105 protein-coding genes, 2 tRNA genes and 3 pseudogenes (1 of these 110 cut by a window edge) are annotated in these 112,576 nt (G+C 71.3%); 52 read left to right on the top strand and 58 right to left on the bottom strand.

The genetic code is table 11. The annotated features are described in order from the left end of the window. The 3 genes from B072_RS0120900 to B072_RS0120910 all read right to left on the bottom strand — a co-directional run. Positions 1 to 342: the 5' portion of an ABC transporter substrate-binding protein gene (locus tag B072_RS0120900; protein WP_026246095.1), read on the bottom strand. Its footprint begins 639 nt before the window's first position; 342 of the gene's 981 nt are visible here — the first part of the coding sequence; the start codon lies at positions 340 to 342; its stop codon lies off the left edge, out of view. Between the two features lie 83 nt (positions 343 to 425). After that, positions 426 to 1,094 (bottom strand): ABC transporter permease, encoded by a 669-nt coding sequence (locus tag B072_RS0120905; protein WP_018531925.1) that lies wholly within the window; start codon positions 1,092 to 1,094, stop codon positions 426 to 428. Then, positions 1,091 to 1,852, bottom strand: coding sequence for an ABC transporter permease (locus B072_RS0120910; RefSeq protein WP_018531926.1), 762 nt, complete (start codon positions 1,850 to 1,852; stop codon positions 1,091 to 1,093). Before B072_RS0120910 ends, B072_RS0120905 begins: the two co-directional genes overlap by 4 nt. A gap of 196 nt (positions 1,853 to 2,048) precedes the next feature. Here B072_RS0120910 and B072_RS0120915 point away from each other — a divergent pair, with 196 nt between their 5' ends. Beyond that, complete coding sequence (locus tag B072_RS0120915) at positions 2,049 to 3,203, top strand: ABC transporter ATP-binding protein (protein WP_018531927.1); 1,155 nt, start codon at positions 2,049 to 2,051, stop codon at positions 3,201 to 3,203. Positions 3,204 to 3,206: 3 nt separating this feature from the next. Here B072_RS0120915 and B072_RS0120920 read toward each other — a convergent pair whose 3' ends face one another. After that, positions 3,207 to 4,346, bottom strand: coding sequence for an alpha/beta hydrolase (locus B072_RS0120920; protein ID WP_018531928.1), 1,140 nt, complete (start codon positions 4,344 to 4,346; stop codon positions 3,207 to 3,209). Positions 4,347 to 4,610: 264 nt separating this feature from the next. Here B072_RS0120920 and B072_RS0120925 point away from each other — a divergent pair, with 264 nt between their 5' ends. From B072_RS0120925 to B072_RS0120950, 6 genes are all read left to right on the top strand, one after another. After that, the gene (locus B072_RS0120925) at positions 4,611 to 6,446 is read left to right on the top strand and encodes a phosphatidylglycerol lysyltransferase domain-containing protein (RefSeq protein ID WP_026246096.1); all 1,836 of its coding nucleotides are present in this window, start codon (positions 4,611 to 4,613) and stop codon (positions 6,444 to 6,446) included. 67 nt (positions 6,447 to 6,513) lie between these two features. Further along, complete coding sequence (gene folP, locus B072_RS0120930; RefSeq protein ID WP_043244363.1) at positions 6,514 to 7,377, top strand: dihydropteroate synthase; 864 nt, start codon at positions 6,514 to 6,516, stop codon at positions 7,375 to 7,377. After that, positions 7,374 to 7,967, top strand: a complete 594-nt coding sequence (locus tag B072_RS0120935) for a nuclear transport factor 2 family protein (RefSeq protein ID WP_018531931.1) — start codon at positions 7,374 to 7,376, stop codon at positions 7,965 to 7,967. The genes folP and B072_RS0120935 overlap by 4 nt, the downstream gene beginning before the upstream one ends. A gap of 211 nt (positions 7,968 to 8,178) precedes the next feature. Then, complete coding sequence (folB, locus tag B072_RS0120940; protein ID WP_018531932.1) at positions 8,179 to 8,538, top strand: dihydroneopterin aldolase; 360 nt, start codon at positions 8,179 to 8,181, stop codon at positions 8,536 to 8,538. Then, positions 8,535 to 9,134 (top strand): 2-amino-4-hydroxy-6-hydroxymethyldihydropteridine diphosphokinase, encoded by a 600-nt coding sequence (folK, locus tag B072_RS0120945; RefSeq protein WP_018531933.1) that lies wholly within the window; start codon positions 8,535 to 8,537, stop codon positions 9,132 to 9,134. Before folB ends, folK begins: the two co-directional genes overlap by 4 nt. An 84-nt stretch (positions 9,135 to 9,218) precedes the next feature. Continuing rightward, the gene (locus B072_RS0120950) at positions 9,219 to 9,701 is read left to right on the top strand and encodes a DUF3180 domain-containing protein (protein ID WP_018531934.1); all 483 of its coding nucleotides are present in this window, start codon (positions 9,219 to 9,221) and stop codon (positions 9,699 to 9,701) included. Positions 9,702 to 9,731: 30 nt separating this feature from the next. On the opposite strand, the gene folE is transcribed toward B072_RS0120950, so the two are convergent. The 6 genes from folE to dacB all read right to left on the bottom strand — a co-directional run bounded on the left by folE (position 9,732) and on the right by dacB (position 17,221). Further along, the gene (gene folE, locus B072_RS0120955) at positions 9,732 to 10,337 is read right to left on the bottom strand and encodes a GTP cyclohydrolase I FolE (protein WP_018531935.1); all 606 of its coding nucleotides are present in this window, start codon (positions 10,335 to 10,337) and stop codon (positions 9,732 to 9,734) included. A gap of 118 nt (positions 10,338 to 10,455) precedes the next feature. Continuing rightward, positions 10,456 to 12,471 (bottom strand): ATP-dependent zinc metalloprotease FtsH, encoded by a 2,016-nt coding sequence (gene ftsH, locus B072_RS0120960; RefSeq protein ID WP_018531936.1) that lies wholly within the window; start codon positions 12,469 to 12,471, stop codon positions 10,456 to 10,458. A 195-nt stretch (positions 12,472 to 12,666) separates the two neighbouring features. Beyond that, positions 12,667 to 13,227, bottom strand: a complete 561-nt coding sequence (gene hpt, locus B072_RS0120965) for a hypoxanthine phosphoribosyltransferase (RefSeq protein WP_043244364.1) — start codon at positions 13,225 to 13,227, stop codon at positions 12,667 to 12,669. Positions 13,228 to 13,271: 44 nt separating this feature from the next. Next, entirely contained in the window at positions 13,272 to 14,279 is a 1,008-nt protein-coding gene (tilS, locus tag B072_RS0120970) for a tRNA lysidine(34) synthetase TilS (RefSeq protein ID WP_026246099.1), read from the bottom strand. 229 nt (positions 14,280 to 14,508) lie between these two features. Continuing rightward, on the bottom strand, positions 14,509 to 15,675 hold the full coding sequence (locus B072_RS0120975) for a zinc-dependent metalloprotease (protein WP_026246100.1): 1,167 nt from the start codon (positions 15,673 to 15,675) through the stop codon (positions 14,509 to 14,511). A 64-nt stretch (positions 15,676 to 15,739) separates the two neighbouring features. Further along, positions 15,740 to 17,221, bottom strand: coding sequence for a D-alanyl-D-alanine carboxypeptidase/D-alanyl-D-alanine-endopeptidase (gene dacB / locus B072_RS0120980; RefSeq protein WP_018531940.1), 1,482 nt, complete (start codon positions 17,219 to 17,221; stop codon positions 15,740 to 15,742). A gap of 86 nt (positions 17,222 to 17,307) precedes the next feature. On the opposite strand from dacB, the gene B072_RS0120985 reads away from it, so the two are divergent. Together B072_RS0120985 and B072_RS0120990 are read left to right on the top strand one after the other, a co-directional pair. After that, the gene (locus B072_RS0120985) at positions 17,308 to 17,799 is read left to right on the top strand and encodes an inorganic diphosphatase (RefSeq protein ID WP_018531941.1); all 492 of its coding nucleotides are present in this window, start codon (positions 17,308 to 17,310) and stop codon (positions 17,797 to 17,799) included. Between the two features lie 131 nt (positions 17,800 to 17,930). Continuing rightward, positions 17,931 to 19,604 carry a threonine/serine ThrE exporter family protein gene (locus B072_RS0120990; RefSeq protein ID WP_018531942.1) on the top strand — a complete coding sequence of 558 codons (1,674 nt, stop codon included), beginning with the start codon at positions 17,931 to 17,933 and terminating at the stop codon, positions 19,602 to 19,604. A 99-nt stretch (positions 19,605 to 19,703) separates the two neighbouring features. Here the strand turns inward: B072_RS0120990 and B072_RS0120995 are convergent. Both B072_RS0120995 and B072_RS0121000 read right to left on the bottom strand, forming a co-directional pair. Beyond that, a pseudogene (locus B072_RS0120995) lies at positions 19,704 to 20,375 on the bottom strand (DedA family protein); the annotation flags it as partial. 162 nt (positions 20,376 to 20,537) lie between these two features. Continuing rightward, positions 20,538 to 21,305 carry a MerR family transcriptional regulator gene (locus B072_RS0121000; protein ID WP_018531944.1) on the bottom strand — a complete coding sequence of 256 codons (768 nt, stop codon included), beginning with the start codon at positions 21,303 to 21,305 and terminating at the stop codon, positions 20,538 to 20,540. A 97-nt stretch (positions 21,306 to 21,402) separates the two neighbouring features. On the opposite strand from B072_RS0121000, the gene B072_RS0121005 reads away from it, so the two are divergent. Next, entirely contained in the window at positions 21,403 to 22,704 is a 1,302-nt protein-coding gene (locus tag B072_RS0121005) for an ion channel protein (protein WP_018531945.1), read from the top strand. Positions 22,705 to 22,746: 42 nt separating this feature from the next. Next, on the top strand, positions 22,747 to 24,174 hold the full coding sequence (locus B072_RS0121010; RefSeq protein WP_018531946.1) for a glutamate decarboxylase: 1,428 nt from the start codon (positions 22,747 to 22,749) through the stop codon (positions 24,172 to 24,174). Between the two features lie 70 nt (positions 24,175 to 24,244). Here B072_RS0121010 and B072_RS0121015 read toward each other — a convergent pair whose 3' ends face one another. The 4 genes from B072_RS0121015 to B072_RS0121030 form a co-directional block, all read right to left on the bottom strand. Continuing rightward, complete coding sequence (locus B072_RS0121015; RefSeq protein WP_018531947.1) at positions 24,245 to 25,018, bottom strand: ABC transporter permease; 774 nt, start codon at positions 25,016 to 25,018, stop codon at positions 24,245 to 24,247. Next, entirely contained in the window at positions 25,015 to 25,965 is a 951-nt protein-coding gene (locus B072_RS0121020) for a daunorubicin resistance protein DrrA family ABC transporter ATP-binding protein (RefSeq protein ID WP_018531948.1), read from the bottom strand. The genes B072_RS0121015 and B072_RS0121020 overlap by 4 nt, the downstream gene beginning before the upstream one ends. Positions 25,966 to 26,096: 131 nt before the next feature. Then, complete coding sequence (locus B072_RS0121025; RefSeq protein ID WP_018531949.1) at positions 26,097 to 26,738, bottom strand: PadR family transcriptional regulator; 642 nt, start codon at positions 26,736 to 26,738, stop codon at positions 26,097 to 26,099. 17 nt (positions 26,739 to 26,755) lie between these two features. Beyond that, positions 26,756 to 27,286, bottom strand: coding sequence for a DinB family protein (locus tag B072_RS0121030; protein WP_026246101.1), 531 nt, complete (start codon positions 27,284 to 27,286; stop codon positions 26,756 to 26,758). 359 nt (positions 27,287 to 27,645) lie between these two features. Between B072_RS0121030 and B072_RS0121035 the strand changes: the two genes are divergently transcribed. Next, positions 27,646 to 27,885 carry a DUF397 domain-containing protein gene (locus B072_RS0121035; protein ID WP_018531951.1) on the top strand — a complete coding sequence of 80 codons (240 nt, stop codon included), beginning with the start codon at positions 27,646 to 27,648 and terminating at the stop codon, positions 27,883 to 27,885. A gap of 103 nt (positions 27,886 to 27,988) precedes the next feature. On the opposite strand, the gene B072_RS0121040 is transcribed toward B072_RS0121035, so the two are convergent. Beyond that, positions 27,989 to 28,489: an ATP-binding protein gene (locus B072_RS0121040; RefSeq protein WP_026246102.1), complete on the bottom strand. Its 501-nt coding sequence runs from the start codon at positions 28,487 to 28,489 to the stop codon at positions 27,989 to 27,991. A gap of 255 nt (positions 28,490 to 28,744) precedes the next feature. On the opposite strand from B072_RS0121040, the gene B072_RS0121045 reads away from it, so the two are divergent. Both B072_RS0121045 and B072_RS0121050 read left to right on the top strand, forming a co-directional pair. Next, positions 28,745 to 29,611: a helix-turn-helix domain-containing protein gene (locus B072_RS0121045; protein ID WP_018531953.1), complete on the top strand. Its 867-nt coding sequence runs from the start codon at positions 28,745 to 28,747 to the stop codon at positions 29,609 to 29,611. Positions 29,612 to 29,710: 99 nt separating this feature from the next. Next, complete coding sequence (locus B072_RS0121050) at positions 29,711 to 31,171, top strand: aldehyde dehydrogenase family protein (protein WP_018531954.1); 1,461 nt, start codon at positions 29,711 to 29,713, stop codon at positions 31,169 to 31,171. 46 nt (positions 31,172 to 31,217) lie between these two features. Here the strand turns inward: B072_RS0121050 and B072_RS0121055 are convergent, their stop codons facing one another. From B072_RS0121055 to rpmG, 3 genes are read right to left on the bottom strand one after another with little or no spacing between them, the layout of a single operon-like run. Beyond that, entirely contained in the window at positions 31,218 to 32,366 is a 1,149-nt protein-coding gene (locus tag B072_RS0121055; protein ID WP_018531955.1) for a GTP-binding protein, read from the bottom strand. Then, complete coding sequence (locus B072_RS0121060; RefSeq protein ID WP_018531956.1) at positions 32,363 to 32,647, bottom strand: type B 50S ribosomal protein L31; 285 nt, start codon at positions 32,645 to 32,647, stop codon at positions 32,363 to 32,365. The genes B072_RS0121055 and B072_RS0121060 overlap by 4 nt, the downstream gene beginning before the upstream one ends. A 5-nt stretch (positions 32,648 to 32,652) precedes the next feature. Then, a complete protein-coding gene (gene rpmG, locus B072_RS0121065; protein WP_018531957.1) occupies positions 32,653 to 32,817 on the bottom strand; it encodes a 50S ribosomal protein L33 in 165 nt (54 codons plus the stop codon). Between the two features lie 235 nt (positions 32,818 to 33,052). Between rpmG and B072_RS0121070 the strand changes: the two genes are divergently transcribed. Next, on the top strand, positions 33,053 to 33,601 hold the full coding sequence (locus tag B072_RS0121070; RefSeq protein ID WP_018531958.1) for a hypothetical protein: 549 nt from the start codon (positions 33,053 to 33,055) through the stop codon (positions 33,599 to 33,601). A 39-nt stretch (positions 33,602 to 33,640) separates the two neighbouring features. On the opposite strand, the gene B072_RS0121075 is transcribed toward B072_RS0121070, so the two are convergent. Both B072_RS0121075 and B072_RS0121080 read right to left on the bottom strand, forming a co-directional pair. Next, positions 33,641 to 35,869 carry an FUSC family protein gene (locus tag B072_RS0121075; RefSeq protein WP_018531959.1) on the bottom strand — a complete coding sequence of 743 codons (2,229 nt, stop codon included), beginning with the start codon at positions 35,867 to 35,869 and terminating at the stop codon, positions 33,641 to 33,643. Between the two features lie 62 nt (positions 35,870 to 35,931). Further along, positions 35,932 to 36,294, bottom strand: a complete 363-nt coding sequence (locus tag B072_RS0121080; protein WP_018531960.1) for an ArsR/SmtB family transcription factor — start codon at positions 36,292 to 36,294, stop codon at positions 35,932 to 35,934. A 129-nt stretch (positions 36,295 to 36,423) separates the two neighbouring features. On the opposite strand from B072_RS0121080, the gene B072_RS0121085 reads away from it, so the two are divergent. Next, on the top strand, positions 36,424 to 37,524 hold the full coding sequence (locus B072_RS0121085) for a Gfo/Idh/MocA family protein (protein ID WP_018531961.1): 1,101 nt from the start codon (positions 36,424 to 36,426) through the stop codon (positions 37,522 to 37,524). 236 nt (positions 37,525 to 37,760) lie between these two features. On the opposite strand, the gene B072_RS0121090 is transcribed toward B072_RS0121085, so the two are convergent. After that, a complete protein-coding gene (locus B072_RS0121090; protein WP_018531962.1) occupies positions 37,761 to 38,927 on the bottom strand; it encodes a DUF2786 domain-containing protein in 1,167 nt (388 codons plus the stop codon). After that, positions 38,924 to 39,337, bottom strand: a complete 414-nt coding sequence (locus B072_RS0121095; protein ID WP_018531963.1) for a winged helix-turn-helix transcriptional regulator — start codon at positions 39,335 to 39,337, stop codon at positions 38,924 to 38,926. The genes B072_RS0121090 and B072_RS0121095 overlap by 4 nt, the downstream gene beginning before the upstream one ends. A gap of 97 nt (positions 39,338 to 39,434) precedes the next feature. Here B072_RS0121095 and B072_RS0121100 point away from each other — a divergent pair, with 97 nt between their 5' ends. From B072_RS0121100 to B072_RS0121125, 6 genes are all read left to right on the top strand, one after another. Then, positions 39,435 to 40,259, top strand: coding sequence for an NAD(P)H-binding protein (locus B072_RS0121100; RefSeq protein WP_018531964.1), 825 nt, complete (start codon positions 39,435 to 39,437; stop codon positions 40,257 to 40,259). Between the two features lie 84 nt (positions 40,260 to 40,343). Next, complete coding sequence (locus tag B072_RS0121105; protein WP_018531965.1) at positions 40,344 to 40,727, top strand: DoxX family protein; 384 nt, start codon at positions 40,344 to 40,346, stop codon at positions 40,725 to 40,727. A gap of 12 nt (positions 40,728 to 40,739) precedes the next feature. After that, entirely contained in the window at positions 40,740 to 41,297 is a 558-nt protein-coding gene (locus B072_RS43625; RefSeq protein WP_018531966.1) for an NAD(P)H-binding protein, read from the top strand. Continuing rightward, positions 41,294 to 42,232, top strand: coding sequence for an RNA polymerase sigma-70 factor (locus B072_RS0121115; RefSeq protein ID WP_018531967.1), 939 nt, complete (start codon positions 41,294 to 41,296; stop codon positions 42,230 to 42,232). The genes B072_RS43625 and B072_RS0121115 overlap by 4 nt, the downstream gene beginning before the upstream one ends. A 63-nt stretch (positions 42,233 to 42,295) precedes the next feature. After that, positions 42,296 to 43,153 (top strand): nitrilase-related carbon-nitrogen hydrolase, encoded by an 858-nt coding sequence (locus B072_RS0121120; RefSeq protein ID WP_026246104.1) that lies wholly within the window; start codon positions 42,296 to 42,298, stop codon positions 43,151 to 43,153. 144 nt (positions 43,154 to 43,297) lie between these two features. Continuing rightward, a complete protein-coding gene (locus tag B072_RS0121125) occupies positions 43,298 to 44,992 on the top strand; it encodes a bifunctional 3'-5' exonuclease/DNA polymerase (protein ID WP_018531969.1) in 1,695 nt (564 codons plus the stop codon). 24 nt (positions 44,993 to 45,016) lie between these two features. Here B072_RS0121125 and B072_RS0121130 read toward each other — a convergent pair whose 3' ends face one another. The 4 genes and pseudogenes from B072_RS0121130 to B072_RS49240 form a co-directional block, all read right to left on the bottom strand. Beyond that, positions 45,017 to 46,315 (bottom strand): hypothetical protein, encoded by a 1,299-nt coding sequence (locus tag B072_RS0121130; protein ID WP_018531970.1) that lies wholly within the window; start codon positions 46,313 to 46,315, stop codon positions 45,017 to 45,019. A gap of 137 nt (positions 46,316 to 46,452) precedes the next feature. After that, the gene (locus B072_RS0121135; protein ID WP_026246105.1) at positions 46,453 to 46,971 is read right to left on the bottom strand and encodes a SigE family RNA polymerase sigma factor; all 519 of its coding nucleotides are present in this window, start codon (positions 46,969 to 46,971) and stop codon (positions 46,453 to 46,455) included. 73 nt (positions 46,972 to 47,044) lie between these two features. Continuing rightward, on the bottom strand, positions 47,045 to 48,676 hold the full coding sequence (locus tag B072_RS43630) for a BTAD domain-containing putative transcriptional regulator (RefSeq protein ID WP_234018893.1): 1,632 nt from the start codon (positions 48,674 to 48,676) through the stop codon (positions 47,045 to 47,047). Between the two features lie 149 nt (positions 48,677 to 48,825). Continuing rightward, positions 48,826 to 49,182, bottom strand: a pseudogene (locus B072_RS49240) (AfsR/SARP family transcriptional regulator); the annotation flags it as partial. 29 nt (positions 49,183 to 49,211) lie between these two features. On the opposite strand from B072_RS49240, the gene B072_RS0121145 reads away from it, so the two are divergent. From B072_RS0121145 to B072_RS43635, 4 genes and pseudogenes are all read left to right on the top strand, one after another. Further along, a complete protein-coding gene (locus B072_RS0121145) occupies positions 49,212 to 50,126 on the top strand; it encodes an alpha/beta fold hydrolase (RefSeq protein WP_018531973.1) in 915 nt (304 codons plus the stop codon). A gap of 497 nt (positions 50,127 to 50,623) precedes the next feature. Beyond that, entirely contained in the window at positions 50,624 to 50,944 is a 321-nt protein-coding gene (locus B072_RS0121150) for a hypothetical protein (RefSeq protein ID WP_018531974.1), read from the top strand. Positions 50,945 to 50,951: 7 nt separating this feature from the next. Further along, positions 50,952 to 51,182 (top strand): hypothetical protein, encoded by a 231-nt coding sequence (locus B072_RS0121155; RefSeq protein ID WP_018531975.1) that lies wholly within the window; start codon positions 50,952 to 50,954, stop codon positions 51,180 to 51,182. A 462-nt stretch (positions 51,183 to 51,644) separates the two neighbouring features. Continuing rightward, positions 51,645 to 52,445, top strand: a pseudogene (locus B072_RS43635) (site-specific integrase); the annotation flags it as partial. 128 nt (positions 52,446 to 52,573) lie between these two features. Here the strand turns inward: B072_RS43635 and B072_RS0121165 are convergent. The 5 genes from B072_RS0121165 to topA form a co-directional block, all read right to left on the bottom strand. Then, positions 52,574 to 52,647 (bottom strand) — tRNA-Thr (locus B072_RS0121165). Between the two features lie 107 nt (positions 52,648 to 52,754). Continuing rightward, on the bottom strand, positions 52,755 to 54,317 hold the full coding sequence (locus tag B072_RS0121170) for an alpha/beta hydrolase (RefSeq protein WP_018531977.1): 1,563 nt from the start codon (positions 54,315 to 54,317) through the stop codon (positions 52,755 to 52,757). Positions 54,318 to 54,481: 164 nt separating this feature from the next. Continuing rightward, entirely contained in the window at positions 54,482 to 55,687 is a 1,206-nt protein-coding gene (locus B072_RS0121175; RefSeq protein WP_018531978.1) for a DNA polymerase III subunit delta', read from the bottom strand. A 103-nt stretch (positions 55,688 to 55,790) separates the two neighbouring features. Further along, positions 55,791 to 58,946, bottom strand: coding sequence for a dTMP kinase (tmk, locus tag B072_RS0121180; RefSeq protein WP_026246107.1), 3,156 nt, complete (start codon positions 58,944 to 58,946; stop codon positions 55,791 to 55,793). Between the two features lie 148 nt (positions 58,947 to 59,094). After that, positions 59,095 to 61,935, bottom strand: coding sequence for a type I DNA topoisomerase (topA, locus tag B072_RS0121185; RefSeq protein WP_018531980.1), 2,841 nt, complete (start codon positions 61,933 to 61,935; stop codon positions 59,095 to 59,097). Positions 61,936 to 62,344: 409 nt separating this feature from the next. Here topA and B072_RS0121190 point away from each other — a divergent pair, with 409 nt between their 5' ends. From B072_RS0121190 to B072_RS0121200, 3 genes are all read left to right on the top strand, one after another. Continuing rightward, complete coding sequence (locus tag B072_RS0121190; RefSeq protein ID WP_018531981.1) at positions 62,345 to 62,836, top strand: TM2 domain-containing protein; 492 nt, start codon at positions 62,345 to 62,347, stop codon at positions 62,834 to 62,836. After that, on the top strand, positions 62,820 to 63,236 hold the full coding sequence (locus B072_RS0121195) for a DUF2752 domain-containing protein (protein WP_018531982.1): 417 nt from the start codon (positions 62,820 to 62,822) through the stop codon (positions 63,234 to 63,236). Before B072_RS0121190 ends, B072_RS0121195 begins: the two co-directional genes overlap by 17 nt. Before the next feature lie 227 nt (positions 63,237 to 63,463). Then, a complete protein-coding gene (locus B072_RS0121200) occupies positions 63,464 to 63,754 on the top strand; it encodes a TM2 domain-containing protein (RefSeq protein WP_018531983.1) in 291 nt (96 codons plus the stop codon). Between the two features lie 85 nt (positions 63,755 to 63,839). Here the strand turns inward: B072_RS0121200 and B072_RS0121205 are convergent, their stop codons facing one another. From B072_RS0121205 to bldG, 6 genes are all read right to left on the bottom strand, one after another. Further along, positions 63,840 to 64,037 (bottom strand): hypothetical protein, encoded by a 198-nt coding sequence (locus B072_RS0121205; protein ID WP_018531984.1) that lies wholly within the window; start codon positions 64,035 to 64,037, stop codon positions 63,840 to 63,842. Positions 64,038 to 64,195: 158 nt separating this feature from the next. Beyond that, positions 64,196 to 65,752, bottom strand: coding sequence for a DUF7059 domain-containing protein (locus B072_RS0121210; RefSeq protein WP_018531985.1), 1,557 nt, complete (start codon positions 65,750 to 65,752; stop codon positions 64,196 to 64,198). Between the two features lie 109 nt (positions 65,753 to 65,861). Then, positions 65,862 to 66,452: a hypothetical protein gene (locus tag B072_RS0121215; RefSeq protein ID WP_026246109.1), complete on the bottom strand. Its 591-nt coding sequence runs from the start codon at positions 66,450 to 66,452 to the stop codon at positions 65,862 to 65,864. Positions 66,453 to 66,684: 232 nt separating this feature from the next. Further along, positions 66,685 to 69,093 (bottom strand): sodium-translocating pyrophosphatase, encoded by a 2,409-nt coding sequence (locus tag B072_RS0121220; RefSeq protein ID WP_018531987.1) that lies wholly within the window; start codon positions 69,091 to 69,093, stop codon positions 66,685 to 66,687. 319 nt (positions 69,094 to 69,412) lie between these two features. Further along, complete coding sequence (locus B072_RS0121225) at positions 69,413 to 69,847, bottom strand: ATP-binding protein (protein ID WP_018531988.1); 435 nt, start codon at positions 69,845 to 69,847, stop codon at positions 69,413 to 69,415. A 128-nt stretch (positions 69,848 to 69,975) separates the two neighbouring features. After that, positions 69,976 to 70,317, bottom strand: a complete 342-nt coding sequence (gene bldG, locus B072_RS0121230; protein ID WP_018531989.1) for an anti-sigma factor antagonist BldG — start codon at positions 70,315 to 70,317, stop codon at positions 69,976 to 69,978. An 82-nt stretch (positions 70,318 to 70,399) separates the two neighbouring features. Here bldG and B072_RS0121235 point away from each other — a divergent pair, with 82 nt between their 5' ends. Beyond that, the gene (locus B072_RS0121235) at positions 70,400 to 72,853 is read left to right on the top strand and encodes a DEAD/DEAH box helicase (protein WP_026246110.1); all 2,454 of its coding nucleotides are present in this window, start codon (positions 70,400 to 70,402) and stop codon (positions 72,851 to 72,853) included. 436 nt (positions 72,854 to 73,289) lie between these two features. On the opposite strand, the gene B072_RS0121240 is transcribed toward B072_RS0121235, so the two are convergent. The 7 genes from B072_RS0121240 to ssd form a co-directional block, all read right to left on the bottom strand. Continuing rightward, positions 73,290 to 73,718, bottom strand: a complete 429-nt coding sequence (locus tag B072_RS0121240; protein ID WP_078506509.1) for an Rv3654c family TadE-like protein — start codon at positions 73,716 to 73,718, stop codon at positions 73,290 to 73,292. A gap of 26 nt (positions 73,719 to 73,744) precedes the next feature. Next, complete coding sequence (locus B072_RS0121245; RefSeq protein ID WP_018531992.1) at positions 73,745 to 74,203, bottom strand: TadE family protein; 459 nt, start codon at positions 74,201 to 74,203, stop codon at positions 73,745 to 73,747. A 64-nt stretch (positions 74,204 to 74,267) separates the two neighbouring features. Further along, entirely contained in the window at positions 74,268 to 74,501 is a 234-nt protein-coding gene (locus B072_RS45990) for a DUF4244 domain-containing protein (protein ID WP_078506518.1), read from the bottom strand. 209 nt (positions 74,502 to 74,710) lie between these two features. After that, positions 74,711 to 75,526, bottom strand: coding sequence for a type II secretion system F family protein (locus B072_RS0121255; protein ID WP_051127249.1), 816 nt, complete (start codon positions 75,524 to 75,526; stop codon positions 74,711 to 74,713). 97 nt (positions 75,527 to 75,623) lie between these two features. Next, positions 75,624 to 76,475 carry a type II secretion system F family protein gene (locus tag B072_RS0121260; RefSeq protein WP_018531995.1) on the bottom strand — a complete coding sequence of 284 codons (852 nt, stop codon included), beginning with the start codon at positions 76,473 to 76,475 and terminating at the stop codon, positions 75,624 to 75,626. A gap of 53 nt (positions 76,476 to 76,528) precedes the next feature. Continuing rightward, on the bottom strand, positions 76,529 to 77,668 hold the full coding sequence (locus tag B072_RS0121265; RefSeq protein ID WP_086020383.1) for a TadA family conjugal transfer-associated ATPase: 1,140 nt from the start codon (positions 77,666 to 77,668) through the stop codon (positions 76,529 to 76,531). A 20-nt stretch (positions 77,669 to 77,688) separates the two neighbouring features. Further along, the gene (ssd, locus tag B072_RS0121270) at positions 77,689 to 78,789 is read right to left on the bottom strand and encodes a septum site-determining protein Ssd (protein ID WP_018531997.1); all 1,101 of its coding nucleotides are present in this window, start codon (positions 78,787 to 78,789) and stop codon (positions 77,689 to 77,691) included. A 591-nt stretch (positions 78,790 to 79,380) separates the two neighbouring features. On the opposite strand from ssd, the gene B072_RS0121275 reads away from it, so the two are divergent. Further along, positions 79,381 to 80,232: an HAD family hydrolase gene (locus tag B072_RS0121275; protein ID WP_018531998.1), complete on the top strand. Its 852-nt coding sequence runs from the start codon at positions 79,381 to 79,383 to the stop codon at positions 80,230 to 80,232. Between the two features lie 352 nt (positions 80,233 to 80,584). Here the strand turns inward: B072_RS0121275 and B072_RS0121280 are convergent, their stop codons facing one another. Further along, entirely contained in the window at positions 80,585 to 81,448 is an 864-nt protein-coding gene (locus tag B072_RS0121280; RefSeq protein ID WP_051127250.1) for an oxidoreductase, read from the bottom strand. A 101-nt stretch (positions 81,449 to 81,549) separates the two neighbouring features. Between B072_RS0121280 and B072_RS0121285 the strand changes: the two genes are divergently transcribed. Continuing rightward, positions 81,550 to 82,530, top strand: a complete 981-nt coding sequence (locus B072_RS0121285; protein ID WP_026246112.1) for an ATP-binding protein — start codon at positions 81,550 to 81,552, stop codon at positions 82,528 to 82,530. Between the two features lie 6 nt (positions 82,531 to 82,536). On the opposite strand, the gene B072_RS0121290 is transcribed toward B072_RS0121285, so the two are convergent. Further along, a complete protein-coding gene (locus tag B072_RS0121290; protein ID WP_051127251.1) occupies positions 82,537 to 83,850 on the bottom strand; it encodes a hypothetical protein in 1,314 nt (437 codons plus the stop codon). Positions 83,851 to 84,186: 336 nt separating this feature from the next. Here B072_RS0121290 and B072_RS0121295 point away from each other — a divergent pair, with 336 nt between their 5' ends. The 6 genes from B072_RS0121295 (at position 84,187) to B072_RS49245 (ending at position 92,337) form a co-directional block, all read left to right on the top strand. Then, on the top strand, positions 84,187 to 86,577 hold the full coding sequence (locus B072_RS0121295; RefSeq protein WP_018532002.1) for a bifunctional SulP family inorganic anion transporter/carbonic anhydrase: 2,391 nt from the start codon (positions 84,187 to 84,189) through the stop codon (positions 86,575 to 86,577). 159 nt (positions 86,578 to 86,736) lie between these two features. Continuing rightward, positions 86,737 to 88,752 (top strand): acetate--CoA ligase, encoded by a 2,016-nt coding sequence (acs, locus tag B072_RS0121300; protein WP_078506511.1) that lies wholly within the window; start codon positions 86,737 to 86,739, stop codon positions 88,750 to 88,752. A 200-nt stretch (positions 88,753 to 88,952) separates the two neighbouring features. After that, complete coding sequence (gene nhaA / locus B072_RS0121305; RefSeq protein ID WP_026246113.1) at positions 88,953 to 90,362, top strand: Na+/H+ antiporter NhaA; 1,410 nt, start codon at positions 88,953 to 88,955, stop codon at positions 90,360 to 90,362. Positions 90,363 to 90,416: 54 nt separating this feature from the next. Further along, a complete protein-coding gene (locus tag B072_RS0121310) occupies positions 90,417 to 90,926 on the top strand; it encodes a phage holin family protein (RefSeq protein ID WP_018532005.1) in 510 nt (169 codons plus the stop codon). After that, the gene (locus B072_RS0121315; RefSeq protein WP_026246114.1) at positions 90,923 to 91,876 is read left to right on the top strand and encodes an alpha/beta fold hydrolase; all 954 of its coding nucleotides are present in this window, start codon (positions 90,923 to 90,925) and stop codon (positions 91,874 to 91,876) included. The genes B072_RS0121310 and B072_RS0121315 overlap by 4 nt, the downstream gene beginning before the upstream one ends. Positions 91,877 to 92,151: 275 nt before the next feature. Beyond that, positions 92,152 to 92,337 (top strand): hypothetical protein, encoded by a 186-nt coding sequence (locus B072_RS49245; RefSeq protein WP_078506512.1) that lies wholly within the window; start codon positions 92,152 to 92,154, stop codon positions 92,335 to 92,337. Between the two features lie 46 nt (positions 92,338 to 92,383). Here the strand turns inward: B072_RS49245 and B072_RS0121320 are convergent, their stop codons facing one another. The 3 genes from B072_RS0121320 to nth form a co-directional block, all read right to left on the bottom strand. Beyond that, the gene (locus B072_RS0121320) at positions 92,384 to 93,583 is read right to left on the bottom strand and encodes a MarP family serine protease (protein ID WP_018532007.1); all 1,200 of its coding nucleotides are present in this window, start codon (positions 93,581 to 93,583) and stop codon (positions 92,384 to 92,386) included. 148 nt (positions 93,584 to 93,731) lie between these two features. After that, a complete protein-coding gene (locus B072_RS0121325; protein ID WP_026246115.1) occupies positions 93,732 to 94,433 on the bottom strand; it encodes an NUDIX hydrolase in 702 nt (233 codons plus the stop codon). Positions 94,434 to 94,531: 98 nt separating this feature from the next. Further along, positions 94,532 to 95,551, bottom strand: coding sequence for an endonuclease III (gene nth, locus B072_RS0121330; protein ID WP_018532009.1), 1,020 nt, complete (start codon positions 95,549 to 95,551; stop codon positions 94,532 to 94,534). Between the two features lie 366 nt (positions 95,552 to 95,917). Between nth and B072_RS0121335 the strand changes: the two genes are divergently transcribed. The 3 genes from B072_RS0121335 (at position 95,918) to B072_RS0121345 (ending at position 98,480) form a co-directional block, all read left to right on the top strand. After that, positions 95,918 to 96,592, top strand: a complete 675-nt coding sequence (locus tag B072_RS0121335) for a Crp/Fnr family transcriptional regulator (protein ID WP_016642758.1) — start codon at positions 95,918 to 95,920, stop codon at positions 96,590 to 96,592. A 116-nt stretch (positions 96,593 to 96,708) separates the two neighbouring features. Continuing rightward, positions 96,709 to 97,602, top strand: coding sequence for a nucleotidyltransferase domain-containing protein (locus tag B072_RS43640; RefSeq protein WP_018532010.1), 894 nt, complete (start codon positions 96,709 to 96,711; stop codon positions 97,600 to 97,602). Next, positions 97,599 to 98,480 carry a sigma-70 family RNA polymerase sigma factor gene (locus B072_RS0121345; protein WP_018532011.1) on the top strand — a complete coding sequence of 294 codons (882 nt, stop codon included), beginning with the start codon at positions 97,599 to 97,601 and terminating at the stop codon, positions 98,478 to 98,480. Before B072_RS43640 ends, B072_RS0121345 begins: the two co-directional genes overlap by 4 nt. Here the strand turns inward: B072_RS0121345 and B072_RS0121350 are convergent. From B072_RS0121350 to B072_RS47385, 4 genes are all read right to left on the bottom strand, one after another. Then, positions 98,477 to 99,307, bottom strand: coding sequence for an MBL fold metallo-hydrolase (locus tag B072_RS0121350; protein WP_018532012.1), 831 nt, complete (start codon positions 99,305 to 99,307; stop codon positions 98,477 to 98,479). The two genes, B072_RS0121345 and B072_RS0121350, sit on opposite strands and share 4 nt — an antisense overlap. Then, positions 99,304 to 100,194 (bottom strand): NUDIX hydrolase, encoded by an 891-nt coding sequence (locus B072_RS0121355; RefSeq protein ID WP_018532013.1) that lies wholly within the window; start codon positions 100,192 to 100,194, stop codon positions 99,304 to 99,306. Before B072_RS0121355 ends, B072_RS0121350 begins: the two co-directional genes overlap by 4 nt. Before the next feature lie 87 nt (positions 100,195 to 100,281). After that, complete coding sequence (locus B072_RS0121360) at positions 100,282 to 100,755, bottom strand: RidA family protein (RefSeq protein ID WP_018532014.1); 474 nt, start codon at positions 100,753 to 100,755, stop codon at positions 100,282 to 100,284. Next, a complete protein-coding gene (locus tag B072_RS47385) occupies positions 100,752 to 100,916 on the bottom strand; it encodes a DUF4177 domain-containing protein (RefSeq protein WP_086020382.1) in 165 nt (54 codons plus the stop codon). Before B072_RS47385 ends, B072_RS0121360 begins: the two co-directional genes overlap by 4 nt. Positions 100,917 to 101,102: 186 nt before the next feature. Between B072_RS47385 and B072_RS0121370 the strand changes: the two genes are divergently transcribed. Both B072_RS0121370 and B072_RS0121375 read left to right on the top strand, forming a co-directional pair. Beyond that, on the top strand, positions 101,103 to 102,062 hold the full coding sequence (locus tag B072_RS0121370; protein WP_018532016.1) for an ArsA-related P-loop ATPase: 960 nt from the start codon (positions 101,103 to 101,105) through the stop codon (positions 102,060 to 102,062). A gap of 12 nt (positions 102,063 to 102,074) precedes the next feature. Next, on the top strand, positions 102,075 to 103,358 hold the full coding sequence (locus tag B072_RS0121375) for an ArsA family ATPase (protein ID WP_018532017.1): 1,284 nt from the start codon (positions 102,075 to 102,077) through the stop codon (positions 103,356 to 103,358). 96 nt (positions 103,359 to 103,454) lie between these two features. Here the strand turns inward: B072_RS0121375 and B072_RS0121380 are convergent, their stop codons facing one another. Further along, positions 103,455 to 103,799, bottom strand: coding sequence for a WhiB family transcriptional regulator (locus B072_RS0121380; protein WP_018532018.1), 345 nt, complete (start codon positions 103,797 to 103,799; stop codon positions 103,455 to 103,457). A 429-nt stretch (positions 103,800 to 104,228) separates the two neighbouring features. Here B072_RS0121380 and B072_RS0121385 point away from each other — a divergent pair, with 429 nt between their 5' ends. Continuing rightward, entirely contained in the window at positions 104,229 to 106,481 is a 2,253-nt protein-coding gene (locus tag B072_RS0121385; protein ID WP_026246116.1) for a transglycosylase domain-containing protein, read from the top strand. Positions 106,482 to 106,584: 103 nt separating this feature from the next. On the opposite strand, the gene B072_RS0121390 is transcribed toward B072_RS0121385, so the two are convergent. Then, entirely contained in the window at positions 106,585 to 107,049 is a 465-nt protein-coding gene (locus tag B072_RS0121390; protein WP_018532020.1) for a GatB/YqeY domain-containing protein, read from the bottom strand. Positions 107,050 to 107,124: 75 nt separating this feature from the next. On the opposite strand from B072_RS0121390, the gene B072_RS0121395 reads away from it, so the two are divergent. The 8 genes from B072_RS0121395 (at position 107,125) to B072_RS43650 (ending at position 112,118) form a co-directional block, all read left to right on the top strand. Next, a complete protein-coding gene (locus tag B072_RS0121395; RefSeq protein ID WP_026246117.1) occupies positions 107,125 to 108,072 on the top strand; it encodes a metallophosphoesterase in 948 nt (315 codons plus the stop codon). A gap of 58 nt (positions 108,073 to 108,130) precedes the next feature. Next, positions 108,131 to 108,874 carry a Pr6Pr family membrane protein gene (locus tag B072_RS43645; protein WP_043244373.1) on the top strand — a complete coding sequence of 248 codons (744 nt, stop codon included), beginning with the start codon at positions 108,131 to 108,133 and terminating at the stop codon, positions 108,872 to 108,874. Positions 108,875 to 108,922: 48 nt separating this feature from the next. After that, a tRNA-Pro gene (locus B072_RS0121405) sits at positions 108,923 to 108,996 on the top strand. A 307-nt stretch (positions 108,997 to 109,303) separates the two neighbouring features. Beyond that, on the top strand, positions 109,304 to 110,107 hold the full coding sequence (locus B072_RS0121410; RefSeq protein WP_018532022.1) for a restriction endonuclease: 804 nt from the start codon (positions 109,304 to 109,306) through the stop codon (positions 110,105 to 110,107). After that, a complete protein-coding gene (locus B072_RS49965; protein ID WP_420707560.1) occupies positions 110,008 to 110,337 on the top strand; it encodes an Lsr2 family DNA-binding protein in 330 nt (109 codons plus the stop codon). The genes B072_RS0121410 and B072_RS49965 overlap by 100 nt, the downstream gene beginning before the upstream one ends. A gap of 187 nt (positions 110,338 to 110,524) precedes the next feature. Beyond that, positions 110,525 to 110,770 (top strand): type II toxin-antitoxin system Phd/YefM family antitoxin, encoded by a 246-nt coding sequence (locus B072_RS0121415; protein ID WP_018532023.1) that lies wholly within the window; start codon positions 110,525 to 110,527, stop codon positions 110,768 to 110,770. Then, positions 110,767 to 111,213, top strand: a complete 447-nt coding sequence (locus B072_RS0121420) for a PIN domain-containing protein (RefSeq protein WP_018532024.1) — start codon at positions 110,767 to 110,769, stop codon at positions 111,211 to 111,213. The genes B072_RS0121415 and B072_RS0121420 overlap by 4 nt, the downstream gene beginning before the upstream one ends. Before the next feature lie 527 nt (positions 111,214 to 111,740). Continuing rightward, positions 111,741 to 112,118 (top strand): NUDIX hydrolase, encoded by a 378-nt coding sequence (locus tag B072_RS43650; RefSeq protein WP_018532025.1) that lies wholly within the window; start codon positions 111,741 to 111,743, stop codon positions 112,116 to 112,118. Between the two features lie 94 nt (positions 112,119 to 112,212). Here the strand turns inward: B072_RS43650 and B072_RS43655 are convergent. Beyond that, the coding region (locus B072_RS43655; RefSeq protein WP_018532026.1) for a response regulator transcription factor at positions 112,213 to 112,576 on the bottom strand (364 nt) is incomplete at its 5' end.

Below are 112,576 nucleotides of genomic sequence, written 5' to 3' on the forward strand. Positions count from 1 at the left end.
GAGGAATTCGGCGAGCGTCGCCGCGTATTCGGGCACCACGTCGATGGCGCCCTTCGCGAGCTGCGGCTCGTAGATCTCGCGGTTCTCGACCGTCTTGACCGACGCGTCGTACCCGGCGTCGGACAGTATCTGCCGGTACAGCTCACCCATCACCTTGGCCTCGGTGAAGGCCGCGGCGCCGATGACGACCTTGCCCTTCTTGCCGCCGCCCGAGCCGGACGAGTCGCCCTTGTCGCCCTCGAGGCTGTCGCCACCGCACGCGGTGAGACCCGCGGTCAGTGCTGCCACCGCCACAGCCGCCAGGGCCATGTGCCGGGTCCTGCCGTGCGTCCTGCTGTTCATCGCTCTCCTAGTTGCACTGATAGCACTGGTAGCACCGTCTTGAGCATGGGTACGACTGCCTTCGCACCGCACCGCGGGTCGCGTCACGCCCGCCCTCGCATGGGGTCGAGCACCCGGCCCACCGCCACGAACAAGCCCTCCACGACCAGCGCCAGCGCGGCCACCAGGACGGCTCCCGCGACCACCTGGGGCGTGTCCTGGAGGTTGAAGCCGGCGGTGATGATCCGCCCGAGCCCGCCCTCTCCGGCCATCGCGGCCAGCGTCGCCGTCGCGATCACCTGCACCGCCGACGACCGGAGCCCGGTCATCACCAGCGGGTACGCCAGCGGAAGTTCGACCCGGGCGAAGACCTGGCGCCCGCTCATCCCCATGCCGCGCGCGGCCTCCACGACCGCGCGGTCGACCTCGCGCATGCCCACGTACGCGTTCGTCAGCAGCGGCGGCACCGCGAACAGCACGAGGGCGATCAGCGTCGGCAGGTCTCCCTGGCGGCCGAGCGGGGTCAGCGTGAGCAGCACGAGCACGGCCAGGGTGGGCACGGCCCGCCCCACGTTCGAGATGTTGATCGCGAGCGCGCCGCCCTTGCCGATGTGCCCGAGCCACAGGGCCAGCGGCAGCGCGATCAGACAGGCCACCCCGAGGGCGACACCGCTGAAGTACAGGTGCTCGGACAGGCGGTGCCACACCCCCTTCTCGCCCTGCCAGTTGGCGCTCGTGGCCAGCCAGTCGCAGGCCCCCGATATCGCGTTCATGCGACCTTCTCCGGCATCTGGGAATCCCGCGTCCCGGCCTCGGCCGTGGTCGCCCTCCCGCGTATTCGGGGTCCGCGCCCGCCCCGTACGGACGTCGCCCGGGTCCACGGCGTCAGCCACCGCTGCACGCCGAGCAGCAGCAGGTCCGCGACGATCGCGAGCGCGACGCACAGCACCGAGGCGGCCAGGACCTGGGCCTTGAACTGGGTGCGCAGGCCGTCGACGATCATCGTGCCCAGGCCGCCGTAGTTGACGATCGCGCCGACCGTGGTCAGCGCCACCGTGGAGACCGTGGCGATGCGCACACCGGCCAGCAACGCGGGCAGCGCCAGCGGCAGTTCGACCTCCCACAACAGCCGCAGCTGCCCGTACCCCATCCCGCGCGCGGCCTCTCTGGCCTCCTCGGGAACGGCCTGCAGCCCCGCCAATATGTTGCGCACGAGGATCGTCAGCGAATAGAGGACGAGTCCCGTGATCACCAGCGAGGCCGAGAGCCCGAACAGGGGCAGCAGCAGCGAGAACATCGCGAGCGACGGAATCGAGTAGAGAACGGTGGTCACGCCGAGCACCGGCCCGGCGAAAGCCCTGCTGCGCCGCGCGAGCAGCGCCAGCGGGAAGGAGATCAGGACGCCTATCGCCACCGCCGCGACCGTGATCCCCACGTGCTGGACCGTCGCGTCGATCAATTCCTGGCTGCGGGTGCGCAGATACTCCCCGCACACCCAGTCATTGGCCACCAGGCAGTTCTGCTCGCTCACCCCGCCCCGCCTCCCCCGATTCCCCGAACGTATGTCAGTCGTCCGCACTCGCGCACGTACGTTTTCGACTGTCGACGACCCTAGCGGGCACCACTGACAATGGCCGATACCCGACCCCGGCCCGCAACACCGCCTTCACACAACTGATGTCTTCGGGCATCCCGAACGCGGGCAGCGCCCGGCAGAATGGGTTCCCATGATCCGGTTCGAGCACGTCAGCAAGCAGTACGCGGACGGCACCACTGCCGTCGACGACCTGTCCTTCGAGGTGAACGAAGGCGAACTGGTCACGCTCGTCGGCCCGTCGGGCTGCGGCAAGACCACGACGATGAAGATGGTGAACCGGCTCATCGAACCCACCGCGGGCCGGATACTTCTCGACGGGGACGACATATCCGGTATCGACCCGGTCCAACTCCGGCGCCGTATCGGCTATGTCATCCAGCAGGTCGGGCTGTTCCCGCACAAGACCGTCCTCGACAACACGGCGACCGTGCCGCACCTGCTCGGCGTCAAGCGCGCCAAGGCCCGTGAGCGCGCCGCCGAACTCCTCGACCTGGTGGGCCTGGACCCGAAGACGTTCGGCGACCGCTACCCCGAGCAGCTCTCCGGCGGGCAGCGCCAGCGGGTGGGCGTGGCGCGGGCGTTGGCCGCCGATCCGCCGGTGCTGCTGATGGACGAGCCGTTCGGCGCGGTCGACCCGGTGGTCCGCGACCACCTCCAGACCGAGTTCCTGCGCCTTCAGCAGACCCTGAACAAGACCGTCCTGTTCGTCACGCACGACATCGAGGAGGCCGTCCGTCTCGGCGACCGCATCGCCGTCTACGGACACGGCCGCGTCGAGCAGTACGACACCCCGTCGGCCGTCCTCGGCGCCCCCGCGAACTCCTACGTGGCCGACTTCGTCGGCGCGGACCGGGGACTCAAGCGCCTGTCCGTGACGCCGATCGAGGAAGGCGACCTGGAGCAGCCGCCCGTGGTCCACCTCGACGACCCGCTGCCCCGGGAGCTCGACGCGCGCTGGGCCGTCGTCCTCGACCACGACAACAACCTGCACGGCTGGATCGACGCCGAACACGCGCGCGCGGGCTCCGGCACGGTACGCGAACACGCGCGCCGCATGGAGGCATGGCTGCCGGTCGGCGCCTCGCTCAAGCAGGCCTTCGCGACGATGCTCCAGCACGACGCGGGCTGGATCGCGGTCATCGACGAGAACAGCGAGGGGCGCTTCCTCGGGGTGCTCACCCCGGCCCGGCTGCACGAGGCGCTGCGCCGCTCCACGGCCGCGGACGCGCAGGACATCCCGCGCACCCAGGTGGAGCTGGAGACGGTCGCGCCGCTCCTCAAGTGACCTCTACGACCGGCTCTGCCCGCTGTCGAGCCGCTGACTCAGCCACTGCAGCGTCGCCGGGATCTCCCGCCGCCACGTGTTGAAGTTGTGCCCACCGCTGTCGAGGACGATCGACGACACGCGCGTGGGCGACTTCACGTTCCTGATGAAGTCGAGCGTGGCCGGGTAGTTGTGTTCGCCCTGCCTGCTCGTGGTGACCAGGAGCGAGGTCGCGGGCGGCGGCCTGTGGTTCAGGTACCACTTCAGGTCGGCATGGTTCTCCAACCGGGCCTCCCCGTGGAAGAGATCGCCCGTCGTCGGGTCGAGGGGCGCCTTGTAGTACGCGGAGAGGCCGGCGCCCGCTCCGTAGACGTCGGGGTGGTGCATGGCCACCTTCAGGGCGCAGTAGCCGCCGGTGGAGTCGCCGACGATGCCCCACTTCTTCGCGGTCCGGTAGCGCGCGCCCAGCTCGGCGGGCAGGTCCCTGGCGAAGAACGTCTCCGCGCGCGGGCCGCCCGGCACGTCCACGCACTCGGTGTCGCGCGGCGGCGCCACGGTGGGTCGCAGCATCACCAGGATCATCGGCCGCATCCGGCCCGCCGCGGCCAGCCGGCGGGCGGTCTGCGGGTAGTGCAGCCCCCTGACGAGCGACTCGGCGGTACCGGGATAGCCGGTCAGGACGACGGACGCGGGGAACGTGCGGTGCGCGTACCGCGGCTGGAAGTACTCCGGCGGCAGATAGACGTAGGCGGGCGTGGTGATGCGGGTCGTCCGTCCGACGATGTCGACCTTCTGGATCTGGCCGTCCTGCTGTCTCCGGAAGCCGTCGGCCGGCCGTGATCCGCCGTTCGCTCCCGGGTCCTGTGTGGCGACCACCTGTACCGGCCCGCCGCTCCCGGCCACGTCATGGTCGGTGACCACACCCTGGCCCTGCTCCTGGCCGAAGAGGTCCGCCCAGGTCGCGTAGAAGCCGAACGACTGGTTCAGGGCGAGGCCGACCGCGACGAAGACCGCCAGCTGGGTTCCGAGGAGCAGCGCCACGCGCCCCGTGACCGACCGCCACGAGCGGTGCGCCAGACGCGGCCAGAGCAGCACGGTGCCGACGAACAGCACCACGGCGAGCAGCACAGCGAGCGTGAGGACTTCTTGGCTCGTGAGACCCATCGGACGCTTCCTGCCTAGGAGTTGACCGGCCGCCGCCCGAAAGGCGCGGCGGCCGCGCGGCCCTGACGACCTTTCCCTGCCCTTGGCCCACCCTTTGGGGCTCTTTTCCGACCGGGAGTGAACCCGCTTCCCACTCCCTTCGTCCTAGAGGGCGCAAGTCGCGGGATGCCGGATTTGGCACCGCGTTCACGTTTCTCGCAGAACTACGGGAATGCGATGTTCGTCAGGATAGATGCGGAGAACTCGAAAGGGGTTCCGAGCCGGATGAGCCGTACGAGGCGTATGGTGCGCGGCCCGCGCCCGGAGGCCGTACCGACCCTGATCGCCAGAGCCTGCATCCTGGTTGGCTTCCTGGACGTCGCGGCCGGCGTCTTCCCCCGCTTCCGGCACAGCCGCATGCACACCCTGGCGGAGGTGCTCCCCGGCACGCTCGGCCCGTTCGCCGCCGCCCTCGCGCTCAGCAGCGGCGTCCTGTTGCTCCTGCTCGCGCACGGCCTGCGGCGCCGCAAGCGGCGGGCCTGGCGGGCCGCGGTCGTGCTGCTGCCGTTCGGCGCGTGCGCGCAGTTCGCGTACCGGCACTCGTTCGCGGGCGTCGTCATCCCGCTGGCCCTGCTGTGGCTCCTGGCCCGGCACCGGAACCAGTTCGACGCGCTGCCCGACCCGCGCAGCCGCTGGCGGGCGCTCGCCAACTTCGTGGTCATGGGCGCCGGTTCGATCCTGATCGGCCTGGTCATAGTCAGCGTCCACCCGCGCCGCCTGGTCGGCAGCCCGAGCCTGTCCGACCGTCTGGAGCACGTCCTGTACGGCCTGTTCGGCATGGACGGGCCGCTGGACTACGCGGGCCGCACCTCCAGCACGGTCGCGATCTCGCTCGGCGCCCTCGGCATGATCACGGCGCTCACCACGGTCTACTTCGCCTTCCGGCCCGAGCATCCTGCGGCCCGCCTCACCGAGGACGACGAGACGAGACTGCGCGCCCTCCTGGAGAAGCACGGCGCCCGTGACTCGCTCGGGCACTTCGCGCTCCGCCGCGACAAGGGAGTGGTGTTCTCCCCCAGCGGCAAGGCGGCCGTCTGCTACCGCGTCGTCTCGGGCGTGATGCTCGCCGGCGGCGACCCGATCGGCGACGTGGAGGCGTGGCCGGGCGCCATCGAGCGCTTCATGGACGAGGCGCGGGCCCACTCCTGGACCCCGGCCGTCATGGGCTGCTCCGAGACGGGCGGCGAGGTGTGGACCCGCGAGACCGGCCTCGACGCGCTCGAACTGGGCGACGAGGCGGTGGTGGACGTCGCGGATTTCTCCCTGACCGGGCGGCCGATGCGCAACGTGCGCCAGATGGTCAAGAGAATCGAGCGCAATGGCTACGAGACACGGGTCCGGCGCATCCGTGACCTCGCCCCCGCCGAGCTGGACCGCATCCGCCGCGCCGCCGACGACTGGCGCGGCACCGACACCGAACGCGGCTTCTCCATGGCGCTCGGCCGCATCGGCGACGAGGCCGACGGCGCATGTCTGATCGCGACGGCCCACAAGAGCGACGACGACCCGGGCTCCCTCAAAGACCACGAGGAGCACGAGGAGCACGAGGAGCACAAGACCCACAAGACTCACGGTGACCTCAAAGCGGTCCTCCACTTCGTCCCCTGGGGCGACACCGGCGTCTCGCTCGACCTGATGCGCCGTGACCGCGCCGCCGACCCCGGGATGAACGAACTCCTGATCGTGGCCGCCCTCCGGGCCGCCCCGGAGTTCGGCATCACGCGCGTCTCGCTCAATTTCGCCATGTTCCGCTCGGCGCTCGCCCGCGGCGAGAAGATCGGCGCGGGCCCGGTCCTGCGCGCCTGGCGCGGCCTGCTGGTCTTCCTGTCCCGCTGGTTCCAGATCGAGTCGCTCTACAAGTTCAACGCCAAGTTCCGCCCTCACTGGGAGCCCCGCTTCGTGGTCTACCGCTCCTCGAAGGACCTCCCCCGCATCGGCTGGGCCGCTCTGCGGGCGGAGGGCTTCGTGAGCATGCGCATGCCGGGGGTGCTGCGCCGCGGGGCGCCCGAGCCGCGGCCCTGCGCGCACAGGGATCAGGAGCGCGGGGTGAGCGCCGCCTAGGGGCAACCGGCACCCCGGCCGCCCGCACCGGCACAGCGCACCCCGAACCGGCTCTAGGCTGGAAACCATGAGCACGTCGCAGGTCCACCGGGGCCACGTAGCCAACCTCCCCGCTTGGGACCGCTGCGCGGTCATGGGAGTCGTCAATGTGACCCCCGACTCCTTCTCGGACGGCGGGCGCTGGTTCGACACGACCGCGGCGATCAAACACGGCCTCGACCTGGTCGCCCAGGGCGCCGACCTGGTGGACGTGGGCGGCGAGTCCACCCGCCCCGGCGCCACCCGGGTCGACGAGGACGAGGAGCTCAAGCGCGTCATCCCCGTCGTACGCGGCCTGGCCGCCGAGGGCGTCACCGTGTCCGTCGACACCATGCGCGCCCGCGTCGCCGAGCAGTCCCTGGCGGCGGGCGGAGCCCTGGTCAACGATGTGAGCGGCGGCCTCGCCGACCCCGCGATGGTCCCGGTCGTCGCGGCCGCGGGCGCGCCCTTCGTGGTCATGCACTGGCGCGGTTTCCTGGAGGGGGCCACCGTCCGGGGCACGTACGAGAACGTCGTCGCCGAAGTCGTCGGCGAGCTCCACGCGCGCGTGGAGGCGGTCATGGAGGGCGGCATCGCCCCCGACCGCATCGTCGTCGACCCGGGCCTCGGCTTCTCCAAGGAGGCCGGGCACGACCTCTCCCTCCTCGCCCACCTCGACGAACTGCGCGCGCTCGGGCACCCGGTCCTGGTCGCGGCCTCCCGCAAGCGGTTCCTCGGTCACGTCCTGGCGGGCGACCAGGGCGCCCCGCCGCCCGCGCGCGAGCGCGACGCCGCCACCGCCGCCGTCTCCGCGCTCGCCGCGCAGGCCGGTGCCTGGGCCGTGCGCGTCCACGAGGTGCGGGCCACCGCCGACGCCGTCCGCGTGGCACGCGCGGTCGAAGGAGCACAGTGAGCAGCACCGACACCCAGGCCGTCGACACGGCCAACCGCTCCTTCTACGAAGCCATGGAGCGCGGTGACTTCGAGGAGCTGACGTCGCTGTGGCTGGCGCCCGAGGACGTCAGCTACGCCGCGTACACCGAGGACTCGGACCCGGACGACGTCGAGGACACCTCCATCAGCTGCGTCCACCCCGGCTGGCCGGTGCTGACGGGGCGCGGCGAGGTGCTGCGCTCGTACGCCCTGATCATGGCGAACACCGAGTACATCCAGTTCTTCCTGACCGACGTGCACATCAGCGTGGTCGGTGACACCGCCCTGGTGACGTGCACGGAGAACATCCTCAGCGGCGGCCCGGCCCCCGAGGAGGGCGACGAGCTCGGCCCGCTGGTGGGGCAGCGCGTCGTGGCGACGAACGTGTTCCGGCGCACACGCGACGGCTGGAAGCTGTGGTCGCACCACGCCTCCCCGGTGCTCGCCGAGTCGGATGACGAATCCGACACCCTTGACGCCATCGACGCCCTCGATGACATGGGCGACACCGACACCACGGGTGACACCGGCACCATCGACAACACCGACGACGGCGGGTCACCCTCCTGAGTGGGTAGGCGCCCTCGAAAGAGCCGGAATCGTGGGCGGGAGGTTGTTTTCCCGATCACCTGGGTATGGGCGGCTACCAGCCGCGAGCCCGCCTGTCCATAGCCCCCACGGGCAAGCATTGTCAGTGCTCGCAGGTAGATTCGATGGTGGCCGGTGAGTCGACCGCACATCGATGAGACCGGCCCTACCGACGACTGCAGGAGTGATTCGCGTGGATCGTGTCGCGCTGCGCGGCCTCAAGGCCCGCGGGCACCATGGCGTCTTCCCGAAGGAACGCGAGGAGGGCCAGACCTTCATCGTGGACCTGGTGCTCGGCCTGGACACCCGGGCGGCGGCGGCCGACGACGACCTGGCGAAGACCGTGCACTACGGCATCGTGGCGGAGGAGGTCGTGGCCGTCGTCGAAGGCGAGCCCGTCGACCTCATCGAGACGCTCGCCGAGCGCATCGCCCAGGCGTGCCTGAAGCACGAAGGGGTCCAGGAGGTCGAGGTCTGCGTCCACAAGCCGGACGCCCCGATCACCGTGCCCTTCGACGACGTGACCGTCACCATCACCCGGAGCCGAGTATGAACAAAACTCCGTTCGACCCGACCGTCCAGCCGGTGCCGACCTCTGTGATGGAACAGGTCGACGCCGCGGACACCACCCTCTCCAACCCCAAGCGCGCCGTGCTCTCCCTCGGCTCCAACCTGGGGAACCGCCTGGAGACGCTGCAGGGCGCCATCGACGCCCTGGAGGACACCCCCGGCGTCCGCGTCAAGGCCGTCTCGCCCGTGTACGAGACGGAGCCCTGGGGCGTCGAGCCCGACAGCCAGCCCTCGTACTTCAACGCGGTGGTGGTCCTCAAGACGACGCTCCCGCCCGCCTCGCTCCTGGAGCGCGCCCACGCGGTCGAGGAGGCCTTCCACCGCGTACGGGAGGAGCACTGGGGCCCGCGCACCATCGACGTCGACATCGTCGCGTACGCGGACGTGGTCTCGGACGACCCGGCCCTGATCCTCCCCCACCCGCGGGCCCACGAGCGCGCCTTCGTGCTCGCGCCCTGGCACGACGTGGACCCCGAGGCCCAGCTGCCCGGCCTCGGCGCCGTCACGGAGCTGCTGGCCGCCGTGACCCGCGAGGGCGTGGCCCCGCGCGTGGACCTGGAACTCAGGCTGCCCGAGTAGTCGTTAAGGTCTAGCGGGCGGCAAAGCCGGAGCGGCAGGGCCGGAGAAGACGAGTGGGCGACCGACGGGGATGAAGCAACCGCGATGAAGCAACTGCGCATCAGAACGCTGGCCGGCCTCTTCGTCGTCGCCGGAATCCTGTCCTGGGCGGGCGCCCGCCTGTGGAACTCGATCGGCACCCTGCCGAGCGTCCCGCTGGCCGCCCCCATCGTGCTCGCGGTGATCGCCGTCGTCCTGCTGGCGACGGCGCTCTCCATCCGCGCCCGGCTGCGCGCCCAGCGCGAGCGCCGCCCCGGTGCCAAGGGCGTCGACCCGATGATGGCGGCCCGCGCCCTCGTCTTCGGCCAGGCGAGCGCCCTGGTCGCGGCGCTGGTCGCGGGCATGTACGGCGGCACGGGCGTCTTCCTGCTCGAGGAGCTGGACATCCCGGCCCGCCGCGACCAGGCGATCTACGCCGGTTTCTCGGTCCTCGCGGGGATCGCCGTCATCGCCGCGGCGATCTTCCTGGAGCGGGTCTGCAAGCTGCCGGAGGACGAGGACACCGAGGGCACGACCACGGCCGCGTGATCGCGCCCGTACTCGGGGCTCCGCCCCGGATCACCGCCCGATGATCAGGCTCATGGCCTCGTTGCGGGTGGCCGGGTCGCGCAGCTGACCGCGCACCGCCGACGTGATCGTCTTGGCCCCGGGCTTGCGCACGCCCCGCATCGTCATGCACATGTGCTCGCACTCCACGACCACGATGACGCCCCGCGGCTCCAGGATCTCCATCAGGGAGTCCGCGATCTGCGTCGTCAGGCGCTCCTGGACCTGCGGGCGGCGGGCGAACACGTCGACGAGGCGGGCCAGCTTCGACAGGCCCGTGATCTTGCCGTCGGAGGACGGGATGTAGCCGACGTGCGCGACGCCCACGAACGGGACCAGGTGGTGCTCACAGCTCGACTGCACCTCGATGTCCTTCACCAGGACCATCTCGTCGTGCCCCAGGTCGAACGTCGTCGTCAGGACGTCCTCGGGCTTCTGCCACAGTCCCGCGAATATCTCCTTGTACGCGCGGGCGACCCGCGCCGGAGTCTCCCGCAGGCCCTCGCGGTCCGGGTCCTCACCGACCGCGATGAGCAGCTCGCGCACGGCGTTCTCGGCCCGCTTCTCGTCGAACTCGCCGATCGAGCCCTCGCCGTCCAGCGTCACCGGGTCGGTCATCTGGTGCCTCTTCCTCGTATGAACCGGCGCGGCAGCGCAAAAAGCCGCGTCCCCCACACCGTAAAGCGTGGGGGACGCGGCCTGCATTCCGGGTCGAAGGAGACCTCCGGGGTCCGGGTCAGCTCTCGGGGCGCTCTTCCTTCACCGTGTCCACCGGAGTGGTGGTCTCGATGGCGGGCGCCGCTCCGTTCGCCCCGTTCGTCAGTGACAGCTCCTTGGGGGAGAGCACCGGCGGGCGGGTCGAGGGGGTGCGGCGGGAGGAGCCGGTCCACGCGGGGCGGGCCGGACGCTTCACGATCGGGGCGAAGATCTCGGCGATCTGCTCCTTGTTCAGCGTCTCCTTCTCGAGCAGCGCGAGGACCAGGTTGTCGAGAACGTCGCGGTTCTCGACGAGGATCTCCCAGGCCTCGTTGTGCGCCGTCTCGATGAGCTTCTTGACCTCTTCGTCGACGAGCGCGGCGACCTCTTCCGAGTAGTCGCGCTGGTGACCCATCTCGCGGCCCAGGAACGGCTCGGTGTTGTCACCGCCGAACTTGATCGCGCCGAGACGCTCGGTCATGCCGTACTGCGTGACCATCGCGCGGGCCGTACCGGTGGCCTTCTCGATGTCGTTGGCGGCGCCGGTCGTCGGGTCGTGGAAGACGAGCTCCTCGGCCGCGCGGCCGCCCAGCATGTAGGCGAGCTGGTCCAGCATCTCGTTGCGCGTGGTCGAGTACTTGTCCTCGTCCGGCAGCACCATCGTGTAGCCCAGCGCACGGCCTCTGGAGAGGATCGTGATCTTGTGGACCGGATCGGAGTTCGGAGACGCCGCCGCGACCAGGGCGTGACCGCCCTCGTGGTACGCGGTGATCTTCTTCTCCTTGTCCGACATGATCCGGGTCCGCTTCTGCGGGCCCGCGACCACACGGTCGATCGCCTCGTCCAGCATCAGGTTGTCGATCAGCTTGCGGTCCGATCGGGCGGTCAGCAGCGCCGCCTCGTTCAGCACGTTGGACAGATCGGCACCGGTGAAGCCGGGGGTGCGGCGGGCGACGGCCGACAGGTCGACGTCCGGGGCGACCGGCTTGCCCTTCTGGTGAACCTTGAGGATCTCCAGACGGCCCTGCATGTCCGGACGGTCGACCGCGATCTGGCGGTCGAAGCGGCCGGGACGCAGCAGCGCCGGGTCGAGGATGTCGGGCCGGTTCGTGGCGGCGATCAGGATGACGCCGCCCTTCACGTCGAAGCCGTCCATCTCGACGAGCAGCTGGTTGAGCGTCTGCTCGCGCTCGTCGTGTCCGCCACCGAGGCCGGCGCCGCGATGGCGGCCGACCGCGTCGATCTCGTCGACGAAGACGATCGCCGGGGCGTTCGCCTTGGCCTGCTCGAAGAGGTCGCGGACACGGGAGGCACCGACACCGACGAACATCTCGACGAAGTCGGAACCGGAGATCGAGTAGAACGGCACCCCGGCCTCGCCGGCGACGGCGCGCGCGAGGAGCGTCTTACCGGTACCGGGCGGGCCGTACAGCAGCACGCCCTTGGGAATCTTGGCGCCGACGGCCTGGAACTTGGCCGGCTCCTGGAGGAACTCCTTGATCTCGTGGAGTTCCTCGACGGCCTCGTCGCTGCCGGCGACGTCGGCGAACGTCGTCTTCGGAGTGTCCTTGGTGATGAGCTTGGCCTTGGACTTCCCGAACTGCATGACTCGGGAGCCGCCGCCCTGCATCTGGTTCATCAGGAACAGGAAGACAACGACGATGAGGACGAAGGGCAGCAGCGACAGCAGAATGCTGACGAACGCGTTCTGCTTCGTCGGAGAGACGGTGTAACCGTCCGGAATCTGCTTGTCCTCGAACTTGGCCTGCAGGCTCTTGGCCACCTCGACGCCCTGGTCGCCGATGTAGCTCGCCTGGATCTTGCTCGAACTCTCGACCTTCTGGCCGTCCTTGAGTTCGACCTTGATGGTGTTCTCATCGCCGGTGGTCAGCTTGGCCGACTGCACCTTGTTGTTGTCGATGGCCTGAATGACCTGGCCGGTGTCCACCGTCTTGTAGCCGCCGGACGAACCGACGACCTGCATCAACACGACCACGGCAAGGACGGCCAGCACGATCCACATGACCGGCCCACGGAAGTATCGCTTCACGTCCATCCATACGGAGCGGAACCGCCCCGTCCCTCCTGCCATAGTGAGTTTGATAAGGCTGTTTGAAGCTGTTTGAAGAACTGTTCTTCGGACGGTACCCCAGCATTGTCACCCGACGCCGCAGGGGACGACCGTCAATCGGCCCTTCGCATGCTCCAACGGCGGGAATCCCGTGAGGGTTCCCGCCGATGTGACGCGTGCTCAGCCGCCGTAGACGTGCGGCGCGAGCGTGCCGACGAACGGCAGGTTCCGGTACTTCTCCGCGTAGTCCAGGCCGTACCCGACCACGAACTCGTTCGGGATGTCGAAGCCGACCCACTTGACGTCGATGGCGACCTTGGCCGCCTCGGGCTTGCGCAGCAGCGTGCAGACCTCGAGGGAGGCCGGCTCGCGCGAGCCGAGGTTGGTGAGCAGCCAGGACAACGTCAGACCGGAGTCGATGATGTCCTCGACGATCAGGACGTGCTTGCCCTTGATGTCGGTGTCGAGGTCCTTGAGGATCCGCACCACGCCGGAGGACTGGGTGCCCGCGCCGTACGAGGACACCGCCATCCAGTCCATGGTGACGGGGGTGGACAGGGCACGCGCCAGGTCCGCCATGACCATCACGGCGCCCTTGAGCACCCCGACGATCAGCAGGTCCTTGCCCGCGTACTCCGCGTCGACCTTCGCGGCCAGCTCTGCCAGCTTCGCGTCGATCTCTTCCTTGGTGATGAGCACCGACTTGAGGTCGGTGCCCATGTCTTTCGCGTCCACCCGCATCACTTTCGGTCGTCCCACCGGCCGCCGCGACGTGAGCCGTCGAGTCAGCCTTGCCGGATGACCAGTCTGCCACCCTGCCGCTGGGCGACGACTTTGCCCGGGAGATTGATCTCCCCCTGGCCCCGCCATCCGGTGATCAGGCGGTCCACCTCTTCGATGTGGCGGGCGAAGAGGGCGCCGGCGGGAGCACCGGCCTCGATGGCGGCCTTGCGCAGGATGCGGCGGCGCACGGCGGGCGGCAGCGCGTAGAGCTTCGCGCATTCGAGGAGTCCGGCGGCGTCCCGGACGGAATCGGCGGCCTGCGCGGCCCAGGCGTCCAGCGCGTCGGCGTCGTCGCGGGACAACTGGGCCGTACGGGCGAGCGCCTCGACGACACCCTTGCCGAGCGCCTTCTCCAGGGCCGGCAGTCCTTCGTGGCGCAGTCTCGACCTCGTATAGGCGGGGTCGGTGTTGTGCGGGTCGTCCCAGACCGGGAGGTGCTGGACGAGGCAGGCCTTGCGCGCGGTCTGCCGGTCGAGCCGCAGGAAGGGGCGGCGGTAGCGGCCGCCGCTGCCGGAGACCGCGGCCATGCCGGACAGCGAGCGGATCCCGGAGCCTCGGGCGAGCCCGAGCAGCACAGTCTCGGCCTGGTCGTCGCGGGTGTGGCCGAGCAGGACGGCGGCGGCGCCGAGGCGCTCGGCGGCGTCGTCGAGGGCGGCGTAGCGGGCGTCGCGGGCGGCGGCTTCGGGGCCTCCGTCGCGGCCGACGCGCACGGCGATCGACTCGGCGGGGGCGAGGCCGAGGGCGGTCAGGCGCAGCCGGACGTCCTCGGCGCGGGTGTCGGACCCGGACTGCAGACCGTGGTCGACGGTGATGCCACCGGCGCGGATGCCGAGTTTCGGGGCTTCGAAGGCGAGGGCGGAGGCGAGCGCCATGGAGTCCGCGCCGCCGGAGCAGGCGACGAGCACCAGTGGTGCGGGGGATCCAGGGGATTCAGTGTGTTCGCTGAGGATGTCGTGGAGGACGCGGCGGACCGCGAGGCGTATCGCCGCGACCGCAGGATGGGGACCCATGTCCGGTTCCCTTCATTCCGTTGTCTGGGGGGTGGGCGCCAACTGTCGAGCTGTACAGAGCGACTCAGTCGCCACTCGGCACGGCTCAGTCGCTCAACGGTGACTCGGTGATTTCGGTCACGCAGAGTGTGTCGATGGTGACAGAGACGAGCCGTTCCCTGAGCATTGCACGCCTACCCACCGGCCACGGTCCCTCGGATGGGTGATCCTGAGCAATTTTGGGCGTGCCTTACGTGGCGTCGTGGGCGCCGTCCGTCTTGTTGTGCACCCGCGCGACCCAGTCCGCCGGTTTGGCGATCTCCGCCTTCGTGGGGAGCGTGTTCGGGGACGTCCAGACCCGGTTGAAGCCGTCCATGCCGACCTGGTCGACGACGGCCCGCACGAAGCGCTCGCCGTCGCGGTACTGACGCAGCTTGGCGTCGAGGCCGAGGAGTTTGCGCAGCGCCATGTCGAGCCGCGAGGCGCCCTTCTGCCTGCGCTGCTGGAACTTCTCGCGGATCTCCCCCACGGACGGCACGACGGCCGGGCCGACGCCGTCCATCACGTAGTCCGCGTGCCCTTCGAGCAGCGACATGACGGCGGTGAGGCGGGCGAGGATCTCGCGCTGGGCGGGCGACTGGACCATCTCGACCAGCGACCGGCCGCCGTCGGCCGTCTCGCCGTCGTCGCCGCCCTCGCCCTCCGGGCGTCCGCCTGCAAGGGACTGCACGGCTTCCCTGATCCGCTCCAGGAACGTCGACGGGTCGACCTCGGTCTCGCCGAGGAACGACTGGATTTCGCCCTCCAGGTGGTCCCGCAGCCAGGGCACGGCCGTGAACTGGGTGCGGTGGGTCTCCTCGTGCAGGCAGACCCAGAGCCTGAAGTCGTGCGGGTCGACGTCGAGTTCGCGCTCCACGTGCACGATGTTCGGCGCGACGAGCAGCAGTCGCCCGCCGCCGTTCGCCGCGGCCGGGAGGTCGCTGGTGCCGGGGGCGAAGGTCTCGTACTGGCCGAGGACGCGGGAGGACAGGAACGACAGGAGCATGCCGAGTTCGACGCCGGTGACCTTGCCGCCGACCGCGCCGAGGACGGCGCCGCCCGCGCCGGGGCCGCGGCGCTCCTGCATCTTGTCGAGCAGCGGTTTGAGGATCTCGCGGAAGCCCGCGACGTTGGCCTTCACCCAGCCCGGGCGGTCCACCACGAGGACGGGGGTGTCCTGCATGTCGTCGGAGGCCATCCGCGTGTACGCGCGGACGTGCTCCTCGGAGGCCTTCGCGTGCCGGCGCAGCTCCGAGACGACGGCGCGTGCCTCGTCGCGGCTCACCTCCGGGCCGGGTCGTACGAGACGGGTCGCCGTCGCCACCGCGAGGTTCCAGTCGACCATTCCTGCCGAAGCCGCACCGCCGAAGCTCGTCATGCGTCAACGGTACGTGACCCTTCGCGCACGCGGAGGGGGTTGAACCCTGACCCGCCCCTGACGTTCAGCGGCAGCCGCAGTTGGCGACGGAGGAGGCCAGCCGGTCGAGGCCGGCCTGGGCGGTCTGGGGTCCGGGGGCTCCCTCGGTCATGAACGCGAACACCAGGAGCCGCCCGTCGGCGTCGACGACCGTGCCTGCCAGGGTGTTCACGCCGGTGAGGGTGCCGGTCTTGGCGCGGACCAGGCCGGTGCCCGAGGCGTCGGCGTCACCCTCGTAGCGGTTCGCGAGGGTGCCGGTGAAGCCCGCGACGGGCAGGCCGGTGAGCAGGGAGCGCAGTTTCGGGCCCGCCGGGTCTGCGGCCTTCGCGAGCAGTGAGGTCAGCAGGTCGGCCGAGGCCTTGTCGGTCCGGTCCAGGCCGCTGCCGTCGGCGAAGTGGGCGTCGCCCAGCGGCAGTCCGAGCTTGCCCAGCTCCTTCTTGATGGCCTTGCCCGCGCCGTCGAAGTCGTGGCTCTCGTCGGCGGCGATGGCGGTCTGCCGGGCGAGGGCCTCGGCGATGTCGTTGTCGCTGTTGGTCAGCATGCGCTCGACCAGGGCGGAGAGCGGCGGGGACTCGACCTTCGCGACGTCCTGCGCCTGTCCGGACGCCTTGCTCGGTCCCGGGTCGCCCTTGGTCTTGATGCCGCGGTCCTTCAGGAGGTCCGCGAACTTCTGCGCGGCGGAGGCCGCCGGGTCGGCCGCGCGCGGCGTCGGCCCCTTGTTGGAGTCGTCGGTGCGGGCCTCGTCGGCCATCAGGGCGGTGACCTGGGCGAGGTTGTCGTTCACGCCGATGGGGTGCAGGGACGGTCCCGCGTACAGCGAGGTGTCGTACGAGAGGGTGACCTCGCCGATGCCGTCCGCCCGCAGGGACTTCGCGGTCTTGTCGGCGAGGGTGCGCAGGCTGGCCGCGCCGTAGGGGTTGTCCTTGTCCGGGCGGGCGGTGAGCGTCGGGTCGCCGCCACCGACCAGGATCAGCTCCCCCGAGTCACCGGAGCCCTTCTCCAGGACGGTGCGGGTGGCGATGCGGTGGTCGGGGCCCGCCGCCGACAGGGCCGCCACCGCCGTGGCCAGCTTCGTCGTGGAGGCGGGGGTCAGAGCGTCGCCCGCGGACTTTCCGTAGAGCCGCTTGCCGGTGGCGGCGTCGACGACCGCGGCCGTGCGGCGCGAGCCCAGCGAGGCGTCCCCGAGGAGCGGGTCCAGTACGTCGGCCAGGGCGCGCTTCGTCGGACCCGGCGCGGACGCCCCGGGTGCGGCGAGGACCGCCGGGGCGCTGGGGGCCGCGGACGGCGCCCCCGCCTGCGTACGGCCGTGATCTGCGCCACCCCCGGCCTCCCGGGAAGCCGCCCGGTGCGCCTCGGCCTTACGCTGACCCGAGGAGTCCCAGGGGCCGGTCGCGACCGCCACGAGGGCCGCGAAGGCGACACCCACCGCCGTCGCGCCCACCGTGAACTGTTTTGTCTTGGTCTTCGCCACGCCCGTCACGAGCTGCGAAGCCTTCAGCTCCGGCACCGTGGACCAGCCCCTTTCGCGATCACACACCTGCGTAGGGGACACTTAACCACCAGACGTTTGTGTTGATCATGGAGGAGCCACCGGTGGAGTTCGACGTCACGATCGAGATTCCGAAGGGATCGCGGAACAAGTACGAGGTCGACCACGAGACCGGTCGCATCCGTCTCGACCGTCGTCTGTTCACCTCGACCGCCTACCCGACGGACTACGGCTTCGTCGAGAACACCCTCGGCGAGGACGGCGACCCGCTGGACGCGCTGGTCATCCTGGACGAGCCGACCTTCCCGGGCTGCCTCATCAAGTGCCGCGCCATCGGCATGTTCCGCATGACGGACGAGGCCGGCGGCGACGACAAGCTGCTGTGCGTCCCGGCGACGGACCCGCGCATGGAGCACCTGCGCGACATCCACCACGTCTCCGAGTTCGACCGCCTGGAGATCCAGCACTTCTTCGAGGTCTACAAGGACCTGGAGCCCGGCAAGTCCGTCGAGGGCGCCGACTGGGTCGGCCGGGTCGAGGCCGAGGCCGAGATCGAGCGTTCCTACAAGCGCGCGCAGGACAACGGCGGCCACTGAGCGGCCGAAGACCTGGTGAACGGGCCGCTCGACCTCCGGGTCGGGCGGCCCGTTCGCGTATTCGTGCGCATACTGAGGCGTACGGGAGGTAGACGGGTACACAGTCGTGCGAAGGGCGAGGAACCACAGAGGTGACGGAGCGGGAGACCGAGGCCGCCGAGGACCGCAAACCGCAGTCCGACGAGGCGCGCAGTGCGTTCACACAGCCCATCGGGGTCGTGTCGGCGCCGCCGGTGGTGGAGGAGGATTCGTCGACCACCTCCGAGTTCTCCCTCCCCCAGGGGTTCAACGCACGGGCGCCCGAGCCCTCCGATTCCGAGGGGTCGGCGTTCACGCCCCCGAAGACCTACAGCGTCAAGCAGTCGCCGCCCGCCTTCACGCCGCCGCACGGCATCCCCGTGGTCAAGCTGGCCAAGGAGACGCCGTGGCAGGACCGGATGCGCACGATGCTGCGGATGCCGGTCGCCGAGCGGCCCGCGCCGGAGAAGGTGCAGAAGGAGGACGAGGCCGGGCCCGCCGTGCCGCGCGTGCTCGACCTGACGCTGCGTATCGGGGAGCTGCTGCTCGCCGGTGGTGAGGGCGCCGAGGACGTGGAGGCGGCGATGTTCGCCGTGTGCCGGTCCTACGGGCTCGACCGGTGCGAGCCGACGGTGACGTTCACGCTGCTGTCGATCAGCTACCAGCCGTCGCTCGTGGACGACCCGGTGACCGCGTCGCGCACCGTGCGGCGCCGGGGCACGGACTACACGCGGCTCGCGGCCGTGTACCGCCTCGTCGACGACATCAGCGACGAGGACGACGAGGCCGCCGCCGTCACCCTGGAGGAGTCCTACCGGCGGCTCGCCGAGATCCGCCGTAACCGGCACCCGTACCCCGGGTGGGCACTCACGGCGGCGGGCGGGCTCCTGGCGGGCTCCGCCTCGATCCTCGTCGGCGGCAACGCGATCGTGTTCGTCGCCGCCGCGATCGGCGCGATGCTGGGCGACCGGCTGGCGTGGCTGTGCGCGGGGCGCGGGCTGCCGGAGTTCTACCAGTTCACGGTGGCCGCGATGCCGCCCGCCGCGATCGGCATTCTCCTCACGCTGCTGCACGCCGACGTGCGGGCCTCCGCGGTGATCACCGGTGGACTGTTCGCGCTGCTGCCGGGGCGGGCCCTGGTGGCGGGCGTGCAGGACGGTCTGACCGGCTTCTACATCACGGCCTCGGCGCGGCTCCTCGAAGTCATGTACTTCTTCGTCGGGATCGTCATCGGCGTCCTGATCATGCTGTACGTCGGCGTCCAGCTGCAGGCGCGGCTCAACCCCGAGGGGAGCCTGCAGGTCGTCGGGCAGCCCCAGCGGCTGTGGCAGATCGCCGCGTCGATGGCCCTGTCCCTGGCCTTCGCCGTCCTGCTCCAGCAGGAACGCTCCAGCGTGCTCATGGTGACCCTGAACGGCGGCGTCGCCTGGGTGGTGTACGGGGCGATGCACTACGCGGGCGGGATCTCGCCGGTGGCGTCCACCGCGGCCGCCGCCGGGCTCGTCGGCCTGTTCGGGCAGCTGTTCTCGCGCTACCGGTTCGCGTCCGCGCTGCCGTACGTGACCGCCGCGATCGGGCCGTTGCTGCCCGGTTCCGCGACGTACTTCGGACTGCTCGACATCGCGCAGAACGACATCGACGGCGGCCTGGTGTCGCTGTCCAAGGCCGCCGCGCTCGCCATGGCCATCGCGATCGGGGTGAACCTGGGTGGGGAGATCTCCCGGCTGTTCATCCGCTCGCCCGGGGCGGAGGGGCGCCGGGCGGCGAAGCGGACCCGGGGGTTCTAGCGCGGGGCGCGTCCCGCGGAGTGCCGTCTGCCCGATGCCGACCCGCAGTCGGCAATGCGCCCGAAGACCTCCGGCGGACTACCGCTTCGCGTGCCGCCCCCGCTGCTGCTGGGCGCCGGGCTGGCCCGGGACCTCGCTCGTCGGGGCCTTCTTGGCCTTGCTGCGGGCCCGCAGGAACTCGATCGCGATCGGCACCACCGAGACGAGCACGATCAGGATCAGGATCGCCTCGATGTTCTTGTGCACGAAGTCGATCTTGCCGAGCCAGGAGCCGAGCAGCGTCACGCCCGCGCCCCACAGCACGCCACCGATGACGTTGAACGTGATGAACGAGCGGTACCGCATCCCCGAGACGCCCGCGATGATCGGCGTGAACGTGCGGACGATCGGCACGAAGCGGGCCAGGACCAGGGACTTGGGGCCGTACTTCTCGAAGAACTCGTGCGCCTTCGTCACGTTCTCCTGCTTGAAGATCTTGGAGTCCGGGCGCCTGAACAGCGAAGGACCGACCTTCTTGCCGAAGACGTAGCCCGCCTGGTCACCGAGGATCGCCGCGAGGCAGATCAGGGCGATCGCCGCCCACAGCGGGAAGTCCAGCTGGTTCGTGGTGATCAGCAGGCCGCAGGTGAACAGCAGCGAGTCGCCCGGCAGGAAGAAGCCGATCAGCAGACCCGACTCCGCGAACACGATCAGGAGCAGACCCCAGATGCCGAACGTGTTGAGCAGGTAGTCCGGGTCGAGCCAGCTTGGTCCGAGAGCAAGGGTCGTCACGGGTCCGGGCTCCTGAGGGGGCTAGAGAAGGCTTGGGCAATGGCGATGCAAAGTTATCAACGCCGGGTAACCATGCCAGGTTCCAGTAGCCCTCTCAGGATGCACTGTCCGGCAGCTGTGGCAAACCTGTCCCTTTCGAGCCGTCTTGCGGCGACGTCCGCTTCAGGACCGCCGCACCGCGTTGGCGTGGATCGCGTCACGCAGGTGCTCGGCGACGCCCTCGCCCATCGCGTCGTAGAACGCCTTGAACCGCTCGTCGGCCACGTACATGTCGCCGAAGCAGACGTGCATCTCGTACGAGACGTCGAAGTACCAGCGTGAGATGTGCTGCCGGTGTTCCTCGGCCAGGTCCATGGCGCGCTCACCCTCGGCGTCCTCGCCGGCCGCGACCAGGGCGGCGTAGCGCACGCCCCAGTCCTCGGTCTCGGTGCTGATGCGGGCCCAGTCGTCCTTGGTGTACGTGGCGGCGCGGCGCTGCGACTCGGCGTACGCCTCGGTGCCGCCCCAGCGCTCCTCGGCCTCCTGCTGGTACTGCTCGGGGTCCTTGTCCCCGAAGACCTCGAAGCGCTCCTCGGGGGTGAGCTGGATTCCCATCTTCTGTGCCTCCATGGCGTGTTCGACGGCCTCGGCCATCTTCTGGAGCTTCTCGATACGGGCGACGAGCACGTCGTGCTGCCGCTTCAGATGGACGCGGGGGTCCGTCGACGGGTCGTCCAGCAGGGTGTGGACCTCGTCCAGCGGGAAGCCGAGTTCCCGGTAGAAGAGGATCTGCTGGAGCCGGTCCAGGTCCTGCTCGCTGTAGCGGCGGTGGCCCGCGTGGTTGCGTTCGCTCGGGACCAGCAGGCCGATCTCGTCGTAGTGGTGCAGGGTGCGCACCGTGGTCCCGGCGAACCCGGCGACCTGGCCCACCGAGTAGTTCGTGGCGCTCATGGGTTCAGCTTGCGTCCTCACGCGACGTGAGGTGCAAGTCCGTGCCGCTCGACATTTTCCGGGTGTTATACGCCGAATGTCCGCTTAGGGTGGCGCCGTGACCATCGAAGCCCCTGCCGCGTCCCCGTCACCTCCGCCGCCCCCCGCGTCCCCGGCCCGCGCCCTGCTCCCGCTCGTCCTGCCCGCCCTCGTCACGGGCGTCGCCTGCAGCGTGCTGTTCCTCGCGCTGGACTGGGTCGCCGAGCGGCTGCAGGACGTGCTGTGGGAGGACCTGCCGGACGCGCTCGGTGTCGGCGGGTACTCGTCCCTGTGGATGATCGTGGTCCTCACGGTCACCGGCGTCGCCGTGGGGCTCGTCGTGTGGAAGGTGCCGGGACACGCGGGCCCCGACCCGGCCACGATGGGCCTGGGCGGTGAGGCGCCGCTGCCGGTGTACGTGCTGCCGGGGCTCGCCCTGGCCTGTGCGCTGATGCTGGCGGGCGGGCCGAGCCTCGGCCCGGAGAACCCGATCATCGCCATCAATGTCGGCCTCGCGTTCTGGCTGGGCAAGAAGCTGCTGCCCGCCACGCCCGCCATGCTGTGGGTCTCGCTCGCCAGCGCGGCGACCATCGGTGCCCTGTTCGGCACCCCGATCGCCGCGGCGCTGCTGATCTCCGAGCAGCTTGCGGGCCGGCCGCTGCCGATGAAGGGCTCCCTGTGGGACAACCTCTTCGGGCCGCTGCTCGCCGCGGGCGCGGGCGCGATGACGACCGCGCTGATCGCCTCCCCCACCTTCGACCTGGGCCTGCCGCCGTTCGGGAACCCCGGCTGGAGCGATCTGCTGGCGGCGATCGTGGTCGCCTGCGCGGCCGCGGTCCTCGGCATGCTCGCCGTGTACGCGTTCCCGTACGTCCACCGCGCCTTCGGGGCACTGCGCCACCCGATGCTGATGCTGCCGCTGGGCGGTCTCGTGCTCGGTCTGCTCGGTGCGCTCGGCGGACACCTCACCCTCTTCAAGGGACTGCACGAGGTGGGTGAGCTGGCCGCCGACCCGGACGGCTGGTCGGCCGGGGAGTTCGCCCTGATGGCGGTCGTGAAGCTGGCGGCGCTGCTCGTCGCCGCGTCCTGCGGGTTCCGGGGCGGGCGGATCTTCCCCGCGGTGTTCGTCGGCGCCGCGTTCGGGCTGTGCGCGTACGCGCTGGTCCCGGGCGTGGATCCGGCGGTCGGCATCGCCTCCGGCGTCCTCGGCGTGCTGCTCGCCGTCACCCGGCAGGGCTGGGTCAGCCTGTTCACCGCCGCCGTGCTCGTCGCCTCGCCCGCCATCATCGCGCTGATGTGCATCGCATCTCTGCCCGCTTGGCTCCTGGTGACCGGGCGCCCGCAGATGCAACTGTCGGAGGACGGCTCCGCCATCCGCTGAGCCGCCGGCTCAACCACCACTCCCCGCGAAGGAGTCACGGACATGTCGCCACTGCACCGGAGCCCGGCCGACAAGCCGGACGAGAAGGACCAGCCCCTCGTGCCGCTCAACCCCTTCTACGGGGAGGCGAATCCCACCGCCGGGATGACGCAGGCACCGCCCAAGCACCGGCTGCCCGACCGGCCGCTGCCGCCGTCGACCGCGTACCAGATCGTCCACGACGAGCTCATGCTCGACGGCAACTCGCGCCTCAACCTGGCCACCTTCGTCACGACGTGGATGGAGCCGCAGGCCGGTGTCCTGATGGCGGAGTGCCGGGACAAGAACATGATCGACAAGGACGAGTACCCGCGCACGGCCGAGCTGGAGCGGCGCTGCGTCGCCATGCTGGCCGACCTGTGGAACGCGCCGGACCCGTCCGCCACCGTGGGCTGTTCCACCACCGGGTCGAGCGAGGCCTGCATGCTCGCCGGGATGGCGCTCAAGCGGCGCTGGGCGCAGCGCAACGCGGACCGGTACCCCTCGCGCGAGGCCCGCCCCAACCTGGTCATGGGCGTGAACGTGCAGGTCTGCTGGGAGAAGTTCTGCACCTTCTGGGAGGTCGAGGCGCGGCAGGTGCCGATGGAGGGCGACCGGTTCCATCTCGACCCGCAGGCCGCGGCCGAGCTCTGCGACGAGAACACGATCGGCGTCGTCGGGATCCTCGGGTCCACCTTCGACGGGTCGTACGAGCCGATCGCCGACCTGTGCGCCGCGCTCGACGCGTTGCAGGAGCGCACGGGGCTCGACATCCCCGTGCACGTGGACGGGGCGTCGGGCGCGATGGTGGCGCCGTTCCTCGACCCGGACCTGGTGTGGGACTTCCGGCTGCCGCGGGTCGCCTCCATCAACACCTCGGGGCACAAGTACGGGCTCGTGTACCCGGGCGTCGGCTGGGCGCTGTGGCGCGACGCGGACGCGCTGCCGGACGAACTCGTCTTCCGCGTCAACTACTTGGGCGGCGACATGCCGACGTTCGCGCTGAACTTCTCGCGTCCCGGCGCCCAAGTGGTCGCGCAGTACTACTCGTTCCTGCGGCTCGGGCGCGACGGGTACCGGGCCGTGCAGCAGGCGACACGGGAGGTGGCGCGGAGCCTGGCCGACCGCATCGAGGCGCTCGGCGACTTCCGGCTCATCACGCGGGGCGACGAGCTGCCGGTGTTCGCCTTCACGACGGCGGACGAGGTGACGTCGTACGACGTGTTCGACGTGTCGCGGCGCCTGCGGGAACGGGGCTGGCTGGTGCCGGCCTACACGTTCCCGGCGCACCGGGAGGACCTGGCGGTGCTCAGGATCGTGTGCCGCAACGGCTTCTCGTCCGACCTGGCGGACCTGCTCGTCGAGGACCTGGGCCGGCTGCTGCCGGAGCTGCGCCGCCAGCCGCACCCCAACACGCGTGACCGGGACGCGGCGACCGGGTTCCACCACTGAGGGGTCGCGTCGTCGGGCGCGGCCCGGTGAGGGCTGGTCGCACAGTCCCCCGCGCCCGGCGACGCACCGTCTACCTGCTCAACGCCCTGAACCGCCGTACCGCCAGCGGGAAGAACACCGCCACCAGCACCACCGGCCACACCACCGCCGGCCACACCTCGTCCGCCCCGCCGGGGTTCCCGAACAGATGCCGCACCGATGAGGCCGTCGCCGACATCGGGTTCCACTCGACCACCGCGCCGAGCCAGTCCGGCATGTTCTCCGGCACCGTGAACGCGTTGGAGAGGAAGCCGACCGGCCAGACCAGGATCTGCACGGCCTGCACCAGCTCGGGACGGCCCGCGACCATGGCCAGCCAGATGCCGATCCACAGCATCGCGAACCGCAGCAGGAGCAGCAGGCCGAACGCGGCGAGCGTCGCGCCCGCCGAGCCGTGCGCCCGCCACCCGAGCGCGAGCCCCACCGCCGCCATCAGGGCGAGGGACACGAGCGACTGGAGCATGTCGGCGGCCGAACGGCCCACCAGGACCGCCCCGTCGGTCATCGGCAGGGAGCGGAACCGGTCGATCACCCCCTTGTCGAGGTCCTGGGTGACCGCCAGCATGGTCGACTCGAGCCCGAAGGCCATGGTCAGCGCGAACATGCCGGGGACCAGGAAGTCCACGTATCCGGTGGAGCCGCCCTCGATGCCCTTGCCGCCCCCGACGAGGTAGCCGAACATCAGCAGCAGCATCACCGGGAAGACGAGCCCGACGAGGATCTGCACCGGTTGCCGCGCCCAGTGGGCGAGTTCCCGGCGCGTCATCGTCCAGGAGTCGGTCAGCGCCCAGCTCATGGCGGTCATACCCGCACCTCCACAGGGTCCGTGTCGCGCTCGGTCAGGTGCAGGAACACCTCGTCGAGGGTCGGGCGCCGCAGCGCGATGTCCTCGGCGTCGACCCCCGCGTCCCGCAGCGCCCGCACGGCGTCGGCGAGCGCGGCCATCCGGTCCGTCACGGGCGCGCTCACCAGACGGCGCTCCGCGTCGACGGTGGCGCCCGCGGGCAACAGGGCCGCGACCGTGGGCAGTTGGGCCGCCTCCCGCACCACCACGTCGATCCGGTCGCCGCCCAGGCGTGCCTTGAGCCCGTCCGGGGTGCCGTCCGCGACGACCCGGCCGCGGTCCACCACCGAGATCCGGTCGGCGAGCCGGTCGGCCTCCTCCAGGTACTGGGTGGTGAGCAGCACCGTCGTGCCGCCGCCGACCAGCGAGCGCACCGCCTCCCACACCTCGGCGCGGCCGCGCGGGTCCAGGCCCGTCGTCGGCTCGTCGAGGAAGAGGACCTCGGGGTCGGTGATGAGCGACGCCGCGAGGTCCAGGCGGCGGCGCATGCCTCCGCTGTACGCCTTGACCGGCTTGCGTCCGGTGTCCGCGAGGCCGAACCGGGCGAGGAGTTCGCCGGCGCGCAGGGCGGCCCGGCGCGCGCCCAGGTGGTGCAGCCTGCCGAACATGTCCAGGTTCTGCCGACCGCTCAACTCCTCGTCCACCGCGGCGTGCTGGCCGAGCAGACCGATGCGTCGGCGCACCTCGTCCGGCTCCGTGCGCACGTCGTGGCCCGCCACCTCCATGCGGCCCGCGTCCGCGCGCAGCAGGGTCGCGAGGACGCGGACCAGGGTCGTCTTGCCCGCGCCGTTCGGGCCGAGCACGCCGTGCACGGTGCCGCGCCCGGCCTCCAGGTCGAGCCCGTCGAGCGCCCGCTTGTCCCGGTAGTGCTTGTGTGCCCCTTCGACGGCGATCGCCGCTCCGGTCACCTCGTCCCCTCACGTCCGGTTGCTCGCGATCAGCCGATCACCAGCGTCGCTAATCAAACTTGACTACTCCAGCAAGGTAATACCCGCGCCGAGATTGGTCAAACTTGATTAATGGCCCTGGCCGACCGGATTCAGCGGGCGTCCCCGGGATGCTCCTCGTCCGTCGCGTACGGGTTCTCCTCGCCCTCGGCGAGCACCCCGACGAACGGCTCCCCCTCCCCCGCGAACACGTACGCCCCGCCCTCGATCCGCTCGATGAGCCCCTTGGTCCACTCCGCGCCGAAGTCGGCCGAGTGGACCCAGAAGTTCATGATCTCGCCGATGTGACCGAGCTGCTGCGGACCGCCCTCGGGCGTGTAGTACTCGGTGACGGCGTCGCGCCACCCCCCGATGGCACGCACCCGCTCCTTGAGCAGGGTCACCGCCTCCTCGCGCGGCAGGTCCACGACGAAGCCGAGGGCCGCGGCGAGGACGTCCGGCTTCTGGTCGTACGAGACCAGGGCCTCGCGCAGCAGGGTCAGGTACTCCTCGGTGCCCCGGCCGGTGATCTCGTACTCGGTGCGCGGCGGACCGCCGGCCGTGGACGGCGCGACCTCGTGCGCGACCAGCAGTCCCTGCTTCGCCATCTGCTTGAGGGCGTGGTAGATCGAGCCCGGCTTGGCGTTCGACCACTCGTGGGCGCCCCAGTACTCCAGGTCGCTGCGGACTTGGTAGCCGTGCGCGCGGCCGTGCTGGCGCACGGCCCCGAGGACCAGGAGGCGGATCGCTGACATGCGCCCAGCGTAGGACGTCAGCTCTGCGCCATGGCGACCAGCTCGAAGGCGGTCTTGCCGTCCAGGGACTGGCGGATGATGTCCGCGTGCCCCGCGTGCCGGGCGATCTCCCGGATCAGGTGCAGGCACATCCAGCGCAGCGAGACCTCCTGGCCGTCGGGGAACCAGGGCTCGTCCGGCAGCGGGAAGGTGTCGTCCAGGCTCGGGGCCGCGCGGAGGAACTTCTCGACGCGGGCCGCCACCTCGTCCCAGTGCGCGAGGACCGACGCCACCGATTCGCCCTCCAGGAGGCGGAACCCGTCGACGTAGGACGCGACGTCGCGTTCGGCCCGGTTGCGCCGGGCGAGGTCCAGCCAGCCCTGCTCGACCTCGGCCACGTGCTTGGCCAGGCCCACCAGGGAGAGCTCGCTCGCGCTCGGTGTCGACGACGCCTGTTCGTCGGTCAGGCCGAGGAGGGAACGGCGGATGCCGCCACGCTGCTCCTCGATGAAGGCGAGCAGTGCCCCGCGCTCGTCGCCGCGGGTTTCGGGGTTCACGTGCATGACCATGATGGGCCGCCCTTCGCAGGTCTCGTACATCGTCTCGCGCGGTCTCGCTCTCCGCACTGACGAAGGTAGGGAGACTTGCGGTCAGGTTCTGTCCGCAATGGCCGACGGCGTGCCGGCTTTCGCATGCCGCGCAGGTGACGGGGCAGATGACAGCGGAGCTGTAACCACGAGAACACCGCGCGTGCACGTGCATCTGCCCATGCAGCGGCATATGAACGCAGCTATGATCCTGGACAGTTGGGGCAGTTGATCTCCGCTTTCACAGAAGTTGGCAGAGGTCGACATCAGTTGACAACCGTCACAGGGGCAGGCGGACCAGTTCACAGATGCGGCACTTACAGCACCACCGGGAGCGAACCGTGGACCACGTGTACAACGGCATGGCGGCCACGGAGTTGCACGGGGTGGTCTGGCAGAAGAGCAGGCACAGCAACTCCCAGGGATCCTGCGTGGAGTTCGCCAAACTGCCCGGCGGCCGGGTGGCCGTACGCAACTCGAACTTCCCCGACGGGCCCGCGCTCGTCTACACGCCGGCCGAGATAGAGGCGCTGCTGCTCGGCGTGAAGGACGGGGAGTTCGACCACCTGATAGCCGGCTGACCGCGGGCCGACGGCCCGCGCCCGGGTGACGGTACGTCACCGACGCGCGTAGACCCGAGACCCAACCGCCCCTACCCGTCCGTACGTTGGGACGGGTCCGGCTTCAGAGTCTGAACAGGGCCCAGACGACCTTGCCGCTCAGCCGGCCGGCGAGCGGATGCCAGCCCCAGCCGTCGCTGAAGGAGTCGACGAGGAAGAGTCCACGGCCGGACTCCGCACAGGAGTCGTCCACGACGTCCTCGCCGTCCCCGGCTTCCGGGTTCTCGTCGCTGGGGTCGCGCACCGCGCAGACCACGCGTGAGGCCCAGCGCATCAGGTGCAGCCGCACGGGCGGGTCCTGACTCTGCGCGGCGTCGGCGGGCAGCGCGTGCCGCAGGGCGTTGGTGACCAGCTCGGAGACGACCAGACAGACGTCGTCGAAGCGCTCGGGCACGTCCCAGTCGGCGAGGGTGCGGCGGGTGAACTCCCGTGCGCTGCGCACCGCTTCGAAGCGGGCGGGCAGAGCGCACGACGCGGCACTGGAAACGGCGGAGGGGTCGATCGGAGGCAGGCCGCGCCTTAACGCGTCCAATGGCTCGAGCATGGTCGATCCGTTCGTCCCCATGCGAGGCACTCCCCAGTTTCGCAGTACGTAGCGAGCGGTGGTGACGACCATCGTTCCGAATGCGTACACCGGATGCAAGGGCAGATGCACGTGCACGCGCCGGACTTGGACCTTCCCGTACCGCTTCTTGCTCATTTCTCCCTACGACTTCTTGCGCAGCCCTTTCGTGATCTTTCCGTTTCTGTAACCGGCTGAGCACACGGTGGAGCGTTTAGTGGCAGACTTCGCCCCCTGAACCGATGGGGAGGAAGAGACGTGACCGCTGGGGAGTCGAGCGGCTCGGTGGTGCGGCGCATTCTGCTGGGCTCACAACTGAGGCGCCTGAGGGAATCGCGCGGCATCACGAGGGAGGCCGCCGGCTACTCGATCCGCGCCTCGGAATCGAAGATCAGCCGCTTGGAGTTGGGACGGGTGAGCTTCAAGGCGAGGGACGTCGAAGATCTGCTGACGTTGTACGGAGTGAACGACGAGGCCGAGCGCGAGGCCCTGCTCTCGCTCGTGAAAGAGGCCAACGTCGCGGGCTGGTGGCACAGTTACTCCGATGTGCTGCCGGGGTGGTTCCAGACGTACGTCGGTCTGGAGGGCGCCGCGTCGCAGATCCGGGGGTACGAGGCGCAGTTCGTGCACGGCCTGCTGCAGACCGAGGCGTACGCGCACGCGGTCGTGGCGCAGGGCATGCGGGGCGCGCCCGCCGAGGAGATCGACCGCAGGGTCGCGCTGCGTCTGGCCCGCCAGAAGGTGCTGTTCGCCGAGCGGGCGCCGGAGGTCGGCCTCGTACTCGACGAGTCCGCGCTGCGCCGGACGCAGGGCGGGCCCGAGGTGATGCGCGGGCAGCTGGAGCATCTGATCGAGATGGCCGAACTGCCCCATCTGACCCTGCAGATCATGCCGTTCAGCCACGGCTGGCACGCGGGCGAGTCCGGGACCTTCACCCTGCTCACCTTCCCGGAGTCCGATCTCTCGGACGTCGTCTTCCTCGAACAGCTCACCAGTGCGCTGTACCTGGACAAACGCGAGGACGTCGCGCAGTACGAGAGAGCGATGGCGGACCTGCGGGAACAGTGCCCGACGCCGGAGGAGAGCATCCGGCTCATCCGTCGCATGCTGACCGAATTCGCCTGACCACAACAGCAGTTGACAGATCTTCTGCCGCCATTGACAGGCACCGGTCGTACGATGACGACACTTCAGGTGTCCGGCGCTGCAGCAAGGGATCTGCCCATGACGTCTTACTTCACGGAACTCGACCGGCAGTACATCGACGGCACCTGGCGTCAGGGGCGCGGGGCGTGGGACATCATCGACCTGAACCCGTACGGCGGTGACAAGCTCGCCTCCATCACCGTCGCCTCGGTCGAGGAGGTCGACGAGGCGTACCGGGCCGCCGAGCGGGCGCAGAAGGAGTGGGCGCAGACCAACGCGTACGCGCGCCGGACCGTCTTCGAGCGGGCGCTGCACCTGATCGAGGAGCGCGAGGCCGCGATAGTCGGGGCGATCACCGACGAGCTCGGTGGTACGCGCGTGAAGGCCGGCTTCGAGATCCATCTCGCCAAGGAGTTCCTGCGCGAGGCCGTCCAGCTGACGCTGCGGCCGCAGGGCGAGGTGATCCCGTCACCGGTGGACGGCAAGGAGAACCGGGTCTACCGGGTGCCGGTGGGCGTCGTCGGGGTCATCTCCCCCTTCAACTTCCCCTTCCTGCTCTCCCTGAAGTCGGTCGCCCCCGCGCTGGCGCTGGGCAACGGCGTGGTCCTCAAGCCGCACCAGGACACCCCGGTCTGCGGCGGCTCGCTGATCGCGAAGATCTTCGAGGACGCGGGCCTGCCGCCCGGCCTCCTCAACGTCGTCATCACCGACATCGCCGAGATCGGCGACACCCTGCTGACCCACCCCGTGCCGAAGGTCATCTCCTTCACCGGCTCCGACAAGATCGGGCAGCACGTCGCGACGGTGTGCGCCTCGCAGTTCAAGCGCGCGGTGCTCGAACTGGGCGGCAACAGCGCGCTGACCGTGCTCGACGACGCCGACATCGACTACGCGGTCGACGCGGCCGTCTTCAGCCGGTTCATCCACCAGGGCCAGGTCTGCATGGCCGCGAACCGGATCCTCGTGGACCGGAAGGTGGAGCGGGAGTTCACCGAGAAGTTCGTCGCCAAGGTGCGGACGCTGAAGTGCGGCGACCCGCACGACCCGGCGACCGTGATCGGGCCGGTCATCAACTCCACGCAGGCGGACGCCCTTTCGGGTGTCGTGGAGCAGGCGATCGCGGAGGGCGCGACGCCGCTCGTCCGCGGCGGGGTCGAGGGCAACGTCGTCGAGCCGGTCGTGCTCGGCGGGCTGCCCGCCGACTCCCCCGTGCTGCGCCAGGAGATCTTCGGACCCGTGGCGCTGCTCATCCCGTTCGACGGGGACGAGGAGGCGGTCCGGATCGCCAACGACACCCCGTACGGGCTGAGCGGGGCCGTGCACACCGGCGACATCGAGCGGGGCGTGGCGTTCGCCCAGCGGATCGACACCGGCATGATCCACGTCAACGACGGCACCGTGCACGACGAACCGCTCGTCGCGTTCGGCGGCGAGAAGCGGTCGGGCCTCGGCCGGCTCAACGGCGACGCGACGGTGGAGGCGTTCACCACGCAGAAGTGGATCTCGGTGCAGCACGGACGGAGCCGGTTCCCCTTCTGACCGCGCCGGGGGCCGCGCCCGGGATCGTGCCCGGGGTCGTGCCTCGCTAAGCGCCCAGGAAGGTGTCGAAGGCCGGGGTCGTCTTGAGGCGCTGCCACGTCTCGCGTCCCGCCGCGTACTCCGCGTCCGTCAACAGGCAGGATTCCAGGAGGACTTCGAGGCGGGAGCGGTCGAGTCCGGGTGACGTGAACACCAGGTGCTGGCAGCAGTCGCCGTGCTCCGGGTGCCAGTCGAGCGCGGCGGCCGCCCGGCGCACCGGCGGGACCGTCTCCCACGCGGCGTCGGGCAGCGAGGCCAGCCAGGGTCCCGCGTTCGCCACGCACAGGGCGCCGCCCGCGGCGTCCCAGTGCAGCAGGGTGTCGGGCCGGTCGGCGAGCCAGAAGCGGCCGCGGCTGCGGGCCGCCGCGCAGGTCAGGTGCTCCACGGCGGCGTAGAGCCGCTCCGGGTGGAAGGGCCGGCGCGCGTGCCACACCAGCGTGCCCACGCCGGCCTCGTCCGCGTCGGTGGGCAGCAGGGCGCAGGCCGGGTGCTGGGCGGCCGCCGCGGCCTCGACGTCGAAGCTCCCGGTGAGCGCGGCCGCCGCCAACGTGCCGCTGCCGAGGGTGACTTGGTGGGCCGTGGGGTGCAGCTGGGCGAGCAGGGCGCGGTCCTCGTCGTCGGCCCGCGCCGAGTCGGCGACCGCGAGGACGGGCGCGTACTCCAGCTGGCGGGCCCAGGTGTCGGCGACGGTGCGCAGGTCGGTGGTGGCCGCGGCGAGGCCCGCGTCGGCGAGGTCGTCGCCGTTGCCGAGGTACGGCAGCAGCAGCGCCGGGTCGACCGCCGTGATCACGGTGCTGATCGGCAGGTCCGGGCCGCCCTGGGCGGCCACGAGTTCGGCCGTCGCCCGCGGCTCGACCGAGTCCCACAGCTCGACGACCGCGAGCCGGGTCAGCCCGGTGTCCGCGAGGCGCTCCAGTTCGGGGACGAGGTCCTCGCGCAGCGCGCAGCAGGCGCAGTCGTTGACCAGGGGCGCGTCGCCGGTGGCGAGGATGCCGGTGGCGTCGCGCAGGGTCCGTACGACCGTTCCCCGCACGGCGGTCGAGAGGTCGTGGTGGAGCGCGACGCTGCCGGGGACGGCGGTGAGCAGTTCGTCGACGGCGGCCCGCCGCGCATCCGCGTGCAGGCCGCCGACGATCACGACGGGCAGCCGACTCACCGGCCGCCGCTCTTTCCCTCGGCCGCCTTTCCCTCGGCCGCCTTTCCGTACCGGCGCTCGAAGCGCTCGACGCGGCCCGCGGTGTCCAGGACGCGCTGGTTGCCGGTGTAGAAGGGGTGGCTGACGTCGGAGATCTCGACGTCGACGACGGGATACGTGTTCCCGTCCGCCCACTCGACCGTCTTCTCGCTCGTCATGGTCGAGCGGGTGAGGAAGGTGTGGTTCGCGGCGCGGTCCCGGAAGACGACGGGGGCGTACGCGGGGTGGATGCCGTTCTGCATGACGGTCAGCGCTCCTCTCGGAAGTCGACGTGACGGCCCGCCATGGGGTCGTACTTGCGCAGGGTGATGCGGTCGGGGTCGTTGCGGCGGTTCTTGCGCGTGACGTACGTGAAGCCCGTCCCCGCGGTGGACCTGAGTTTGATCACCGGTCGGAGTTCGTTGCGTGCCATGCGGCCCAGTATATGAAAATGACTCCCGTTTTCAATAGAGGATCGGGCGTCCCGGCCGAGAGGTGCGTCACAGTCGTGTTCGTGCGGTGAAGGTCCGATGGCCGAACTGTCGAGGGTCAACCCGCGTGAGCAAGGGCACGCCCGATTCCTGCGCGGAGTCCGCAAGTCCTGTCGGTGACGGCTGGTAGCTTGCTCCGGCGATTCAGCAGCAACAGCAGTGACCTAGGGGGAAGTTGTGCACAGCAAGAACCGCAGCAGGAACGTACGGGTCGTCGTGGGAGTCGCGGTCGTCGCGGCGGCGCTCGCCGTCAGCGGGTGCAGCGGCAGCCACAGCAGCGGCAAGCACAAGAGCCGGAAGTCGAGCGGCCACAGTTCCGGCAGGACGTCCGGCGGCACCGCGTCGTCCGGTACCGGCACCGGCTCCGCGAAGAACGTCGACGGCATCTGGAGCGCGACCACCGACGGCCGGCCGGTCGTCCTCGTGATCGCCTCCCAGCAGGCGTCGCTGAGCACGGGTGACGGGCACCTGTGCACGGGGACCGTGTCCGGGGCGAGCAGGAAGACGCTGAGCCTCAGGTGCGCGGACGGGAACACCGACCGCACCATGGGCACGATCCGGTCCAGCTCCGGTACGACCATGCGGGTCTCGTGGGACGCCGGGGCGAACGACACCTTCAAGAAGTCGACGGACGGCAACCTGCCCGGCGGACTGCCCACGGGACTTCCGAGCGGTCTTCCCAGCGACCTGCCGACCGACCTGCCGAGCGATCTGCCGACGGGCTGACACCCGGCCGGATCCGCTCGGGGTCCGCTCAGGACCCGGTCAACGGGCCGTGCTCTCCGCGGAGTTGCGCGGCCCGGCGCCGTTCGGCTCGTCCGGCTTCACCGTCATGGGCGGCTCGTCCGTGTCCAGGGCGTCGGAGAGCTGCTCCAGTGCTTCCAGGAGCAGACCGGCACCGCGGCGCACGACCCGGTCGGGGACGCCCTCGCCGTCCCAGGCGTCCAGGGCCTCGCGGACCGGTTTCCAGCGCGGGACGCGGCGTTCGCGCAGGGCGCGGGCGCCGTCGCGGGTCGCCGTGCGCAGCGCCTCGGCGAGGTCGGCCGCCGCGGGTACCGGGGTGGTGTCGCGCTCCGGGAGATGGGCCTCCATCAGCATCGCGACGCGGCCCAGGTGGTGCAGGGCGTGCGCCGCGTCGTCGGCGGCGGCGCGGGACAGGCCCCGGCTGCGCACCGGCTCGGTCTTGGCGCGGGCCGCGGCCTGCTCCCAGGCGATGTGGGCGTCCCGCGCGGCCAGCAGGGCGGCGCGGACGTCGGGGCAGGACTTGCCCGCCGGGTGTGCGTAGTGGTCGACGACCGTGGCCGCGTACTCGCCGATCGCGACGAGCCACTCGGCGAGCCGGGTGCGCAGCCGCGGGGTCTCCCAGGCCGGGTACAGGGCGTAGGAGAGCATCGCGAGGACACCGCCGATCAGGGTCAGGACGACGCGTTCGGGCACCGTCTGGCTCCAGGTCTGGCCGCCCATGCCGAGCAGGAAGACCACGTACGCGGCGACGCAGGCCTGGGCCGCGAGCTGCCCCGTGCGCATCAGCAGGTACATCAGGCCCGCGCAGACCACGGCGAGCGCGGCGGAGAGCCAGGTGCCCGGGTGCGCGAGCTGGACGACGGCCGTCGCCGCGGTCACGCCGACGAGGGTGCCGAAGAAGCGGGCGACCGCGCGGGAGTACGTCTGGGAGAAGTCGGGGCGCATCACCATGACGGCCGCCATGGGGGCCCAGTAGCCGTGGCCGAAGGGGAGGGCGTTGCCGATCAGGTAGCCGACGACGGCGACCGCCGCGACGCGGGTGGCGTGGCGGAAGATCGGGGTGCCGGGGCGGGCGTCCCTCCTGATGGCCCGGACCGCCGCGGGGAGCAGGCGCAGGAGGGTGGGGCGGGGCAGGGCTTCCGGGGGTGCGGTGGGCCGGGGGCCGGCTGAGGCGCCGGCCCCGCGCCGGCGGGCGCGGTGGGCGCCTGCCCACGGTGGCGACGGCAGCCGGTGCCACAGGGGGTCCGCGTCGTGGTCCGGCGGTTCCACGGCGCCCGCCGTCTCCAGGACGTCCCTCAGCAGCGAGCCGAGCCGGGCCGCCGCCCGGTGCGGTGGGCCGGTGAGGATGGCGCCGGTGTCCGGGGTGCGGAAGACGGCCACGGCGGGGGCCGGGATCCGGACGGGACGGCCCTGCCGGATGGCGCGGGCCGCCGCGTCCAGGATCGATCCCGCGGCGGCGAGGAGTTCACGGACCCGGTCGCGCTCGAGGCCCTCCTCGGGGACGCCGACCGCCGGGTCCGCGAGGGAGGCGAGGACCGGGCGGATGCGTTCGGCGATGCCGCGCGCGCCGTGCAGCTGGGCGGGGCGGGTGCGGGCCTGGCGCGGGGTGAGGGCGGCGGCGCTGCGCGCGAGCATCAGCGGCTGCGGGTCGAACGGGGCGAGCGGGTCGTGGCGCAGGCGCCGCGCGTAGTCGGCCTCCGCGGCGAGCGCGTCGGCGAGTGCGTCGCGGTGCGCTCCCCATCTGCGTACGGGAAAGAGGATCACCAGGGCCGCCTGGACCAGGCCGCCGAAGACCATCATCGCGGCGTGGCCCGCGGCCTCGGCGACGGTCGTCGGCAGGGTGATCGTCACCATCATCATCGCGACGTTGGACGAGGCGATGATGCCGATGGTCGGGCCCGCCGCCCAGGCCAGGCCCGCCAGGAACGTCCACAGGGCCAGCAGGGGCAGGAAGAAGGCCAGGTGGGAGCCGGTGAGATAGCCGAGGAACGTGGAGATGCCGAGGCTGGCACCGGAGGCGAGGGCCAGTTCGGGGCGCGGGCGCCAGCTGCGCTGGAACGTGGCGATCGCCGCCTGGAACGCGCCGAACGCCGAACCGGCCGCCACCGCGGGACCGAACGCCGCGAGGCTGACGGCGACGACGATCGCGAGGCCGACGGCACCGCGCAGGGCGACGAGGGGTTCCAGACGTTTCCGCTCGACGGTCAGGCCCGAGCGGGTGGTGTCCTTCAGCGCCCGGAACCAGCTCACCCCGCAAGAATACGGTCACATCACGTCAAACCGGGCGATCGGCCGTTCTTCGCCTTCGGGCGTCAGCCCTCCTCGCGCAGCGCCAGGGCGAGCAGCCCCGGGAAGCGCTCGTCGAACTCCTCCTCGCGCAGCCGGTTCAGACGGCGCGCCCCCGCGTCCTTCTGCTCCAGCAGTCCCGCCTCGCGCAGCACCGAGAAGTGCCGGCTCAGCGTGGCCTTGGTGACCGGTACGTCGAAGGTGCCGCAGGTCCGCTCCCAGGGGCCGGACGCGGCCAGTTCCCGTACGAGGGTGCGGCGGACCGGGTCCGCGAGGGCGAGCAGGGCCGCCTCCAGGGACACCTCCCGGGGGTGGACATGAACCGGCGCCGCGCGGTGGCTCGCGGTCCCGGCGGGCGCCGCGGCCCCGGTGGCCTCGGTGGCTGTCATTGCGCGCACTCCCTTCCGCTGCCGCCCGAGATCGGCCTTGCAGAGTGTTCGATGCCGTGCGTACACTCTCGGGTGTTCGCCTCTCGTCGAACAGTCTAGCGCCCGCGCCGCCCACCGGAGGAGCCCGTCATGCCGTCGTCCCCGCAGTCCCCCATCGGCGTAGGCATCGTCGGCCTCTCCGCCCGGCGCGGCTGGGCCACCCGCGGCCATCTGCCCGCGCTGCGGCTGCTCGACGGCTTCGAGGTGCGGGCGCTCTCCGCGAGCAGCGCCGAGTCCGCGGAACGGGCCGCCGAGAAGCACGGCATCGCGCACGCCTACGGGAGCGCCGCGGAGCTGGCCGCGGCCGACGAGGTCGATCTGGTCGTGGTCACCGTCAAGGTGCCGGACCACCGGGAGATCGTGCGCGCCGCCCTGACCGCGGGGAAGGCGGTGTTCTCCGAGTGGCCGCTGGGCACCGGCGTCGCCGAGGCCGAGGAGCTGGCGTCGCTCGCCGCCGGGCGCGGGCTGCGCACCTTCACCGGGCTGCAGGCGCGCTTCGCCCCGCTGGTACGCCATCTGCGCGACCTGGTCGCGGACGGCTACGTCGGCGAGGTGCTCTCCACCAGCCTGGTGGCCTCGGGCCGGGGCTGGGGAGCGGACTTCCCGGAGGGCGCCGAGTACCTCCTCGACCGCGCGTCCGGGGCGAACATGCTGACCATCCCGTTCGGGCACACCCTCGACGGCCTGACCTCGGTGCTCGGCGACCTCGACGAGATCTCCGCGGTCACCGCCACCCGGCGCCGGGCGCTCACCGATCCGCGCTCCGGCCGGGTCCACCGGCCCGACGTCGCCGACCAGGTCGTCCTCGGCGGGGTGCTCTCCTCCGGCGCGGTGGCCTCCGTGCACTTCCGGGGCGGCCTGTCGCGGGGCACGAACTTCCGCTGGGAGATCAACGGAACGGACGGCGACCTGGTCGTCACCGGCGACCACGGGCATCTGCAGATGGGCGAGTACGTCATCACCGGGGCCCGCGGCTCCGACCCCGGGCTCGCCGAACTCACCGTCCCCGAGCGGTACTTCGACCCCGCGCTCGACGCGGTGCGCGGCACCGAGGCGTACAACGTCGGCGCCGCCTACGCCCAGATCCTGCGCGATCTGGCGGACGGGACCTCGGTGGTCCCGGACTTCGCGCATGCCGTCCGGCACCATCGGGTGCTGGAGCGGATCGAGGGGGCGGCGGGGCGGGTGTGACGGGGCGCCTTCCCGTCTGCCGGGTGCGCCCGGTTCGCGGCTGCGGCTTTCGTCGTGGCTTCTCGCGCAGTTCCCCGCGCCCCTGAGATGCGCACTTCGTGCGGCATCTCATCGGGGACGCTGCGCGCAGCGCATGCTTCAGGGGCGCGGGGAACTGCGCGAGAAGCCCCACCGGCCGTCAGCCGCACGACAGGAGAAACCGGCAGACGCCGAGGCGACAGGGGCGCGGGGCGCGATCAGCCCCCGCCGGGCCGCAGCCGGCCACGCGGACCCGGGCCGGCGGACGCGTCCCCGAGCCGTGCCCGGTCCGCCGCCGCACCGCCCTCGTCCCAGCCCGCGCCGTCCGTGACGCCCCTGACCCGCGTCGTCACGGTCCGGGGGAACATCTCCTCGGCCCGGCCCGCCACGGCCACGTCCCGCGCCGCGAGCACCGGCAGCAACTCGCCCTCCCCGCCCACCACTTGATCGGCGACCGCGGCGAGCCGGTCGCCGATGCGGTGCGCGTACGCGGCGAGGAAGGACTGCCGGAAGGTCTTCGTGCGCTTGCGGCCGGCGGCCCGCTGCTCCGCCTCGGCCCGCGTCATCGCGGCGTCGGCCTGCACGAGCAGCGACGTGTACAGCAGCTCCACGACCTCCAGGTCCGCCTCGAACCCGACGACGGCCGAGAAGCCGAACGCGCTGTTCCAGACCGCGCGGCAGCGGTTCGCGGTCGCCACCGCGTCGAGCAGCACCGCCTTCGCCGTCTCGTACGGGGCGTCGACCCCGATCCGGCACGCGGCCGGGGTGTCCTTCGTGTGCGTACGGGCGGCGAGCACCGCCTCGTCGACCGAGTGCCGGGCCATCAGTTCCTGCGCCTTGGCGGTGAGCGCCTCGGCCTCCGGCGGGTAGCCGGTCGCCTCCGCCTTGGCGAGCAGCGCGCGGATCCGGGCCAGGGCGCGCGGCTCACCGGCGACGGGGACGGTGACCTGTTCGCCGGGGACCGGGCCGACCGGTTCGATCGCGGGGAGCCGGAGCAGGAGGCGGTACAGCTCCAGGGCGACGGTCGCGGCGGTGAAACGGTCCTGGCGCGCCTCGCGGGCCTCCGGGAGGTCGGCGAGCTGGGCCGACCAGCGCGGCGGGAGCGTGTCGTAGCGGGCGGTCTCGGCGCGGACGAGGTGGGCGGCGAGCCGCGCGTGGGCGTCGTCGAGCCCGTCCTCGCGCACGACCATGCGGAGCACGTCGGCGGGCTGCCAGCCGCGCTCCCACGCCCGGCGCACGAACTCACGCCCGCGCAGAGCGAGTTCGGCGTCGGCGGACGCGTCGGCGGCGAGCAGGGAGGCGCCGAGGTCGATGCCGTCGGCGTCTTTGGTGGCGTACAGCGCGGCCGCGAAGGCCCGCTCGACGGTCGTGCCGGTGGAGCTCATGCCGGGTTCGCCTCGTCCCAGGCCGCGCGGGCGGCGGCGATGGCCGGCTTGTGGTCGCGGGACCAGTCGGCGAGGCCCTTGATCAGGTGGGTGAGGCTGTGCCCCATCGCGGTCAGCTCGTACTCGACCTGCGGCGGCACCGTCGCGTACACGGTGCGGGTCACCAGGCCGTCCCGCTCCAGGCGGCGCACGGTCAGCGTCAGCATGCGCTGCGAGATCCCGGTCACGGCGCGCTGCAGCTCCTTGAACCGCCGTACGCCCGAGGCCAGTTCGACCACGACGAGCACCGACCACTTGTCGCCGAGCCGGTCCAGGACGTCACGGATGCCGCAGTCGTCGTGGTCCTCGCAGGTGACCACGGGTGCGGGGTCGGTGGTCACCGTGGTTACCTCCGTGTGCCCGACAGACATGAAAGTGCCTCCTTACGCGCAGCGTCCCGCGCCCCAACGATGGTCTCAGCAATCGCAACGCACCGACGCATCGGCTCATTACCCGAGGGGGACCTTCATGCTGCTGGTCACAGGCGTATCCGGCGGGCTCGGCTCACTGATCGCAGGGCGGCTCGCGGGCCGCGACGACGTCGTCCTCGGCACGCGTTCGCCCGGCGACGCCGGGGAGCGTCGCGTGGACTTCGACGACCCGCGGACGCTGGCCGAGGCCTTCACCGGGGTGGACACGCTGCTGCTGATCTCGGCGGGCTACGGCGAGGACGACGAGGTCATCGCGCGGCACGACGCGGCGATCACCGCGGCCGAGAAGGCGGGCGTGGGCCACGTCGTCTACACGAGCCTGTCCGGCGACGGCGACCACCTCACGTACGCCCTCGCCCACCGCTGGACCGAGCGCCGCCTGCGCGAGTCCTCCCTGAGCCGGACCGTCCTGCGCAACGGCCTGTACGCGGAGCTGCTCGCCTTCCTCGCGGCCCCCGGCCCGGACGGTGTCGTCACGGCGCCGCTCGGCACGGGCCGGCTCGCGGCGGTGGCCCGCGACGACCTGGCCGAGGTCGCGGTGCGGGTGGCGCTCGACCCGGCGCGGCACGCGGGCCGCACGTACGAGCTGGTGGGCGAAGTCCCGCTGGGCGGAACGGAGTTGGCGGCGGTGGCCGGTGCCGCGTACGTGCCGGGCACGCTCGCCGGGGCGCGGACGCGGATCGCGGGGTCGGGGGCGCTGCCGTTCCAGGTGCCGATGCTCGTGGGCACGTACGCGGTGATCGCGGCCGGGTTCATGGACGGTTCGCGGATCCCTCAGGGCGAGCGGGGCGCGCTGCGGGAGCTGCTCGGACGGGCGCCGCGGGACGCCGCCGCCGTCTACCGGGATGCTCTGCCGCGCTGATGTCACAGGCGCGGGCGCCGTCTCGTCCATGGGGTCGAACCACCGAGCACACCGGACCCCGAGCCCGAACCAAGGATGTGGACGATGAACCTCGCACTGTGGATCACGGCGGGACTGCTGGCGGCGGTGGCGCTGACCGGCGGTGTCACCAAGTCGTTCGTGCCGAAGGAGAAGATCGCCGCGGCGCACGGCGGCGGGTGGACGGCCGGTGTCGGCGCCGGGTTCGTGAAGACCCTCGGCGTGCTGGAGCTGCTGGCCGCGGTGGGCCTGGTGCTGCCCGCCGCGCTCGGTGTCGCGCCGGTCCTGGTGCCGGTGACCGCCGCCTGCTGGGTGGCGCTGATGGTCGGCGCGATGGTCACCCACGGCCGGCTCGGCGAGTACCCGCTCGTGGCGCTGAACGTGGTCCATCTCGCGCTCGCGGTGTTCGTCGCGTGGGGCCGGTTCGGTCCCGAGTCCTTCACGGGCTGAGGCGCGGAGGGCATGATCATGCGGGTGTTCGTGGCGGGCGGCGCCGGAGCGGTCGGCCGGCGCCTGGTGCCGCGGCTCGTGGCGCGGGGGCACCGGGTCACGGCGACGGCGACGCGCGGGAAGGCTCTGGACGTGCTGGCGAGGTGGGGCGCCCGGGGCGTGCTGATGGACGGGCTCGACGCCGTGTCCGTCGGCACGGCGGTGGGCGCCGCGCGGCCGGACGCGATCGTGCACGGGATGACCGCGGCGGGCATCGCGTTCCCCGCGGAGCCGGCCCTCGGGCGGACCGACCACCTGCTGGCCGCCGCGCAGGCCGTCGGCGTCCGGCACGTCGTCGCGTGGTCGCTCCCGCCGTCGGCCGGTACGCCGCCGCGGGCGCTGCGCCGGCTCGCGTACCTGGAGGACGCGGTGGTCGAGGCCGGGGGCGCGGTGCTGCGCTGCGGGACGCTCCACGGATCCGGCCGCGGACGGGTCCGGTTCGACGACGTGGCGAGCGCCGCCCTGCTGGCCGTGGAGCAGGGAGCGGCCGGGGTGTTCCGTGTCCGCGGCGACGAGGAGAGGCCGACATGAACGACACCAGGACCGACAGGACCGAGGAGTTCCAGGAGCTGCGCCCGCTGCTGTTCTCGATCGCGTACCGCATCCTGGGCAGCGTGAGCGAGGCCGAGGACGCGGTCCAGGAGACCTGGCTGCGCTACGCGGCGACGGCGACCGTCCCCCGTTCGGTGAGGGCGTTCCTGTCGGCGACGGTGACCCGGATCTCGATCGACGTGCTGCGCTCGGCGCGGGTGCGTCGTGAGGCGTACGTCGGCCCGTGGTTCCCCGAGCCGCTGCTCGACGACCCGTACGAGGACCCGGCGCGGGCCGCGGAGCTCGCCGACTCGGTGTCGACAGCGGCCCTGCTGCTCCTCGAACGCCTCAGCCCGCTGGAACGCGCGGCCTTCGTCCTGCGCGAGGTCTTCGACTTCGGCTACGCCGACGTGGCGGCGGCGGTGGGCCGCTCCGAGTCCGCGTGCCGCCAGCTGGTGACGCGGGCGCGCACGCACATGGCCGCGGGCCGGCCCCGATTCGAGGCGGACAGCACGGAGCGCGACGAGCTGGCGGCGCGGTTCTTCGAAGCGCTGCGCGAGGGCGACGTCCTCGGCCTGCAGAGCCTGCTCGCCGCCGAGGTGTCGATGACCGGCGACGGCGGCGGCAAGGCCCCGCAGCTGGCCAGGGCGATCGTGGGCGCCGAGAGCGTGGCCCGGCTGCTCGGCTCCGTCTTCCCGCGGATGGCGCGGGCGGCCGTCACGTTCGAGCCCCGCGCGGTCAACGGCGAACCGGGCGCGGTCTTCCGGGACCAGGACGGGAAGGTGCTGCACACCATGGTGCTGGACGTGCACGGCGGCCGGATCCAGGCGATCCGCTCCGTCATCAACCCCGAGAAGCTGGGGCACCTGGGGCCGGTGGCGGACGCGTGGGCCGTCCACGAGCGGGTACGGGCGGTGCCGCCCGGGCCGCGTTGAGGGGCACCACGGCGGACGCCCGCTCGGGATGCCGGGGTCCGGCCGGGCTGCCAGGCTCGGAACATGAGAGTGGCACTGGCACAGACCGACTGCGCGCTGGGTGACGTCGACGCCAACCTGGCCACGGCCCGCGAACAGATCGGCCGGGCCGCGGCCCAGGGCGCCGACCTCGTCGTCTTCCCCGAGCTGAGCCTGCACGGCTATCACCTCGGCGCGCTGAGGACGGACACGTCGGTCGCGGCGAACGACCCGCGCCTGCTCGGCCTGACCACGGCGGACCCGGACTCCCCCGGCGGCCCCGCCGCGCTCGTCGGCTTCCACGAGCACACCAGCCTGCGCGCCCACAACACTTCCGCCCTCTACGCCGACGGGGCCCTGCTCCACTCCCACCGCAAGCTCTACCTGCCGAACTACCTGGCCTGGGAGGAACGCAAGCACGTCTCCCCCGGTCAGCATCTGCGCGCCTACGACCTGCCCGGCGGGCACGGCCGCGCGGCCACCCTGGTCTGCAACGACGCCTGGCAGCCGGTCCTGCCGTGGCTGGCCGTGCAGGACGGCGCGGAGGTCGTGATCGTCCCCGCGAACAGCGCGGCGTCGCTCGACCCCGAGGCCATGGACACCACCCTGTACTGGGACACGCTGCTCTCGTACACGGCGAAGATGCTCCAGTGCTGGGTCGTCTTCGTGAACCGGGTCGGCAACGAGAACGGGGCGTCGTTCTGGGGCGGCTCCCGGGTCGTCGACCCGCGCGGCACGGTGGTGGCGCAGGCCCCCAAGTGGGAGCCGGGCCTGGTCACGGTCGACATCGACGTCCACGAGGCCAGACGACAGCGCAGGGCGGTCCCCCTGGTGGCGGAGGCCCGGCTCGGGTTGGTCGACCGGGAGGTACGGCGGTTGATCGACGAGGGCGGGGACAGCTGACGGTAAGGCAGGCGCTGCGCGCGTCTCAGGGGCGCGGGGAACTGCGCGAGAAGCCCCACCGGGCCGCAGCCGCCCGACGACGCACACCCGGCACACGAACAGGCGATCAGCCCCACTGTCAGTGCCGGATGTGACACTCGCCCCATGACCGAACGCTGGGCGCTGGCCCCCACCGAGCACGGCGGCGCCGACCTCGCGCCGCTGGGCCCGGACGGCCGCCCCACGGCCCCGGTCACCCACGAACCCGACCTCACCGAAGCCGTCCGCACCCGACCGGAGGTCACCCGCTGGGTCTGGCGCGACACCCACGCCGTCTACCCCCGCCTCCTCGCCGCCGGCGTCAGAGTCGACCGGTGCTACGACATCGAGGACGCCGAGACCCTGCTGCTCGCCCACGACGGCCGGCACGGCGAACCCCGCTCGGCCGCCGCGGCCCTGGCCAGACTCCGCGGCGGCCCGGTACCGCCCGACCCGCCCCCGCGCGTCGCGGAGCCCGGCCGCCTCGCCATGGCCGCCCTGTTCGAGCCGCGCCCACCCGTCGACGTACCCCTCACCGACCTCCTCGACGTGTACGCGGATCAGCAGCGAAGACACGACGCGACGGGCCTGCCCGACCGGATGCGGCTGCTCACCGCGTCCGAGTCCGCGGGCATGCTGATCGCCGCCGAGATGCACGCGGCCGGGCTGCCGTGGCGGGCGGACGTGCACCGGGCGCTGCTGACCGAGCTGCTCGGCGACCGGTACGCGGGCGGCGGCGAGCCCCGCCGCCTGGCCGAGCTGGCGGACGAGGTGTCGGCGGCGTTCGGCAGACGCGTGCGCCCGGACCTGCCCGCGGACGTGGTGAAGGCGTTCGCGCAGGCGGGCATCAAGCTGACGTCGACCCGCCGCTGGGAGATCGAGGGCATCGACCACCCGGCCGTGAAGCCGCTGATCGAGTACAAGAAGCTGTACCGGATCTACACCGCGCACGGCTGGTCCTGGCTCCAGGACTGGGTCAGGGACGGCCGCTTCCGGCCCGAGTACCTGCCGGGCGGCACGGTCTCCGGCCGCTGGACGACGAACGGCGGGGGCGCGCTGCAGATCCCCAAGGTGGTGCGCCGCGCGGTGATCGCCGACCCGGGCTGGCGGCTCGTCGTCGCCGACGCCGCGCAGATGGAGCCGCGCGTGCTCGCCGCGATCTCCCGCGACCCGGCGTTCATGGAGGTCGCGGGCCAGGACGGCGACCTGTACCAGTCGGTCTCCGACCGGGCGTTCTCCGGCGACCGCGGCCAGGCCAAACTCGCCGTCCTCGGCGCCATATACGGGCAGACCTCGGGCGACGGCCTGAAGAACCTGGCACTCCTGCGCCGCCGCTTCCCGCGCGCCGTCGCCTACGTGGACGAGGCGGCCCGGGCCGGCGAGGAGGGCCGCCTGGTGCGCACCTGGCTGGGCCGCACCTGCCCGCCGGCCGTCGGCGCCGCGGACCAGGAGGAGGCCGGCATTCCGCAGGACGACCCCGAACAGGCTGCTTCCGAAGGTCAGTTGACGTACGGCTACGCGTCGTCGAACTCCCGCGCCCGCGGCCGCTTCACCCGGAACTTCGTGGTGCAGGGCAGCGCCGCCGACTGGGCGCTGCTGCTGCTCGCCGCGCTCCGCCGCGAGCTGGAGGGTATGACGGCGGAGCTGGTGTTCTTCCAGCACGACGAGGTGATCGTGCACTGCCCGCAGGAGGAGGCCCCCCGGGTCGCGGAAGCGATCCGGGAGGCCTCGGACGTGGCGGGACGCCTCACGTTCGGCGAGACGCCGGTGCGGTTCCCCTTCTCGGTGGCGACGGTGGAGTGCTACGCCGACGCCAAGTGACCCGCACCGGCCGGGCGACCGGAGCTACTTGCCGCCGCCCTCCCACTTCCCGGACAGCGCGACCGCCTTCAACTCGGCCATGGTCAGGGCGGGTTCGGGCCGGGTCGCGTCCTTGTTCTGCGCACCGGAGTTGAACGCGGAGACCACGACCCGCAGCCCGTCAGGGCGCAGCGTGTCGGCGGTCCACATCACGATCCCGGCGCCGCCCTTGTCGTCGCCGTCCCCCTTGCGCGTGGCGACCTTGGTCCCGTCGGGCAGCTCCTCGGCACCGCTCCCGAACAGCTGGCTCTCCACGTCCTTCATCTTCGGCTGCACGTTGATCTGGACGAGGGTGGCGCCCTTGCCGTCGTCGACGACGACGTACGCGTAGCCGGCTTCCTGCCCGCCCTGGTCCTTCACCTTCACCCGGTCGGGCAGCAGCGACTTGAGGTTCTTCAGGATCGACGCCTTGTCCTGGCCCAGCGCGGGCGGGGCGGCGAGCGACTCGGCGGGCGCCGCCCCGATGGCCGCCATGACGGGCCGCCACTCCTTCGACGTAGCGAGTGTCTTCAACTGGCTGGTGCTGAGAGGTGGTTCGGGCCGGGAGACAGGGGCGTCCTTCTCGGCGGGAGCGTTCCACTCGGTCACCGAGACGGTGTACCCCTCGGGCGTGATGAGCACGGCCGACCACATCTTCGTGTCGACGCGCCGGTCCGGGTACTCGTAGCCGCGCATCAGATGCAGCCGCGATCCGTCGGACAGCTTCTCGTTGCGGCACTCGTCGTGGGGGACGAAGTTCTTGTCGGGGCACTCCAGTTGCTGCTTCGCCACCTCGCCGTCCGGGTCGACGGCCCCGAAGCCCACACCGATCGCGGCCTTGCCGTCCCCGTCGTCGTACACGAGACGCGCGTACGGCCCGGGTTCCTGGTCCGTTCCGCGCCCCTCCTGCCCGCTGAACTTCCCCTTGGGCAGCAGCCCTTGAAGAATCCCGATGACCCGCTGCTCGGAGACGGCGGGCCCCGTCCCGTGCGCGCCCTTGGTCTTGTCGGACTTCGCGGACGACGCGCTGGGCCGGGCGGCGACCCCGCTCCCCTGTGCCTCGGCGGCATCGAAGGCCCCGCCCACGTACGACGCCCCGAGCCCCACGACGGCCAGCGCCATCACGCTTCCCCCCACCGCACCGGCCCTCCGGCGCCGCAGCCGCCGCCGCCCGCCGCGCACCCCGGCGTCGACCAGCGCCTCCCCGTCGGTGCCGAACTGCTCCCCGGCACGCCGCAACGCCCCGCCGAGCTCCTCCTCGAACGCGCCGGTGCCACCGTCGCCCCCGCCCACCTGATCCACCATCGCGACCACCCTCCTCGGTCTGCCTGCACGCGTGCCTGTCCGCACGCGTATCTGTCTGCACGCGTATCTGTCTGCACGCGTATCCGTCCGCACGCGTATCCGTCCGCACGCGTATCTGTCCGTACGTCTTCTGTCGGTCAGTGAGCGGCGAACTCGCCGATGCTTCCGCCGAGTTGGTCGCGCAGCCGGGCCAGCGCGCGGCTGCAGCGGGTGCGCACGGCGGCCGAGCTGAGGTGCAGCACGTCCGCCGTCTCCTCGATCGACCGGTCCTCCCAGTAGCGCAGCACCACGACCGCCCGGTCCTTGGGCGGCAGCCGGCGCAGGGCGTCGAGCAGGGTCAGCCGCAGCGACGCGTCACCGCCCCCGCCCGTGCCCCCCGCCGGCTCGGGGAGCTCCTCGGTCGGCCGCTCACCGGTCGACCTGCGCCGCTGGTGCGCGAGAAACGCCCGTACGAGCACGGTCTGCGCATACGCGGCGGGGTTGCCGCCCCGCACCGCGGGACGCCCCCACACGACGTACATCCGCCCCAGGGTCTCCTGCACAAGATCCTCGGCAAGATGGACGTCCCCGCTGGTCAACAGGCACGCGGAGCGGAACAGTTGCCCCGCTCTCGCCTCGGCGAACTCCCGGAACGCCCCTTCAAGCGACCGCCTCATCCGCGCCGCTCCCCCCTTCGTCTCACCTACACCTGATAGATGCGGTGGGCCCCGGGAAATGTTGCACGGCCTCTCAGGCGAAGCGGTCGAGGGCCGCGTCGGCGGCCGCCAGGTGCCGGGCGACCGTGCCGAAGGAGACCAGGCCACTGCCGCCGACGAACTCCGGCTCGGCGGCGGCGAGTTCCTCGCGGGCACGGCGCAGGACGGGCCGGTGCCCCACGTGCGCGGCGGCACGGGCGAGGACGCACCACAGCGCCTCCTGGAGGAGGTCGTGCGGCGGCCGGGGAACCTCGGTCAGGGCCCGGCGCGCCTGCTCGGCGGCGCCCGAGGCGGCCAGCAACAACGGTTCGAGCCAGGGCCGGTAGGGGCCGGCGTCGAGGTGGGCGAAGTCCTCGGGGTCGATCGGGGCGTCGTCCCGCATGACGGGGACCAGCGCCACGAGGGCGGCCGCTCCCCCGGCGAGACCGGGCATTCCGCAGTCGGCGGTCCGCGCCAGGACGTGTGCGTACCGGGGGCGGGCGGCGGGCCAGCCGTCGGTCTCACAGGTCCGCAGGGCCCGGTACCAGGCGGTGAACACTGCGGCGAGCGGCCGTTCGTTGCGGTGCGCGAGCCGGTCGATCTCCTCGGCCTCGGCGTCCGCCGCCGCGAGGTCGCCGAGACCGGCGAGCGCCTGGACGCGGACGATGCGGCCCAGCACCTCGTGACTGGGCAGCTGGTGGTCGGCGGCCAGGCCGGTCAGTTCGGCGCCGAGGGCGTCCCGGCGGGCAGCGGACCCGCAGGCGGCGTACGACTGCATGAAGGCGCCGTTGAGGGCGAACGCCAGGAGCGCGGGGTCGCCCAGGCGCCGGGCGAGCCGGACGGCTTCCTCGGCGGCGCGTTCGGCGCGCAGCCGCCACGGTTCGGTGGACCGGGCGTCGGCCGCCCGGGGAAGCGGCGCGTCGGCGGCGGCATCGCCCCGTGACTCGACCGCCACGACGGACAGCAGCCGGGCGCGCAGCGCGGACGGGCCTTCCGGGCCGAGCCGGGCGGCGGCGCGGGCCGCGGCCCGGGCCAGTTCACCGGCGCCGTCCGGGTCGTCGGCGCGGGTCCACACCGCCGGGACGTCGTAGGAGCCGATGATCCTGGCGGCCAGTTCCGTGTCGCCGGTCGCCTCGGCCGCGGCGACCAGGTCCTGCCGGTGCCGGCGCGCCTCCTCCAGCCCGTCGGGGCCGGTCACCGCGAGATCGCGCAACAGACCGGCGGTGGCGTGCAGCCGGGCCCTGGACCGGGCGGGCACGGAGCGGTCCCACGAGGCCGCCGCCCGCTCCCAGACGCCGTCGATCGTCCCAGCCGGTTCGCTCGCGGAGCCGGTCGCGTCGCCGAGGATGCGGGCCTCGGCGCGGGCCAGCGCGCTCCCGGGGCCGTACCCGGCGCTCGCCGCACGGGCCCTGCGCAGGGTCTCCAGGGCCTCACCGCGCTGCCCGGCACGGTCGAGCGCGGTGGCCAGCAGCACCCAGCCGTCCTCCCTGCCGGGGTGGGCGGCGACATGGGCGCGCAGGTCGGCGACGGCGTCCCGGGCGGCGCCGGTGGCCAGCAGGGCGTCGGCGCGCCGCTCGACCGCGTCGAGCCGGAGCGCCTCGAGGCGGGCCTGTTCGGCGGCGGCCCACGCGGCGCCGGGAAAGTCGGCGAGGACCGGCCCCGCCAGCGGGCGAGCGCCTCGTCCCACAGGGCGACGGCCGCGTGCGGCGGTGCCTCGGCGGCCCGCGCGACGGTGTCCTCGAACCGCCAGGCGTCCACCGCCGCGCGGCCGGCGCGCAGAACGTAGCCGGGGCCGTCGGTGACGAGCAGGCGCGACGGCTGCCGCGCGGGACGTCCTGGTTCCAGGGAGCGGCGCAGCGCCGCCACGAAGGTGCGGACCGCGCCCACCGCGCCCGCCGGCGGCCCGTCCTCCCACAGATCCGCCACGAGCCGGCCGACCGGCACCACCCGCCCCCGGGCGACCAGCAGCCGTCCGAGCACCTCGCGGTGGCGGGGCGCGCCGAGCGGGAGGGGCCGGCCGTCGGCGTCCCAGGCGGCCACCGGCCCCAGCAGTCCGAACTCCACGCCCACGGCAGGGTCCTTTCGCGGGCGGCGCCGTCCCGGGCGTACCGCGTGATCACTCATCGATCGCTGATCCGGGACCCGCAACCTGGGTGACGCCCCGGACGAACCGGGCCTCAGGGCCCGGAACATCCACTGTCCCACGCCCCACAGGAGCCACCGTGACAACTCCCGGCGCCCCCAGCATCCCCACTGTTCCCGGATTCACGGAGCACCGCGTACGCGTCGACGCCGGCGTCACCCTGAACGCCGCCGTCGGCGGCAGCGGCGCTCCGGTCGTGCTGCTGCACGGCTTTCCGCAGACCCACCTGATGTGGCGGCACGTCGCCGCCGACCTCGCCGCCGACCACACCGTCATCTGCCCCGACCTGCGCGGCTACGGCGCCAGCGACAAGCCCGCCGAAACCGGCCCCGAGACCTACTCCAAGCGGACCATGGCCCGCGACGTCGTGCGCCTCGCCGCCGCGCTGGGCCACGACCGGTTCACCCTGGCCGGTCACGACCGTGGCGCCCTGGTCGCCTTCCGCGCCGCGATGGACCACCCGGACACCGTCTCCGGCGCCCTCTTCCTCGACGTCCTGCCCACCCTCGACATGTGGGACGCCCTGCACGGAGTGCGGGCCGCGGTCGGCTTCCACCTGTACCTGATGGCCCAGGCCCCCGGCCTGCCCGAGGAGATGATCCAGGCGTCGGCCGAGACCTTCTTCGCCCACTTCCTCGACGCCTGGACGAAGGACCCGGACGCGATCCCGGCCGACGTCCGCGCCCACTACCTGGCCGCGTCCGCGGCGGCCGTGCCCTCCATCGTCGCCGACTACCGGGCCTCGGCCGGTGCGGACGTGGACCACGACACCGCCGACCGCGACGCGGGCAACCGGCTGTCCATGCCGGTGACGGTCCTCCAGCAGGACTGGGGCGCCGCGCTCGGCTACCACGCCCAGGGCCTGTGGAGCGCCTGGACCGACGATCTGCGCCACCGCACGGTGTCCTGCGGCCACTTCATGGCCGAGGAGGACCCGCGGCTGATCGCCGCGGAGATCCGGGCACTCGCCACGAGAAAACCCCAGGCCGAATAAATCCGACCTGGGGTTCCAAGGTGAGCCGCCTTCGGGATTCGAACCCGAGACCTACGCATTACGAGGGCCTGCAGGATCGTGACAGGTGGTGCCGTGGTTGCACGCCGCGTCCTGTCTTGCCTGGTCAAGGGACTTGTCAGCCTCCGACTCGTGACGTCTCCAGCGTGTGCCGCTGTGTCCGCTCACGCATCGCTCACGCATGGACTCTGCATCGGAACAGACGATCGCGGCTGGTCATCCCATCAATGTGCTGATCACTCATCGTGGTGGTCTGCTCTTCGACGCAGAACCTTGAGTCAGCGCCTGGAGTTCCCGATCTCAGCACACACACTCCGCCGAAATGGGAGCCGCTCATGGCCATGCGCTTCACAGCCCGAACCATCGCAACTCTTTTTACGACAGCAGCACTTGCCGTCTTACCTCCATCAACCGCACACGCCACCGCCATCGGCTCCACTCCCGTCGCCACCTTCGACTACCAAGTCGGAGGCGTCACCATGAAGATCCCGACCGGCTGCGTGTTCACTCACATCATCCGCGGCAGTGGCAAGAAGATCACCTACGAGAACGCCGGCGTCGACTGCGGCTTCGTCGGCGCTCTGAACAGCGGCTTCTGCAACTGGCGCATCGACTTCACCTACGCGGACACCAGCAACAGGACGTACCGCACCTCCCGCGGCAGGACCCACACCGAGTGCAAGATCGACCCGATGCGGAACAACGCCCCGCAGAAACTCCCCCACTACGGCAAGGCGTGCGCTCACCTCTCCGTCAATGGCGTGCGGCGAGTCAGCCAGTGCCACCACATCACCAAGTGAGCCGCACATGACCCCCGAGACCTCGTCCCAGGATCCCGTCCAGGAAGCGAAGCTCCGCCGCGCCGGCATCATTGCCTTCGCCATCGGCACCGCCGCATCGCTCGCGTTCTTCGCCTTCTTCCCTGGCCTCCCCCACGTCATCGACTGGGGTGCCATCCTCGTCTCCCTCGTCGTCGGTGCCCTCACTCGCTGGGCCTGGCAAGCCCGGACCCGAAGGAAGCGCACCAGCGTGGGGTAGCTCGTCACGGCCGCTCCCACCACCGAAGCTGTCACGCGCGCGCGGGCGCTTACCAAGCCAATGCGCATCGAGCCAGACCCGATGTTCAGGTCGCAGCTGCACCGCCACGGGTTGGCCGTGCAGCTGCGCGTAGCACGGATAGTCGTGACGGCTCGGGATCACATCGAGGGTTCCGGAGGCCACGTCCATTGCGGTACGGCCGAGATCGAAGAGCCTGTGGAAGTGAGGCACTCATCGATCTCCTCGTTGCGCTCGACACTTACGAGGCGCCCGACCCTGCCCCGTCTCGCAGACCTGACGCAACGCAGGGCCAGTGCAGTCGTAGCTACCCACTCACTGCCGCTCAGCGCGACTCTGTCCAACCCATTGGACACCTGGCTGCCTGAAGTTTCCCCATGATCTTGGACACTCGATGGTTACGCCGCGAGGCCGTGTTGATGCCGTTGCCTGGTCTCGGCCGCGGGCGAGAAGCCGTCGCCCGTGATGGTCTGGACGCCCCAACAGACCGGCTCCTTCCTCGACTTCGTCGCCGATGACCGGTTGTACGGGATGTGGCACCTGATCGCGTTCCGCGGCCTGCGCCGAGGCGAGGCATGTGGGCAGCCCTGGTCGGAGACGAATCTCGACACCCACTCCCTCACCGTCTCGTCCCAACTCGTCCAGGACGGGTGGGAGATCGAGGCGTCCGATCCGAAGACGGACAGCGGCTATCGCGTGGTCGCACTCGACGACGACACCGTCGACGTCCTGAAGCGGCACCGCGAACGGCAGGACGCGGACCACAAGGAGTGGGGTTCGGCCTGGGTCGACACCGGCCACGTCTTCACGCAGGAAGACGGCTCCTGGCTCCACCCCGGCAAAGTCACCGACCTCTTCGAGCGCCTCGTCGCCGCCTCCAGCCTCCCACCAATCCGGCTGCACGACCTGCGCCACGGTGCCGCCACCCTCATGCTCGCCGCCGACATCGACATCAAGATCGTGTCGGACACGCTCGGGCACAGTGACACCCGGATCACGCGGGACATCTACCAGAGCGTCCTGCCCCAGGTCGGCAGGAGCGCCGCCGAGGCCACGGCCAAGCTGGTCCCCCTCCAACGCAAGGCCGAGGCCGAGAAAGCGGCACGCAAGGCCGCGAAGAAGGAGAAGGCCAAGAAGGCTGCGGCCAAGAACGCCGGCAAGGCAAAGGGCGGCAAGACGAAGGGCAAGACGAAAGCCCAGGCCAAGGCGGGCAAGATAGCCAAGCGCCGGAAGCCCAAGAAGTAGGTCGTCGAGCCGCTCCGCTCACGCATCGCTCACGCAAGCACTTCCACGACATCCGCGTCGTGCGGCTCGTCATGCCTCGGGCATGAAAAAACCCCAGGTCACGGCGAGTGAGTCCTGGGGTTAATCCGAGCCGCCTTCGGGATTCGAACCCGAGACCTACGCATTACGAGTGCGTTGCTCTGGCCATCTGAGCTAAGGCGGCGCCGCCGCGCGCACCGGAGTGCGTCAGCAACGTCGCCAATCCTACACGCTCCTCAGGGGTGCTCCGCCCACCCTTTTTGACCAGGGGCGACCCCGACACACCGGCTCCTAGCAGCGCTTTCCGTCCTTGGGCGGGGTGCCGGTCAGGAGGTAGTCGTCGATCGCGCCGTCGATGCAGGTGCTGCCGCGGCCGTACGCCGTGTGGCCGTCGCCGTCGTAGGTGAGCAGGTGGCCGGAGGAGAGCTGGTCCGCGAGGGACTTCGCCCAGCCGTAGGGGGTGGCCGGGTCGCGGGTGGTGCCGACCACGACGATGGGGGCGGCGCCGTCGGCGGTGATGCGGTGCGGCTCGCCGGTGGCCTCGACCGGCCAGGAGGCGCAGTTCAGGGAGGACCAGGCGAGGCCCGCGCCGAAGACCGGGGACGCCTTCTCGAAGTCGGGCAGGGAGTCCTCGACCTCCCGCGGTGACGTGAAGGACGGGGGCTGGTCGAGGCAGTTCACGGCGGCGTTGGCGAACATCAGGTTGGCGTACGAGCCGTCGGGGTCGCGCTCGTAGTAGCTGTCGGAGAGGGCGAGCAGGCCCGCGCCGTCCTTCTTCTTCAGCGCGGCCGTGAGCGCGTCCCGCAGCTGCGGCCAGGCCGCCTCGTCGTACATCGCCGCGATCACGCCGGTGGTGCCGAGTGCCTCGCCGAGCTTGCGCCCGTCGGGGTCGCCGGTGGCCAGGGGCGTGCGGTCGAGGGCGGCGAAGAAGTCCTTGAGGCGCTGACCGGCCTGGTCCGGGGTGCCGGTGCCGAGCGGGCAGTCCTCGCGGGCCACGCAGTCCTTCGCGAAGGAGGTGAACGCGGTCTCGAAGCCGGCGGTCTGCTGCACGTTCAGCTCGCGGGAGGACAGCGAGGGGTCCATGGCGCCGTCGAGGACGAGCCGGCCCACCCGCTCCGGGTACAGGCCCGCGTACGTCGCGCCGAGGAAGGTGCCGTACGAGGCGCCGACGTAGGTCAGCCTCTTGTCGCCCAGCGCCGCCCGCACGATGTCCATGTCGCGGGCCGCCTCGACGGTGGACACGTGCGGCAGGACCCGCTTCGAGGTCTTGTCGTGCGTCTCGCAGCCGTCCGCGAACTTCTCGAAGGCGGAGGTCAGTTCGGACTTCTCGCGGGCGTCGTCGGGGGTCACGTCGGTCTGCGTGTACGCGTCCATCGCCTTGCTGTCGAGGCAGGTGACGGGCGCGCTGCGGGCTACGCCGCGCGGGTCGACCGCGACCATGTCGTAGCGGGCGCGGACCTCCGTCGGATAGCCGATGCCCGCGTACGACTGGAGGTAGCCGATCGCCGAGCCGCCGGGGCCGCCCGGGTTGACCAGCAGCGAGCCGAGGCGCTTGCCGGGGCCCGTGGCCTTCTTGCGGGAGACGGCGAGGTCGATGTCGCCCGCCTCCGGCTTGTCGTAGTCGAGCGGCGCCTTGAGCGTCGCGCACTCGAATCCGGGGACACCGCACTCGCGCCACTTGGGCGTCTGGTCGTAGTACGGGGACAGTTCGGCCGGCGTGGCACCGGGCAGCGCCGCGAGCGAGGCGTCGGCGGTGCTCGAACTCCCTGGAGAGCAGGCCGCGCTGCCGGTCAGCAGGAGAGTGGCGGCTGCGGCGAGGAGCGCGGCCTTGGTGGAGTGGCGCCTGGAGTACATCACGCGAGCGTAACGCTCCGCAGCGGGCGCATCACTTTATGTCGCCCAGGGGGATCGGTGCCTCCCAGGGTCACGGAGAACTGCGCGACCAGCCACGACGACACCCGCACCCGCCGACGCGGCAGGCCCCGGCGGAGGCGAAGGCGGCCCGAACGGGCTACGGCCTACCCGGCCCGCAACGCCACCGTCATCGCCTCGACCGCGAGCAGCGGTGCGACATTGCGGTCGAGGGCGACCCGGCACGCCCCGATCGACTCGATCCGCCGCAGCGTCGACTCGGGCGAGCTGCCGCGGGCGACGCGCTCCAGCGTGTCCTGGATCTCCACGTTGGCCAGCTCCACTCTCGACCCGAGCTGCAGCGCGAGCACGTCCCGGTACACGCCGGTGAGTTCGGTGAGCGCCAGGTCGAGGCTGTCGCGCTGTGATCTGGTGCGGCGGCGCTTCTGCCGGTCCTCCAGGTCCTTCATCACGCCGGCCGTGCCGCGCGGCATCCGGCCGCCGCTCTGCGCGCCGAGCGCCGCCTTCAGCTCCTCGGTCTCCTTGGTGTCGACCTCTTCGGCGAGCTGCTTGGAGTCCTCGGCCGCCGCGTCCACCAGCTCCTGCGCCGCCTTGAGGCAGCCGCCGATCTCCTCGACGCGCAGCGGGATCTTCAGCACGGCGGCCCTGCGCTCCCGCGCGCGCGGGTCGGTGGCCAGGCGGCGGGCCCGGTCGATGTGGCCCTGGGTGGCACGGGCGGCGGCCGCGGCGACGCCGGGCTCGATGCCGTCGCGTCGTACGAGCATGTCGGCGACGGCGTCGACGGCCGGGGTGGACAGGGTCAGCAGGCGGCAGCGCGAGCGGATGGTCGGCAGCACGTCCTCCACGGAGGGCGCGCACAGCAGCCAGACCGTGCGTGGGGCGGGCTCCTCCACGGCCTTCAGGACGGCGTTCGCCGACTTCTCGTTCAGCCGCTCGGCGTCCTCCACGAGGATCACCTGCCAGCGGCCGCCCGCCGGTGACGTGTACGACTTGCGGACGGTGTCGCGCATGTCCTCGGCGAGGATCTGCGTGCCGACCGCGGCGACGGTCGAGACGTCGGCGTGCGTGCCGAGCAGCGCCGTGTGGCAGCCGTCGCAGAACCCGCAGCCGGGGGCGCCGCCGAGGGCCCTGTCGGGGGACACGCAGTGCAGGGCCGCGGCGAACGCGCGGGCCGCGGTGACCCGGCCCGCGCCGGGCGGACCGGTGAACAGCCAGGCGTGCGTCATCTTCGAGGCGGGCGGCGGCGGGGTGTCGGCGGCGGCCGCCGACACCAGGGCGTCCGCGTCCCGCGCCGCGGCGTCCAGCGTCGCGGCCACGCGCTCCTGACCGACCAGGTCGTCCCATACGGCCATGGGGATACCGCCCTTCCTCAAGCTTCAGCCATTGTGCCGGGCGGCACTGACAACACCGACAACACCGGCGATCCGGGCCCGTACGCCGGGCCCGGCCGCCCGGCTACCGGCGGCGGCCGCCGCCCCGCTCGTCCTCGTCGTCCCGGCTGCCGAGCAGTTCGTCGGCGAGCGAGGGGAGGTCGTCCAGCGGAGTCTCCTCCGCCCAGTCGGAGCGGGGGCGGCGGCGCGGCCTGCCCTCCTCGTCGAGCTGCGGCAGTTCGGCGGTGCGGTCGGCCGAGCCGTCCGACGAAGGGCCGGGGGCGGCGGTCCGCTCGTCGCGGAAGTAGCCCGGCGGAAGCTTGCTCCCGGAGGCGTCCGACACCTGCGGCAGCACCGCGGTCTCGTCCGCGGCCCCGGCGGGCGGCTGCGGCAGCACCGCGGTCTCCTCGGCGTCCGAGGGCGCGGACGGCACGGACGGCACGGACGGCGTGGACGGCACCGACGGCACGGACGGCACGGACGGCAGCACCGCCGTCTCGTCCGCCGCGCCGGCGCGCAGGTCCTCGGGCCGCACCATGGGCGTCGGGACGGTCGTCTCGTTGTCCGGCACGTCGTCCGGCAGCTCGTCCTTGCGGAGATCGGCCTTACGGGCATCGGCCTTGCGGAACTGCATCGTCCGGCCGGACTCCGCCGCGGCCGCGCTCGCCTGGGCCGCGAGCCGTCGCGCCTCCTCGGCGCGCAGCAGCGCCTCCTCGGCCTTGCGCTGCTTCTCCAGGCGCCGCTCCTCGGCCTCGGCCCGGAGCCGCGCCTCCTCCTCGGCCTGCTTGCGGCGGCGCTCGTCCTCGACGGCGCGCGCCTTCTCCTCGGCGAGCAGCCGGACGCGCTCCTCCTCGGCCTTCTTCCGCGCCTCCTCGGCGCGCTGCCGGGCCTCCTCGGCCTGGCGCTCGGCCTCGATGCGCTGCGCCTCCTCCAGCTCGCGGCGCTTGCGCTCCTCCTCCTCGGCGCGCAGCTTGGCGAGCTGTTCCTGCCGCTCGCGCTCGACGCGCTCTTCCTCCGCCTTGCGGGCCGCCTCTTCCTCGGCCTTGCGGCGCGCCTCTTCCTCGGCGGCCTTCCTGGCCTCCTCCTGCGCCTTGATCTCGGCCTCGGAGAGCGGAAGCAGGACGTCGAGACGGTGCCGGATGACGGTGGAGACCGCCTCCGGCTCCTGTCCGGCGTCGACGACCAGGTAGCGGCCCGGGTCTCCGGCGGCGAGCGTCAGGAATCCGGAGCGCACGCGCGCGTGGAACTCCATCGGCTCGGACTCGAGCCGGTCGGGCGCCTCGGTGAACCGCTCGCGGGCGGCCTCCGGGTCGACGTCGAGAAGGACCGTCAGGTGCGGTACGAGACCGGTGGTGGCCCAGCGGTTGATGCGGGCGACCTCGACGGGCGACAGGTCGCGGCCGGCGCCCTGGTAGGCGACGGACGAGTCGATGTACCGGTCGGAGATGACGACGGCGCCGCGCTCCAGGGCGGGACGCACGACGGTGTCGACGTGCTCGGCGCGGTCGGCCGCGTACAGGAGCGCCTCGGCGCGGTGGGACAGACCGGCGCTCGACACGTCCAGCAGGATCGACCGGAGCCGCTTGCCGACCGGGGTCGCGCCCGGCTCGCGCGTGACGACGACCTCGTGGCCCTTGCCGCGGATCCACTCGGCGAGCGCCTCGGCCTGGGTGGACTTGCCGGCGCCGTCGCCACCCTCCAGGGCGATGAAGAAGCCGGTCGTCGAGGGCGCCTGCGCCGGGTCGTGCCCGCCGAGCAGGGCGTCGCGCAGGTCGTGCCGCAGCGGTACGCCGCTGCGGTCGTCGGCCTTGGCGAGGACCAGCGCGGCGACGGGCAGCAGCAGCGCGCCCACCAGCATCAGCGTGAAAGCGGCGCCGCCGTGCGCGAAGACGAACTTGCCGTTCTCCAGGCGGTGCGGGCCGATCAGCGCGGCGATCAGCGGCGCGATCAGGGCGCCGAGCGCGATGGAGACCCGTACGACGGCCTGCAGGTGCTCCGTCGTCCGGGCCCTGCGGTACTCCTCGGCCTCCTGGTCGAGGAGCGTGTGCCCGACATTGGCGGCGACGCCCGCGGTGACACCGGCGATCGTGACGATCAGAACCACGCTCGTCACGTCGGGCACCAGCCCGGCGGCGAGCAGCGCGATGCCGGTGAGCGCGATGGCCAGCGCGAGCAGGCGGCGGCGCGAGAGGGACGGCAGCACGGACGGCGCGGCCTTGATCCCGACCGCGGTGCCGCCGGTGAGGCCGAGCACGAGCAGCCCGAACGTGACCGGGCCGCCGTCCAGGTCCTTGGCCTGCAGCACGGACACGGCGACGGCGGCCGAGACGGCCCCCGCGACGGCGGCGCAGGCGAGGACGAGCAGCGGGATGGCTCCGGTACGGCCCTTGTCGACACCGCTGCCGGTCTTCGGCCGACGCAGCCCCTCCAGCGGCGACCGCGCGCGCGGCGTCTGCGTGCCGGGCAGTTCGAGGAAGAAGACGACGGACAGGGAGGCCGCGAACAGCCCGGCGCCCACGTACGACGACAGCGCCGCCTGGTGCAGCGCGAACCAGTCCACGCCCGCACCGATCAGGTTCTGTACGAGGCTGACGACCACGAGGGCCGCGGCCGCCAGCGGCACGGCGACGAAGGTCGTGCGCAGCGAGAGGCGCCGCAGCGCGTCCATGTGGTCCGGCAGCGGCCGCACGGCCGCGCCCTCCAGCGGCGGCGCGGGCAGCAGCGCGGGCGCCGCGCTCTCCTTGGCGACCGTCCAGAACCGCTCGGCGACCCCGGCCACGAAGGCGGTGACGAGGATCATCGCGAGGGCGTTGTCCGGCGTCCAGTCGATCCACAGCGGGGCGACGATCAGCAGCGCGGCGCGCAGACCGTCGGCGCCGAGCATGGTCCAGCGCCGGTCGAGCGGGCCGCCGGGGGTGGTCAGTGACGTGAGCGGCCCGAGCAGCACCGCCCCGAACAGCAGCGTGGACAGGACCCGCGCCCCGAAGACAGCGGTGACGGCGAGCGCCACGCCCCGGTACCCGGCACCGAACGACCCCTCGGAAATGGCCGCCTGGAGCGCGAGCACCACGAGCACAAGCAGCCCGAGTACATCACCGACCCCGCCGACGAGCTGCGCGGACCACAGTCGCTTCAACTGAGGTACGCGCAGGAGAGCGCGCACCGCACGCTCTCGGGAGTCCGCTACCAGGGCGTCGTCTGGGGCCGTGTGGGGGGCCGTTGGCTGCTCGGCACGGGTCATTCGTCCAGCCTATCGGGCGACACCGACACCACGAGGGGCCGCCCGAACAAACAACCGCCCCCGGGGAGTGATCCCCGGGGGCGTCCGTCCGGATAAGTCCGACCGTCACATGTCCGGCCGGTGCCGCTCGGTCGTGTCCGCAGAGTCCCTACTCGGCCGGAGCGGCCTTCTTGGCGGGGGCCTTCTTGGCCGCGGCGGTCGTCGTCTTCTTGGCGGTGGTCTTCTTCGCCGCCGTCTTCTTCGCCGTGGTCGTCTTCTTGGCCGCCGTCTTCTTGGCGGGTGCCTTCTTCGCGGCCTTCTTGGCGGTCTTCTTCGCCGGACCCTTGGCCCGCTTCTCCGCCAGCAGCTCGTAGCCGCGCTCCGGCGTGATGTCCTCGACGGAGTCCGACGCCCGCAGCGTGGCGTTCGTCTCGCCGTCGGTGACGTACGCCCCGAAGCGCCCGTCCTTCACGACGACCGGCTTCTCGCTGACCGGGTCGGTGCCCAGCTCCTTCAGCGGCGGCTTGGCGGCCGCGCGCCCGCGCTGCTTGGGCTGGGAGTAGATCTCCAGGGCCTCTTCGAGGGTGATCGTGAAGAGCTGCTCCTCGGCCGTCAGCGACCGGGAGTCCGTGCCCTTCTTCAGGTACGGCCCGTAGCGCCCGTTCTGCGCGGTGATCTCGACGCCCTCGGCGTCGGCGCCCACCACGCGCGGGAGCGACATCAGCTTCAGGGCGTCGTCCAGGGTCACCGTGTCCAATGTCATGGACTTGAAGAGCGAGGCGGTGCGCGGCTTGACCGCGTTCTTGCCGGTCTTCGGGGTGCCCTCGGGGAGCACCTCGGTGACGTAGGGCCCGTAACGGCCGTCCTTGGCGATGATCTGGTTCCCGGAGTGCGGGTCGGTGCCCAGCTCGAAGTCGCCGCTCGGCTTGGCGAGCAGTTCCTCGGCGTACTCGACCGAGAGCTCGTCGGGGGCGAGGTCCTCGGGGACGTCCGCGCGCTGGTGGTTCTCGGAGTCGCGCTCACCGCGCTCGACGTAGGGGCCGTAGCGCCCGACGCGCAGCACGATGTCGCTGCCGACCGGGAAGGACGAGACCTCGCGGGCGTCGATCGCGCCCAGGTCGGTCACGAGTTCCTTGAGGCCGCCGAGGTGGTCGCCGTCCCCGTTGCCCGCGTCGGCCGCGCCGCCGGAGGCCGGGGTGCCGTCGCTCTCACCGAAGTAGAAGCGCTTCAGCCACGGCACGGCCTGGGCCTCACCGCGCGCGATGCGGTCGAGGTCGTCCTCCATCTTGGCGGTGAAGTCGTAGTCGACGAGCCGGCCGAAGTGCTTCTCCAGCAGGTTGACGACGGCGAACGACAAGAAGGAGGGCACGAGAGCCGTCCCCTTCTTGAAGACGTACCCGCGGTCGAGGATCGTGCCGATGATCGACGCGTACGTCGACGGGCGGCCGATCTCGCGCTCTTCCAGCTCCTTGACCAGCGAGGCCTCGGTGTAACGGGCCGGGGGCTTGGTCGCGTGGCCGTCGACCGTGATCTCCTCGGCCGACAGCGCGTCACCCTCGGTGACCTGCGGCAGCCGGCGCTCGCGGTCGTCCAGCTCCGCGTTCGGGTCGTCGGCGCCCTCGACGTAGGCCTTCAGGAATCCGTGGAACGTGATCGTCTTGCCGGACGCGCTGAACTCGGCGTCCCGGCCGTCGCTCGACCTACCGGCGATCTTGACGGTGACGCTGTTGCCGACCGCGTCCTTCATCTGAGAGGCGACGGTCCGCTTCCAGATCAGCTCGTAGAGGCGGAACTGGTCGCCGCTCAGGCCGGTCTCGGCGGGCGTGCGGAAGCGGTCGCCCGAGGGACGGATCGCCTCGTGCGCCTCCTGCGCGTTCTTCACCTTGCCCGCGTACGTACGCGGCTTGTCCGGCAGGTAGTCCGACCCGTACAACTGCGTGACCTGGGCCCGGGCGGCGGAGACCGCCGTGTCCGACAGGGTCGTGGAGTCCGTACGCATATAGGTGATGAAGCCGTTCTCGTACAGCTTCTGGGCCACCTGCATGGTCGCCTTGGCGCCGAAGCCCAGCTTGCGCGAGGCCTCCTGCTGCATCGTCGTCGTACGGAAGGGCGCGTACGGCGAACGGCGGTACGGCTTCGACTCGACGGAGCGCACGGCGAACGACGTGTCCTGGAGGGCGGCGGCGAGCGCTCGCGCGTTCGCCTCGTCCAGGTGCAGCGTGTTCGCCGAGTTGCCGCCCTTGATCTGGCCGAGCGAGTCGAAGTCGCGGCCCTGCGCGATGCGCTTGCCGTCGACCGCGGACAGGCGGGCGACCAGGGAGGACGGGTCGGAGGGATCACCAGCGCGGCCCGTCGCGAACGTGCCCGTCAGGTCCCAGTACTCGGCGGAGCGGAAGGCGATGCGCTCGCGCTCCCGCTCGACGACGAGGCGGGTGGCCACCGACTGGACGCGGCCCGCCGACAGGCGCGGCATGACCTTCTTCCACAGGACCGGCGAGACCTCGTAGCCGTAGAGACGGTCGAGGATGCGGCGGGTCTCCTGGGCGTCGACCATGCGCGTGTTCAGCTCGCGCGGGTTGGCGACGGCGGCGCGGATCGCGTCCTTGGTGATCTCGTGGAAGACCATCCGGTGGACGGGAACCTTGGGCTTCAGGACCTCCAGGAGGTGCCACGCGATGGCCTCGCCCTCGCGGTCCTCATCGGTGGCGAGGAAGAGCTCGTCGGAATCCTTCAGGAGGTCCTTGAGCTTCTTGACCTGCGCCTTCTTGTCGCTGTTGACGACATAGATGGGCTGGAAGTCGTGCTCGACGTCGACGCCGAGCCGGCGCACCTCGCCGGTGTACTTCTCGGGGACCTCGGCCGCGCCGTTGGGGAGGTCGCGGATGTGCCCGACGCTCGCTTCGACGACGTACCCAGGGCCGAGATAGCCCTTGATCGTCTTCGCCTTGGCGGGCGACTCGACGATGACGAGTCGGCGGCCGCCCTGTGCGGTCTCGCTGGTCGGGGACAACTTCGCTCTTCTCTCCGGTCGACGGTCAGGAGCCGTTCTGATGGCTTGCTCCCGGCGGGATGGTGCCGTTGGCACGGCACTGCTGCGGAGTGTGACGGTACCTCCCGCCGGTGTGTCAAACGGGAAAAGCACGCAGCAGCCACTCGGAACGGTAACCCGACTCCTCGTGATCCTGCCCCCGGACCGGGGAGCGGACGCCTCGACTCCGGGTACCCACGCCTTCACTGTGTGTGCCATGTTCCTGTCCCGGGAGTCCCGCGAACGTCCCGGTCCCGCCGCGATCGGAGGGCTCCTGGCCGCCCTCACTCCCCGTACTTACCCGCTCCTGACAAGATGGACGGACGGCTGGGGGAGCCCTTGGGAGCCTCCGGCTCCGTCCCCGACACGTCCCGACCGCTGGAGCGTCCCGATGTCCGACAGCAACCCCTACGGCCCGCCCCCGCAGGACAAGCCGGGCCAGAACCCCTACGGCCAGCCCCCGCAGACCCCGCCGGGCCAGCCCGCGTACGGCTACCCGCAGCAGGACGCGCCCCAGCCCGGCTACGGCTACCCCCAGCAGGGCGCACAGCCCGGATACGGGTACCCGGGCGGCGGCCAGCCCGGCGCCGGCTACCCGCCTCCGCAGCAGCCCGGCATGGCCATGGGCTACGACCCGAACGCGCCCTACGGCTACGACCCGTACGGCCGCCCGTACTCGGACAAGTCGAAGATCGTCGCGGGGGTGCTCCAGCTGTTCCTGGGCGGCTTCGGCGTCGGCCGCTTCTACATCGGCAACGTCGGCATCGGCCTCGCCCAGCTCTTCACCTGCGGCGGCCTCGGCATCTGGGCCCTGATCGACGGCATCATCCTGCTGACCAGCAGCAACACCACGGACTCGAACGGCCGTGTCCTTCGCGGCTGACGGCCTGAACCGGGCCCGCGCACTGTGGCGGCACCCGGCGGCGGCACCCGCGGGGGTGCTCGCCGCGGGGGCCGTCGGCGCGCTCTATCTGTACGGCACCGACCCGCACGAGCCGGGGCACTGGCTGCCCCGCTGCCCGTTCCAGTGGGCCACCGGACTGCTGTGCCCGGCGTGCGGCGGCACCCGCATGGTCTACGACTTGATGCACGGCCAGTTCACCGCGGCCTGGCACGACAACCGGGTCCTGCTGCTCGCGGCCCCGTTCGCCCTTGCCCTGCTGGGGCGTTGGGCCTACGAGGGGCTGCGCGGGCGCCGCTGGCGGCCACGCGTATCCGCTCGCGGCCAGGCCGCGATCCTGGTCGTAGCGCTCCTCTGGACCGTGCTGCGCAACGTGTCCTGACGCCGCGTCACAGAAGGCCGCTGCGGCCTCACGCGCACCGGACAACACTCAGGTCACAAACCCGCCACGAATCCCCTGGACTTGGTCAAGCACGGCCCAAGTGCCTCTAAATTTAAGCGTTCCGAGGCATTCGCACCGTCCCCACGCGTCGCATCCGCCTCACTCACCATCCGCTCTGGAGCACGGTCCGCCCGTGCCTCTTGTGTTGTCCCCGAGGAGCATCGCGCATGTCCTACGCCGCTCAGCCCGGCCAGCCCGGCCAGCCCGACCCCAACGCCCCCTACGGCTACGACCCGCAGGGCCGCCCGTACTCCGACAAGTCCAAGATCGTCGCGGGCGTGCTCCAGCTCTTCCTGGGCGGCCTGGGCATCGGCCGCTTCTACGTCGGCAGCGTCGGCGTCGGCGTCGCTCAGCTGCTCACTTGCGGTGGCCTCGGCATCTGGGCCCTGGTCGACGCGATCCTGTTCTTCACGAGCAACGACCGCACCGACAAGGAAGGCCGCGTGCTGCGCGGCTGACGCCCACACACATGACGAAGCCCGCCCCACAGTTGTGGGGCGGGCTTCGTCGTACGTACGCGATCGAACACTCACGTACGCGATCTCACACCTGGCCGAAACACCACACCGCGAGCCCGAGCGACACCACCCCCGCCGCCCCGGTGAGCACCGCGGCGGTCACCGGATGCGCGGCGTCCATCACCGGCTGCCGGTGCAGGGTGCGTGCCCCGGTCCATGCCACGAGGCCCACTCCGAACAGCGCGAACACCGTGCCCGCGAAGAGCGCGGGGGTACTCTCCATCGCTTCGCCTCCCCGATCCCGATCACTGCCGGGGATCCGGATCCCCCGATCCCGGACCCCCGGCCCCTCTGGCACCGGTCGCGGTACCCAGGCGGCAGAGGCTGACAGGCGTGGGCCAACCCCGGGTGAACTCCCGTACAGCGGAGGGCGAAGAGCGGCTAGCCGAGCGGGTCCGGGGCCGGAGAGGGCGGCGTCGCCGGGTCGAGGAAGCCCTGCTCGACCAGGGTGCGGATCTGCGCGGGGGTGCGGTCGCGCAGCAACACGGCCTCCTCGCCCATGAGTTGGGCGATGGCGTCCAGGATCGTACCGGCGCTCAGCGTCCCGTCGCACACGCCCGCGAACCCGGCACCGACCGTGTCCACCTTGGTCGCCCGGAGCATGCCGCGGCCCTGGCGCAGCACGACGTGCTCCGGGTCCTCGGCTCCCGGCAGCCCGACCTGCTCCTGCACGACCTCACCGCTGAGCTTGAAGCTCGACTGGAGCAGCGCCGCGTCGTCGTGCGTGCGCAGCCAGTCGACGCGCTCGAAGTGCGCCCGGACCGTGTCGCCGAGCGGCTGCTCGACGGGGTGCGGCCACTCCTCGACGACGATCGACGGCTCGTCGTGGGACGTCTTGCGCAAGGTGATCCAGCCGAAGCCGACGGCCTTCACCTTGCGCGCCTCGAACTCGTCCAGCCACGCGTCGTACCGGGCCACGTACGCGGCCGGGTCGGTGCGGTGGTCACCGGCGTCGCGCAGCCACAGCTCGGCGTACTGCGTGATGTCCTGCACCTCGCGCTGCACGATCCAGGCGTCGCAGCCACGCGGCACCCACGAGCGCAGCCGCTCGGTCCACTCCTCGCCCTCGACGTGCTGCCAGTTGGCCAGGAACTGCGCGTATCCCCCCTCGTTCAGGTGCTCCCCCGCCCCTTGAACGATCGAGCGGCACAGATCGTCCCCGCCCATCCCGCCGTCGCGGTAGGTGAGCCGGGCGCCGGGAGAGATCACGAAAGGCGGATTCGACACGATGAGGTCGTACGTCGCCACGCCGCTCTCGTCGACGGGCTCGTACAGCGATCCCTCACGCAGCTCGGCGGCCGGCACGCCGGAGAGGGCGAGCGTGAGCCCGGTGATGTGCAGGGCGCGGGGGTTGAGGTCGGTCGCGGTGACGTGGGTGGCGTGCCGGGCGGCGTGCAGCGCCTGGATCCCGGAGCCGGTGCCGATGTCGAGGGCGGAGTCGACGGGCGTGCGGACGGTGATCCCGGCGAGCGTGGTGGACGCGCCGCCGACACCGAGGACGACCCCTTCGTCATGGCTGCCGATGCCGCCGGCGCCGCCGACCGCGCAGCCGAGGTCGGAGACGATGAACCAGTCCTCGCCCTCGGGCCCGCCGTAGGGGCGTACGTCGACGGTCGCGGCCACCTCGTCGTCGGCCGGGGCCCGCAGCCAGCCGCTCTCCAGGCATGTGGCGACGTCGAGCACCCGGTCCAGCCGGGCGCGCGGCACGGGCTGCTGCAGCAGGAACAGCCGGACGAGCGTCTCCAGGGCGCTGTCGCCCCGGGTGGCGCGCAGCGCGGGCACGGTCTCGCTGCGGGCGAGCGCCGCGTAGGCGGGCGCTCCGAGCAGTTCGAGCAGCCCGTCGGCGGTGAACTCGGCTTCGAGGAGTGCCGCACGCAGGGCGCGGGCGGCGTCCGGGCGGTCGGCGGCGGGCAGGGGGGCGGCAGCGGTAGAACTCACGCTTCCATTGTGACCCGAGGCGCCCGCGAAAGACGGCCCCGGCAGCGGCGGCCCGGGAACGGCGGCGCCCCGGGGCAGAAGCCCCGGGGCGCGCACGGCCACGAAAGGATCAGGAAGAAGCCGACGGCGAGGCGGACGCGTTCGCGCTCTTGCAGCTCTCCTGCTGGGACATCGCCTTGCCCACGTCGCCCTCCTCCAGGTTCTTCAGGGCGTCGCTGCCGCTCTGGCTCAGCTTGTCGAGCTCGCCCGCGATCCCCTTGAGGCCCTCGGCGAACTTGGCCTGGTCGTCGGTGTCGAGCTTGTCGACCTCCTTCTTCAGGCCGGCGTACGACGTGGAGATCTTGTCGAGCTCCTCGACGGCGTCCTGCTGCTTCGTCTTGCCGTCGTCGACCGGCGGGGCGCCCGCCTTGTCGACCGCGTCACCGATCGCCTTGTAGGCGTCGGACATGTCCTGGAACGCCTTGGAGTCCGTCTTCTGGACGTCGGCCGGAGAGCTGTTGTCCGACGTCTGGTTCTGGATCGCCGCGTTGGCCGACTCGATCTTCTTCGCCTGCGGCTGGACCGCGTCGCAGACCTGCTTGGCCCAGGAGTTCAGCTTCTCGTTGCTGTCGTCGCTGCAGCCCGACAACGCCAGTACCAGTACCGCACCGCCGGACAGTGCGGCTGCAAGCTTCTTGTTCACCGGATTGGTCCCTTCCATGGCTTACGGCCCCGGAACTTACACGCCGAGCACACGTCAAGCGCACCTCGGGCGTTCGATACGACCGCTTTATTGACCTTTAGCAGCCATTTGCACCAAGGGAGAGAAGGCTCACGGAGGGGTGACTGGGAAGTTCACGGCACGTCAGATCGCGTGCCGTGGCATGCGTGTGGGCGGACAGTGCGTCAAACCGCGCTGTCCGCCCACCTGTTGAGCTACCGCGGAACCGCCCTCACGTGCGCTGCGACGCCACGGCCGGGTCGGCCTGCTTCGGCACGCCGCCCGGATTGCCGCCGCCCTCGTCGTCGTCGCCCCCGACGGCGATGCCGCGCCTCTTGGAGACGTACACCGCGCCGATGATGACGCCGAGCGAGACGACGGCGACCGCGACGCGTACGGGGACGCTCGCGTCCTCCCCGTAACTGAACTTGACGACCGCGGGCGCGATCAGCAGCGCGACGAGGTTCATCACCTTCAGCAGCGGGTTGATGGCCGGGCCCGCGGTGTCCTTGAACGGGTCGCCGACGGTGTCGCCGATGACGGTGGCCGCGTGCGCCTCGCTCCCCTTGCCGCCGTGGTGCCCGTCCTCGACGAGCTTCTTCGCGTTGTCCCACGCGCCACCGGAGTTGGCGAGGAAGACGGCCATCAGCGTGCCGGTGCCGATGGCGCCCGCCAGATACGCGCCGAGCGCGCCCACGCCCAGCGTGAAACCGACCGCGATCGGCGCCAGGACGGCGAGCAGGCCGGGCGTGGCCAGCTCCCTGAGCGCGTCCTTCGTACAGATGTCGACGACCCGTCCGTACTCCGGTTTCTCCGTGTAGTCCATGATCCCGGGGTGCTCGCGGAACTGCCGCCGCACCTCGTAGACCACCGAACCCGCCGATCGCGACACGGCGTTGATGGCGAGCCCGGAGAAGAGGAACACCACCGCGGCTCCGGCGATGAGCCCCACCAGGTTGTTGGGCTGGGAGATGTCCATGACGAGGTTCATCGGCCCGCCGTCGCCGACCTTCTCGCCGACGTCGTGCGCGGCGGTGAGGATCGCGTCCCGGTACGAGCCGAACAGCGCCGCGGCGGCGAGCACGGCCGTCGCGATGGCGATGCCCTTGGTGATGGCCTTCGTCGTGTTGCCGACGGCGTCCAGGTCGGTGAGCACCTGCGCGCCCGCCCCCTCCACGTCGCCGGACATCTCGGCGATGCCCTGCGCGTTGTCGGAGACGGGTCCGAAGGTGTCCATGGCGACGATGACGCCGACGGTCGTCAGCAGCCCGGTGCCGGCCAGCGCGACCGCGAACAGCGCGAGCATGATCGACGTACCGCCGAGCAGGAACGCGCCGTAGACCCCGAGGCCGATCAGCAACGCCGTGTAGACGGCCGATTCGAGCCCGATGGAGATGCCCGCGAGGACCACGGTCGCCGGTCCGGTCAGCGACGACTTGCCGATGTCCCTGACCGGGCGCCGCGTGGTCTCGGTGAAGTAGCCGGTGAGCTGCTGGATGAGGGCCGCCAGCACGATGCCGATGGCCACCGCGACGACCGCGAGGATCCGCGGGTCGCCGTCGTGGGCGCGGATGGCGGCGTCGGTGACCCCGTCCAGGTCGGCGTAGCTGCCCGGCAGGTACGTGTAGACGGCCACGGCCACGAGAACCAGCGAGATCACCGCGGAGATGAAGAAGCCGCGGTTGATGGCGCTCATACCGGACCGGTCGGACCGGCGTGGCGCGACGGCGAAGATGCCGATCATCGCCGTGACGACCCCGATCGCGGGCACGATCAGCGGGAACGCCAGCCCGGCGTCGCCGAAGGCCGCCTTGCCGAGGATCAGCGCGGCGACCAGCGTGACGGCGTACGACTCGAAGAGGTCGGCGGCCATTCCGGCGCAGTCGCCGACGTTGTCGCCCACGTTGTCGGCGATGGTCGCGGCGTTGCGCGGGTCGTCCTCCGGGATGCCCTTCTCGACCTTGCCGACCAGGTCGGCCCCGACGTCGGCGGCCTTGGTGAAGATGCCGCCGCCGACACGCATGAACATGGCGATGAGCGCGGCGCCGAGTCCGAAACCCTCCAGGACCTTGGGCGCGTCGGCCGCGTAGACGAGCACGACGCACGAGGCACCCAGCAGGCCGAGCCCCACAGTGAACATGCCGACGACGCCGCCCGTGCGAAATGCGATCTTCATGGCGTGGTGCGAGACGGTGGTGAGATCCTTTTCCGGCTCACCCTCCGCCGGAGTGGCTTCTCGGGCCGCGGCCGCCACCCGCACATTACTGCGCACCGCGAGCCACATTCCGATATAGCCGGTGACCGCCGAGAACACCGCGCCGATCAAGAAGAAGATCGAACGTCCCGCGCGCTGATTCCAGTCGTCGGCCGGCAACAGAAGGAGCAGGAAGAACACCACCACGGCGAATACACCGAGGGTGCGCAACTGTCGTCCCAGGTAGGCTTTCGCGCCTTCCTGCACCGCGCCCGCGATCTCTTGCATGGATGGAGTGCCCTCGCCCGCCGCGAGCACCTGACGCACCAGGACCCCGGCGACGGCGAGCGCCGCGAGCGCGACGAGCGCGATGACGATCACGATCAGTCGGTTGTCGTCCGTCAGAACTGCGGCTGCGAGGCTTGCGAACTGAGAGGGCTCCGCCATTCGTCCTCCTTGACGCTTGGGCTGAGCTCAAGATGTGGACGGATTGTAGGGAGCGGAACCTGATCTCAACAGGGCGCCGTAAACGGAATTGTTTTCTACCCGGCAGGTGATCGATAAACCCTGATCAAGGAATTCCCGCCGCGCTCCGCTAATTCCCTCAAGGCATTAACCGAAGATCCATGCAGAGATCATCGATCTAGGAAAAGCAAGAAAGCCCCTGTTCACCTTGGCGGCAAACGGAGGCTCGAGCAGAGATTGAGAAAAAGGGCACAAACTCCGGCGCCGCGGAAATCGGTACGCAAACGCCGGGGCGCGACCGCTACGGCAGCAGCGTCGCGGGCAGTGTCGGCCAGCTCATCCGGATGAGTCCGCCGTCCGCGTCCGCGGTGACCTGGACGTCGTCCACAAGACCGCTGATGACGGCGAGGCCCATCTCGTCCTCGCCCTCCGCGTCGGCTTCGTCGAGCGCGCCACGGGCACCCGGCACACCGCCGGTGGGCGCGTGCGACGCCTCGTCCCCGACCTCGATGGAGAACTGCTTCTCCTCCTCGACCAGGGCCACCCGCACGGGCGCCGAGATGCCGCCGGCCTGGTGCAGGCCGACGGCACGGGAGCAGGCCTCGCCCACGGCGAGCCTGACCTCGTCGAGCACGGCCTCGTCCACGCCCGCCCTGCGCGCCACCGCGGCCGCCACCAGGCGGGCCGTGCGGACGTGCTCGGGCAGAGGGCTGAAGCGGAGTTCGACGGTGGCCATGCATCCCCCTCGGACGTACGGGCGTGCTGTCGGGGACCGGGCACAGTTCTTGGCCGCCCGATCCCCGTCTCTCTATCGATCTTCCCGCTGTGAGCCGGACCAGTCGCCCGGCTCACCGCTCGGCCGACTCAGTCGGTCGCCGCGACGGCTTCCTCGACCGAGGTGTGGATCGGAAACACCTTGGTCAAGCCGGTGATGCGGAAGATCTTGAGAATGCGCTCCTGGTTGCAGACCAGGCGCAGCGAGCCCTCATGGGCCCGCACACGCTTGAGACCGCCGACCAGCACGCCGAGCCCGGTGGAGTCGAGGAAGTCCACGCCCTCCATGTCGACGACAAGGTGGAAACTGCCGTCATTCACCAGCTCGACCAGCTGCTCGCGCAGCTTGGGCGCGGTATACACATCGATTTCGCCACCGNCCTCGACGACCGTACGATCGCCGACGGTACGGGTCGACAGGGACAGGTCCACGGATCCTCCAGCACCTTGCTATCGAGCGGTCGCCCCTCGGGGATACCTCGGCTTGATCCCCCGGGACGGTTCGCCAGCCGCGATGGCATTCAATCACTTACCGGCAGGCGTGCACGACGCCTTGGGAGCATTGTCCGTCACGCCAGTGACACACTCGGTGCCGATGGCCAAGAATCACCGATCCGAACGACCCTCGGCTCCCGCCGCCTCCCGCCCTGCTCCCGGGGCGGTCCTGGACAGGCTCGCCTCGGGTCCGAGCAGGGCTGCGCGCATCACCCATACGGAGCACTTGCCCCCTCGACCGGGACGTCATGCAGTCTGGCCGGACCGGATCCGCGCCGAGGTCATCGCGGCCGTTCAGGAAGCGGGTATCGAGCACCCCTGGGCCCACCAGGCACTGGCCGCCGAGCACGCGCTCGACGGCGACTCGGTGGTCGTCGCCACGGGCACGGCGTCCGGCAAGTCCCTCGCCTACCTCGCGCCGGTCCTGTCCGCGCTCCTGGACGGCTCCGAGGCGCCGAACGGCCGCGGCGCCACCACGCTGTACCTCGCCCCGACGAAAGCGCTCGCCGCGGACCAGCGCCGATCGGTGAAGGAACTTTCACAACCTCTGGGTACGGCGATCCGTCCCGCGGTGTACGACGGCGACACCCCGTTCGAGGAACGGGAGTGGGTACGCCAGTACGGCAACTACGTCCTCACCAACCCCGACATGCTGCACCGCGGGATATTGCCCTCGCACCCGCGCTGGTCCTCCTTCCTCAAAGCTCTGAAGTACGTCGTCATCGACGAGTGCCACACCTACCGGGGCGTCTTCGGGTCCCACGTCGCCCAGATCCTGCGCCGGCTGCGCAGACTCTGCGCCCGCTACGGCTCCGACCCGGTCTTCCTGCTGGCCTCGGCCACGGCGGCCGAACCGGCCGTCGCCGCACAGCGGTTGACGGGCCTGCCGGTCGTCGAGGTCGCCGACGACGCCTCGCCCCGCGGCGAACTGGTCTTCGCCCTGTGGGAACCCCCGCTCACCGAGATGCAGGGCGAGAAGGGCGCGCCCGTGCGCCGCACGGCGACCGCCGAGACGGCCGACCTCCTCACCGACCTCACCGTCCAGGGCGTCCGCTCGGTCGCCTTCGTACGGTCCCGGCGCGGCGCCGAGCTGATCGCGGTGATCGCGCAGGAACGCCTGGCCGAGATCGACCGCTCGCTGCCCCGCCGGGTCGCCGCCTACCGCGGCGGCTACCTCGCGGAGGAGCGCCGCGCCCTCGAAGCCGCCCTGCACTCCGGCGAACTGCTCGGCCTCGCCGCCACCACCGCCCTCGAACTCGGCATCGACGTCTCGGGGTTGGACGCGGTCGTCATCGCCGGATATCCGGGCACACGGGCGTCCCTGTGGCAGCAGGCGGGCCGGGCCGGCCGCTCGGGCCAGGGCGCGCTCGCGGTCCTGGTCGCCCGCGACGACCCCCTGGACACCTACCTGGTCCACCACCCGGAGGCCCTCTTCGACCAGCCGGTGGAGTCGACGGTCCTGGACCCCGACAACCCCTACGTCCTGGCCCCGCACCTGTGCGCGGCGGCCTCAGAACTCCCACTGACCGAGACGGACTTGGACCTGTTCGGCCCGGCGACGACCGACCTCCTGCCGCAACTGGAAGCGGCGAAACTGCTGCGCCGCCGCACCGGCACCAAGGCCTGGCACTGGACGCGCCGCGAGTCCGCCGCCGATCTGGCCGACATCCGCGGCGAGGGCGGCGACCCCGTGCAGATCGTCGAGGCCGCCACGGGCCGACTCCTCGGCACGGTCGACGCGGGCTCGTCCCACACCACGGTCCACGACGGCGCGGTCCACCTCCACCAGGGCCGCACGTACGTCGTCAAGCACCTCGACCTCGACGACAACGTCGCCCTGGTCGAACCCGCGAACCCCACGTACTCGACGACGGCCCGCGACACCACCGCCATCTCCATCCTGGAGACGGACGTCGAAGTCCCTTGGGGCGACGGCACGTTGTGCTACGGCTCGGTGGAAGTCACCAACCAGGTCGTCGGCTATCTCCGCCGCCGCCTCATCACCGGCGAAGTGCTGGGCGAGACGAAACTCGACCTCCCTCCTCGTACGCTGCGCACCCGCGCGGTGTGGTGGACGGTCACGGAGGACCAACTGGACGCGGCCCGCGTGAACCCCGAGATCCTCGGGGGCGCCCTGCACGCCGCCGAACACGCCTCCATCGGCATGCTCCCCCTCTTCGCCACCTGCGACCGCTGGGACATCGGCGGCGTCTCGATCCCGCTCCACCCCGACACGCTGCTCCCCACCGTCTTCGTGTACGACGGCCACCCCGGCGGCGCGGGCTTCGCCGAACGCGCCTTCCACACCGCCAAGGAGTGGCTGACCGCCACCCGCGAGGCCATCGCCTCCTGCGAGTGCGAGGCCGGCTGCCCGTCGTGCATCCAGTCCCCCAAGTGCGGCAACGGCAACGACCCCCTGCACAAACGAGGCGCGGTCCGCCTCCTCACCACCTTGCTGAAGCAGGCCCCGTAAGGAGCGTCGCTGTGCGGGGAGAAACCGTGGCGCGGGGTTGCGTCGCGGGGCTGGGCGGGGCTGGTGCGGGGCTGCGTCGCGGGGTCGGTGCCGGGGCTGCGTCGCGGGGCTGGTGCCGGGGCGGCGTCGCGGGGCTGGTGCCGGGGCGGCGTCTCGGGGTCGGTGCCGGGGCTGCGTCGTGGGGCTGGTGCCGGGGCGGCGTCGCGGGGCTGGGCGGGGCTGGTGCGGGGCTGCGTCGCGGGATCGGTGCCGGGGCTGCGTCGTGGGGCTGGTGCCGGGGCGGCGTCGCGAGGGGCTGGCGCGGGACCGTGGCGCCGGGTTGCGATGCGGGGCCGGTGCGAGGCTGCGGCACCGGGCTGTGCTCGTGAGTGGCTCCGCTGGGGCGGCCTGGGAGCAGCCTGAGGGGCGCGTACGGAGCGCCCGGTGGCCCACCCCCTCACTCCGGCTCGGAGCCCGGCCCTGGCGGCCCTGGCGGCCCTGGCGGCAACGGCCCCGCCGGTCCCGCCCGGGCCCGCACCTCGGCCACGAACACCCCCTCCCCCGCAGCCGTGGTCACATCGGCCACCTCCCCGTACACCGCGCACCGCACCACCCGCGCCCCTTGCGCCCGGGCCACTCTCCCGGCCAGGTCACACGCCGGCGCACCGCCTTCCGTCCAGTGATCGGCCGCCGCGAGCGCCGCCAGATCCGCCGCTCCGCCCGCCCGGTGCCGTGCCTGCACCGCGTGCCCCATGGCCAGTACGCCGCCGAAGACCGCGCCCACCGCGGCCAGGACCATGACGACCCACACGGTCGCCGACCCCCGATCGTCCCGCAGCCGCCCACGCCCGCTCCCGCGCCGGACGCCGCTGCCTCGCCGTCGCACGCCTACCCAGCCGCTACCTCGCCACCTCACGTCTCCCCCGCTTCCGTCTCTTCCGTTGCCTCCGCCGTTTCAGCCGATTCAGCCGATTCAGCCGTCTCAGCCGTCTCAGCCGTCTCAGCTGTTTCAGGCGTTTCCGTCGCTTCCGTCGCTTCCGTCGCTTCCGTCTCGGCGGAGGTCTCCTCGGCCGCCGAGACGGCATCCGCCCTCAACTCCACTCCGAGCGGCCCCGGCCCCGACGCCCGCGCCCGGACCGTGACCCTGACCAGGTCGCCCTCCCGGCTCACCTCGACCCGCGCACCCGGCGGGGCGGCCTGCCGGGCGGCGGTGACGGCTGCGCCCTGGGGTTCCTGGCGGGCCACCGCGCGGGCCCCGGTCCGCGCGGCGTCCACGCAGCGGATCTGCGCGGATGCCGCGAGGACCGCCCAGATCAGCGCCATCGTGAACGCCACGAGCACGGGCAGCACCACCGCCGCCTCCGCCGTCACGAACCCCCGGTCTCGGGCCCGGCCGTGACCGGAACTCCGGCACGGGATCCGCCCGCTACCGGTCTCAGAACGAGCCATGGAGCGCCTTCGCCACCAGCGACTGGAGCGCCGACTGCACCAGGTCGCTCGTCACCACCTGGTACAGCACCCCGGCGAATCCCACCGCCGCGATCAGTCCCACCGCGTACTCCGAGGTGACCATCCCGGCATCCTTGCGGGCCGACCGCACACCCCGTGCCCACCGCAGGATGCGGCCCCGCAGTCGCCCGTACGTCGTCGCCCTACGCGTTCCATTCATCTCAACCCCCGTGTGTTTCCTGGAGATCCAGGCAACCCTGGACATCTCACGTACTCGTGCACGTCATGAATCTCATCGACCTCATGGCCCCACGGCCCAGATGGTCCTGATGGCCCTGATGGCCCTGATGGCCCTGATGACCTCGCCGGACAGACCTGCCGGCCGCCCTCGAACCACCTCCCTCCTGCGTTGCCGCCCATCCGCCCGCCTCACCGGCCGCCCAGCACCCCGCCCGCGAGGCCGATCACCACGGGCAGCACCCCGATCACGAGGAAGGCGGGCAGGAAGCACAGCCCCACCGGCGCGGTGACGGCCACCGCGGCCCGGCGTGCCACCGCAGTGGCTCTGCGCCCGCGCTCGGCTCTGCACTCCGCGGCGAGCCTGGCGACGGGTGCCGCTGCCGGTGCCCCGGACTCACCGGCCCGCTCGAAGAGCCGGACCAGCACATCGGCTCCCGGCACCGCCGCCAACTCGCTCCATGCCACGGCTGGTTCACCCCCGAGCCGTATCTGGGCGGCTCCTCGCGCGAGGCCTCGTCCTACAGGCCCGCCCAACGACTCGCCGACCACCTTCGCGGCCCCCACCGGATCCGCGCCCGCCGCGATACAGGCGGCCAACAGATCTGCAGCCAAAGGCAGTTGCCGCACCGCCACCTCGACGTCGACGGCCGCCTTTGCCGGCATCGCCCGCTGCCGCCACCACCGCCACACCGCGACCCCCGCGGCGGCCCCGAGCAGCAGTCCCGCCACTCCGCCGACCAGGACGTACCCGGCACTCACGGCCCCGGCGACCGGGGCCCACCGCCGCACGGCACTCGGCATCCGCACACCTCTCCGCCCCGCGTCTCCCGCGACGACACCCAGCACGACGCGCACCCGCCGCCGCAGCACCCGCTCCCGCCACCGGCCCTCGACCGAGCGCACCAGCCACATCACCGCCACCGCAGCGCACAGCACTGCCCCCAGCCTGTGGACAACTTCCGCCACCCTCACCACTCCAGTCCAACCAGAGACACGGGGCCCCATCGCCCCGCGATTCCGCCGCGAGGCGCGACCGACCCCGCGCAGCCCCGCACCCGCCGGCCAAGGACACCCGGCACGCGATCAGGCGCCGCCATCCCGCTCACGCCTCCGCCCTCCGCACGATCCGCAGCGCCCACCACAGCCCCGCCGCCTCCAACGCCCCGCCCACCACCAGGCACCCCAGCCCGGCCCCGGTGTGCAGCAACACCCGCAACGGCCTTGCCCCCAGAGCCGATCCGAGCAACAACCCGAGCACGGGCAACCCGGCAAGCATCACCGCGGTCGACCAGGAGCCCGCCAACTGGGCTCTCAGATCCGCCCGTTGATCCCGCTCCGCCCGCAGCGCGTCCGCGAGCCGCTCCAGGCCGGCCGCGAGTCCGGCGCCCCGGTCCACCGCCACGTGCCAGCACGCCGCGAGCCCCTGCAGTCCTTCGGCGCCCGGCTCCCCGGCCGCCTCCCGCAGGGCTCCCGGTACCTCCCCGCCGAACCGGGCCGCAGCCACCACCGCCGCACTCCCCGCGGCGGACAGCGCCCCCGACTCCCGTACGGCGACGGCCAGCGCCTCTCCCGGCTGCCGGCCCGCACGCACCTCCCCGGCAAGCACCTCGCACAGCCGGATCACCGCGTCACCACGGTGCTCCCGCACCCGCCGCGCCTCCCTTCCGCGGCGCGCCCGCGCCACCGCGGGCACGGCACAGGCGCCCAGAACGAGTGGCAGCAACGACCACCCCACTCCCCCGATCACCGCTCCGCCGATCACACATCCCCACTCGGGCCGCCCCCTCAACCACGCCCACCACCGCTCGGCCACGCCGCTCCAGGCCGACCGCGTCTCATCGCCCACCGGCCCGCCCAACACCGCCCGGGCCCGACGCACTTCGGCGTCCCGCACCTTCACGGCCCACATCACAGCCACCACTCCGACCATCCCCACGACCACAGCCCCGGACATCCCGACTCCCCCTCAGATCAAGCCCACCCCCTCACTCACTCCTCGTTCGCCGCTCACTCCAGGCGCACCCCCAACAGCCCTCCGAGCCGCTCCCACCCCTCCCCCGGCACGAATCCCCGCTCCCTCCACTCCAGCGCCGGAACAGCCCGCACCCACCCCTGTGGGTCCCGCTCCAGCACCCGCACCTGCGCCACCCGCCGCCGCCCGCCCCGGTCCCGTACGAGATGCAGCACCACCGACACCGCCGCCGCCAACTGGCTGTGCAGCGCGGCCCGGTCGAGCCCTGCCGCGGTTCCCAGCGCCTCCAACCGCACCGGAACATCACCCGCCGCATTGGCGTGCACCGTGCCGCAACCGCCCTCGTGCCCCGTGTTGAGCGCGGCCAGGAGCGAGACGACCTCGGCCCCGCGCACCTCGCCGACCACGAGCCGGTCGGGCCGCATCCGCAGCGCCTGCCGGACCAGGTCGTCGAGGCCCACGGCGCCTGCGCCCTCCTGGTTGGCGGGCCGCGCCTCGAGGCGCACCACATGCGGGTGGTCCGGCATCAACTCGGCGGAGTCCTCGGCCAGTACGATGCGCTCGTCCGGCCCGACAAGGCCGAGAAGCGCGCTCAGCAAGGTCGTCTTGCCGGTCCCCGTGCCCCCGCTGATCAGGAACGAGAGCCGTGCGTCGAGCAGCGCCCGCAGCACCCGGTCCCCGCCGGGCGGCACCGTCCCCGCCGCCACCAGCTCCTCCAGGGTGAAGGCCCGAGGCCGTACGACCCTCAGCGACAGACAGGTGCACCCCACCGCGATCGGCGGCAGCACCGCGTGCAGCCGGGTCCCGTCGGGCAGCCGTGCGTCCACCCAGGGCCTGGCGTCGTCGAGGCGGCGCCCCACCACGGCGGCGAGCCGCTGCGCCAGCCTCCGCACGGCAGCGGCGCTTTCGAAGACCACGCCGGCCCGCTCCAGACCGCCGCCCCGGTCGACCCACACCTGGTCGGGTGCCGACACCAGCACGTCCGTCACCGAGGGGTCGGCAAGGAGCGGTTCGAGCGGCCCCGCCCCCACCAGCTCCGACCTCAACTGACCTGCCACACCGAGCACTTCGGCATCGCCCAGGACTCGGCCCTGCGCCCTGAGCGCCTCGGCCACGCGCGCGGGAGTCGCCTCCGCCCCCGTCTCGGCGAGCCACTGCCGGACACCGTCGAGCATCCGCACCCCGACCACCGCGGTCACGACGCCTCTCCCTGCTCCGCGCCCACCGGTACCCGCTCCCAGAAGCCCGCGCAGAACCGCCCCAGCGCCCCACCACCGCCAGGCCCCGCCGCGCGCGCCGCCATCACCGCGGTGTCCAAGGGGAGTTCACCGGCGAGCGGCAGGCCGAGCAGCCGCGCCACCTCGTCCGCGTCCAGCACCCCGGTGCGCGGCGCACCGCGCGCGGGCACCGTCACCACCCGCAGGTCCCGGACGACCATCCCGACCGCGTCGGCCACCCGGCGAGCGGCCGCGACGGCCCGCAGCTCCGACGGCACCACGAGCAGGCCCAGATCGAGCTGGGCCAGCGCCTCCACCGAGCCCGCGTCGACCCGGCGGGGCAGATCCACCACGACCACCCCGCCCATGCGCCGTCCGGCGGCGAGCACCGCCCGCACAGCCTCGGGCGGCACCGCGCTCAGGTCGCCGCGGTCCCAGCTCAGCACCCGCAGGCCGTGCAGGCGCGGCAGCGACTCCTCCAGGGCGGTGGAGCCGACCCGGCCGCGCGACTGGGCGAAGGCGGGCCAGCGCAGGCCGTCCGCCGCTTCACCGCCGAGCAGCACGTCGAGGCCGCCGCCGAGCGGGTCCGCGTCGACCAGGAGGGTGCGCCGCCCCGCCTTCGCGGACGCCACCGCGAGCGCGCAGGACAGCGTTGACGCGCCGGCCCCGCCCCGGCCACCGACGACGCCGACGGTGAGCGCGGGCCGCCCCACGCCCTCCGCGACATCGGCGATCCGGTCCATCAGCCACTCCTCGGCGTCCGGCAGCATCAGCACGTGGTCGGCGCCGATCTCCACGGCCCGCCGCCACACCCCGGGATCGTCCTGATCACGCCCGACCAGCAGCACCCCGCGCCGCCGTGCCGCGCCCCGCAGCCGCTCCGCCGCGTCGTCCCCGACCAGCACGAGGGGGGCCGCCTCCCACCTCCCTCTGCCTTCCGGCGCCCCGTGCCCGACCTCGGGCCGCACGCCCGCCGCCGCGCACAGCCGCAGCAGGTCGTCGAGGAGCTCCACGTCCTCCGTCACGATCAGCGGTACACGTCGCACGCCCCGTGCGTCACCCGCCCTGACCTCCGTCACGATCCGATCCCCCTTCTCCGCACGCTCGCCCGCCCCCGCGGGCGAGTGGTTCCGCCGCGAAGCCCTCGGCGCCCGTGCGCCGAATACCGACCGCCGGCACAGGGCGGTCTTAACGAACCGGCCGTGAACAGCGGTCCGAACTTCGCGTGCGGAATCACCGTGCAGCGATCCCGGAAATCATGTGGATCTTGGTCAAAAACTGTGGATGCGAGAAGGCTTGTGAATATCCCACTCACCCATACCGGTGACATCTCGAACGCGGCCCGGGAACACGCGAGGGAACCGCCACCGGAACCTCCGCAGCGCAGCCTGTCGGTCACACAAAGTGACGATCAAGGTTCGGACGGACGGAGGCCCGGAAGCCGGGAATCACGGGGAAACAGGCAAGAAAAAAGGACCCGAAAACGGGTCCGGACATGCGACGACCCCCGCCGGGGGGGAGAGCGGGGGTCGTCCCCACGGTCCGACTCGGGGGGGGAGGAGCCAGACCGGGTTAGCACGGTCGCGAACGATCCGTGACTTCCATGGTGTACCCGAGAGCCTTCTCAGGCAAACCCACGCGCCACAGCTTACGCCGAATGGTGGGCGCCTATGCTCAACCTCGTGGAAAACCACTCCGTGCCTCACTCCATGCCCCGCACAGCGGCGTTCTTTGACCTGGACAAGACCGTCATCGCCAAGTCGAGCACGCTCACGTTCAGCAAATCGTTCTACCAAGGCGGGCTGATCAACCGCAGGGCCGTGCTGCGCACCGCGTACACGCAGTTCGTCTTCCTCGCCGGCGGCGCGGATCACGACCAGATGGAGCGGATGCGCAAGTACCTCTCGGACCTCTGCCGCGGCTGGAACGTGCAGCAGGTGAAGGAGCTCGTCGCCGAGACGCTGCACGACCTGATCGACCCGATCATCTACGACGAGGCGGCGTCCCTCATCGAGGAGCACCACATCGCGGGGCGGGACGTCGTCATCGTCTCCACCTCGGGCGCCGAGGTCGTCGAGCCGATCGGTGAACTGCTCGGCGCCGACCGGGTGGTGGCCACGCGCATGGTCGTCGGGGACGACGGCTGCTTCACCGGCGAGGTGGAGTACTACGCGTACGGGCCGACCAAGGCGGAGGCGGTCGAGGAGCTCGCGCGCACCGAGGGGTACGACCTCGCGCGCTGCTACGCGTACAGCGACTCGGCGACCGACCTGCCGATGCTGAGCGCCGTCGGACATCCGTACGCCGTCAATCCGGACCGGACGCTGCGCCGCGAGGCGCTCGCGCGTCAGTGGCCGATTCTCGACTTCCACAAGCCCGTCCGGCTCAAGCAGCGGCTGCCGAATCTCTCCGCCCCGTCCCGGCCGGCCCTGGTCGCCGCGGCCGCGCTCGGCGCCGCGGCCGCCACGGCGGGACTGGTCTGGTACGCGAGCCGGCGCCGGGCACTCTCGGGCACCTCATAGATGAGCGCCCGTTTCACCCCTGTTTGAACCTAAAAGTAAAGAAGTGCAGCCAGGGCTTCCGCTTCCTCCGGAGGAGGAGTACAAAGGAATCAACGGCCCGCGAGACCAAGGACATCCGAGAGGATCACCTTCAAACGCAATCAAGGCCCCACGGACCGAAGCATGAACACCAGGCACCCACGCGACGTCGACCCGTCGATTACGGGCCAGCCGCACCAGGCGACGGGCGAAGATCCCGACCTGATGGGCAACACTTCGAGGACGCTTGGTAACCCGGTGAACATGCCAGCGGCGGTACGAAAACTCGTACCGCCGCACCCCTGTGCAGGGACCTTCCCCGGAGCTCTACCGCTCAGGCCGCGCCGCGCTGCAGCGCCTCGCACACCGCGGTCGACTCGCGCACTCCCAGCTCGACCGCCTTGCCGCAGTGGGTGATCCACGCGGCCATCCCCTCCGGCGTACCGGAGACATAGCCTTCGAGCGCGGCCACGTACGCCGCGCGCCCCAGCTCCGCGTGGCCCACCTCGGCCGGGCAGATCGACTTGGGGTCGAGGCCGCTGCCCACCAGGACGATGCGCTCGGCGGCCCGAGCGACCAGGCCGTTGTGCGAGCCGAAGGGTCGCAGGGCGAGCAGTTCGCCGTGCACGACGGCGGCGGTCACCAGGGCAGGTGCCGAACTCCCCGCGATGATCAGCTGCGAGAGCCCTTCGAGACGGCCCGCCACCTCGTTCGCGTCCGGCGCCGGCAGTTCGATCAGCGGCTCGTCGACCGGCTCGCCGAGCGTGCGCGGCCGGCCCACCGTGTCGCCCTGGTCGGCGGCCGCGACCAGGTGCAGGCGGGCGAGCACGCGCAGCGGGGACTGCCGCCAGATGGACAGGAGTTGACCCGCCTCGGCGGTCAGCCGCAGGGCCGCGCCCACCGCGGGCGCCTCCTCGTCGCCGTCGACACCGCTGAAGTCGGTACGCCTGCGCACCTCCTCGAGCGCCCAGTCGGCGCCGGAGAGCGCCGCGCTGCCGCGCGCGCCGCGCAGTGCGGCCTCGGAGGTGACCTCGTTGCTGCGGCGCCGCATGACCCGGTGCCCGTAGACCCGGTCCACGGCCTTGCGCACGGAGTCCACGGCGTCGGCCACGCCCGGCAGGGTCGCGAGGGCCGCAAGGGGGTCCACCCCGCTCGAGTCCCTGCGAGAGCTCGGCGAAGGGTCGGCTGTCGTACTCATGAGTACGACCCTACGGGCCGCGGGCCCACACCCCACGAAGGAGTGGTCTTCTTCACGCGAGCACCGCACCGGCAGTGACCCCCCGGCTACCCTTCGTGAACATGAAGATCGCTTTCGTCGGGAAGGGCGGCAGCGGCAAGACCACGCTGTCCTCGCTCTTCATCCGCCACCTCGCCAGCACCGGATCACCGGTCATCGCCGTCGACGCCGACATCAACCAGCACCTGGGCGCGGCCCTGGGTCTCGACGAGGACGTCGCCGCCGAGCTGCCCGCCCTGGGCGCCCGACTGCCGTTCATCAAGGACTACCTGCGCGGCTCGAACCCGCGCATCGCGTCCGCCGACACGATGATCAAGACGACGCCGCCCGGTGAGGGCTCGCGGCTGCTGCGGGTGCGTGAGAACAATCCCGTGTACGACGCCTGCGCCCGGGAGGTGGAACTCGACGGCGACGCCGTGCGTTTGATGGTCACCGGGCCGTTCACCGAAGCCGACCTCGGTGTCGCCTGCTACCACTCCAAGACCGGAGCGGTGGAGATGTGCCTGAACCACCTCGTCGACGGCCGCGGCGAGTACGTGGTGGTCGACATGACCGCGGGCTCGGACTCCTTCGCCTCGGGCATGTTCACCCGCTTCGACATGACGTTCCTCGTCGCCGAGCCGACGCGCAAGGGGGTCTCGGTCTACCGCCAGTACAAGGAGTACGCACGGGACTTCGGCGTCGCGCTGAAGGTCGTGGGCAACAAGGTGCAGGGCCAGGACGATCTCGACTTCCTGCGCGCCGAGGTCGGGGACGACCTGCTCGTCACCGTCGGGCACTCGGACTGGGTGCGCGCCATGGAGAAGGGGCGCCCCCCGCGCTTCGAGATCCTGGAGGAGACCAACAGGGCTGCCCTGCGGGCACTTCAGGCCGCGGCCGACGCCACGTACGAGGCCCGCGACTGGGAGCGCTACACGCGCCAGATGGTCCACTTCCACCTGCGCAACGCCCAGAGCTGGGGGAACGAGAAGACCGGGGCCGACCTCGAAGCTCAGGTCGACCCCGGGTTCCTGCTTCAGGAGAGCGTCACCGCGACTGCCTGACGGCGGTCACGACTTGGCGGCCGGTGCGCCCGGTACCCCCTTCGGGGCCGGGGCCGGCTTGCCGCCGTTCAGGAAGGCCTCCCAGCCCTCCTTGGGTGCCTCGCCCACGGTCAGCTCGGTGAGCTTCCGCAGCGTCTTGGTGTCCTGGGCGTCGAGCCAGTCGGCGAGCTGGTGGAAGGAGACGCAGCGGACGTCGGGCTTGTTGCAGACCTTCTCGATCGTCTCCTCGACGGCGCGCATGTAGGTGCCGCCGTTCCAGGACTCGAAGTGGTTGCCGATGATCAGCGGGGCGCGGTTGCCCTGGTAGGCGCGGCTGAAGCCCGCCAGCAGGCTATCGCGCATCTGGTCGCCCCAGAACTCGTGCTTGGCGGGGTCGCCGTGCATGGTGCCGGACTGGTTCACGGCGAAGTTGTAGTCCATCGTCAGCTGCTCGTAGGAGTGGCCGAGGAAGGGCACGAGCTGCATGGACAGGTCCCACAGGCCGTTCTTCTTGGCCGGCCAGACCTGGTTGTTGACGCCGCTGGTGTCGTACCGGAAGCCCATGTCGCGAGCGGCCCGCATGAAGTTCTGCTGGCCTTCGAGGCAGGGGGTGCGGGCGCCGATGAGCTCCTTGTCGTAGTCGAAGGGCAGCGGCGCCGCCTTCTGCAGACCCGTGGTGGTCTTCCACGACTTCACGAAGGACTTGGCCTGGGAGATCTCGCTCTTCCAGTCGGCCACCGACCACTCACCGACGCCGCCGCCCTTGCCGCAGAAGTGGCCGTTGAAGTGGGTGCCGATCTCGTTGCCCTCGAGCCACGCGCCGCGCACCTGCTCGGCGGTGTCCTTGATTCCCTTGACGTCGTTGAAGCCGATGTCCGAGCGGCCCGGCGAGTGCTGCGGCGGGTGGTACTGGTTCGCCTTGCCCTCCGGGAGCATGTACACGCCGCTGAGGAAGTACGTCATGGTCGCGTTGTTCTTCTGGGCGACCTTGCGGAAGTGCGAGAAGAGCTTCTGGCTGTCCTCGCCTGCACCGTCCCAGGAGAAGACGACGAACTGCGGCGGCTTCTGCCCCGGTCTGAGGCGCTCGGCCGTCGGCAGGTGCGGCTGGCGACCGGTGTACGCGGTCGAGCCGTCGCCGATGAGCCGGACCGCGCTGCCGGGTGCGGCGGGTGCGGCCTTCTTCGCTCCGGGAGCACCTTGGCGGGGCGTGTTGCCGGTGTCGCCGGAACCGCAGCCGGCGAGGGCCGCGGCGCAGGCCGCCGCGGCGGTGACGCCCGCGACGAGCCGCACGGTCGGGCGGGGCGGGTTTCCTCGGAGGGCGTTCCTTCGGGTGGCGGCCATCTTCCGCCCACCTTCTTCCTGGAGTCGGCTGACAGGAGGTGAATGCGAGAAATGCCCGCTCTGCGCGGGCGGCGCCGTCAACCTCGCACGAGGGCCGCACGGAATTTGTACGACAAGCCGACCAGATTTCTTGTTCACTACTCAGAGTGAAACATTGCCCCATTTGCCCGGTTGATCCAGCCATAACCTTTACTCTGCATTACTATTCATTTACCGAGCGTTGATTTCATCCCGCCGCTGCACGCCGTGAACCACGGCCGCGATCGACCCCGCACACCACTCAAGGGGTCCCCCACATTCCGCGACCGCGCTGCACCCCGGAGGAGACGGGAATACATGTCTGCCTGCGTACCCACTCGCGCCAGTGACTCCGATCGGACGGGCGAGCCGACAGACGCCGCCCGAAAGGCGCACAGTCCACCGCCGGCGCCCCGCCGCCGCTTCCATCTCGCGGGCGCCGACCTGTCGGCGTCCATCGCGGTCTTCCTGATCGCGCTTCCGCTGTCCCTGGGCATCGCCCTGGCGACCGGCGCGCCCCTGGAGTCCGGCCTCGTCGCCGCCGCCGTAGGCGGCATCGTGGCCGGCGTCGTGGGCGGCGCCCCCCTCCAGGTCAGCGGCCCCGCCGCGGGCCTGACCGTGGTCACCGCCGAGCTGATCCAGCGCTATGGCTGGCGGACCACCTGCGCGATCACGGTGATGGCCGGGGTCGCCCAACTCGGGCTCGGCTGCCTGCGGGTGGCCCGTACGGCGCTCGCCGTCAGCCCCGCCGTCGTGCACGGCATGCTCGCCGGCATCGGCGTCACCATCGCCGTCGCCCAGGTCCACATCGTCCTCGGCGGCACCCCGCAGAGCTCCGTGCTCGCCAACCTGGGCGCGCTGCCCGCCCAGTTGGCCCATCTGCAACCGGCCGCCCTCGGCATCAGCGTCCTCACGCTCACCGTGCTGCTCGGCTGGCCGCGGATCCCCGGCCGGGCCGGCCGGATCGCCCGCACGATCCCGGGCGCGCTCGTCGCCGTGACCGCCGCGAGCGCCACCGCCGCACTGCTCGGGCTGAGCCTGCCCGAGGTCGACCTGCCCTCCTGGAGCAGCCATGCGCTGGCCGGCCTGCCGGACGGGCCGGTTCTCGGCATCGCCGCCGCCGTGCTGACGACCACCCTGGTGTGCAGCGTGCAGTCGCTGCTCGGGGCCGTCGCCGTGGACAAGATGGCCGCCGGGCGCCCCGACCTGCCGCCCGAGATGCGCCGCTCGAACCTGGACCGTGAACTGCTCTCCCAGGGCGCGTCGAACATCGTGTCCGGTGCGCTCGGCGGGCTGCCGGTGGCCGGTGTCGCGGTGCGCTCGACCGCGAACATCAACGCGGGCGCCGTCAGCGGGAACTCCGCGATGCTGCACGGCGTTTGGGTAGTAGCGGCCACCGTCCTCCTGGTCCCCGTCCTGGAGCTGATCCCGCTCGCCGCGCTCGCCGCGCTGGTGATGATGGTCGGGATCCAGATGGTGTCCCTGCATCACATCCGCACGGTCACCCGCCACCGTGAAGTGCTCGTCTACGTCGTGACCACCCTCGGCGTCATCGTCTTCGGCGTGCTCGAAGGCGTCGGCCTCGGCGTCGCGGTCGCCGTCGGCGTCGCGATGCACCGTCTCGCGCGCACCCGCATCACGCGCGAGGAGGACCCCCGCGGTGTCCACCATGTACGCGTCCGCGGACAGTTGACGTTCCTCGCCGTGCCGCGGCTGAGCCGCACCCTTCATCAGGTGCCCCACGGGGCCGACTGCGTAGTGGAGTTGGACGGATCATTCATGGACCATGCCGCGTACGACGCACTGCAGGGATGGCAGAAGGCGCACACCGCGCAGGGCGGCCAGGTCGAGGTGACGGGGCGGGGCGGGATGCGCATCGCCGAGCCGGCGAGCGCCTCCCACACGTGCTGTCGGCCGTGGACGCCGTGGCGCAACCACCACTGCGACGACCGGCCGCACCATCACGCCCACACCCACCCGGACGCCAAGGCGCACTCTTCGGAGCGGACGGCACCGAGCCGGGGCGGGCATCAACTGGCCAGCGGAATCAGCGCGTTCCAGCGGAACACGGCGCCGCTGGTCCGCGGTGAGCTGGCCCGGCTGGCGCGGGAGGGGCAGAAGCCCACGCAGCTCTTCCTGACCTGCGCCGACTCCCGGGTCGTCACGTCGATGATCACGTCCAGCGGCCCGGGCGACCTCTTCGTCGTGCGGAACGTGGGCAATCTGGTGCCCCTGCCGGGCGCCGAGAGCGGGGACGACTCGGTCGCCGCCGCCATCGAGTACGCCGTCGACGTCCTGAAGGTGCAGTCGATCACCGTGTGCGGGCACTCCGGATGCGGGGCGATGCAGGCGCTGCTCAACAGTCCCCCCGTCGGCTCCGGCGCGTTGACCCCGCTCAAGCGGTGGCTGCGGCACGGTAATCCGAGCCTCGCGCGGATGGCCGACACCGGGCTCCCGTGGGCGCGGCTCGCGGGCCGGGCGCCGGCCGACACGGTCGAGCAGCTCTGCCTGACCAATGTCGTCCAGCAACTGGAGCACCTGCGGGCGCACGAGTCGGTCGCCCGCGCCCTGGAGGAGGGCGCGCTCGAACTGCACGGGATGTACTTCCACGTCGGTGAGGCGCAGGCCTATCTGCTCGAGGAGCGCGATCCCGTCTTCGGGCAGGTCGACGCCGCCACCTACGAGGACAGTGGCGCCGCGCCGGCCTGAACCGACCCGTTGCCGCCTGCGTGCAACAAGGCAGGCAAGAGGTGAGAGCGTGTGGCTCCCGGTGCGCCGGGAGCCACACGCACGTGGTGTCCCACCAGCTACGGGGTACAGGTCTAAACCAATTCGCCGACCCCCCTTGTCACCAGGGGGCGACGTCTGATGAGCTGTGTGTTCTGGGACACAACGGTCGCCCCGGCAAAGCACCGCAAGGGAGATGTCGTGAGCAACGAAAGCCTGGCCAACCTCCTCAAAGAGGAGCGACGCTTCGCGCCGCCTGCCGACCTGGCCGCGAACGCCAACGTCACGGCGGAGGCGTACGAGCAGGCCAAGGCTGACCGGCTCGGTTTCTGGGCCGAGCAGGCCCGCCGCCTGACCTGGGCCAGCGAGCCGACCGAGACGCTGGACTGGTCGAACCCGCCGTTCGCGAAGTGGTTCGCCGACGGCAAGCTGAACGTCGCCTACAACTGCGTCGACCGGCACGTCGAGGCCGGCAACGGCGACCGGGTCGCGATCCACTTCGAGGGCGAGCCGGGCGACAGCCGCGCCATCACCTACGCGGAGCTGAAGGACGAGGTCAGCCGGGCCGCGAACGCGCTGACCGAGTTGGGCGTGCAGAGCGGCGACCGGGTCGCCGTCTACCTGCCGATGATCCCCGAGGCCGTCATCTCGATGCTCGCCTGCGCCCGCATCGGTGCCGCCCACTCGGTGGTCTTCGGCGGCTTCTCGGCCGACGCGATCGCCAAGCGCATCGAGGACGCCGACGCCAAGGTCGTCATCACCTCCGACGGCGGCTACCGCCGCGGCAAGCCCTCCGCGCTCAAGCCCGCCGTCGACGAGGCCCTCACCCGCGTATCCGTGGACAAGGTCCTCGTCGTGCGGCGCACCGGGCAGGACGTGGCCTGGACCGAGGGCCGCGACGTGTGGTGGCACGACGTCGTCGCCGGCCAGTCCGCCGAGCACACTCCGCAGGCGTTCGACGCCGAGCACCCGCTCTTCATCCTCTACACGTCGGGCACGACGGGTAAGCCGAAGGGCATCCTGCACACCTCGGGCGGCTACCTCACCCAGGCGTCGTACACGCACCACGCGGTCTTCGACCTCAAGCCCGAGACCGACGTCTACTGGTGCACGGCCGACATCGGCTGGGTCACCGGCCACTCGTACATCACGTACGGACCGCTCTCGAACGGTGCGACGCAGGTCATCTACGAGGGCACCCCGGACACCCCGCACCAGGGCCGGTTCTGGGAGATCGTGCAGAAGTACGGCGTCACGATCCTCTACACCGCGCCCACCGCGATCCGGACGTTCATGAAGTGGGGCGACGACATCCCCGCGAAGTTCGACCTCAGCAGCCTCCGTGTGCTGGGTTCCGTGGGCGAGCCGATCAACCCCGAGGCGTGGGTCTGGTACCGGAAGAACATCGGCGGCGACAAGGCGCCCATCGTGGACACCTGGTGGCAGACCGAGACCGGCGCCATGATGATCGCGCCGCTGCCGGGCGTCACCGAGACCAAGCCGGGCTCCGCCCAGCGCGCCCTGCCCGGCATCTCGGCGACCGTAGTCGACGACGAGGCGAACGAGGTACCGAACGGTGGCGGCGGCTACCTGGTGCTGACCGAGCCGTGGCCGTCCATGCTGCGCACCATCTGGGGCGACGACCAGCGGTTCATCGACACCTACTGGTCGCGCTTCGAGGGCCGGTACTTCGCCGGTGACGGCGCCAAGAAGGACGAGGACGGCGACATCTGGCTGCTCGGCCGGGTCGACGACGTCATGCTCGTGTCCGGGCACAACATCTCGACCACCGAGGTCGAGTCCGCGCTCGTCTCGCACCCGGCCGTCGCCGAGGCAGCCGTGGTCGGCGCCGCCGACGAGACCACCGGACAGGCCATCGTCGCCTTCGTGATCCTGCGCGGCACCGCGAACGCCGAGGACGAGTCCCTCGTCGCCGACCTGCGCAACCACGTGGGCTCGGTGCTCGGCCCGATCGCCAAGCCCAAGCGGGTCCTGCCCGTCGCCGAACTGCCCAAGACCCGCTCCGGAAAGATCATGCGCCGCCTGCTGCGCGACGTCGCGGAGAACCGGGCCGTCGGTGACGTCACCACCCTCGCCGACTCCTCCGTCATGGACCTCATCCAGACCAAGCTCCCCGCGGCACCCAGCGAGGACTGATCACCCATAAGCACGCACAACGGGCACCCGGCGAACGCGCCGGGTGCCCGTTTCGTGCGTAGGGTGACGATCACCAGGTACGTCCCACGTACACCCGGTAGGGTGAAGGCCGCGTCAAGAACGCGACAGGAAGTCCACAGGGTGTGCCGGGAAGTCTGGTCGGCGAAGTCATCAGCCGTACCCGACCGGAGGTCCCCGCCGTGGCCGCGCCCACCAAGCAGAGCAAGCACGACCGCACAGCACTCGGCCGGCTCTCACTGCCCGAGCGGAACTTCGTCGCCGACGCCCTGCGCACCGAGACCGTCGGCGGCGTCCTGCTTCTCCTCGCCGCGATCGCCGCGCTGATCTGGGCGAACGTACCGGCCCTGCGCCACAGCTACGAGGCCGTCAGCGACTTCCACCTCGGGCCCGGCGCGCTCGGCCTGAACCTCTCCATCGAGCACTGGGCGGCCGACGGACTGCTCGCCGTCTTCTTCTTCGTCGCCGGAATCGAGCTCAAGCGCGAGCTCGTCGCCGGCGATCTGCGCGACCCCAAGGCGGCCGCGCTGCCGGTCGTCGCCGCCATCTGCGGCATGGCGATGCCCGCGATCGTCTACACCGTCGTCAACGCGATCGGCGGCGGCTCGATGAGCGGCTGGGCCGTGCCCACCGCCACCGACATCGCGTTCGCGCTCGCCGTCCTCGCCGTCATCGGCACGTCACTGCCGAGCGCCCTGCGCGCCTTCCTGCTCACCCTCGCCGTCGTCGACGACCTGTTCGCGATCCTGATCATCGCGGTCTTCTTCACCAGCGACCTCAACTTCCTGGCGCTCGCCGGGGCCTTCGTCGGTCTCGCCGTCTTCTGGCTGCTGCTGCGCAAGCGCGTCCGCGGCTGGTACATCTACGTGCCGCTGGCCCTGATCATCTGGGGCCTCATGTACAACAGCGGCATCCACGCCACCATCGCCGGTGTCGCCATGGGCCTGATGCTGCGCTGCCACCGTGAGGAGGGCGAGGAGCAGTCCCCCGGCGAGCACATCGAACACATCGTGCGGCCGCTTTCGGCCGGGTTCGCGGTGCCGCTGTTCGCGCTGTTCAGCGCCGGTGTGGTCGTGTCGGGCGGGGCCCTGGGCGATGTGTTCACCAAGCCGGAGACGCTCGGTGTGGTGCTCGGTCTCGTCGTCGGCAAGGCCGTCGGCATCTTCGGCGGTACGTGGCTGACGGCCCGGTTCACCAAGGCCTCGCTCTCCGACGAACTGGCCTGGCCCGACGTGTTCGCGGTCGCCTCGCTCGCCGGCATCGGCTTCACGGTCTCCCTGCTCATCGGCGAACTCGCCTTCACCGACGACCCGCTGCTCACCGACGAGGTCAAGGCCGCCGTCCTCATGGGCTCGCTGATCGCGGCGGTGCTCTCCAGCGTCCTGCTGAAGATGCGGAACGCCAAGTACCGGGCCCTGTACGAGGCCGAGGAGCGCGACGACGACCAGGACGGCATCCCCGACATCTACGAGCTCGACAAGCCGGAGTACCACCTCCGGATGGCCGAGATCTACGAGAAGAAGGCCGCCGAGCACCGCAGGCTTGCCGAAGTGGCGGCCGGGGCAGGCGACCAGGACGAGCGTCCGGCATGATCTGACAACGAGTCCGCACATACGGAGCACCGACAGAAAAACAGGGAGTACGCGATGAGCGCACCCGACGGCAGCCCGGTCGGCGCCGAACGCAGCATCGGCCAGCTGTTCGCCTCGGCGACGACCGAGATGTCCGCACTGGTGCACGACGAGATCGCCCTCGCGAAGGCGCAGCTCAAGCAGGACGTGAAGCGCGGGGCGACCAGCGGTGGCATGTTCACCGTGGCCGTGGCCGTGCTGGTCTTCTCGCTGCCGATGCTGAGCTTCGCCCTGGCGTACGCCATCAACGCCTGGACCGGCGGTTTCAACGGCCGGGGCGGCTGGAACCTCGCCTGGTGCTTCCTGCTCTCCTTCACGGCGAGCGTCGTCCTCGCGGTCCTGCTCAGCCTGATCGGCGTCGTCTTCGCCAAGAAGGCCAAGAAGGGCAAGGGCCCGCAGAAGGTCGCCGCCTCGTTCAAGGAGACGGCCGGCGTACTGCAGCACGCCAAGCCGCACCCCCGACAGGTGACGCCCGGCGACCGTGTCCCCGAGGCCATCGAGGCTGTGGCACGCTCGTCTTCATGACGGACCCCGCCACTCCTTCGGCCGCACAGCCGCCCACTTCTGCCGTACGTGTCGACGTGCCCGGCAGAGAGGTGCTGCACCGGGACGTCGCCGCCAACGGCGCGCGGTTCCACATCGCCGAGATGGGCGACGGACCGCTGGTCCTGCTGCTGCACGGCTTCCCGCAGTTCTGGTGGACGTGGCGGCACCAACTCGTCGCGCTCGCCGACGCGGGCTTCCGGGCCGTCGCCATGGACCTGCGGGGCGTCGGCGGCAGCGACCGGACGCCGCGCGGCTACGACCCGGCGAACCTGGCGCTCGACATCACCGGTGTGGTGCGCTCGCTCGGCGAGCCGGACGCGGCGCTCGTCGGCCACGACCTCGGCGGGTATCTCGCCTGGACCGCGGCCGTGATGCGGCCCAAGCTGGTGCGCCGGCTCGTGGTGTCGTCGATGCCGCATCCGCGCCGCTGGCGCTCGGCGATGCTCGCGGACTACCGGCAGTCGCGCTCGGGTTCGTACGTCTGGGGCTTCCAGCGCCCGTGGCTGCCGGAGCGTCAACTCCTCGCCAATGACGGGGAGCTGGTGGGCAAGCTCGTCCGCGACTGGTCGGGCCCGCACCAGCCCGACGACCTGACGGTGGAGACCTACCAGCGCGCCATGCTGATCCCGTCGACGGCGCACTGCTCGATCGAGCCGTACCGCTGGATGGTGCGCTCGCTCGCGCGGCCCGACGGCATCCAGTTCAACCGGCGCATGAAGCGCCCGGTGCGGGTCCCCACCCTGCACCTGCACGGCTCGCTCGATCCGGTGATGCGCACGCGGAGCGCGGCCGGCTCCGGCGAGTACGTCGAAGCCCCGTACCGCTGGCGGCTGTTCGACGGCCTCGGCCACTTCCCGCACGAGGAAGATCCCGCGGCGTTCTCCAAGGAACTCGTGAACTGGCTGAAGGACCCCGAGCCCGATCGGTAGGCGCCGGCGAGATCACCGCTCCCGGCTGGGGGTCCGGGGGTTACCCCCCGGGAAGACACAGTCGCACGAGGAAGATCCCGCGGCGTTCTCCAAGGAACTCGTGAACTGGCTGAAAGATCCCGAGCCCGATCGGTGAGGGTGTGTGTGCGCTCCGTGAGCGACCGGCATCCGGGCGGGAACGTCTGTCCTACGAACAGCCAAATGCCTGCCGCATACGCCAATTTGGGGGCGGTGGGAGAGGTTACCGACCATGAGGCACGGGCACACGTCGAGTTATGGGCTGGACGCACGACTACAGTGACGCAGCACGCAACCGCCGCCCAGCGATGACGCTGGGCTCTCTCCAGAGGGGGGCGCCGCAAGAAGATCCGGCGCACGATCCCCAACTGGGTATTCCGCGTATCCTGCGGCGTCGGGCCCGCTGGGTTTCGGCGCGGCTGAGGCATACGAGCCGCGACTGAACTCGCCTGCCGGGCAGGCGAGTTCACCTGCCGGACCGGCGAGTCGTCACAGCGCGCAGGCGTCCGTGTCCACCTGCTGGACCGCTGAGCGCCCCCGGGTGATGTCGGTGCGGATCTCGTCGCCGGTCAGGGCGTAGCCCGTCTGCTCGTTGTCGAGCGACTTCGCGAAGACCACGCCGTAGACCTTGCCCTCGGGCGTCAGCAGCGGTCCTCCGGAGTTGCCCTGACGGACTGTCGCGTACAGCGAGTACACGTCGCGCTCGACCGTGCCGCGGTGGTAGATGTCCGGGCCGCTGGCGTCGATCCGGCCGCGGACGCGCGCGGGACGCACGTCGTACGCGCCGTTCTCCGGGAAGCCCGCGACGATCGCGCCGCCGCCGCGCTGTGCGTCGGTCTGCGTGAACTGGAGCGCGGGCGCCTTCAGGGACGGCACGTCCAGGACGGCGATGTCGCGCTTCCAGTCGTAGAGGACGACCTTCGCGTCGTACTTCACGCCCTCGCCGCCTATCTGCACGGTGGGTTCGTCGACGCCGCCGACCACGTGCGCGTTCGTCATCACGCGACGGTCGGAGAAGACGAAGCCGGTGCCCTCGACGACCTTGCCGCAACTGGGCGCCTGGCCCACGACCTTGACGATGGACCGCTTGGCGTTCGTCGCGACCGCGCCGCTCGCGAGGGCCGGGTCCGGCGGGCGGACCTCGGTGATCGGCTCGCTGGCGAACGGGCTGAAGACCTGGGGGAATCCGTTCTGCGCGAGGGTGGAGGAGAAGTCCGCGAACCACGTGTCGGCCTGGGTCGGCAGTGCCTGCGAGACCCCGAGCAGCACCTTCGATCCGCGCACTTCCTTGCCGAGCGTGGGCAGTGTCGTTCCGGCGAGCGCGGAACCTATCAGCCACGCGACCAGCAGCATCGCCGCCACGTTGACCAGCGCGCCGCCCGTCGCGTCGAGCGCGCGGGCCGGGGACCAGGTGATGTATCTGCGCAGCTTGTTGCCCAGGTGCGTGGTGAAGGCCTGGCCGACCGAGGCGCAGACGATGACGACGACCACGGCGACGATCACGGCCGTCGTCGAGACCGCCGCGTCGTCGGTGATCGCGCCCCACAGCACGGGCAGTAGATAGATCGCGACGAGGCCGCCGCCCAGAAAGCCGATCACCGACAGGATGCCGACGACGAAGCCCTGGCGGTAGCCGATGACGGCGAACCACACGGCGGCGACGAGCAGCAGGATGTCCAGCACGTTCACCGTTCAGCCCCGCCTCTTCAACATGTCGGCCCGCCGGTCCGGCCGGGGGTCCGGGGGGTGTCCCCCGGGAAGGCACAGCACGCCCCGCCTCGTCACGCCTCGCCTCACATCATGGTCACCGGGATTGCACAGCACGGCGAACACCCTGTCATGAGCGCCAGTCGAGTGGCACCGTGTTCTCCCGGTCCCATGGGCGCTCCCAGCCCGCGTAGTGCAGCAGTCTGTCGATCACTCCCGCCGTGAATCCCCAGACCAGCGCCGATTCCACGAGGAACGCCGGGCCCCTGTGACCGCTCGGGTGGACCGTCGTCGCCCGGTTCGCCGGGTCCGTGAGATCGGCCACGGGGACCGTGAAGACGCGGGCCGTCTCCGCGGGGTCGACCGCGGCGACGGGTGAGGGCACCCGCCACCATCCCAGTACGGGCGTGACGACGAATCCGCTCACCGGGATGTAGAGCCGCGGCAGCACGCCGAAGAGCTGGACGCCGTGCGGGTCCAGGCCCGTCTCCTCCCAGGCCTCGCGCAGGGCGGCGTGCAGCGGGCCGTCCGTGCGCGGGTCGCCGTCCTCCGGGTCGAGGGCGCCGCCGGGGAAGGAGGGCTGGCCCGCGTGCGATCTGAGGGAGCCCGCGCGCTCCATGAGCAGCAGCTCGGGGCCGCGCTCGCCCTCGCCGAACAGGATCAGCACCGCGGACTGCCGGCCCGCGCCGTCCTTCGGCGGCAGGAAGCGGCTGAGCTGTTCGCCGCGGACCGTCCGCGCGGCGTCGGCCACGGGGGCGAGCCAGTCGGGCAGGCCTGCCGTGCGCAGGGTGACGTCGGGCGCACCGCCCTCGGCGTCCCCGGTCCCGCTCATCCCGCCGATCTCTCTCACGTGCTTCATCGCCGCCCCCGTACCTGTCGTGATGGACCCAACGCCCGACCGCCCCCTCTTCGTTCCGCTTTCCCCGTCCGTCACCCGGACGGGGTGCCCAGCGGCGGGGCGGCGATGCCTCCCGCGTCCAGGTATCCCTGAGGCGGCTTCAGGCGCTGGCCGGGGAAGCCGCCCTTCTCGTACTTGAGCAGCTTCTTCGCCTTCTCCGGGTCCGTCTCGCCCTCTCCGTACGCCGGGCAGAGCGGGGCGATCGGGCAGGCGCCGCAGGCCGGTTTGCGGGCGTGGCAGATGCGGCGGCCGTGGAAGATCACGTTGTGGCTGAGCTGCGTCCACTCGCTCTTGGGGAACAGCTCGCCGATCGCCTTCTCGACCTTGTCCGGGTCGGTCTCCTCCGTCCACTTCCAGCGGCGTACGAGGCGGCCGAAGTGGGTGTCGACGGTGATGCCGGGGCGCCCGAAGGCGTTGCCGAGCACCACGAACGCCGTCTTGCGGCCCACGCCGGGGAGCTTGACCAGGTCTTCGAGGCGGCCCGGGACCTCGCCGCCGAAGTCCTCCGTCAGGGCCTTGGCCAGGCCCATGATCGACCTCGTCTTCGCACGGAAGAAGCCGGTCGGGCGGATGAGCTCCTCGACGTCCTCCGGGTTGGCCGCGGCGAGGTCCTCCGGGGTCGGGTACCTGGCGAACAGGCCCGGGGTCGTCTGATTGACCCGCAGGTCGGTCGTCTGGGCGGACATCACCGTGGCGACCAGGAGCTGGAAGGGGCTCTCGAAGTCCAGCTCCGGGTGGGCGTACGGGTACGTCTCCGCGAGCTCCCGGTTGATCCTGCGGGCGCGCCGGACGAGAGCCGTGCGTGACTCGGGCTTGGCGGGAGGCTTCTTCGCCGCGGTCTTCGTGGCTGCGGTCTTCGTCGCCGCGGTCTTCGTCGCCGCAGCCTTCGTCGCCGCAGCCTTCGTGGCTGCGGTCTTCGTCGCCGCAGCCTTCGTCGCCGCGGTCTTCGTCGCCGCGGTCTTCGTATCCGTCTTCTTCACCGCGGCGGCCTTCGGTTCGGGCGTCGCTTTCCTGGTCGCCGAGGACCGCGTGGTCTGCTTCTTTGTGGGCATCGACTACGCGGCCTTCCCCTGCACGGAACCCTGTACGCACCCCGGAACGGAGCACCGCAAGGGCCCCGACCGCGCATGTTCGCCCACAGCGGAATCCTGTTCGGCCGACATCGTCTCAGCCCCCTCTGCCTGCGCTCTCACCGGCTTTTTGGACACCCGGCCAGCCTAAAGGTCACCGCCGACATCCGCCCCGGAGCCGTGGGATCGGCCCCCGATTGGCCCCCTCCCCCTCGGGTTGTGACGCAGGTGCGGCAGACTTGTAGCTGAGTGACTGATCACACTGTTTGGACCGTCCGGCAAAATGGGCAACGGGAAATAGCTTTCCCGACCGTTTCCCACACTGCAGGCGACATAGGAGAGAAACTCGTGGACGACGTTCTGCGGCGCGCCCCGCTCTTCGCGGCGCTCGATGACGAGCAGGCCGCGGAGCTCCGCGCCTCCATGAGTGAGGTGACCCTCGCACGCGGCGACGCCCTGTTCCACGAGGGCGACCCCGGCGACCGCCTGTACGTGGTCACCGAGGGCAAGGTGAAGCTCCACCGCACCTCCCCCGACGGCCGCGAGAACATGCTGGCCGTGCTCGGCCCCGGCGAGCTGATCGGCGAGCTCTCGCTGTTCGACCCCGGCCCGCGCACCGCGACCGCCAGCGCCCTCACCGAGGTGAAGCTGCTCGGCCTCGGCCACGGCGACCTCCAGCCGTGGCTCAACGCACGCCCCGAGGTGGCCGCCGCCCTGCTGCGCGCCGTCGCCCGGCGCCTGCGCAAGACGAACGACCAGATGTCCGACCTGGTCTTCTCCGACGTGCCGGGCCGTGTCGCCCGCGCGCTGCTCGACCTGTCGCGCCGCTTCGGCGTGCAGTCCGAGGAGGGCATCCACGTCGTGCACGACCTCACACAGGAAGAGCTGGCCCAGCTGGTCGGCGCCTCCCGCGAGACGGTCAACAAGGCCCTCGCGGACTTCGCCGGACGTGGCTGGCTGCGCCTGGAGGCCCGCGCCGTGATCCTGCTGGACGTGGAGCGCCTCGCGAAGCGTTCGCGGTAGCGACGGCACGACGCCACGACGTACGACGGGTCCCGCCACACCTCGTGGCGGGACCCGTCGGCGTAGAACCACGGAAATGCCGTGCCCCGTGCGCCTCTTCCCTGCACAGTGGCCCCATGGCAGATCCGGACCGTGGGCTCGACGCCCAGGGATACATCGCGCGCGAGGGCTCACTGGGCCGCGTCGAGGAACCGTTCCGCCCGGTCGTGGCCGCGGCACGGGACCGGCTGCTCGACGTCTTCGGGGCACGGCTGACAGGCGCGTACCTGTACGGCTCGGTGCCGCGCGGCACCGCACGGCCCGGCCGGTCCGACCTCGATCTGCTGCTCGTCCTGCGCGCCGAGCCCACCGAGGCCGACCGGGCCGCCGCACGCGCCGTCGACGAGGCGCTGGACAAGGAGTTCGGCCAGATCGACGGCGCCGGCACGCTGGTGTTCGGCCGGGCGCGGCTGCTCAGGGAGGCGGAGACCTACGACCTGGGGTGGTTCGTGGCCTGTCTGTGCACACCGCTGCTCGGCGAGGACCTGGCCGAGTACCTGCCGCGCTACCGGCCCACCTCGCTGCTCGCGCGGGAGACCAACGGCGACCTGGCCGAGCGCCTGCCGCTCTGGCGCGAGCAGACCGGGCGCGCCGCCGAGGCCGACGAGCGCCGCGCGCTCCAGCGACGTGTCGCACGGCATCTCGTCCGCACCGCCTTCACGCTCGTGATGCCCCGCTGGAACGGCTGGACCAGCGATCTGTACGAGATGGCCGACGCGTTCGGCGCCTACTACCCGCGGTGGGCGCGGCAGGTGCGGGCCGCCGCCGACGCCGCGTACGCGCCGGACGGGGATCCAGGCGCCCTGCACGCGTACACCGAGGAACTCGGGCCGTGGCTCGCGGGCGAGTACGCGCGCGTGCACGGCAGGAAGCACAACAGCACGGAGCACGGCACGGAGCACGGCAGGAAGCACGGCACGAAGCACGGCGGCAATGCCGAGGCACCACACAGGGGAGGGGCCCACTCATGACCACACAGGCCGATCTGGCCGTCCGTTTCGAGGCGGAGCGGGGCCGGCTGCGTTCCGTGGCGTACCGGATGCTCGGTTCGCTGAACGAGGCGGAGGACGCGGTCCAGGAGGGCTGGCTGCGGCTCCAGCGGGCGGACAGCGCCGAGGTGCGGAACCTGAGCGGGTGGCTGACCACGGTCGTCGGGCGGATCTGCCTCGACATGCTGCGGGCCAGGACCACGCGCCGCGAGGAGCCGTTCGAGACGGACACCGGGGAGGAGTTCCGGCTGCCCGATCCGGTGGTCAGACCCGTCGATCCCGTGCACGAGGCCGAACTCGCCGACTCCGTGGGGCTCGCGCTGCTCGTCGTGCTCGACACGCTGGCGCCCGCCGAGCGGCTCGCGTTCGTGCTGCACGACATGTTCGCGGTGCCGTTCGAGGAGCTGGCGCCGATCGTGGAGCGCACGCCCGCGGCGACCCGGCAGCTGGCGAGCCGGGCCCGCCGCCGGGTGCAGGGGCGCGCGCCCGCCCCCGACACGGATCTCGCCCGGCAGCGCGAGGTCGTCGACGCCTGGCTGTCCGCCACGCGCGCGGGTGACTTCGAGGCGCTGCTCGCACTCCTCGACCCGGACGTCCTGCTCCGCGTCGACCAGGGCCCGGGCACCGCGTCGCTGCTGGTGCGCGGCGCGCTGGAGGTGGCGGGTCAGGCGGCGACGTACGGGCGGATGGCCCCGGTCACCTTCCCGGCGTTCGTGGGCGACGGCATGGGCATGGTGGCGGCGCCGAACGGCAAGCCCGCCACCGTCGGCGCCTTCACGTTCCGGGGCGGCAGGATCATCGCCGTCGACATCATCACCGACCCGGTGCGGGTCGCCGCGATCACCGCGAACTGGTCCTAGATCAGACCGTGTTCGCGCAGGTAGTCGAGCTGGGCCAGGACGGACAGCTCGGCCGCCGGCCACAGGGTGCGGTCCACGTCCGCGTAGACGTGGGCCACGACCTCGGACGCCGACGTGTACCCGTTCTCGACGGCGGTCTCCACCTGGGCCAGCCGGTTGGCGCGGTGCGCGAGGTAGAACTCGACGGCGCCCTGGGCGTCGTCGAGGACCGGGCCGTGCCCGGGGAGCACCGTGTGCACGCCGTCGTCGACGGTCAGGGACCGCAGCCGCCGCAGGGAGTCCAGGTAGTCGCCGAGGCGGCCGTCCGGGTGCGCGACCACGGTCGTGCCGCGGCCGAGGATGGTGTCACCGGTCAACACGGCCCGGTCCGCGGGGAGATGGAAGCAGAGCGAGTCGGCGGTGTGGCCGGGGGTGGGGACCACCCGCAGCTCCAGGCCGCCGGTCGTGACGACGTCGCCCGCCGCCAGGCCCTCGTCGCCGAGGCGCAGCGCCGGGTCGAGCGCGCGCACCTTCGTCCCGGTCAACTCGGCGAATCTGCCCGCCCCTTCGGCGTGGTCGGGGTGGCCGTGGGTGAGGAGGGTGAGCGCGACGCGCTTGCCGGCCTTCTCGGCGACGGCCATCACGTTCCGCAGGTGGGCGTCGTCGAGCGGGCCCGGGTCGATCACGACGGCGAGGTCGCTGTCCGGCTCGGCGACGAGCCAGGTGTTGGTGCCGTCGAGGGTCATCGCGGACGCGTTGGGCGCCAGCACGTTGACGGCGCGGGCGGTGGCGGGGCCCGAGAGCACCCCGCCGCGCGGCTGCCCCGGCAGGGCGGCGGCCTCGGTCATCGGTTGGTTCCCCCGGTCTGTCCTGTCGCGCCCGACGCGATGTGCTTGGTGAACTCGTCGTGCCCCGGCCAGGACAGCACCAGCTCGCCGTCCTCGAAACGCGCCTGGGCCAGTACGGGGGTGAGGTCGCGCCCCGCCGCCCCGTCGAGGGCGGCGCGCGCGGTCACGTACTCCTGGAGCGTGCGCAGCGTCGCGATGGTGGGCGGCATCATCGTCAACTCGCCCTGGTCGTACGCCGACGCGGCCCGCTCCGGCCCGATCCACACGGTGCGGTCGGCCTCGGAGGAGTCGTCGCTGGTGCGCTGGCCCGCCGGGAGCGCGGCCGCGAAGAACCACGTGTCGTAGCGGCGCGGCTCGAACTCGGGGGTGATCCAGCGCGCCCACGCGCCGAGCAGGTCGGAGCGCAGGACGAGGCCCCGCCGCTGAAGGAACTCGGCGAAGGAGAGATCGCGGCCGATCAGCGCCTGCCGGTCGGCCTGCCAGTCCGCGCCGGTCGTGTCGTCGACGACGCTGTCCGGGGTCGGGCCCGCGAGCAGCACGCCCGCCTCCTCGAACGTCTCGCGCACGGCGGCGCAGACGATCGCCTGGGCGTCCTTCTCCGGCACGCCGAGCCGCCCGGCCCACACCGCGAGCGCGGGACCCGCCCAGCGCACCTGCCGGTCGTCGTCACGCGGGTCCACGCCGCCGCCCGGGTACGCGTAGGCACCGGCGGCGAACGCCATCGACGTACGTCTGCGGAGCATGTGCACTTCGAGGCCGCCGGAAACGGCGTCCCTGAGCAGCATCACGGTGGCCGCGCGGCGCGGGGTCGCGGGCGTGAGCGTGCCGGCGGCGAGGGCGCGGATGCGGTCCGGCCACTCCGGGGGGTACCACTGGCCGTTGGACATGGCCGGAGGCTATCCCGACTCACGTAGATGTTCGAGAGGCCGCCCCCGACGAAGATCGGGGACGGCCTCTCGTACGTACGCGAAGGCTCAGGCCTCGGGGGTGAGCTCCACCTGGATCTCCACCTCGACCGGCGCGTCCAGCGGAAGCACCGCGACGCCGACGGCGCTGCGGGCGTGGACGCCCTTGTCGCCGAGGACCTCGCCGAGCAGTTCGCTGGCGCCGTTGATGACGCCGGGCTGCGCGGTGAAGTCGGTGGCGGACGCCACGAAGCCGACGACCTTCACGACACGCTCGATGCGGTCCAGGTCACCGGTGACGGACTTCACGGCCGCCAGCGCGTTCAGCGCACAGGTCGCGGCGAGCTCCTTGGCCTGCTCGGCGGTGACCTCGTCACCGACCTTGCCGGTCAGCGTCAGCACGCCGTCGACCATCGGCAGCTGCCCGGCCGTGTACACGTAGGCCCCGGACCGGACGGCCGGCTGGTACGCGGCGACCGGCGGCACGACGGGCGGCAGGGTCAGACCGAGCTCGGCGAGCCGAGCCTCGACCCGCCCGCTCACGCGTCCTTCTCCCGCTTCAGGTACGCCACCAACTGCTCGGGGTTGTTCGGCCCCGGCACGACCTGGACGAGCTCCCAGCCGTCCTCGCCCCAGGTGTCCAGGATCTGCTTCGTCGCGTGCACCAGGAGCGGCACCGTCGCGTATTCCCACTTCTTTGCCATGGGGCCGACTGTAGCCGCCGAAGTGAGGCCAGGGCCTCCCGGGCGGATCCTGCTGGAGTCGCGGGGGCCGGTGCCCCGCGCCGACCAGTCATGGCCACCGATTGTCCGGCCGGATCCGCCCGGCAGGCCCCGGTCGTTCCGGAGGCTGGTGCGTGATCGGGCCACCTACTGGTTACGCTCGATGACGTGAGCAGGCTCCAGGTCGTCAGCGGCAAGGGCGGTACCGGAAAGACCACGGTCGCCGCCGCACTCGCGCTCGCCCTCGCGACCGAGGGCAAGCGCACTCTCCTGGTGGAGGTGGAGGGCAGGCAGGGCATCGCACAGCTCTTTGAGACCGAAGCACTTCCCTACGAGGAACGGAAGATCGCCGTCGCGCCCGGCGGGGGCGAGGTGTACGCGCTGGCCATCGATCCCGAGCTGGCGCTTCTGGACTACCTCCAGATGTTCTACAAGCTGGGCGGCGCCGGCCGCGCCCTGAAGAAGCTGGGCGCGATCGACTTCGCGACGACGATCGCGCCGGGGCTCAGGGACGTACTCCTCACCGGCAAGGCGTGCGAGGCGGTCCGCAGGAAGGACAAGCAGGGCCGTTACGCGTACGACTACGTGGTGATGGACGCCCCGCCCACCGGCCGCATCACCCGCTTCCTGAACGTGAACGACGAGGTGGCCGGGCTCGCCAAGATGGGGCCGATACACAATCAGGCGCAGGCGGTCATGCGGGTCATCAAGTCCCGTGAGACAGCGGTGCACTTGGTGACCCTGCTGGAGGAGATGCCGGTCCAGGAGACCCTCGACGGGATGGCCGAACTGCGCTCCGCGCAGCTGCCCGTGGGACGGATCATGGTGAACATGGTGCGGCCCGCGCTTCTCGGGGAACCCGCCCTGGCGCTGACCCGTTCCCCGGACGTGGCGCCCGCCGTCACCGAGGCGCTCGCCGCGTCCGGGCTCGGCAGCGCGAAGCGGCTCGTGGGGCCGCTGCTCGCGCAGGCCGAGGAGTACGCGGAGCGGTACGCCCTGGAGGGCGCCCAGCGCGGGCTGCTCACCGAGGCGGGGCTTCCGCTGCACGAACTGCCGTTGCTCACCGAGGGGTTGGACCTCGCGGGCCTGTACACGCTCGCCGAGGAACTGCGACAGCAAGGGATCTGAGGGACCGCTTCGATGACGCTGAACCCTGAAGGCGCGCTCGACATCGACCCGCTGCTCGACGACCCGGCCACCCGCATCGTGGTCTGCTGCGGCAGCGGCGGCGTCGGCAAGACGACGACCGCCGCGGCGCTCGGCCTGCGCGCCGCCGAGCGCGGCCGCAAGGTCGTCGTGCTGACCATCGACCCGGCCCGCCGGCTCGCCCAGTCCATGGGCATCGACTCGCTGGACAACGTGCCGCGGCGGGTGAAGGACATCACGCCCGCCGAAGGGGCGGAGGGCGGTGAGCTGCACGCCATGATGCTCGACATGAAGCGCACCTTCGACGAGATCGTCGAGGCGCACGCGGACGGCGAGCGGGCCGAGGCGATCCTGAGCAACCCCTTCTACCAGTCGCTCTCGGCGGGCTTCGCGGGCACGCAGGAGTACATGGCGATGGAGAAGCTGGGGCAGCTCAGGTCCCGTGACGAATGGGACCTGATCGTCGTCGACACGCCGCCCTCCCGCTCGGCGCTGGACTTTCTGGACGCGCCCAAGCGGCTCGGCTCGTTCCTCGACGGCAAGCTCATCCGGCTGCTGATGGCTCCCGCGAAGGTCGGCGGGCGGGCCGGGATGAAGTTCCTGAACGTCGGGATGTCGATGATGACGGGCGCTCTCGGCAAACTGCTCGGCGGTCAACTGCTGCGCGACGTCCAGACGTTCGTGGCCGCGATGGACACCATGTTCGGCGGTTTCCGCACCCGGGCGGACGCCACGTACAAGCTCCTCCAGGCGCCCGGGACGGCCTTCCTGGTCGTCGCCGCGCCCGAGCGGGACGCGCTGCGCGAGGCCGCGTACTTCGTGGAGCGGCTGGCCGCGGAGCGGATGCCGCTGGCCGGTCTCGTGCTCAACCGGGTGCACGGCAGCGACGCCGAGAAGCTGTCCGCGCAGCGCGCGCTCGCCGCCGCGGAAAATCTTGACGAGCGCCGCATTGTGGATCAGACGGCCGGGAAGGAAGAGGTGCGTACCGCTCCCGCGTCCGGCTCCCCCGCCGCAGCGGAGACCCCGGCATCCACCACCGAATTCCCGGACGAGCCCACCGTCGAGCAGCTGACCGCGGGTCTGCTGCGGTTGCACGCCGAGCGCATGCAGGTCGTCGCGCGCGAACAGCGCACGCGTGACCGCTTCACCGCGCTGCACCCCGAGGTCCCCGTGACCGAGGTCGCGGCGCTGCCCGGTGATGTTCATGACCTGTCCGGCCTCCGTGACATCGGAGACCGGCTCGCGGCCGGTGGCACTCCGGCCGGAGCTGCGTCATGAGCCGTCTGTTGACGTCAGCCGTACGTCTGTTGACGCCAGACGTACGTTGATGTCCGTCGTACGAGTGTCGGCCGGTACGCCTGCTGCCGTACGGCGCTAGCCGACGGCTGCGTACCTCTCGTACGTCTCGTCGTTGTCGAGGTCCGCGGGCAGCAGCCCCGCGCCACGCTCGTACTCCGTCCGCGCCGTCTCAAGCAGCCGGCGCCATGAGGTGACGGTCGGACGCCTGCGCAACAGTGCGCGGCGCTCTCGCTCCGTCATGCCACCCCACACGCCGAACTCGACGCGATTGTCCAGCGCGTCTGCCAGGCACTCGGTCCGCACGGGACATCCCGTGCACACCGCCTTCGCCCGGTTCTGCGCTGCTCCTTGAACGAACAGTTCGTCCGGATCGGTAGTGCGGCAGGCCGCCTGCGCACTCCAGTCGACTACCCAGCCCATACCGGCGCCGTCCTCTCCCGAATCGAGGCTCCCCCACGGCGGCAGCGGCATATTCACCGCCGCCAGTTGAGGACGTTACGGAAGGTGGGCACAGCGCAACACCCCCTTCGGGCCCAATCTTGAATGGCCCGAACGGACTATGCGTAAGCGTCAGATCACCCGACGGAGTGACCGGGAGACATGCGTAACAACCCCGGCAAATCTGGACAGTTCACTTGCGCCACAACGGACGTCGGATGACACACGAGGCGGTTTCGGACACCTTCCGGCCCTCACACGAATGGCCCGTGAGAGGGGGCGGGAATGACTAGGGAACGATTCGGGTTCGTCCCACGTCTTGATACGAGACCGCACGGCTGTGACAGTTGAGTGCAGCTTAGGCCAAGGCATATACGCCTGTCCGGAGAATCAGAACGTAGGCTGCCCCGTATGGGAAAGAAGCGCTCGGCCGGGAGCGGCGGCGGTATGTCGCCGGCCCAACAGGCCGCCAAGTTCCTCGGTGTCAGTGTGCTCGCGGGAGCCGTCCTCGCCGGTATCGCGCTGCCCGCCGCGGGGGCGCTCGGCCTCGCGGCCAAGGGCTCGGTCGAGGGGTTCGACGAGACTCCGGCCGCCTTCAAGCAGCCGCCGCTCAGCCAGCGCACCACGTTCCTGGACAACCAGGGCAACAAGATCGCCACGTACTACTGGCGCGACCGCACGGTCGTGAAGCTCGACGACATCTCGCCGTACATGCAGAAGGCGATCGTCGCGATCGAGGACTCGCGCTTCTACGAGCACGGGGCCATCGACGCGAAGGGCGTCCTGCGCGCCATCAACGCCAACGCGCGGGGCGGCGGCGTCTCGCAGGGCGCCTCCACCCTCACCCAGCAGTACGTGAAGAACGTCTTCATGGAGGAGGCGGGCGACGACCCGACCAAGCTGGCGCAGGCCACCCAGCAGACGATCGGGCGCAAGGTCCGCGAGCTGAAGTTCGCGATCCAGATCGAGAAGGACCTCGGCAAGAAGAAGATCCTCGCCAACTACCTGAACATCACGTACTTCGGGCAGCAGGCGTACGGCGTCGAGGCCGCGGCCCAGCGCTACTTCTCCAAGCCGGCCAAGGAGTTGAACGTCCAGGAGTCCGCGCTGCTCGCCGGCATCGTGCAGTCGCCGAGCCGGTTCGACCCGGTCAACGACGGCGCCGAGGCGAAGAAGCGGCGCAACATCGTGCTGCAGCGCATGGCCGACGTCCACGACATCTCGCAGGCCGAGGCCGACAAGGCGAAGGAGTCGGACCTCGGCCTGAAGGTCAGCAAGCCGCAGAACGGCTGCATCACCGCGGTCAAGGGCGCGGCGTTCTTCTGTGACTACGTCGAGCGGGTCGTGAAGAGCGACCCGGTCTTCGGCGACACGAAGGAGAAGCGCGCCAAGCTCTGGAGCCGCGGCGGCCTGACCATCAAGACGACGCTCGACCCGCAGTCCCAGGACTCGGTGCAGGCGGCCATAAGGAACAACGTCAACAAGTCGGACTCGGTGGCGACGGCGGTCACGCTCGTCGAGCCGGGCACCGGCAAGATCGTCGGCATGGGCCAGTCGAAGCCGTACGGCTACGACAAGAACGAGACGTCCATCAACTTCTCGGTCAACCACGCCTACAACGGCTCCAACTTCGGCTTCCCGACGGGTTCGACGTTCAAGCCGTTCCTGGCCGCGGCCGCGCTCGAGGGCGGCACGCCGATCACGCAGCAGTACCCGGCGCCGTACCAGATGCCGTATCCGAGCAGCGTGCAGACGTGCAGCGGCAAGCCGTGGGTCAACGACCGCGGCTACAAGGTGGAGAACGAGAACGAGTCGGAGTCCGGCCCCTATCGCCTCAAGGAGGCGATGGAGAAGTCCATCAACACGTACTTCGTGCAGATGCTCGGCGACACCGGCATGTGCCCGGTCGTGAAGATGACCGACAAGCTGCACGTCGTGCAGGGCAACGGCGCGAAGCTGCCCGAGGTGCCGTCGTCGATGACCCTCGGTTCGACGGCCCTGTCGCCGCTGACGATGGCCTCCGCGTACGCCGCGTTCGCCAACGAGGGCACGTACTGCACGCCGGTCGCCATCGAGTCGATCACCATGGCCAGCACGGGCAAGGCGCTCGACGTCCCGAAGACGAAGTGCACGCGCGCGATGTCGACGGAGACCGCGGACAAGATCAATACGCTGCTCAGCGGCGTGACCGACTCCGGTACGGGTCAGCAGGCCGGCCTCGGCGACCGGGACAACGCCGGTAAGACCGGTACCACGGACGAGCGCAAGAACGCCTGGTTCGTCGGCTACACGCCGAACCTGTCCGGCGCCGTCTGGGTCGGCGGCCCGCAGCAGAACGTCCCGATGACCAACATCACCATCGGCGGCCGCTACCACGACAAGGTCTACGGCGCCGACACGCCCGGTCCGATCTGGCGGCAGGCCATGACCGGCGCGCTGTCCGGGAAGCCCGCGCCCGAGTTCACCATGGTCAACATCCCCAACCCCGACAAGGGCAAGGACAAGGACAAGGACAAGGGCCGCGACGACGGCAAGCCCGGTGACAACGGGGGCGGCAACGGCGGCGACGACCCCAACCCCGATCCCACTTTCTCCATCCCGGACGGCCTGATCCAGGGCAACGGGAACGGCGGGAACGACAACGGCGGAGGCTGGGGCCGGTAGTCGGCCCGCCAGCCCGTAGGTACGAGAAGGGGCGCCTCCCGCTGCGGGAGGCGCCCCTTCTCGTTGGCGTTGCTTGCCGGAGCCGTCGGCCCCTGACGCGGACTCAGCCCGCGAGCAGCTTCTTGACCGTCGCGGCGACCCGGCCGCCCTCGGCGCGGTCCGCGACCTTCGGCTTCACGATCTTCATGACCTGGCCCATGGCGCGGGGGCCCTCGGCGCCGGCCGCCTTCGCCTCCTCGACCGCCTGCGCGACGATCTGCTCCAGCTCGGCGTCGGTCAGCTGCTGCGGCAGGTACTCGGCGAGCACCTCGCCCTCGGCCTTCTCCTGGGCGGCGGACTCGGCGCGCCCGCCCTTCTCGAAGGCCTCGGCCGCCTCGCGGCGCTTCTTCGCCTCCTTGACGATCACGGCCTGCACCTCGTCGTCGGAGAGCTCGCGCTTCTCCTTGCCCGCGACCTCCTGGGTGGTGATCGCGGCGAGGGTCATCCGGAGCGTCGAGGAGCGCAGCGCGTCGCGCGCCTTGATCGCGGCGTTGAGGTCGTCCTGCAGCTTCGACTTGAGCGTGGTCATGCCTTGATTGTCGCAGGTGCCCGGGGAGCGGCGCCCACGGATTTCCGGGCTCCGGCGGTCTGACACGATGGGTGCATGCGCGCGCGATACGCAATTCCCCTCAAGGTCTCTGCCGGCATCGTGGCGGCGGGTGCCGCCGGAGTGGCCTACGCGGCCGGGTTCGAGGCCCGTTCCTTCCGTCTGCGACGCGTCACGGTCCCGGTCCTGCCGCCCGGCATGCACCCCCTGCGGGTCCTCCAGGTCTCCGACATCCACATGGTGAGCGGGCAGCGCAAGAAGCAGCGCTGGCTGCGCTCCCTCGCCGGCCTGCGCCCCGACTTCGTCGTCAACACCGGTGACAACCTCTCCGACCCGGAGGCCGTCCCGGAGGTGCTCGACGCGCTCGGCCCGCTGATGGAGTTCCCGGGCGCGTACGTCTTCGGCTCCAACGACTACTACGGGCCCACACCCCGCAACCCCGCCCGGTACTTGAAGGAGAAGGTGTCGGGCAAGCACGGCCTGAACGGCAACGCGCCCATCGTCGGCGCCCGCCACAACCCGTGGCAGGGCCTGCGCGACGGCTTCGACGAGGCCGGCTGGCTGAACCTCACCAACACGCGCGGCACGCTGAAGGTGGAGGGTGTCGAGATCGGCCTCACCGGCGTGGACGACCCGCACATCAAGCGCGACCGCTACGCGGAGGTGGCGGGCGGCCCGCTGTCCGGCCCCGACTTCTCGATGGGCATCGTGCACGCCCCGTACCTGCGTGCCCTCGACGCCTTCACGGCCGACGGCTATCCGCTGGTCCTCGCCGGGCACACCCACGGCGGGCAGCTCTGCATCCCCTTCTACGGCGCCCTCGTCACCAACTGCGACCTGGACACCGACCGCGTGAAGGGCCTGTCCACCCACCAGGCGGAGGGCCGGGAGTCGTATCTGCACGTCTCGGCCGGCTGCGGCACCAGCCGCTACACCCCGGTCCGCTTCGCCTGCCCGCCGGAAGCCACGCTGCTGACTCTGGCGCCGAAGGCCCCGGGCCACTAACTCGGCTGCCTCCGCTGCCCTTTCGCGCCGTCACGCCCCCGGACGTACGGTGGGACGCATGATCACGCCGAACTCCGCCGCCTCCGTTCCGGCGGAGGCGGTCGTCCCCGTCCACCGGCGTCCGGTCGCCGCCGCGTTCAGCGCGCTCATCGCCCTGGCGGCGCTGACCGGCATCGTCATCGACCTGGCGATCAGCGACAGCGCGCTGCGGGTCCTGAGCTACTTCACGATCCAGTCGAACATCCTGGTCGCGGTCGTCCTCGCGCTCTCCGCCGTACGCGCCTGGACCGCCCGCCCGGCACTCCCCCCGCTGGTCACCGGCGGCGTCCTCCTCTTCATCTGCATCACGGGGATCGTCTACCACTTCGTCCTGGCGAACTCCTCGTCCGGCTTCTCGATGACGGACGACCCGGACCAGGTGATGTCCGGCTGGCGCTCGGTCTCCAACCAGCTCCTGCACACGGTCACGCCCATCGCCACGGTCCTGAACTGGCTCCTGTTCACCCGCCCCGGCACCCTGCGGCTGCGCCACGCGGGGCTGTGGCTGATCTACCCGTTCGCCTACTTCGGCTTCGCCCTGATCCGCGGCGCGATCATGACTCCGGGCACGCCGGCGCGCTACCCGTATCCGTTCCTGGACGTCGACATCCACGGCTACGCGGGCGTCCTCGGCAACGCCGTGATCTTCGGCCTGGCCTTCTACGTCCTGGCCCTGGCCCTGGTCGGCCTCGACCGGATCAGGCCCGAGATCCGAGGCCCCGAAAACCGGATTTCGTCTCCGGGCCCCGGTGGGCTAAAGTAAACGACGTCGCCGCGACCTGCAGAACAGCAGAGACCGGAACAACGACATCGGGGTGTGGCGCAGCTTGGCAGCGCGCTTCGTTCGGGACGAAGAGGTCGTGGGTTCAAATCCCGCCACCCCGACAGCCGAAACACCAGGTCAGGCCCGGTACTGAGAAATCAGTACCGGGCCTGATGTGCGTTGGGGGGCCGTTTGGGGAGCCAACTCGCTCCCCAGCCCTCACGAGACCACGCCACACCCACATCAACCGTCAGAGCCGGCCTGGCACATCTGTGAACCGGCCCGCCGCATCGGACTCACGGTCCGGCGAACGGAGTTGGGGCCTCGCTGGTCAACACCTTGCCGCTCCTCGACCGCGTGACCTCTGGCCTCTCGGAGAACGCCGACCAAGGCATTCCCCGGGGAAGCTCAGCCGCAGAGCCACGTGCCGTGACCGATACTGGCCAGCGCAGCTTCGGCTCGCTGGCCACCGAAGTCGTGCAGGCGGCCACCGACAGCGCTGACTACCAGCGATTCGAACGGGCTGTTGCGGCTGCCTTGAATGCACTTGGTGTCGACGTCGAGACGCACGGCGGGCCGAAGAAGACAGATGTGGTCATCGAGCTATGGCAGTCGCCGACTGATCGACAGCGCGTCGCAGTGGAAGCCAAGACGGACGGCGCCGGACTGGTGACTGATCAGGACGTCAAATTCTGGAGGCTGGGCGAACACCGCGAACGCCACATGGCGCAGAGCACACTCTTGGTCGGCCCCCAGTTCGACGCCCGGGTCACCCAGGAAGCGGCAAGGGAAAAGGTGGCTCTGATCACCGCGCGAGAGCTTGCGGATGCCGTCATGCGCCACAGCCGCACACCACTCTCACCGCGCGAGATCGCCGCCATGGTGACCGCAGGAGAAGATGCAGAGGCGCTGGCACTCACCTGGCGGGCGGCGGAGCGACGGCAGGAAGCCCTGAGCCTGGTGCTGCACACCCTGTGGAAGAGCGGGAATGATCCCGTTGACATCCGCTACACCACCGGGGTGCTGGGGGTCAGCGACATCTGGCGAGAAGCCAAGGGAGCACTCGAGACCCCTCTGGACAGCAGCGAGATTGAGGAGGCTCTGACCTTCCTGGGTCCCCCCTCATCGCCGGAGTGGAACGGCAGGGCGGCAACCATGTCGTCACGGCGCCACCCTCTTTGGCCGCCGCCCGTCTGCGGGCGCTGGCTGCTGTCATTGAATCGACCGGCCTAGAGGGACCGCCAGAGAGGCCTGGCGGAGAGGGACCACCCACTCCTCCCAGGCGATCAAGTCCTGAGTCACCTGGGAATCCGTCCGTCCCGCGGCAACAGGATTCATGTGCAGGCGTCACACCGTCTCTTGTCCGTGCATGGGCCAAGGGCCAGGGACACGCCGTCAACGAACGGGGCAGACCGCCAAAGGATCTGATCAAGAAGTACAAGCAGGTCCACGGCCATGGATGAATGACCGAGCAGGGTCGGCTGTGTCTGCGCAAGAACCTGAGGGGCTTACGCCCCGCCGTCAGCAGGCCGCTCACTTGCCGGCCGGAAGTTGTCCTGCCGTGACCGAGGCTGACCAATGATCGGCACCGACCGAGCCCTCTGCGCCAGCAACGGATGAACGCCGCCACGAAGTAGTAACATGTAGTACATGGAAGCCACTGCTCGTGATTTCAACCAGAGGTCCTCGCAGATACTCGCCGCCGCTGAGCGAGGCGAGACCATCACGGTGACCAAGAACGGCCGCCCCGTCGCCCGTGTCGTGCCGATCGACGCCGACGAGGTTCCGCCCTACTCGACTGAGCCCATGGGGGACATGGAGATTCCGGACATCGGGACAGGGCCCGATCTCACCAATGAGGACATCGAAGAAGCCCTGAAGGGGATGGGCTCTTGAGCGCTGTCGTCATCGCTGACACCAATGCCCTCTATCGGCTTCTCGTCTCCTTGACGGACGGCAGCGCCATCCACCGCAAAGCCTTCTCCACCATTGGACATATGGTGATCTCACCCATGGTCCTGGCTGAACTCGACTACTTGGTGACCACGAAGATCAGTGCGCAGGCCGCATACAACGCGATCGACTTCCTCGCCAAGGGCACTGAGAGGCGGAAGTTCTCCATCCCCGACATCACCCCCCATGTGCGCACGGCGATGACAGTGCTCGAGGGCTACCGGGACGCAGACGGAGGGAAGGGCATCGGCATGACGGATGCCATGAACGTCGCTCTGGCCGCCGCCTACCGAACCGAGGTCATGTTCACCTCGGACCGGCACTTCCGCATGGTTCGGCCGCTGACGGGACACGGAGCATTCCGGCTGCTGCCCGATGACTTGTAGACCCACCAATCGGGCGCTTCCGTAGAGGGATCACGCCCACGGCGAGGCCGGCTACCAGCAGGTTGGGAGTCACTCGGGAGCCGACTTGCTCCCGCAGGCCCTTCCACACCACGCGAGACCAATCGAGACCACACCCCTGACCAGGGGAAACGCCATCCGGGCAGGCAAGGTCAGCACCCGAACCTCATTCGGGACGAAGAGGTCGTGGGTTCAGATCCCGCCACCCCGACAGCTGTAAGAACAGGTCAAGGGCCTGATTCGGATTCCGGGTCAGGCCCTTTCCGCTTCTCCGGTGATCGTTTGGGGGGAAATCTTGGAGAGAACTTGGTCGGGGTCCCCCGGACGCCGCTCGCTCTCAGCCAGACCTGCCGAAGTTCCGCGGGCGGCGAATGCTGGGCAGTCGCAAACGCGCTGAGCGGAACGGCTGCCTGTGCCGCTCGCTGCCCTGGCGATTCGAGTCATGAACGCGCTCGCAGGCAAACCCCACCGCGCGCCCCTGCCCGGCCACGCCACCGCCGGCGCGATCCTTGTCGACGCCGCACCGCGTCCTGCACATCCACCACCTCGCCACCGGAATGTGGCTCCTGCCCGGAGGCCACCTGGAACCCGCCGACAACACCCTGCTCCAGGCCGCCGGACGCGAACTCGCCGAGGAGACAGGCATCTCGCCCCACCTCGTCACGCCACGCGGCGAGGTGCCGCTCGACATCGGCATCCACCCCATCGACGCCGACCCGGCCAAGAACGAACCCGCCCACCAGCACTGCGACTTCCGGTACCTCTTCCGCACCACCGCCGACATCGGCGAGCTCCAGACCGAGGAAGTCTCCGCCGCGGCCTGGCACGACATCGAAGAGGTCAGCGATCCCCAGCTCCGACAGCGCATCGCCGCCGCGCTGCGCTGACCGGCGCCGAAAGGGCCGCCCTCGCGTCCGAGCGCGTGAGGGCGGCCTCTTCAGACCCCAGCGGCCGCTGCCCGGCAGGCTTCGGGGGCGGGGATCAGTGGATCGGTGTCCGCTGGGGCATGGGGCCTCCGTCGTTCTGGGCACTCAGGAAAGTGAGCGCCGCGGTGACCCGGCGGTCGACCAGGGGCTGGTCGGTGAGTCCGAGCTTGCGGAAGATGACGCTGACGTACTTCTCGACGGCCTTGACCGAGATGAAGAGCGCGGCGGCGATACCCCGGTTGGACAGCCCGTGGGAGATGTGTTCCAGGACGTCGATCTCGCGCAGGGTCAGGTCGTCGATGGCGATGCCGTCCCGGCGCGTCACCAGGGAGTCCACGATGCTCGGGTCCAGGACGGTCTGGCCGGCACGGATGTCCCGCAGCGCGCCGAGCACGGTGTCGATGCCCGGGATCCGGTCG

The sequence above is a fragment of the Streptomyces sp. HmicA12 genome (assembly GCF_000373565.1).
Taxonomy (GTDB): domain Bacteria; phylum Actinomycetota; class Actinomycetes; order Streptomycetales; family Streptomycetaceae; genus Streptomyces.

Excerpts from the sequence above, each read along its gene's own strand:
- B072_RS0121380 (WP_018532018.1), bottom strand. The coding sequence starts at position 103,799 with ATGGGCTGGGTAGTCGACTGGAGTGCGCAGGCGGCCTGCCGCACTACC.
- B072_RS0121120 (WP_026246104.1), top strand. The coding sequence starts at position 42,296 with ATGAGAGTGGCACTGGCACAGACCGACTGCGCGCTGGGTGACGTCGAC.
- rpmG (WP_018531957.1), bottom strand. The coding sequence starts at position 32,817 with ATGGCACGCAACGAACTCCGACCGGTGATCAAACTCAGGTCCACCGCG.
- B072_RS0121290 (WP_051127251.1), bottom strand. The coding sequence starts at position 83,850 with ATGGCCGCCACCCGAAGGAACGCCCTCCGAGGAAACCCGCCCCGCCCG.
- B072_RS43645 (WP_043244373.1), top strand. The coding sequence starts at position 108,131 with ATGATCACGCCGAACTCCGCCGCCTCCGTTCCGGCGGAGGCGGTCGTC.
- B072_RS0121315 (WP_026246114.1), top strand. The coding sequence starts at position 90,923 with ATGACGGACCCCGCCACTCCTTCGGCCGCACAGCCGCCCACTTCTGCC.
- B072_RS0121275 (WP_018531998.1), top strand. The coding sequence starts at position 79,381 with ATGCTCAACCTCGTGGAAAACCACTCCGTGCCTCACTCCATGCCCCGC.
- folP (WP_043244363.1), top strand. The coding sequence starts at position 6,514 with ATGAGCACGTCGCAGGTCCACCGGGGCCACGTAGCCAACCTCCCCGCT.
- B072_RS0121395 (WP_026246117.1), top strand. The coding sequence starts at position 107,125 with ATGCGCGCGCGATACGCAATTCCCCTCAAGGTCTCTGCCGGCATCGTG.
- B072_RS0121235 (WP_026246110.1), top strand. The coding sequence starts at position 70,400 with ATGGCATTCAATCACTTACCGGCAGGCGTGCACGACGCCTTGGGAGCA.
- B072_RS0121325 (WP_026246115.1), bottom strand. The coding sequence starts at position 94,433 with ATGAGCGGGACCGGGGACGCCGAGGGCGGTGCGCCCGACGTCACCCTG.
- B072_RS0121375 (WP_018532017.1), top strand. The coding sequence starts at position 102,075 with ATGACGCTGAACCCTGAAGGCGCGCTCGACATCGACCCGCTGCTCGAC.
- B072_RS0121415 (WP_018532023.1), top strand. The coding sequence starts at position 110,525 with ATGGAAGCCACTGCTCGTGATTTCAACCAGAGGTCCTCGCAGATACTC.
- B072_RS0121085 (WP_018531961.1), top strand. The coding sequence starts at position 36,424 with ATGCCGTCGTCCCCGCAGTCCCCCATCGGCGTAGGCATCGTCGGCCTC.
- B072_RS0121190 (WP_018531981.1), top strand. The coding sequence starts at position 62,345 with ATGTCCGACAGCAACCCCTACGGCCCGCCCCCGCAGGACAAGCCGGGC.
- B072_RS0121255 (WP_051127249.1), bottom strand. The coding sequence starts at position 75,526 with ATGGGGCCCCGTGTCTCTGGTTGGACTGGAGTGGTGAGGGTGGCGGAA.
- B072_RS0121000 (WP_018531944.1), bottom strand. The coding sequence starts at position 21,305 with ATGAGCGCCACGAACTACTCGGTGGGCCAGGTCGCCGGGTTCGCCGGG.
- B072_RS0121015 (WP_018531947.1), bottom strand. The coding sequence starts at position 25,018 with ATGACCGCCATGAGCTGGGCGCTGACCGACTCCTGGACGATGACGCGC.
- hpt (WP_043244364.1), bottom strand. The coding sequence starts at position 13,227 with ATGCGGGTGGACGCGAAAGACATGGGCACCGACCTCAAGTCGGTGCTC.
- B072_RS0121280 (WP_051127250.1), bottom strand. The coding sequence starts at position 81,448 with ATGAGTACGACAGCCGACCCTTCGCCGAGCTCTCGCAGGGACTCGAGC.
- tilS (WP_026246099.1), bottom strand. The coding sequence starts at position 14,279 with ATGGGTCCCCATCCTGCGGTCGCGGCGATACGCCTCGCGGTCCGCCGC.
- B072_RS45990 (WP_078506518.1), bottom strand. The coding sequence starts at position 74,501 with ATGAATGGAACGCGTAGGGCGACGACGTACGGGCGACTGCGGGGCCGC.
- B072_RS0120920 (WP_018531928.1), bottom strand. The coding sequence starts at position 4,346 with ATGGGTCTCACGAGCCAAGAAGTCCTCACGCTCGCTGTGCTGCTCGCC.
- B072_RS0121260 (WP_018531995.1), bottom strand. The coding sequence starts at position 76,475 with ATGTCCGGGGCTGTGGTCGTGGGGATGGTCGGAGTGGTGGCTGTGATG.
- B072_RS0121390 (WP_018532020.1), bottom strand. The coding sequence starts at position 107,049 with ATGACCACGCTCAAGTCGAAGCTGCAGGACGACCTCAACGCCGCGATC.
- B072_RS0121095 (WP_018531963.1), bottom strand. The coding sequence starts at position 39,337 with ATGTCTGTCGGGCACACGGAGGTAACCACGGTGACCACCGACCCCGCA.
- B072_RS0121010 (WP_018531946.1), top strand. The coding sequence starts at position 22,747 with ATGTCGCCACTGCACCGGAGCCCGGCCGACAAGCCGGACGAGAAGGAC.
- folK (WP_018531933.1), top strand. The coding sequence starts at position 8,535 with ATGAACAAAACTCCGTTCGACCCGACCGTCCAGCCGGTGCCGACCTCT.
- B072_RS0121025 (WP_018531949.1), bottom strand. The coding sequence starts at position 26,738 with ATGTCAGCGATCCGCCTCCTGGTCCTCGGGGCCGTGCGCCAGCACGGC.
- B072_RS0121345 (WP_018532011.1), top strand. The coding sequence starts at position 97,599 with ATGACCACACAGGCCGATCTGGCCGTCCGTTTCGAGGCGGAGCGGGGC.
- B072_RS0121355 (WP_018532013.1), bottom strand. The coding sequence starts at position 100,194 with ATGTCCAACGGCCAGTGGTACCCCCCGGAGTGGCCGGACCGCATCCGC.
- B072_RS0121125 (WP_018531969.1), top strand. The coding sequence starts at position 43,298 with ATGACCGAACGCTGGGCGCTGGCCCCCACCGAGCACGGCGGCGCCGAC.
- acs (WP_078506511.1), top strand. The coding sequence starts at position 86,737 with ATGAGCTGTGTGTTCTGGGACACAACGGTCGCCCCGGCAAAGCACCGC.
- B072_RS0121155 (WP_018531975.1), top strand. The coding sequence starts at position 50,952 with ATGACCCCCGAGACCTCGTCCCAGGATCCCGTCCAGGAAGCGAAGCTC.
- B072_RS0121200 (WP_018531983.1), top strand. The coding sequence starts at position 63,464 with ATGTCCTACGCCGCTCAGCCCGGCCAGCCCGGCCAGCCCGACCCCAAC.
- B072_RS0121030 (WP_026246101.1), bottom strand. The coding sequence starts at position 27,286 with ATGGTCATGCACGTGAACCCCGAAACCCGCGGCGACGAGCGCGGGGCA.
- B072_RS49245 (WP_078506512.1), top strand. The coding sequence starts at position 92,152 with ATGGGCTGGACGCACGACTACAGTGACGCAGCACGCAACCGCCGCCCA.
- B072_RS0121310 (WP_018532005.1), top strand. The coding sequence starts at position 90,417 with ATGAGCGCACCCGACGGCAGCCCGGTCGGCGCCGAACGCAGCATCGGC.
- B072_RS0120950 (WP_018531934.1), top strand. The coding sequence starts at position 9,219 with ATGAAGCAACTGCGCATCAGAACGCTGGCCGGCCTCTTCGTCGTCGCC.
- B072_RS0121170 (WP_018531977.1), bottom strand. The coding sequence starts at position 54,317 with ATGTACTCCAGGCGCCACTCCACCAAGGCCGCGCTCCTCGCCGCAGCC.
- B072_RS0121225 (WP_018531988.1), bottom strand. The coding sequence starts at position 69,847 with ATGGCCACCGTCGAACTCCGCTTCAGCCCTCTGCCCGAGCACGTCCGC.
- B072_RS0121285 (WP_026246112.1), top strand. The coding sequence starts at position 81,550 with ATGAAGATCGCTTTCGTCGGGAAGGGCGGCAGCGGCAAGACCACGCTG.
- B072_RS43640 (WP_018532010.1), top strand. The coding sequence starts at position 96,709 with ATGGCAGATCCGGACCGTGGGCTCGACGCCCAGGGATACATCGCGCGC.
- B072_RS47385 (WP_086020382.1), bottom strand. The coding sequence starts at position 100,916 with ATGGCAAAGAAGTGGGAATACGCGACGGTGCCGCTCCTGGTGCACGCG.
- B072_RS0120905 (WP_018531925.1), bottom strand. The coding sequence starts at position 1,094 with ATGAACGCGATATCGGGGGCCTGCGACTGGCTGGCCACGAGCGCCAAC.
- B072_RS0121135 (WP_026246105.1), bottom strand. The coding sequence starts at position 46,971 with ATGAGGCGGTCGCTTGAAGGGGCGTTCCGGGAGTTCGCCGAGGCGAGA.
- B072_RS0121295 (WP_018532002.1), top strand. The coding sequence starts at position 84,187 with ATGTCTGCCTGCGTACCCACTCGCGCCAGTGACTCCGATCGGACGGGC.
- B072_RS0121105 (WP_018531965.1), top strand. The coding sequence starts at position 40,344 with ATGAACCTCGCACTGTGGATCACGGCGGGACTGCTGGCGGCGGTGGCG.
- folE (WP_018531935.1), bottom strand. The coding sequence starts at position 10,337 with ATGACCGACCCGGTGACGCTGGACGGCGAGGGCTCGATCGGCGAGTTC.
- B072_RS0121100 (WP_018531964.1), top strand. The coding sequence starts at position 39,435 with ATGCTGCTGGTCACAGGCGTATCCGGCGGGCTCGGCTCACTGATCGCA.
- B072_RS0121090 (WP_018531962.1), bottom strand. The coding sequence starts at position 38,927 with ATGAGCTCCACCGGCACGACCGTCGAGCGGGCCTTCGCGGCCGCGCTG.
- B072_RS0121385 (WP_026246116.1), top strand. The coding sequence starts at position 104,229 with ATGGGAAAGAAGCGCTCGGCCGGGAGCGGCGGCGGTATGTCGCCGGCC.
- B072_RS0121080 (WP_018531960.1), bottom strand. The coding sequence starts at position 36,294 with ATGACAGCCACCGAGGCCACCGGGGCCGCGGCGCCCGCCGGGACCGCG.
- B072_RS0121215 (WP_026246109.1), bottom strand. The coding sequence starts at position 66,452 with ATGGAAGGGACCAATCCGGTGAACAAGAAGCTTGCAGCCGCACTGTCC.
- B072_RS0121175 (WP_018531978.1), bottom strand. The coding sequence starts at position 55,687 with ATGGCCGTATGGGACGACCTGGTCGGTCAGGAGCGCGTGGCCGCGACG.
- B072_RS0121220 (WP_018531987.1), bottom strand. The coding sequence starts at position 69,093 with ATGGCGGAGCCCTCTCAGTTCGCAAGCCTCGCAGCCGCAGTTCTGACG.
- B072_RS0120975 (WP_026246100.1), bottom strand. The coding sequence starts at position 15,675 with ATGACGAGCTTCGGCGGTGCGGCTTCGGCAGGAATGGTCGACTGGAAC.
- B072_RS0121115 (WP_018531967.1), top strand. The coding sequence starts at position 41,294 with ATGAACGACACCAGGACCGACAGGACCGAGGAGTTCCAGGAGCTGCGC.
- B072_RS0121130 (WP_018531970.1), bottom strand. The coding sequence starts at position 46,315 with ATGGTGGATCAGGTGGGCGGGGGCGACGGTGGCACCGGCGCGTTCGAG.
- B072_RS43625 (WP_018531966.1), top strand. The coding sequence starts at position 40,740 with ATGATCATGCGGGTGTTCGTGGCGGGCGGCGCCGGAGCGGTCGGCCGG.
- B072_RS0121350 (WP_018532012.1), bottom strand. The coding sequence starts at position 99,307 with ATGACCGAGGCCGCCGCCCTGCCGGGGCAGCCGCGCGGCGGGGTGCTC.
- B072_RS0121205 (WP_018531984.1), bottom strand. The coding sequence starts at position 64,037 with ATGGAGAGTACCCCCGCGCTCTTCGCGGGCACGGTGTTCGCGCTGTTC.
- B072_RS0120915 (WP_018531927.1), top strand. The coding sequence starts at position 2,049 with ATGATCCGGTTCGAGCACGTCAGCAAGCAGTACGCGGACGGCACCACT.
- B072_RS0120925 (WP_026246096.1), top strand. The coding sequence starts at position 4,611 with ATGAGCCGTACGAGGCGTATGGTGCGCGGCCCGCGCCCGGAGGCCGTA.
- tmk (WP_026246107.1), bottom strand. The coding sequence starts at position 58,946 with ATGACCCGTGCCGAGCAGCCAACGGCCCCCCACACGGCCCCAGACGAC.
- B072_RS0121265 (WP_086020383.1), bottom strand. The coding sequence starts at position 77,668 with ATGCTCGACGGTGTCCGGCAGTGGCTCGCCGAGACGGGGGCGGAGGCG.
- ftsH (WP_018531936.1), bottom strand. The coding sequence starts at position 12,471 with ATGGACGTGAAGCGATACTTCCGTGGGCCGGTCATGTGGATCGTGCTG.
- nth (WP_018532009.1), bottom strand. The coding sequence starts at position 95,551 with ATGCCCACAAAGAAGCAGACCACGCGGTCCTCGGCGACCAGGAAAGCG.
- B072_RS0121040 (WP_026246102.1), bottom strand. The coding sequence starts at position 28,489 with ATGGGGACGAACGGATCGACCATGCTCGAGCCATTGGACGCGTTAAGG.
- B072_RS0121050 (WP_018531954.1), top strand. The coding sequence starts at position 29,711 with ATGACGTCTTACTTCACGGAACTCGACCGGCAGTACATCGACGGCACC.
- B072_RS0121060 (WP_018531956.1), bottom strand. The coding sequence starts at position 32,647 with ATGCAGAACGGCATCCACCCCGCGTACGCCCCCGTCGTCTTCCGGGAC.
- B072_RS0121150 (WP_018531974.1), top strand. The coding sequence starts at position 50,624 with ATGAAGATCCCGACCGGCTGCGTGTTCACTCACATCATCCGCGGCAGT.